Origin of the sequence: Microbulbifer celer (assembly GCF_020991125.1) — a bacterium.
In the GTDB taxonomy this organism is placed as follows: domain Bacteria; phylum Pseudomonadota; class Gammaproteobacteria; order Pseudomonadales; family Cellvibrionaceae; genus Microbulbifer; species Microbulbifer celer.
In genome coordinates this window covers 2,223,319-2,338,661 of the sequence record NZ_CP087715.1, presented here as the reverse complement: position 1 = coordinate 2,338,661, position 115,343 = coordinate 2,223,319, and the positions used below count along the sequence as shown (strand labels likewise).

Annotated in this window: 92 protein-coding genes and 1 riboswitch (1 of these 93 running past the window's edge); of the genes, 58 read left to right on the top strand and 34 right to left on the bottom strand. The window is 56.5% G+C overall.

All coding sequences use genetic code 11. From position 1 onward, the window contains the following. Nucleotides 1-780: 780 nt before the first annotated feature. The 27 genes from LPW13_RS09810 (at nt 781) to LPW13_RS09680 (ending at nt 28,335) form a co-directional block, all read left to right on the top strand. Entirely contained in the window at nt 781-1,137 is a 357-nt protein-coding gene (locus LPW13_RS09810; RefSeq protein WP_230435003.1) for a hypothetical protein, read from the top strand. 56 nt (nt 1,138-1,193) lie between these two features. Next, nucleotides 1,194-2,371, top strand: a protein-coding gene (locus tag LPW13_RS09805; protein WP_407941935.1) for an IS3 family transposase whose coding sequence is annotated in 2 segments (ribosomal slippage) — nt 1,194-1,461 and nt 1,461-2,371 — 1,179 coding nt in all. Because the reading frame shifts where the segments join, the coding sequence is not laid out codon by codon here. 2,104 nt (nt 2,372-4,475) lie between these two features. Next, nucleotides 4,476-4,745, top strand: coding sequence for a hypothetical protein (locus tag LPW13_RS09800; RefSeq protein WP_230434999.1), 270 nt, complete (start codon nt 4,476-4,478; stop codon nt 4,743-4,745). Nucleotides 4,746-5,202: 457 nt separating this feature from the next. Further along, nucleotides 5,203-5,541 (top strand): hypothetical protein, encoded by a 339-nt coding sequence (locus tag LPW13_RS09795; RefSeq protein ID WP_230434997.1) that lies wholly within the window; start codon nt 5,203-5,205, stop codon nt 5,539-5,541. Nucleotides 5,542-5,563: 22 nt separating this feature from the next. Continuing rightward, nucleotides 5,564-6,001, top strand: coding sequence for an energy transducer TonB (locus LPW13_RS09790; RefSeq protein WP_230434995.1), 438 nt, complete (start codon nt 5,564-5,566; stop codon nt 5,999-6,001). A 141-nt stretch (nt 6,002-6,142) separates the two neighbouring features. After that, the gene (locus LPW13_RS09785; protein ID WP_230434994.1) at nt 6,143-6,481 is read left to right on the top strand and encodes a hypothetical protein; all 339 of its coding nucleotides are present in this window, start codon (nt 6,143-6,145) and stop codon (nt 6,479-6,481) included. Between the two features lie 185 nt (nt 6,482-6,666). Continuing rightward, entirely contained in the window at nt 6,667-6,870 is a 204-nt protein-coding gene (locus tag LPW13_RS09780; protein ID WP_230434992.1) for a hypothetical protein, read from the top strand. Between the two features lie 142 nt (nt 6,871-7,012). Continuing rightward, on the top strand, nt 7,013-7,225 hold the full coding sequence (locus tag LPW13_RS09775; RefSeq protein ID WP_230434990.1) for a hypothetical protein: 213 nt from the start codon (nt 7,013-7,015) through the stop codon (nt 7,223-7,225). A 124-nt stretch (nt 7,226-7,349) separates the two neighbouring features. Then, nucleotides 7,350-7,670: a hypothetical protein gene (locus tag LPW13_RS09770; protein WP_230434988.1), complete on the top strand. Its 321-nt coding sequence runs from the start codon at nt 7,350-7,352 to the stop codon at nt 7,668-7,670. 161 nt (nt 7,671-7,831) lie between these two features. After that, complete coding sequence (locus LPW13_RS09765) at nt 7,832-8,074, top strand: hypothetical protein (RefSeq protein ID WP_230434986.1); 243 nt, start codon at nt 7,832-7,834, stop codon at nt 8,072-8,074. Between the two features lie 1,299 nt (nt 8,075-9,373). Beyond that, entirely contained in the window at nt 9,374-9,853 is a 480-nt protein-coding gene (locus LPW13_RS09760) for a polymorphic toxin type 30 domain-containing protein (protein ID WP_230434985.1), read from the top strand. 418 nt (nt 9,854-10,271) lie between these two features. Next, nucleotides 10,272-10,415: a hypothetical protein gene (locus tag LPW13_RS09755; protein ID WP_230434983.1), complete on the top strand. Its 144-nt coding sequence runs from the start codon at nt 10,272-10,274 to the stop codon at nt 10,413-10,415. Nucleotides 10,416-10,448: 33 nt separating this feature from the next. Next, entirely contained in the window at nt 10,449-10,757 is a 309-nt protein-coding gene (locus LPW13_RS09750; RefSeq protein ID WP_230434981.1) for a putative signal transducing protein, read from the top strand. Between the two features lie 180 nt (nt 10,758-10,937). Beyond that, nucleotides 10,938-12,425, top strand: coding sequence for a DNA-3-methyladenine glycosylase 2 (locus LPW13_RS09745; protein ID WP_230434979.1), 1,488 nt, complete (start codon nt 10,938-10,940; stop codon nt 12,423-12,425). Further along, entirely contained in the window at nt 12,422-12,904 is a 483-nt protein-coding gene (locus tag LPW13_RS09740) for a methylated-DNA--[protein]-cysteine S-methyltransferase (protein ID WP_230434978.1), read from the top strand. Before LPW13_RS09745 ends, LPW13_RS09740 begins: the two co-directional genes overlap by 4 nt. 115 nt (nt 12,905-13,019) lie before the next feature. Then, the gene (locus LPW13_RS09735) at nt 13,020-13,559 is read left to right on the top strand and encodes a gamma carbonic anhydrase family protein (RefSeq protein WP_230434976.1); all 540 of its coding nucleotides are present in this window, start codon (nt 13,020-13,022) and stop codon (nt 13,557-13,559) included. Continuing rightward, nucleotides 13,552-13,794 carry a DUF1289 domain-containing protein gene (locus LPW13_RS09730; RefSeq protein ID WP_230434974.1) on the top strand — a complete coding sequence of 81 codons (243 nt, stop codon included), beginning with the start codon at nt 13,552-13,554 and terminating at the stop codon, nt 13,792-13,794. Before LPW13_RS09735 ends, LPW13_RS09730 begins: the two co-directional genes overlap by 8 nt. Before the next feature lie 271 nt (nt 13,795-14,065). Beyond that, a complete protein-coding gene (gene dnaE / locus LPW13_RS09725; protein WP_230434972.1) occupies nt 14,066-17,584 on the top strand; it encodes a DNA polymerase III subunit alpha in 3,519 nt (1,172 codons plus the stop codon). Between the two features lie 267 nt (nt 17,585-17,851). Next, the gene (locus LPW13_RS09720) at nt 17,852-18,808 is read left to right on the top strand and encodes an acetyl-CoA carboxylase carboxyltransferase subunit alpha (RefSeq protein WP_230434970.1); all 957 of its coding nucleotides are present in this window, start codon (nt 17,852-17,854) and stop codon (nt 18,806-18,808) included. Nucleotides 18,809-19,007: 199 nt separating this feature from the next. Continuing rightward, the gene (locus LPW13_RS09715) at nt 19,008-19,769 is read left to right on the top strand and encodes a sulfite exporter TauE/SafE family protein (RefSeq protein ID WP_230434969.1); all 762 of its coding nucleotides are present in this window, start codon (nt 19,008-19,010) and stop codon (nt 19,767-19,769) included. Between the two features lie 32 nt (nt 19,770-19,801). Further along, on the top strand, nt 19,802-21,169 hold the full coding sequence (gene safD, locus LPW13_RS09710) for a sulfoacetaldehyde dehydrogenase SafD (protein ID WP_230434967.1): 1,368 nt from the start codon (nt 19,802-19,804) through the stop codon (nt 21,167-21,169). 255 nt (nt 21,170-21,424) lie between these two features. Further along, nucleotides 21,425-21,523, top strand: a riboswitch (TPP riboswitch). A 160-nt stretch (nt 21,524-21,683) separates the two neighbouring features. Continuing rightward, complete coding sequence (gene thiC, locus LPW13_RS09705; protein WP_230434965.1) at nt 21,684-23,621, top strand: phosphomethylpyrimidine synthase ThiC; 1,938 nt, start codon at nt 21,684-21,686, stop codon at nt 23,619-23,621. Between the two features lie 201 nt (nt 23,622-23,822). Continuing rightward, nucleotides 23,823-24,905 (top strand): glycine oxidase ThiO, encoded by a 1,083-nt coding sequence (gene thiO, locus LPW13_RS09700; protein WP_268932632.1) that lies wholly within the window; start codon nt 23,823-23,825, stop codon nt 24,903-24,905. Beyond that, nucleotides 24,896-25,099: a sulfur carrier protein ThiS gene (gene thiS, locus LPW13_RS09695; RefSeq protein ID WP_230434961.1), complete on the top strand. Its 204-nt coding sequence runs from the start codon at nt 24,896-24,898 to the stop codon at nt 25,097-25,099. Before thiO ends, thiS begins: the two co-directional genes overlap by 10 nt. Before the next feature lie 4 nt (nt 25,100-25,103). After that, on the top strand, nt 25,104-25,961 hold the full coding sequence (locus tag LPW13_RS09690; protein ID WP_230434960.1) for a thiazole synthase: 858 nt from the start codon (nt 25,104-25,106) through the stop codon (nt 25,959-25,961). Between the two features lie 41 nt (nt 25,962-26,002). After that, a complete protein-coding gene (gene thiE / locus LPW13_RS09685; RefSeq protein ID WP_230434958.1) occupies nt 26,003-27,535 on the top strand; it encodes a thiamine phosphate synthase in 1,533 nt (510 codons plus the stop codon). 20 nt (nt 27,536-27,555) lie between these two features. Further along, nucleotides 27,556-28,335: a HesA/MoeB/ThiF family protein gene (locus tag LPW13_RS09680; protein ID WP_230434956.1), complete on the top strand. Its 780-nt coding sequence runs from the start codon at nt 27,556-27,558 to the stop codon at nt 28,333-28,335. Nucleotides 28,336-28,640: 305 nt separating this feature from the next. On the opposite strand, the gene LPW13_RS09675 is transcribed toward LPW13_RS09680, so the two are convergent. The 8 genes from LPW13_RS09675 to purM form a co-directional block, all read right to left on the bottom strand. Continuing rightward, a complete protein-coding gene (locus LPW13_RS09675; protein WP_230434955.1) occupies nt 28,641-29,858 on the bottom strand; it encodes an alginate export family protein in 1,218 nt (405 codons plus the stop codon). A gap of 80 nt (nt 29,859-29,938) precedes the next feature. After that, the gene (locus LPW13_RS09670) at nt 29,939-30,835 is read right to left on the bottom strand and encodes an ABC transporter ATP-binding protein (RefSeq protein ID WP_230434953.1); all 897 of its coding nucleotides are present in this window, start codon (nt 30,833-30,835) and stop codon (nt 29,939-29,941) included. Nucleotides 30,836-30,892: 57 nt separating this feature from the next. Next, the gene (locus tag LPW13_RS09665) at nt 30,893-31,882 is read right to left on the bottom strand and encodes an ABC transporter permease (protein WP_230434952.1); all 990 of its coding nucleotides are present in this window, start codon (nt 31,880-31,882) and stop codon (nt 30,893-30,895) included. 101 nt (nt 31,883-31,983) lie between these two features. After that, nucleotides 31,984-33,366: a CmpA/NrtA family ABC transporter substrate-binding protein gene (locus LPW13_RS09660; RefSeq protein ID WP_230434950.1), complete on the bottom strand. Its 1,383-nt coding sequence runs from the start codon at nt 33,364-33,366 to the stop codon at nt 31,984-31,986. Nucleotides 33,367-34,099: 733 nt separating this feature from the next. Further along, the gene (locus LPW13_RS09655; RefSeq protein WP_230434948.1) at nt 34,100-35,545 is read right to left on the bottom strand and encodes an OmpP1/FadL family transporter; all 1,446 of its coding nucleotides are present in this window, start codon (nt 35,543-35,545) and stop codon (nt 34,100-34,102) included. A gap of 239 nt (nt 35,546-35,784) precedes the next feature. Then, nucleotides 35,785-36,558 (bottom strand): DUF3108 domain-containing protein, encoded by a 774-nt coding sequence (locus tag LPW13_RS09650; protein WP_230434946.1) that lies wholly within the window; start codon nt 36,556-36,558, stop codon nt 35,785-35,787. A 53-nt stretch (nt 36,559-36,611) separates the two neighbouring features. Continuing rightward, complete coding sequence (gene purN / locus LPW13_RS09645) at nt 36,612-37,271, bottom strand: phosphoribosylglycinamide formyltransferase (RefSeq protein WP_230434944.1); 660 nt, start codon at nt 37,269-37,271, stop codon at nt 36,612-36,614. A 6-nt stretch (nt 37,272-37,277) separates the two neighbouring features. Next, nucleotides 37,278-38,342 carry a phosphoribosylformylglycinamidine cyclo-ligase gene (gene purM, locus LPW13_RS09640; protein ID WP_230434943.1) on the bottom strand — a complete coding sequence of 355 codons (1,065 nt, stop codon included), beginning with the start codon at nt 38,340-38,342 and terminating at the stop codon, nt 37,278-37,280. Between the two features lie 286 nt (nt 38,343-38,628). On the opposite strand from purM, the gene LPW13_RS09635 reads away from it, so the two are divergent. The 3 genes from LPW13_RS09635 to sodC all read left to right on the top strand — a co-directional run bounded on the left by LPW13_RS09635 (nt 38,629) and on the right by sodC (nt 41,145). Beyond that, nucleotides 38,629-39,726 carry a DUF2066 domain-containing protein gene (locus LPW13_RS09635; RefSeq protein WP_230434941.1) on the top strand — a complete coding sequence of 366 codons (1,098 nt, stop codon included), beginning with the start codon at nt 38,629-38,631 and terminating at the stop codon, nt 39,724-39,726. Nucleotides 39,727-39,730: 4 nt separating this feature from the next. Further along, nucleotides 39,731-40,471 (top strand): DnaA regulatory inactivator Hda, encoded by a 741-nt coding sequence (gene hda, locus LPW13_RS09630; protein WP_230434939.1) that lies wholly within the window; start codon nt 39,731-39,733, stop codon nt 40,469-40,471. 140 nt (nt 40,472-40,611) lie between these two features. Then, the gene (sodC, locus tag LPW13_RS09625) at nt 40,612-41,145 is read left to right on the top strand and encodes a superoxide dismutase [Cu-Zn] SodC (RefSeq protein WP_241292407.1); all 534 of its coding nucleotides are present in this window, start codon (nt 40,612-40,614) and stop codon (nt 41,143-41,145) included. Between the two features lie 166 nt (nt 41,146-41,311). Here sodC and LPW13_RS09620 read toward each other — a convergent pair whose 3' ends face one another. The 4 genes from LPW13_RS09620 to LPW13_RS09605 form a co-directional block, all read right to left on the bottom strand. Then, nucleotides 41,312-42,595, bottom strand: coding sequence for a catalase family protein (locus tag LPW13_RS09620; RefSeq protein ID WP_230434937.1), 1,284 nt, complete (start codon nt 42,593-42,595; stop codon nt 41,312-41,314). Then, nucleotides 42,592-44,652 (bottom strand): c-type cytochrome, encoded by a 2,061-nt coding sequence (locus tag LPW13_RS09615; RefSeq protein ID WP_230434936.1) that lies wholly within the window; start codon nt 44,650-44,652, stop codon nt 42,592-42,594. The genes LPW13_RS09620 and LPW13_RS09615 overlap by 4 nt, the downstream gene beginning before the upstream one ends. Nucleotides 44,653-44,869: 217 nt before the next feature. Further along, nucleotides 44,870-46,759: a DUF885 domain-containing protein gene (locus LPW13_RS09610; protein WP_230434935.1), complete on the bottom strand. Its 1,890-nt coding sequence runs from the start codon at nt 46,757-46,759 to the stop codon at nt 44,870-44,872. Nucleotides 46,760-46,999: 240 nt separating this feature from the next. Beyond that, nucleotides 47,000-47,581 (bottom strand): superoxide dismutase, encoded by a 582-nt coding sequence (locus LPW13_RS09605; RefSeq protein ID WP_230434934.1) that lies wholly within the window; start codon nt 47,579-47,581, stop codon nt 47,000-47,002. A gap of 284 nt (nt 47,582-47,865) precedes the next feature. Here LPW13_RS09605 and LPW13_RS09600 point away from each other — a divergent pair, with 284 nt between their 5' ends. After that, nucleotides 47,866-48,612 carry a hypothetical protein gene (locus LPW13_RS09600; protein WP_230434933.1) on the top strand — a complete coding sequence of 249 codons (747 nt, stop codon included), beginning with the start codon at nt 47,866-47,868 and terminating at the stop codon, nt 48,610-48,612. Nucleotides 48,613-48,930: 318 nt separating this feature from the next. Next, nucleotides 48,931-50,439 (top strand): fumarate hydratase, encoded by a 1,509-nt coding sequence (locus LPW13_RS09595; protein ID WP_230434932.1) that lies wholly within the window; start codon nt 48,931-48,933, stop codon nt 50,437-50,439. A 79-nt stretch (nt 50,440-50,518) separates the two neighbouring features. Here the strand turns inward: LPW13_RS09595 and LPW13_RS09590 are convergent, their stop codons facing one another. Beyond that, on the bottom strand, nt 50,519-52,300 hold the full coding sequence (locus tag LPW13_RS09590) for a DUF885 domain-containing protein (RefSeq protein WP_230434930.1): 1,782 nt from the start codon (nt 52,298-52,300) through the stop codon (nt 50,519-50,521). Nucleotides 52,301-52,612: 312 nt separating this feature from the next. Here LPW13_RS09590 and LPW13_RS09585 point away from each other — a divergent pair, with 312 nt between their 5' ends. After that, a complete protein-coding gene (locus LPW13_RS09585; RefSeq protein ID WP_230434928.1) occupies nt 52,613-52,957 on the top strand; it encodes a 4a-hydroxytetrahydrobiopterin dehydratase in 345 nt (114 codons plus the stop codon). A 74-nt stretch (nt 52,958-53,031) separates the two neighbouring features. Then, on the top strand, nt 53,032-53,259 hold the full coding sequence (locus tag LPW13_RS09580) for a DUF1272 domain-containing protein (protein WP_230434927.1): 228 nt from the start codon (nt 53,032-53,034) through the stop codon (nt 53,257-53,259). Nucleotides 53,260-53,301: 42 nt separating this feature from the next. Here LPW13_RS09580 and LPW13_RS09575 read toward each other — a convergent pair whose 3' ends face one another. Next, nucleotides 53,302-54,069 carry a TlyA family RNA methyltransferase gene (locus LPW13_RS09575; protein WP_230434925.1) on the bottom strand — a complete coding sequence of 256 codons (768 nt, stop codon included), beginning with the start codon at nt 54,067-54,069 and terminating at the stop codon, nt 53,302-53,304. Between the two features lie 161 nt (nt 54,070-54,230). Here LPW13_RS09575 and nhaA point away from each other — a divergent pair, with 161 nt between their 5' ends. Next, nucleotides 54,231-55,646, top strand: coding sequence for a Na+/H+ antiporter NhaA (nhaA, locus tag LPW13_RS09570; protein WP_230434923.1), 1,416 nt, complete (start codon nt 54,231-54,233; stop codon nt 55,644-55,646). Between the two features lie 96 nt (nt 55,647-55,742). Further along, nucleotides 55,743-56,795: an alpha/beta hydrolase gene (locus LPW13_RS09565; protein WP_230434921.1), complete on the top strand. Its 1,053-nt coding sequence runs from the start codon at nt 55,743-55,745 to the stop codon at nt 56,793-56,795. A 27-nt stretch (nt 56,796-56,822) separates the two neighbouring features. Here LPW13_RS09565 and LPW13_RS09560 read toward each other — a convergent pair whose 3' ends face one another. The 5 genes from LPW13_RS09560 to mltF all read right to left on the bottom strand — a co-directional run bounded on the left by LPW13_RS09560 (nt 56,823) and on the right by mltF (nt 61,594). Then, on the bottom strand, nt 56,823-57,221 hold the full coding sequence (locus LPW13_RS09560) for a hypothetical protein (RefSeq protein ID WP_230434919.1): 399 nt from the start codon (nt 57,219-57,221) through the stop codon (nt 56,823-56,825). A 98-nt stretch (nt 57,222-57,319) separates the two neighbouring features. Then, nucleotides 57,320-59,035 carry a D-lactate dehydrogenase gene (dld, locus tag LPW13_RS09555; RefSeq protein ID WP_230434917.1) on the bottom strand — a complete coding sequence of 572 codons (1,716 nt, stop codon included), beginning with the start codon at nt 59,033-59,035 and terminating at the stop codon, nt 57,320-57,322. Continuing rightward, nucleotides 59,036-59,335, bottom strand: coding sequence for a PepSY domain-containing protein (locus tag LPW13_RS09550; RefSeq protein WP_230434916.1), 300 nt, complete (start codon nt 59,333-59,335; stop codon nt 59,036-59,038). A 68-nt stretch (nt 59,336-59,403) separates the two neighbouring features. Beyond that, on the bottom strand, nt 59,404-59,874 hold the full coding sequence (locus tag LPW13_RS09545) for a hypothetical protein (RefSeq protein ID WP_230434915.1): 471 nt from the start codon (nt 59,872-59,874) through the stop codon (nt 59,404-59,406). Between the two features lie 247 nt (nt 59,875-60,121). Next, the gene (gene mltF / locus LPW13_RS09540) at nt 60,122-61,594 is read right to left on the bottom strand and encodes a membrane-bound lytic murein transglycosylase MltF (RefSeq protein WP_230434914.1); all 1,473 of its coding nucleotides are present in this window, start codon (nt 61,592-61,594) and stop codon (nt 60,122-60,124) included. A gap of 573 nt (nt 61,595-62,167) precedes the next feature. On the opposite strand from mltF, the gene purL reads away from it, so the two are divergent. After that, nucleotides 62,168-66,046: a phosphoribosylformylglycinamidine synthase gene (gene purL, locus LPW13_RS09535; protein ID WP_230434913.1), complete on the top strand. Its 3,879-nt coding sequence runs from the start codon at nt 62,168-62,170 to the stop codon at nt 66,044-66,046. An 84-nt stretch (nt 66,047-66,130) separates the two neighbouring features. On the opposite strand, the gene LPW13_RS09530 is transcribed toward purL, so the two are convergent. Further along, nucleotides 66,131-67,753 carry a PQQ-dependent sugar dehydrogenase gene (locus LPW13_RS09530; RefSeq protein WP_230434912.1) on the bottom strand — a complete coding sequence of 541 codons (1,623 nt, stop codon included), beginning with the start codon at nt 67,751-67,753 and terminating at the stop codon, nt 66,131-66,133. Nucleotides 67,754-67,921: 168 nt separating this feature from the next. On the opposite strand from LPW13_RS09530, the gene LPW13_RS09525 reads away from it, so the two are divergent. Further along, complete coding sequence (locus LPW13_RS09525) at nt 67,922-69,067, top strand: sterol desaturase family protein (protein WP_230434911.1); 1,146 nt, start codon at nt 67,922-67,924, stop codon at nt 69,065-69,067. Nucleotides 69,068-69,274: 207 nt separating this feature from the next. On the opposite strand, the gene LPW13_RS09520 is transcribed toward LPW13_RS09525, so the two are convergent. Then, nucleotides 69,275-69,973: a DUF4197 domain-containing protein gene (locus LPW13_RS09520; RefSeq protein ID WP_230434910.1), complete on the bottom strand. Its 699-nt coding sequence runs from the start codon at nt 69,971-69,973 to the stop codon at nt 69,275-69,277. Nucleotides 69,974-70,218: 245 nt separating this feature from the next. Here LPW13_RS09520 and LPW13_RS09515 point away from each other — a divergent pair, with 245 nt between their 5' ends. Then, nucleotides 70,219-71,064 (top strand): carbonic anhydrase family protein, encoded by an 846-nt coding sequence (locus tag LPW13_RS09515; protein ID WP_329957889.1) that lies wholly within the window; start codon nt 70,219-70,221, stop codon nt 71,062-71,064. A 418-nt stretch (nt 71,065-71,482) separates the two neighbouring features. Continuing rightward, nucleotides 71,483-71,806, top strand: a complete 324-nt coding sequence (locus LPW13_RS09510; protein ID WP_230434906.1) for a TfoX/Sxy family protein — start codon at nt 71,483-71,485, stop codon at nt 71,804-71,806. Nucleotides 71,807-71,834: 28 nt separating this feature from the next. Here LPW13_RS09510 and LPW13_RS09505 read toward each other — a convergent pair whose 3' ends face one another. Then, complete coding sequence (locus LPW13_RS09505; protein WP_230434905.1) at nt 71,835-72,953, bottom strand: cation diffusion facilitator family transporter; 1,119 nt, start codon at nt 72,951-72,953, stop codon at nt 71,835-71,837. 301 nt (nt 72,954-73,254) lie between these two features. On the opposite strand from LPW13_RS09505, the gene LPW13_RS09500 reads away from it, so the two are divergent. Together LPW13_RS09500 and LPW13_RS09495 are read left to right on the top strand one after the other, a co-directional pair. Then, nucleotides 73,255-74,757, top strand: coding sequence for a flavin-containing monooxygenase (locus LPW13_RS09500; protein WP_230434903.1), 1,503 nt, complete (start codon nt 73,255-73,257; stop codon nt 74,755-74,757). Nucleotides 74,758-75,055: 298 nt separating this feature from the next. Further along, the gene (locus LPW13_RS09495) at nt 75,056-76,843 is read left to right on the top strand and encodes an arylsulfatase (protein ID WP_230434901.1); all 1,788 of its coding nucleotides are present in this window, start codon (nt 75,056-75,058) and stop codon (nt 76,841-76,843) included. Nucleotides 76,844-76,898: 55 nt separating this feature from the next. Here the strand turns inward: LPW13_RS09495 and LPW13_RS09490 are convergent, their stop codons facing one another. Next, nucleotides 76,899-77,885, bottom strand: a complete 987-nt coding sequence (locus LPW13_RS09490) for an HAD family hydrolase (RefSeq protein WP_230434900.1) — start codon at nt 77,883-77,885, stop codon at nt 76,899-76,901. A 324-nt stretch (nt 77,886-78,209) separates the two neighbouring features. Between LPW13_RS09490 and LPW13_RS09485 the strand changes: the two genes are divergently transcribed. Beyond that, complete coding sequence (locus LPW13_RS09485) at nt 78,210-80,453, top strand: tetratricopeptide repeat protein (RefSeq protein ID WP_230434898.1); 2,244 nt, start codon at nt 78,210-78,212, stop codon at nt 80,451-80,453. 12 nt (nt 80,454-80,465) lie between these two features. Beyond that, complete coding sequence (locus LPW13_RS09480) at nt 80,466-81,947, top strand: phospholipase D family protein (protein WP_230434896.1); 1,482 nt, start codon at nt 80,466-80,468, stop codon at nt 81,945-81,947. A 15-nt stretch (nt 81,948-81,962) separates the two neighbouring features. Here LPW13_RS09480 and LPW13_RS09475 read toward each other — a convergent pair whose 3' ends face one another. From LPW13_RS09475 to LPW13_RS09450, 6 genes are all read right to left on the bottom strand, one after another. Further along, the gene (locus LPW13_RS09475; RefSeq protein WP_230434894.1) at nt 81,963-83,246 is read right to left on the bottom strand and encodes an OmpP1/FadL family transporter; all 1,284 of its coding nucleotides are present in this window, start codon (nt 83,244-83,246) and stop codon (nt 81,963-81,965) included. Between the two features lie 42 nt (nt 83,247-83,288). Beyond that, nucleotides 83,289-84,086: a transporter gene (locus LPW13_RS09470; RefSeq protein ID WP_230434892.1), complete on the bottom strand. Its 798-nt coding sequence runs from the start codon at nt 84,084-84,086 to the stop codon at nt 83,289-83,291. 196 nt (nt 84,087-84,282) lie between these two features. Continuing rightward, a complete protein-coding gene (locus LPW13_RS09465) occupies nt 84,283-87,834 on the bottom strand; it encodes a hypothetical protein (RefSeq protein WP_230434890.1) in 3,552 nt (1,183 codons plus the stop codon). Between the two features lie 412 nt (nt 87,835-88,246). Next, nucleotides 88,247-89,137 carry a DegV family protein gene (locus tag LPW13_RS09460; RefSeq protein ID WP_230434888.1) on the bottom strand — a complete coding sequence of 297 codons (891 nt, stop codon included), beginning with the start codon at nt 89,135-89,137 and terminating at the stop codon, nt 88,247-88,249. 99 nt (nt 89,138-89,236) lie between these two features. Then, a complete protein-coding gene (locus tag LPW13_RS09455) occupies nt 89,237-90,205 on the bottom strand; it encodes a DUF4380 domain-containing protein (protein ID WP_230434886.1) in 969 nt (322 codons plus the stop codon). Between the two features lie 8 nt (nt 90,206-90,213). After that, nucleotides 90,214-92,811 carry a glycoside hydrolase family 3 protein gene (locus tag LPW13_RS09450; protein WP_230434884.1) on the bottom strand — a complete coding sequence of 866 codons (2,598 nt, stop codon included), beginning with the start codon at nt 92,809-92,811 and terminating at the stop codon, nt 90,214-90,216. Between the two features lie 568 nt (nt 92,812-93,379). Here LPW13_RS09450 and LPW13_RS09445 point away from each other — a divergent pair. After that, nucleotides 93,380-94,618: a helix-turn-helix domain-containing protein gene (locus LPW13_RS09445; RefSeq protein ID WP_230434883.1), complete on the top strand. Its 1,239-nt coding sequence runs from the start codon at nt 93,380-93,382 to the stop codon at nt 94,616-94,618. 84 nt (nt 94,619-94,702) lie between these two features. Here the strand turns inward: LPW13_RS09445 and LPW13_RS09440 are convergent, their stop codons facing one another. Together LPW13_RS09440 and LPW13_RS09435 are read right to left on the bottom strand one after the other, a co-directional pair. Beyond that, nucleotides 94,703-96,193 carry a sugar porter family MFS transporter gene (locus LPW13_RS09440; RefSeq protein ID WP_268932630.1) on the bottom strand — a complete coding sequence of 497 codons (1,491 nt, stop codon included), beginning with the start codon at nt 96,191-96,193 and terminating at the stop codon, nt 94,703-94,705. A 233-nt stretch (nt 96,194-96,426) separates the two neighbouring features. After that, nucleotides 96,427-97,980, bottom strand: a complete 1,554-nt coding sequence (locus tag LPW13_RS09435) for an endo-1,4-beta-xylanase (RefSeq protein ID WP_230434881.1) — start codon at nt 97,978-97,980, stop codon at nt 96,427-96,429. 341 nt (nt 97,981-98,321) lie between these two features. Here LPW13_RS09435 and tilS point away from each other — a divergent pair, with 341 nt between their 5' ends. The 12 genes from tilS (at nt 98,322) to rpoS (ending at nt 110,798) form a co-directional block, all read left to right on the top strand. Beyond that, nucleotides 98,322-99,620 (top strand): tRNA lysidine(34) synthetase TilS, encoded by a 1,299-nt coding sequence (gene tilS / locus LPW13_RS09430; protein WP_230434880.1) that lies wholly within the window; start codon nt 98,322-98,324, stop codon nt 99,618-99,620. 125 nt (nt 99,621-99,745) lie between these two features. Then, nucleotides 99,746-101,374, top strand: coding sequence for a CTP synthase (locus LPW13_RS09425; protein ID WP_230434879.1), 1,629 nt, complete (start codon nt 99,746-99,748; stop codon nt 101,372-101,374). Nucleotides 101,375-101,475: 101 nt separating this feature from the next. Further along, a complete protein-coding gene (gene kdsA / locus LPW13_RS09420; protein WP_230434878.1) occupies nt 101,476-102,321 on the top strand; it encodes a 3-deoxy-8-phosphooctulonate synthase in 846 nt (281 codons plus the stop codon). A 151-nt stretch (nt 102,322-102,472) separates the two neighbouring features. Further along, complete coding sequence (gene eno, locus LPW13_RS09415; protein ID WP_230434877.1) at nt 102,473-103,759, top strand: phosphopyruvate hydratase; 1,287 nt, start codon at nt 102,473-102,475, stop codon at nt 103,757-103,759. Nucleotides 103,760-103,989: 230 nt separating this feature from the next. Continuing rightward, on the top strand, nt 103,990-104,289 hold the full coding sequence (locus tag LPW13_RS09410) for a septum formation initiator family protein (protein WP_230434875.1): 300 nt from the start codon (nt 103,990-103,992) through the stop codon (nt 104,287-104,289). Beyond that, nucleotides 104,286-105,080: a 2-C-methyl-D-erythritol 4-phosphate cytidylyltransferase gene (gene ispD, locus LPW13_RS09405; protein ID WP_230434874.1), complete on the top strand. Its 795-nt coding sequence runs from the start codon at nt 104,286-104,288 to the stop codon at nt 105,078-105,080. Before LPW13_RS09410 ends, ispD begins: the two co-directional genes overlap by 4 nt. Further along, on the top strand, nt 105,077-105,574 hold the full coding sequence (gene ispF / locus LPW13_RS09400) for a 2-C-methyl-D-erythritol 2,4-cyclodiphosphate synthase (protein ID WP_230434873.1): 498 nt from the start codon (nt 105,077-105,079) through the stop codon (nt 105,572-105,574). Before ispD ends, ispF begins: the two co-directional genes overlap by 4 nt. Continuing rightward, entirely contained in the window at nt 105,567-106,586 is a 1,020-nt protein-coding gene (gene truD / locus LPW13_RS09395; RefSeq protein ID WP_230434871.1) for a tRNA pseudouridine(13) synthase TruD, read from the top strand. The genes ispF and truD overlap by 8 nt, the downstream gene beginning before the upstream one ends. 123 nt (nt 106,587-106,709) lie before the next feature. Then, nucleotides 106,710-107,381, top strand: coding sequence for a protein-L-isoaspartate(D-aspartate) O-methyltransferase (locus LPW13_RS09390; RefSeq protein ID WP_230434870.1), 672 nt, complete (start codon nt 106,710-106,712; stop codon nt 107,379-107,381). An 81-nt stretch (nt 107,382-107,462) separates the two neighbouring features. Next, nucleotides 107,463-108,422 carry a DUF368 domain-containing protein gene (locus LPW13_RS09385; protein WP_230434868.1) on the top strand — a complete coding sequence of 320 codons (960 nt, stop codon included), beginning with the start codon at nt 107,463-107,465 and terminating at the stop codon, nt 108,420-108,422. A 314-nt stretch (nt 108,423-108,736) separates the two neighbouring features. Further along, nucleotides 108,737-109,471: a peptidoglycan DD-metalloendopeptidase family protein gene (locus LPW13_RS09380; protein ID WP_230434866.1), complete on the top strand. Its 735-nt coding sequence runs from the start codon at nt 108,737-108,739 to the stop codon at nt 109,469-109,471. A gap of 238 nt (nt 109,472-109,709) precedes the next feature. Further along, entirely contained in the window at nt 109,710-110,798 is a 1,089-nt protein-coding gene (rpoS, locus tag LPW13_RS09375; protein ID WP_230434864.1) for an RNA polymerase sigma factor RpoS, read from the top strand. 92 nt (nt 110,799-110,890) lie between these two features. Here the strand turns inward: rpoS and LPW13_RS09370 are convergent, their stop codons facing one another. The 3 genes from LPW13_RS09370 to LPW13_RS09360 form a co-directional block, all read right to left on the bottom strand. Continuing rightward, complete coding sequence (locus tag LPW13_RS09370) at nt 110,891-111,229, bottom strand: YdbL family protein (protein WP_230434862.1); 339 nt, start codon at nt 111,227-111,229, stop codon at nt 110,891-110,893. A 47-nt stretch (nt 111,230-111,276) separates the two neighbouring features. Next, a complete protein-coding gene (locus LPW13_RS09365) occupies nt 111,277-111,492 on the bottom strand; it encodes a YnbE family lipoprotein (RefSeq protein WP_230434860.1) in 216 nt (71 codons plus the stop codon). Nucleotides 111,493-111,654: 162 nt separating this feature from the next. Beyond that, on the bottom strand, nt 111,655-114,873 hold the full coding sequence (locus LPW13_RS09360; protein WP_452309127.1) for an intermembrane phospholipid transport protein YdbH family protein: 3,219 nt from the start codon (nt 114,871-114,873) through the stop codon (nt 111,655-111,657). Between the two features lie 206 nt (nt 114,874-115,079). Here LPW13_RS09360 and ggt point away from each other — a divergent pair, with 206 nt between their 5' ends. After that, on the top strand, nt 115,080-115,343 hold the 5' portion of the coding sequence (gene ggt, locus LPW13_RS09355) for a gamma-glutamyltransferase (protein WP_230434856.1). 1,461 nt of this gene lie beyond the right edge of the window; 264 of the gene's 1,725 nt are visible here — the first part of the coding sequence; the start codon lies at nt 115,080-115,082; the stop codon falls past the right edge of the window.

Below are 115,343 nucleotides of genomic sequence, written 5' to 3'. Positions count from 1 at the left end.
GCCAGCTCGTAGTTTAGAGCACTGTTTTGGCAGGCAGCATTCGGCTATCTGCCGTGATAAAATCAATCAGTTTCGTTCCTAGTGCTTTCGTTTAAGTTCATAGGAATCGCGGAAACTCCACTGCAGTAACGTGGAGTGCCAATAAAAGAATAATTGGTTGGGGGAAGCTGGAAGTTCTTTCCTCGTTTTTAAGGAGCTTCTGCGCATTCAGTGCCCGTAGGTACTTTGGAGCGCGTCAGCCATAACCAGGCGCTGCAACCGACATCTTACTTTGAGCACTTTGTTGCGCAGTCGCTACGCTCCTATTTTCGCGCAACAAAGCGCCCAAAGTAAGCTGCGGCTGAGCGCGGCGTTAGCGTTTTTAAGAGTGTCGCCGCTTTTTAAATAAAATTGAGTGGTCGGCATCGAGCAGAAAGTCCTGCGTTTCAAAGTACAATCGCTGAAGCGTTGGCACAAAATGTGTTCATTTGGAATTCGGTGGTATAGATTCTAAAAGCATTTTCTGGAAGCGGCTCTGAGAGTCATTGCCAGGTTCGGTGTGGCGGTTGCGGAAAGCTTGCATTCCAAGCTGAGCCCGCTGCGTAATTCGGTGGGGTTAAGTGGTTGCGGCCAGCTCGCACACGGAGCGAAGTATGTCGTTTCATCATCGCGCTAACAAAGCGCTGCAGGGGACGCCTTACGCTGTGCACCTTTTGCGCGGTCGCTACGCTCCCATTTTCGCGCAAAATGCGCACAGCGCAAGCCGCCCCTGAGCGCGGCGTTAAGTATCAAGGAGGCATCATGAGCAGCATCTATGACAAAGAAGAGCTATCAGGTGATGATGTCCAGAGTGAAGTTTTCCGAAGAATGGAAAAGTATGAACGTAAGTCCTTCTTGGAGTGTTTCTCTATCTACCTTGGTACGGCTCAAATACTTGAGTTTGCGCTTAAGAGGCTTCTTGAAGAAAGGTTCAACGTACCGGAAGAAGATACAGAAAAACTAACACTTGGGCAGGCACGGGTGAGACTTGAAAATGTTGGCTTGAGGTCGGATTACACAGAGCTACTTAAGCAAGTGGTGAAAGACAGAAATAATGCTGCCCATGAGCTTCTGGAAAACCAAGCCTTAATAGGCAGTTTAGGTGTAGTGGCACACTGAATTTGGCCACCTGACTTTGAGTGATATTATCATGCTCAACGAGATCAGGTGAATTAATGACCAAGTCAAAAAAGAAGCGATTTGACCCCGAGTTCAGGCTCGAGGCAGCCCAGCTGGTAGTCGACCAGAACTACACCGTGAAAGAGGCTTGCGAAGCCATGGGAGTCAGTAAATCCACGATGGAGTCGTGGATACGGAAGCTCCGGGCAGAGCGAGGCGGCAAGGCGCCGGAGGGCGTGGCTATTACTCCAGATCAGATCCGCATCCAAGAGCTAGAACGGAAGCTTAAGCGAGTCGAAGAGGAGAAAGAAATCCTAAAAAAGGCTACAGCTCTCTTGATGTCGGACTCGCTGAACAGTTCAAAATAATCGAGCGATTGCAGGGGAGCTATGCCGTTCAGCGGTTGTGCGACGTATTTGATGTACACCGGAGCAGCTATCGGAGCTGGCGTGACAGGTCGTCCGAGCCAAAGCCAGAAGAGGTGCGACTACAGGCGTTAGTGAAGGCAGCTCATAAAGTTAGCAACGGTTCTGCAGGGGCAAGAACCATCTCGAAGATCGTAACACAGGGCGGTACACCGCTCAGCCGGTACCGCGCTGCAAAGCGAATGAAGCTACTCGGTTTGGAGAGCACCCAGCTTCCAAATCATCGGTACAAGAAGGCTGAGCAACCACACGTTGATGTTCCGAATCATCTGGATCGGGAGTTTAACGTTGCTGCACCAAACAAGGCTTGGGCCGGCGATATCACGTATATCTGGACAGGTGCCCGGTGGGCGTATCTGGCGGTAGTTATAGATTTCTTTGCGCGTAAGCCGGTTGGTTGGGCGCTATCGTTATCGCCTGACACCGCCCTGGTTAAAAAGGCGCTTACGATGGCCTACGAATCACGAGGGCAACCGGAAGGCATCATGTTCCACTCGGACCAGGGATGTCAGTACACAAGCCTCGCGTTCCGACAACAACTGTGGCGCTACAGAATGACGCAGAGCCTGAGCCGTCGCGGCAACTGCTGGGACAACGCACCGACAGAGCGCTTTTTCCGGAGTCTCAAAACAGAGTGGGTTCCGGAAACCGGCTACAAGTCCTTCCCTGCGGCTAAACAGGGAATCACGAGTTACATCATTGGCTACTACAGCCAAATACGCCCCCATCAGAAAAATGATGGAATGCCGCCGAATGTGGCGGAAGAGAAATATTGGAATGCTCAGAGTTCGGTGGCCAAAAAGAGTTGACCACTACAAGGTGTCGAGTTTAGCGAACGAATGCAGTTCAAAGAGCTAAAGCATTTTATATTCGGTTTGGAGCAGGCCGTGTTTTTGTTCGATTACTTTCAGCACAACGATGCGTGGGTCGTAAATGCTTAACAATGCCAGGCACGGCGACGGCTTTTCCATTGCGGCTGCGCCTCCATTACAAAGCCGCGCATGCTGGCGGCGTTATAAGGCATAGAAAATGAAGCTGTTTGTAGCTGGAGGTGTCGTAACTTTTTTGCTGCTGGCGCTCTCTTTTGTATCGTTACTTTCAGCCTGTATGTGGGGCTGTCCAAACACAGGGATTCAGCTGTTTCTGAAGTTAAGTACGGCAGTACTTACGGTGTTGTTTTTGTATTTCATTTATAAAACCATCAGGTTTTGTAGGTATAAGAGTGGTCATGGCGCAAGCAAAAAAAGCTAGACCGTGCCACAGCCTTATAACCAGGCCAGGCAGTTTGCTCCGGCGCTGCGCGCCTCCGCGGGACGGCCTACGCAATGCGCTTCGCGCAAAAAACGCTACGGCCGCCCCTGCTGGCAACGTTATGGGGCCGGGCCGTAAAATTTGTTGCTTGTGCTAGCGTGTAATTTTGAACACTGTTTTGGCCCGCAGCATGTGGCTATTTGCCATGATAAGATCAAGCAGTTTCGTTCCTAGTGCTTTCGTTTAAGTTCATAGGAATCGCGGAAAGTCCTCTGCAGTAATGTGGAGTGCCAGTAAGATAATGAGTAGATGCGGAAATTTTGCATTCTTTCCGTGTCTTTAATAAGCCGGGAGCCATCGGTGCCAGTAGGTATTACGGAGCGCGTCAGCCATAACCAGGCGCTGCAACCGACATCTTACTTTGGGCACTTTGTTGCGCAGTCGCTACACTCCTATTTTCGCGCAACAAAGCGCCCAAAGTAAGCTGCGGCTGAGCGCGGCGTTAAATTTTAGGAAGAAAAGTGACGAGATTCTGGATATACATACCGGTAATATTGTCAGCGATCGCTTTCTTTCTATTTTTATCCGGATACTTTTTGGTTAGTGAAGATGTGAGTAGCCAAACTGGGGGCTTTCTGTATATTACTGGTCTGGGTTGGTTCTATCTCGGCTGGGTTATAGCTTTCGGACAGGTTTCCTATGGGATCTACACCAGAAGAGATAATTGTCTTTGGAAACATCACATATTATCTGCTTTTGCTGTACTTTCCTTTGAGATTTCTGTTGTAGCAATGGGGCAGCAGGGTTTATATCTCACTGCCTGAAAAATTTAACCAGGGGCTGCAGCGGACAGTCTACAATATGCACCTTTTTGTGCGGGTCGCTGCGCTCCCAAAATCGCACAAAAAGGCACATATTGCAGCCTGCCGCTGAGCCCGGTGTTATAAGCTCGTTTACCCATGAGATATTTCTTAGCAGTTTTAGCAAATATATTTATTCTTGCTATTTCGGTAGTCGGGTTAATGTCTACCTGTATGTGGGGCTGCCCCAATACTGGCATACAGCTCATGTTCAAAATTTCTTCGGCGTGCTTGTTGGTAAGCCTTGGGCTGCTCATATATCTTTGGGTAACAAGCAAGAGCAGCAAAAAACACTCAGGCGGGCATTAATGCTGTACCTAAATCTTATAACAAGGCCAGGCAGCATCGCCCCTGCGGGGCTGGACCTCGTTTCACTCGGCCGCTGCTGGCAGCGTTATGGTGCCGGGCCGTAAAATTAGTTGTCTGTGCCAGCGTGTAATTTTGAGCACTATTTTGGCACGCAGTATTTGGCTTTTTGCCATGATAAAATTCAACAGATTCGTTCCTAGTGCTTTCGTTTAAGTCCAAAGGAATCTCGGCAACTCCGCTGTAGTAACGTGGAGTGCCAGTAAGAGAATAATTGGTTGGGGAAAGTTCAGAGTTCTTTCCTCGATTTTAATGGGCTGCGGCACCGTAGCTGCCAGTAGGTACCTCGGAGAGCGTCAGCCATAACCAAGCGCTGCAGCCGACATCTTACTTTGGGCACTTTGTTGCGCGGTCGCTACGCTCCTATTTTCGCGCAACAAAGCGCCCAAAGTAAGCTGCGGCTGAGCGCGGCGTTAACTCTACGAAAGAATTACCTATGAGAGTAACTGATAGGCACGGAATAGAAGTTAAAGTGGATAGCTTTGTAAGGGTGCTATCCCTTGATCCAGCAGACTTTAGTCATCTGGATGAAAAAGAATTGTCTGAAGTTATGTCCATGATCGGCGAAGTATTACAGGTATATGAAGTCGATGAATATGGCCAGGCATGGGTAACAAAGGAGTGGTGGCTGTCGGGCAGCGACGTAATGCCTCACTCTGTAGGGTTAAGTAGCAAAGAAATGGAAGTCCAAGAAAATGAGAGTTAACAAGTAGCGCCAGCGGACCTTCGGCCGCTGCGCTTGGCGTTATGAGTCCAAGCCGTGAAAGAAAAAATTGATGCTTGAAAGTACTATTTTTATATTGCTTACCTTGGCTTCATTCTTAGTTGGAATTCCTCTGGCCATGGTGTGGCTAACTAAAAACGAAGAAAAAGTCGCCAAGTTCTTTAAAACAGGAAAGTTCTTCTTTATTTCATTGTCGCTATCATTTCTGTTTTATTTAACGGGAAGATTTATTAACATATTCTTTTATCTTCCGCTTGCCATTTGTATATTTGCAAGTGTCGCATGGGTACGGATGTCACAATGGAGATAACCACACTCATAACAATTCGCTCCAGTACGCCCAGGCTGACGCCTGGGCCGGACGGCTTACGCTATGCGCTTCGCGCATAAACAGCGTAAACCGCCGCTGAGCTCAGCGTTATGAGCTGATGGAGTGGTGATGGAGCAGTTCGAAATTTATCTGGTTTATGCTGGCCATGCAGCCATCTTTACTAGCACCGTTTGGGTAATAATATCCGGACGGGTGATGATTGGTTTTTTGCTCTTAACAGGGTTCATTCTGGTGGGGCAGTACGGATATGTTGCTCCAAATATGCCGAGCGATATAGGGGATTGTTGGGCTGCGGGTCATTCATACTACGATTGCTTACCATTCTGGTATAAGTTGTCTGCACATCTTTCTCAACTGGGGATGTTTGTTGTTGCAATTGGTATTTTTAAGATTAGTAGGTCGGGCGCTCATAACAAGAAGATGCACGGCGACAAGCGCGTGATCTAGGCGTTAGAGTGCAAAATTAACCATGAGAGTAATTTTTCTGGCGGTATTTTGGTTGTTCTTGGCTTCATGTACTAACCAAGCTTATCTGGTTGAGCGCGAGCGCCATTATGATTTACCTGTGGATTTTGATCCGATAACTCACGATAAATTTCTTACTTATATGCCCGCGGGCTACTATCCAAAGAAGCTGTGTGACTCTGGTTACGAAGGGTATGTCATCGTTGAATTTAATATTAACGAACATGGTTATGTCGAAAATCCAGTGGTATCAGAGTCAGATTCGGAAGAGCAGTTTGGTAAAATAGCCATTGAAAGAATTTTGCACGCGAAGTATGAGCCTAGAACTATTGAAGGGAGGCCAATGTCGGTGCAGGGAGCTAAAATTCGTACTAAATTTTGCAGCTCAAATTGCCGTGAAGATAGCGGAAAAGACTGTGCCCATAGATCCACCGCGTGCTAGTAGCACTCTAACAATGCGCTGCAGACCGACAGCTTACTTTGCGCACTTTTTGCGCGGTCGCTGCGCTCCCATTTTCGCGCAAAAAGTGCGCAAAGCAAGCTGCGGCTGAGCGCGGCGTTAAGCATCTGAAGGAGAGTACTGATGGAAACCATTGAATGTGTGCCAATAAATGTATTCAAAAAGAGCTTTGGTCCAATCCTTACTCTGCTCAACGAGAATAATGTCAAATACAGAATTACAGAGAATCGCTCTGGCGCAGTTATGGCGTCCTCGGGAGCAATCGATGTAATCGTAAACGCGTCCATGTGGGTATCGTTGGCATCTGTCATAATTGCGTTCTTAAAGGTTAAAAATAGCCGTGAAATTATCATCCAAACAAAAGACAAAAAAGTGATTCACGCAAAAGGCTTAGATTCAAAGCAGCTGGAAAAAATTCTAAAAAGTGCTGAAAACATAACTGCTATCGACCCTGGCACCTAGTAAATGCTTAACAAACGCAAGCAGGATGCTCCGGCCCTTCGGGCCTCCGCGGGACGCCCAACGCTATGCACATTTTGTGCGGGTCGCTGCGCTCCCAATTTCGCACAAAATGTGCATAGCATTGGTCGCCCCTGTTGCGGGCGTTATATGTCAGTCAACACTCAGAGGAAGAGGAAATAGAGATCATGAAGAAGTCCAGTATCGCAGTATCAGTCGCAATTATAGGCATGCTTACCACAGTTGCCGTCCAGCTGTTATTTCAGGCTGGTAGCGAAAGTTTCGCGCTTGGATTGAGTTCAGACTATTGGGGTGGGTTTTTCGGCAGTGGAGGTATCGGCTTAATGCTTGTGCTTTTGTTTGCGCTTTTTAGGAAGCCAAAAAATGGCTAAGTGCCAGGCCATATAACAATCAGCGGCAGAGCGACAGCCAACGCTACGCACCTTTTGTGTTACTCGCTGGCGCTCAAACATTAACACAAAATGCGCTCCGCGCTGGCTGCGCCTGCGCTGGGCGTTAAGTGTCTAGTCGAATATGGAAGATAAAATCAAAGAAATTGGGATTGATGGGGAAGGAAGGTTATATCTAAAGCCTGCTGTCGAAACCTTTCCTATGATCTATCGAGAAGCAATGGAAGTTCATTGGAGCAGTGAGCACGGTTGTAAGCTTGTGGCCTCTAGTGATGTTACATGGGTAAATATTCCGGCGGAACTGCAAGCACAAATAGTAGGGGAGCAAGGTGCCTGAAACACTTAACAATTCGCTCCAGCACGCCCAGGCTGACGCCTGGGCCGGACGGCCTACGCTATGCGCTTCGCGCATAAGCAGCGTAGGCCGCCGCTGAGCTCGGCGTTATGTGTAGTAGAAAATTATGAGCAATGTACTTGTAATCGCAGCCAATATATTTCTTTATCTCGGTCTAATTATCATGTTCGTAGCCGGGATTTTTGCCGTTAAGAGGCTCCGGAATTCCGGGTCAATTTTTATACTCTTGGGCGCAATTATTACAGTCGTGGGATACACAATGATAAAGCTTGGCATCCCTAGCTTTCCTGGTGGAGTAGAGTTTGCAGAAGATAGTTTTCTTAAAATGAGAGCATTGCTATTTGGTGTCTTGCAAGCTAGCTTGGCCCTAGGTCATTTGAGTATTGCAATAGGGGTTTTTTTGCTGGTCCGTCAGAAAAACACATAACAAACGCAAGCAGTATGCTACGGCCCTTCGCGCCTCCGCGGGACGCCCAACGCTATGCACATTTTGTGCGGGTCGCTGCGCTCCCAGTTTCGCGCAAAACGTGCATAGCATTGGTAGCCCCTGTTGCGGGCGTTAAGCATCTTGAGTATTTAGGTTTTTTCATGGAAGAAATAGTTGGTGGTGTTTTTCGAGTTCTCGGTCGATTTATCTTTGAAATTATTTTCACTACAGCGGCTGAAGTAATGTTTCAGATACCCGGCCAACTACTGTGCAAACCCTTCACAAAGCAGGGGCGGGAGCTAAGCGGGTTCTGGGTAGTTTTTGTAAGTGTTATATTCTGGATTCTAGTGATAGCTTTGGGCTATTTTGCGTATCAGGTAGCTTCTAGCGTGCCCAATGCTTAACAAACAGCGGCAGAGCGACAGCCAACGCTACGCACCTTTTGTGTTACTCGCTGGCGCTCAAACATTAACACAAAATGCGCTCCGCGCTGGCTTCGCCTGCGCTGGGCGTTATGGTGCCGGGCCGTAAAATTTGTTGCTTGTGCCAGCGTGTAATTTTGAACACTGTTTTGGCCCGCGGCATGTGGCTATTTGCCATGATAAGATCAAGCAGTTTCGTTCCTAGTGCTTTCGTTTAAGTTCATAGGAATCGCGGAAAGTCCTCTGCAGTAATGTGGAGTGCCAGTAAGATAATGAGTAGATGCGGAAATTTTGCATTCTTTCCGTGTCTTTAATAAGCCGGGAGCCATCGGTGCCAGTAGGTATTACGGAGCGCGTCAGCCATAACCAGGCGCTGCAACCGACATCTTACTTTGGGCACTTTATTGCGCAGTCGCTACGCTCCTATTTTCGCGCAATAAAGCGCCCAAAGTAAGCTGCGGCTGAGCGCGGCGTTATGGTGCCGGGCCGTAAAAATAGTTGTCTGTGCCAGCGTGTAATTTAGAGCACTGTTTTGGCACGCAGTATTTGGCTTTTTGCCATGATAAAATCATACAGTTTCGTTCCTAGTGCTTCCGTTTAAGTTCATGGGAAGCGCGGCAAATCCGCTGCAGTAACGTGGAGTGCCAGTAAGAGAATAATAGGTTGGGAAAGGTTGGAATTTCTTTCCTCGTTTTTAAGGAGCTTCGGCGCATTCAGTGCCAGTAGGTACTTCGGAGCGCGTCAGCCATAACCAGGCGCTGCAACCGACATCTTACTTTGGGCACTTTGTTGCGCAGTCGCTACGCTCCTATTTTCGCGCAACAAAGCGCCCAAAGTAAGCTGCGGCTGAGCGCGGCGTTATGTGTGAGTAGATCCAGGGATGATATTTTGAATAAAGTTGTTTTTTTTATAGCCTTAATTCCATTTCTGGTGGCCGGCTACATTCGCGATCGCATACGGTAATCTTCAAGTGGAGTTACTTCATTCAACTCAGGCTGATGGTGGGTTAAGTGATTCGTTTGTAGATGAAAATGGCAAATGTTTTGCTTGGTACACAACATTGAGAAGTCAGCGAGATACGGTGCTATCCACTGATTCACAAGCGAGCTCAAGCCATCGATAGTAAATTTGGTGTATTTATGCGCAATAAGTGACTATCCAAAAATAATGTGGTTGAATTGTAGCCATTACAACTACAGGTAAGGCTGGTAAGCAGATATTAATTGAATCTGTTTTTCTACAGCCTCGTTACATTCAAAACTTAACAAGGAGGTTTGAGTTATGCCTATTGGATTATCAGACTTGTTTGGAGCTGGAGAGTGGGTTCCGGCTGGAATGGTTAAAAATACGAAAAATACAAAAGATGATTTTTACAATCTTGTGCACAACATCGCTCACCCGGGAAGAATTAATGGCGGAGGTACGTGCAACAATATTTTACAGCTAATTCCAGCTGGGACAGCTAACACTTTTGAGTTTGAGTCGCGTTCACAGCGTGGATTTAAATTTATATGGTTGGACATTGATGGGGTTAGGTGGCAGGTTCACGGTCATGAACCTGATGCTGGTGCTTTATCTGGGCATGTTGGTGCAATGGCTTGGACAGTGAGGATTCAATCTGGTAGAGACTATTTAATGTCAGAGGAGTGGGTAAGTGATTTTCCACTCGGACATAGGAACTACATTGCTCCTACGTACTGGAAGAAAGCAACAAATGATTGGACAAGAGGAAAAAGCCACATAGTTCTTATTAATCCATAATTGTAACAAGTTGGTCAACGGGAGCCACCTACGCTCCATAGGCATGTGGTTCGCTTCGCTCACTCTACCACATGCCGGTTCCACAACGGCGGTCCCGTTACCAAAGCGTTATATTGTACTGCGCGAGAATCTGATAGGTGCGAAGGTGCGAAGGTGAGAGGGCAGAGTTCTTTTACCTTGAGAAGGCGTAGTATGACGACACATTAACCTGGAAGAAATTTTCATTTTCTGAATAGTAGCACTTAGCCGTTTCTGCGGTGTATAGGAACGTACCCTTCAATACTTGCACCACCCTGCGATTCAGATCCAGAATTCACATAGAGGCACGGTTTTTCGGGTTAAATATAAGCATTATAGAGTGGCTTGAGCTTTCACTGTCTTTATTGGCGACCCCAGTTCAAAAACAAGGAGATGATTTGTGATCAAGAACGCTAAAGAATGGTGGGCTACTGTAAAGAATGAGGAGAAGCCAGGATTAATTGCCCTTGCTGGCATTGCAGCTTGTGTTTTTATTTTCGCTTCAGGTATCTGGGTGGGGCGTTCTCTAGCTTTCGTCTTTTGATAGACAAGTGATTATGGCCTAGTGGTCAAATATATGAAACTAGTCTACACCCACGAAAACATCTTACTCGTCAGCAATGCTCAGGCGCTTTTGCGGCAAGCTGGTATTGAAACCCTTCTCAAGAATGAGTTTTCCGGAGCGGGAAGGGGGGAGCTGGGTGTGTTTGATACTTGGCCGGAGATTTGGGTTCTGTCTGATGATCAGTTCCCTAAGGCGCAAGCGCTGTTAAAGTCTGTTTCTGATAAGGAGGAAGAGGATGATTGGGTTTGCGCCGCTTGTGGTGAAATGAATGGTTCGGCGTTTTTTGCATGCTGGAATTGTCAGACGGAGCGAAATATCTGATTTTTAACGCGAGCCACAATTGCTTCCAGATAGCTGAAGCCCGGCAACCGTCGGACTTTTTGCTGTCTGCTGGAGGGCTGCATTTTGACGGGGCTCAACTCTAGTGAGTTCCGAATATGACTAGTCAGTGGTAATGCTCAAGCATACACTGGCTGGGTCTGCTCTACTGAGGATCGACCGTTGGCCCTGAACCCTGAAACCTGTACTCGTGCCCGTCTTGCCCGCGACAAGCGTTTTGATGGCTGCTTTTATACCGCGGTCAAAACCACGGGTATTTTCTGTCGGCCGATCTGCCCCGCGCGGGCGCCGCTGGAGCGCAATGTAGAGTATTTTGCGACGGCCGCGGAGGCTTCGGCAGCGGGATACCGCCCTTGCCTGCGTTGCCGGCCGGATGCAGCACCGGGCAGTCCGGCGTGGGGGTTGGTTTCTACCACGGTGCAGCGGGCTTTGAGCCTGATGCGGCGAGATCGCGAGGCGCAGTCGATAGAGCAGCTGGCGGAACGGCTTGGCATCAGCAGCCGCTATCTCCGCAAGTTGTTTACCGAGCATGTCGGATTGAGCCCGCTACAAGTCTGGCAGACCGAACGCGCACTGTTTGCCTTCAGTCTGCTGCGCGATACCAGCCTTCCTGTTTCGGAAATAGCCTTCGCGTCTGGTTTCAATAGCTTGCGGCGCTTTAACGGCGTATTTCGGGACGTTTACCGCCGTACGCCCTCTGAGGTGCGGCGGGAAGAGCGCGAAGGGCGGGCATCGCGTGTCGGTTCTCCCGAGTCGGTACGTCTGTATTTAAGCTACCGTCCACCGTTTGACTGGCCTCAGCTGCTGTCATTTTTCTCTGCCCGCGCATTGCTTGGTGTCGAACAGGTGATACACGGGGATACTCCGGCGGCGGGAATCTATCAGCGCAGTTTTGAGCTTGAAGGGCAACGCGGGTTGTTGCGGGTTCGGAATCAGCCAGAGAAAGGCCGGCTGGAGGTGGAGGTGATTGCCGGCCGCAGTGGAGCGGTACTCTACCAGGTGCGTGAGAAGCTTCGGCGACTGTTTGACCTGGATGCAGATACTGAAGAAATTCACCGTCACCTAGCTGCTGATCCACTGTTAGCACGGGTGCTGGAGCAGAGTCCGGATGTGCGATTGCCCGGTGCCTGGGATCCGTTTGAATATGCTCTACGTGCGATTCTGGGCCAGCAGATTTCCGTCGCTGCGGCGACCACCATTGCGGGGCGCCTGGTCAGTGCTTACGGCGAGGCATTTGTCGGCCCGGATGGGCAGGAATACCGGCTTTTCCCCGGCCCGGAGCAGTTGGCAGAGGCGGATTTCTCCAGCATTGGCGTCACCCGTACCCGCGCGCAGACATTGCGCAATTTTGTGGCTGCCACCCGTAACGGGGAGATCGATTTTTCCGAACCCGAGCTCGAAACCTGGTGCCAGCAGATGACGGCGCTGCCGGGGATCGGTGATTGGACGGCGCACTACACCGCCATGCGCGGGCTGTCGATGCCCGATGCTTTTCCGGCATCGGATCTGGGAGTTTTGATCGCTCTGGGCACCGGGGACAAAAAGGCGACGCCGAAGCAGGCCCTGGCGCGCGCCGAGGACTGGCGTCCCTGGCGCGCCTACGCCGCACTGTTGTTGTGGCAATCACTCAAGTTGAGGCAAACCGCATGATTCACTACGCACTGTATTCCACCAGCTTTGGCGAGCTGGGTATTGCTGCCAGCGACAGCGGGTTGGTGGCGATCGATCTGCAGTCCGGGGCCCGGCCTCTGGCTCCCCGTGAGGGCTGGCACCGGGGCGCCTCGGATGTGACCGATCGTGCGGCAGATCAGCTGCGCGCATATTTCGCGGGTGAGCGCAGGCAGTTTGACCTGCCCCTGGCGGCCGCTGGCACGCCGTTCCAGCAGTCTGTGTGGCAGGCGCTGTGCGCCATTCCCTATGGTGAAACCTGCAGTTACCGGGCGTTGGCCGACGCGATTGGTAATCCGAAAGCCGTGCGCGCTGTGGCCCGGGCCAATGGCGCCAATCCGCTGTCTATTGTGGTCCCTTGCCACCGGGTGATTGGTGCCGATGGCACTCTGACCGGATACGCAGGCGGGCTCGATATGAAGGCGAGATTGCTGACCTTAGAGGGCGCGCCGTTTACCTGACCTGTCCGTTCAGTCATCGTGCGTCGGGGTGGCAATCGGGGGCCTTGGGCGGGATAATGCCGGGCTGATTTCCACTGACTTCAAACCCAAACTTGCAACCCACGACGAGGGCCACATGCTGTACAGATTGGGCGATAAACAGCCAAAGCTGGAGGGCGAGGGGCACTATGTTGCTCCCGGCGCGCGGGTGATTGGCCATGTGCTGATGAAGCCGCACAGTTCCGTCTGGTTCAACACGGTCATCCGTGGCGACAACGACCTGATCACCATCGGCGAGCGGGCGAATATCCAGGACGGCTCGGTGTTGCATACGGACCCGGGTATGGCGCTGATGGTGGGCACCGGCGTAACGGTCGGCCACAAGGTGACGTTACACGGTTGCCAGATTGGTGAGTATTCGCTGATCGGGATGAATGCGGTGGTGTTGAACGGGGCCAAGATCGGCAAGTGCTGCATCATCGGGGCCAATGCGCTGGTGACGGAGAATGCGGATATCCCGGATTATTCTCTGGTGCTGGGCAGCCCGGGCAAGGTGGTGAAGACGTTGGATGAATCGACGTTTGAGCTGTTGAAGGCGAGCAGTGATATTTATGTGGCCAATGGCCAGCGCTTTGCGGAAGAGCTGGTGGCGATCGGCGGCGGTGACGATGACTGAGAGTGATTGGAGCCGGCTGAAGGATAAACAGCCTGAGCCCGCATTTGAGTTTCCGGTGAAATCCCCCTGTGTCTCTGTGTGCGCGTTGAATCGTGAGGATATCTGCGAGGGGTGCTTTCGTTCCGGGAACGAGATCAGTCAGTGGGGGCGGATGACCAACGCCGAGAAAAAACAGGTTTTGCAGAATTGCCATGAGCGGGCGGTACAGATGCGTCGTGTCTGGTGGTCTGACTAGCTCTCGTTTTCTGGCGGCAGAGCACCGGGTGGAGGTTTTCAGGACCGCTGTGAACCCATCCCTGGGCGCTGCGGCGCAAACATCCTGTTTGCGACGCTCCTGAAAACCTCCACCCGGTGCTCCGCCTTCGCATCGGCCTTTTCACTACGTCAGCAAACTCGAATGCTAAGCCAGCACAACCGCTAGGGCTTAAAATGTGATCAACTACCAGAGTTGCACTCGCGCGGAGGGGCAAAGCAAGAGCCCCTGAACCAGATCAAATAGAAAAAATATGACCCAACCCTTCGTACATTTGAGAATCCATTCCGAATACTCCCTGATCGATGGCCTGGTGCGGATCAAGCCGTTGATCAACCGGGTTGCCGAGCTGGAAATGCCGGCGGTGGCGGTAACCGATCAGACCAATTTTTACGCCCAGGTGAAATTTTATAAGGCCTGTATGGGCGCAGGGATCAAGCCGATTACTGCGGCAGATTTCTGGCTGAAAGAGGGGGGGGAGGACCAGCCGACCCTACTTACGCTCTACGCCATGAACGGCGATGGCTATCGCAATATTACCGAGCTGATCTCCCGCGCGTGGATGGAGGGGCAGTACCACGGGCACGCCTACATCGAGCGGGAATGGCTGAAAGAATATGCCAGCGGTGTACTGATGCTGTCTGGTGCCAAATATGGCGACGTGGGCCGGGCTTTAATTGCCGGGCGCACCGCACAGGCGGAAGCGTTGGCGCAGGAGTGGGAGAGCGTTTTCCCCGGCCGTTACTACCTGGAATTACAGCGTACCAGCCGTCCTGGCGATGAGGAGTACCTGCACGCGGCGGTGGATCTTGCGGGCAGGCTGAATCTGCCGGTAGTGGCTACCAACGATGTGCGTTTTCTGGAAGACAGTGAGTTTGAAGCCCACGAGGTACGGGTTTGTATCCGTGAGGGCCGCGCCCTGGACGATCCCCGCCGTGAACGGCGCTATTCCCCGGAGCAGTATCTGCGAACTCCGGAGGAAATGCAGGCGCTGTTCAAAGACATTCCGGAAGCACTGGAAAATACGGTGGAAATTGCCCGCCGCTGTTCCTCGCCGATCCAACTGGGCAAATACTTCCTGCCCCAGTTCCCGATCCCTGAGGGAATGACGGAGAACGAGTTCTTCGAGAAAATCTCTTTCGACGGCCTTTACGAGCGGCTCGAAACCATCCTCGACAAGTCCGCGCCGGATTACGAAGCGCGCAAGAAGGAATACGAAGACCGCTTGCGCTTTGAGCTGGATATCGTGATCCAGATGGGATTCCCTGGCTACTTCCTGATCGTGATGGACTTTATCCAGTGGGCCAAGGATCACGATATACCGGTAGGGCCGGGACGGGGTTCCGGTGCCGGCTCGTTGATTGCCTATTCGCAGAAAATTACCGATCTGGACCCGCTGCAGTACGATCTGCTGTTCGAGCGCTTCCTGAACCCGGAGCGGGTATCCATGCCCGACTTCGACGTCGACTTCTGCATGGAAAAGCGCGACCAGGTGATCAACTACGTGGCCGATCACTACGGCCGTAATGCCGTGAGCCAGATCATCACCTTCGGCACCATGGCCGCCAAGGCGGTGGTGCGGGACGTGGCACGGGTGCAGGGCAAGTCTTACGGCCTTGCAGACAAACTCTCGAAGATGATTCCGCCGGACCCGGGCATGACCCTGGAGAAGGCTTTCGAGCAGGAGGAGGTGCTGCGGGAGTTCCTGGAGAACGATGAGGAGGGCCAGGAAATCTGGGAGATGGCGCTGCAGCTGGAAGGTGTGGCCCGGAACGTCGGCAAGCACGCCGGTGGTGTGGTCATCGCACCCACCAAGCTAACGGATTTTGCCCCGCTGTACTGTGACGAGACCGGTGCCGGCCTGGTTACCCAGTTTGACAAAAACGACGTGGAAGATGCGGGTCTGGTGAAGTTCGACTTCCTCGGCCTGCGCACCCTGACCATCATCGACTGGGCCAAGGCGATGGTGGACGAGCAGCGCGCGCGGGAAGGCAAAGAGCCGCTGGTGATCGAGGCGCTGCCGCTGGATGATCCCGATACCTACGCGATGATCAAGCGCGCCGAAACCACCGCGGTGTTCCAGCTCGAATCCCGCGGTATGAAGGACCTGATCAAACGCCTGCGGCCGGATAACCTTGAGGACATGATCGCCCTGGTGGCCCTGTTCCGCCCGGGGCCCTTGCAATCGGGCATGGTAGACGACTTTATCAACCGGAAGCACGGCCGCGCGCAGGTGGCCTACCCGGATGCCAAGTACCAGCACGAAAAGCTTAAACCGATTCTCGAGCCCACCTACGGGGTTATTGTCTACCAGGAACAGGTGATGCAGATCGCCCAGGAGCTCGCGGGTTATACCCTGGGTGGTGCGGACATGCTGCGCCGGGCCATGGGTAAGAAAAAGCCCGAGGAAATGGCCAAACAGCGGGCGACCTTTGAACAGGGCGCGAAGGAACAGGGCGTAGATCCGGACCTGGCGATCAAAATCTTCGATCTGGTGGAGAAATTCGCCGGCTACGGCTTCAACAAATCCCACTCCGCGGCCTACGCCCTGGTGTCATACCAGACTGCATGGCTGAAGGCCCATTACCCGGCGCAGTTTATGGCTGCCACCATGTCTTCGGACATGGACAAGACCGACAAGGTGGTGACCTTTATCGAAGAGTGCCGGGCCATGGGGTTGGACCTGGTGCCGCCGGATGTGAATCTGGGCAGCTACCAGTTTTCGGTGGATGTGGACAACCGTATTATTTATGGTCTGGGTGCGATCAAGGGGCTTGGGGAAGGTCCGATCGACAATATTATCGCCGAGCGCGAGCAGGGCGGGCCGTTTACCGATCTGTTCGATTTCTGCTCCCGTATCGATCCACGCAAGGTCAACAAACGCGCGCTGGAGGCACTGGTACGCTCTGGCGCCCTTGACAGTATCGGGCCAGATACCACTGGCGAAGACGGTCTGGACTATTCTCGCGCGGTGCTGTTCAACGCCCTGGACGAGGCGGTAAAGTCCGCCGAGCAGCAGAGCAAAAACGATAGTGCCGGCATGATGGACCTGTTTGGTGAGGTCGTGCGTTCCGCCTCTGACGGTGATGTGTATGAGGACTTCCGCGGTGCGCGCCCCTGGGGCATCCGCGAGCGGTTGGAGGGGGAGAAAAATACCCTCGGTCTGTACCTCACCGGCCACCCCATCGATGAGTATGAAGATGAGCTCAAGCATCTGGTGAAGGCGCGTATTGCCGACCTGAAGCCGGGCCGGGAGAGCCAGAAGGTGGCTGGTCTCTGTGTGGGGATGCGGGTGATGAAGACCAAGCGCGGTGACTCCATGGCGATTGTCACGCTGGATGACCGCAGTGCACGTATCGAGGCGGCGGTGTTCAGCGAGGCATTTGGTGAGCACCGGGAAAAGCTGGTGAAGGACTCACTGCTGGTGTTGGAGGGGGCGATCTCCCACGACGATTACAGCGGCGGCCTGAAGATGAGCGTCAACAGTGTGTCGACACTGGATGACCTGCGCAGTGGCAGTGTGATTGGCGTGACGCTGAGCATCGACAGCGCCCAGGCGTTGCCGAATACCGGGCAGCGCCTGAGCGCGTGTCTGCGCCCCTATATTGGCGGGGGCTGTCCGGTGCGGGTGGAAGTGGAGCGCAGCGACGCGCGCGGTACCTTCCTGCTGGCGGATGACTGGAAAGTGGATCCCAACGACCAGCTGATCCAGTCTTTACGCGAAGTGATCGGCCGGGAGCGGGTGAAGCTCAACTACACTCAACGGCAATAATCTGGCGCATCGACAGAGCGGGACGGAAGTCCCTTTTGAGGATTTTGGCGTCACTTGCCCTTTAGCCAGTTCGCCACTGAACCATGGTAATCTGGTCACCGGAGATCAGAGTTAGTGCGGTGTGCACTCGACTGGATAGTCCTATGCCGGTAAGCTAGCCGCCATTTTCAGTACACGGGGCCCATTTGCGACCAATCGGGGTGTTTTGGTCGCATTTCGCTGCCAATTGCGGTAGCGGGCCCGCAGAATTATCAAGGCGCGAATTACATGAACTTCAGTTTTCTCGAGTTTGAACAGCCGATTGCGGAACTGGAAAGCAAGATCAAGGAACTGCAGCATGTGGGCGATGACAATGAGCTCAACATTGCTGAAGAGATCTCCCGCCTGCGGGAAAAGAGCGAGAAGCTCACCGAGTCTCTCTATTCCGATCTCTCTCCCTGGCAGATCGTACAGGTAGCGCGCCATCCACAGCGCCCTTACGCCAAGGATTATATCGAGCGTATGTTTACCGATTGGGACGAGCTGCACGGCGACCGTCACTTCGGTGATGACAAGGCGATCATCGCGGGTATCGGCCGCCTCGACGGCCGCCCGGTGGCGGTGATCGGTGAGGAGAAGGGGCGCAGCGTCAACGAAAAGGTGAAGCGCAATTTCGGTATGCCGAAGCCTGAAGGTTACCGCAAGGCGCAGCGTGTCATGGAGATGGCGGAGCGCTTCAAAATGCCGGTACTGACCCTGATCGACACGCCGGGAGCCTATCCCGGTATCGACAGTGAGGAGCGCGGCATCAGCGAGGCGATCGCGAAGAATCTGGCGGTGATGTCACACCTGCGGACTCCGGTGATCTGTACCGTGATCGGTGAGGGCTCTTCCGGTGGTGCGCTGGCGATTGGTGTCGGCGACCAGTTGAACATGCTGCAGTACTCCACTTATTTTGTGATCTCCCCGGAAGGTTGCGCCAATATTATCTGGAAGACCGTAGAGAAGGCGCCGCTGGCTGCAGAGGCAATGGGGGTGACATCCAGTGTGCTCGAGGAGTTGGGCATTGTGGACGAGACTATCGAGGAACCGCTGGGCGGAGCACACCGCGATCCGGACCTGATGGCTTCCCGTCTCCAGGACCGTCTTTCCGAACAGCTGGATCGCCTGACAGCGGTGCCGATTGATGAGCTGCTGGAGAAGCGTTATCAGCGGCTGATGAGTTACGGAAATACGGTCGGCTGAAATCAGAAGCTTTAAAAGCTGTGACAAAAAAACCGGCGCTCAGCCGGTTTTTTTGTGTCCTGTGGCTTCTTGTGTCCCCAAATAACCAGCTTCAGGCCCGCGACTACTGGGTTTGCGACTGTCCTCGCGGATAGACTGACCATCTCTGAAAATCCGAAACGCTCACCCTGAAAATCACCCAACACTGTAGAGGTCTGTCTTGGCGGAATTGGGAGAACTGTCTGGTTTGACGCCGAGCCTGACGCTGGGGCTGTTGTTGCTGGTCTGTGTGATCAGTGCATTTATCTCTGCGGTGACGGGTAGTGCCGGCGGTATTCTGATGTTTGCGGCGCTGAATGTGGCGGTACCACTGCGTATGCTGGTGCCGATACACGGTGCGGTGCAGCTGCTGAACAATTTCGCCCGCATCGTGTACGTGCGTGAGCATATCCGTTGGGATCAGTGCATCCCGTTTTTTATCGGTTGCACGATCGGCTCCGCGGCCATGACCCTGGGGTTGGCGAATATGAATTGGCAGCAACTGCCGCTGATTCTCCTTGCGGTTTTGATTTTCTATACGGTGTTCAAGCCGAAGAAGTTGCCAGAAATCCGTTTGCAGCCGCGCAGCTTTTTCTGGGTGGGTATTGCAACGGGAACCCTCGGGATTATCGCCGGAGCGGTAGATCCATTGCTGGCGGCGTTCTTTGTACGCAAGGACATGACGCCGAAAGAAATTGTGGCGAATAAATCCGTAATGCAGGCCTGGTGTCACGCATTGAAGGTGCCTGCGTTTATTTACCTGGGGTTCGCCTTTTCTGATCACCTGGGTTTGATCCTGCTGCTGACCGTCGCTGCTGTGATCGGTACCCGTGTCGGGATTGCCCTGCTGAATCGAATCGACAGCGCGCTGTTTTTCAACCTGATGCGTGCGGCACTGTTAGTGGCCGGGGCGCGAATCGTTTACCAGTTGTTGACTTCGTAAGAGGCGGCACAAACATTTTTTAGGGACTCAACATGGCCGACTATCAGATTATCAATCCGTACAACGGCGAACAGATCGAAGCCTACGATTTCCATACCCGGGAACAGGTTGCACAAGCCGTTGATACATTGGTGGCGGGCCGCAAGAACCAGCAGTCCACGCCAGCATTCGAGCGCTCCAATATTCTGCTGAAGCTCGCGCAACTGCTGCAAGATCGCAAAGACGATCTCGCGCGCCTGATTACCGAAGAAACCGGAAAAACCATCAGCGACAGCCGCGTAGAAATCGACCGCGCCTACAACACCGCACTCGCCAGCGCCATGGAAGCCCGTGCCATCAATGGCGAAGCCCTGGACTCCGATGCCTATCCGCCAATGCGGGAAAAAGTCGGCGTGGTACTGTGGAAACCCCTGGGCACCGTGCTTTGCATCACCCCGTTCAACTTCCCGATCAATATCGCCGTGCACAAAATCGGCCCCGCATTCGCCGCCGGCAACACCATCCTGTTCAAACCTGGCCCGCAGAACAAGCGTTCCGCTGGACTGCTGGTAGAGCTCTGCTATGAAGCCGGCATGGACAAATCCGTATTGCAGATGCTGATCCCGGATATCGAAGCCACCAGCTTCGCCGTCTCTCATCCCCAGATCCAGGCCATTAACTTCACCGGCGGCACCGCCGCCGCCAACGCCATCGCCGCCAATGCCGGCTACAAGAAAATGCTGTTTGAACTCGGCGGCAACGACCCACTGATCGTCATGCCCGACGCCGACCTCGACGCCGCAGTAAAGGCCACCATCAACCAACGCTTCGCCACCGCCGGCCAGCGCTGCACCGCCGCAAAACGCCTGTTCGTACACAGCGAAGTCTTCGACGCGTTCGCCGAAAAACTCGTCATCGCCACCGCCAAACTCAAAGTCGGTGATCCCGCCGAAGACGACACCTTCGTCGGCCCCCTCATCCACACCGCCGCCGCGGACGAAGTAGAAAACCGCATCGAATCCGCCGTAAAAGCCGGCGCCCGCGTTCTGTTCGGCCATCAACGCCAGGGCAACATCCTGTGGCCCACCATCCTCGACAATGTCGCTGACGACGCCGAAATTGTTGCAGAGGAAACCTTCGGCCCCGTAGTACCGCTGCGCAAGTTCGACGATGAAAACGAGCTGATCGCTCTGATCAACAACTCACCGTTTGGTCTACAGGCTGGCGTCTTCACCCAGAACCTGGCCCTGGCCAAACGTCTGTACAACCAACTCGACGTCGGCCTGCTGGCCGTCAACGACGGCCCCGGCTTCCGCGCCGAACACTTCCCGTTCGGGGGCGTGAAAGAGAGTGGCATCGGCAAAGAGGGCGTGCGGTACGCCATTCGTGAGATGAGTTACCAGAAAACGTTGGTGATCTAACTGCTGTCGAAGCAATATGGCATGAAGCGAAGGTGCCGACACCGGGGATGGGTTCGCAAGACCTTCTGCGAGAGGGACCTCGCAGAAGAGCCCCCATGGATGGGTTTACGGCGTGTCTTGCGAACCCATCCCCGGTGGCGGTGCCGCCACAAAAATAGCTTAAAACCTAACTGCCACAAGACCAGCAACCCGCCCCGATTCACAATTCGTCGTGCCTGTTCCTATTCAAACGGCAAATCATCCCCTATACTCGGCTCCAACTTGTCGGAGTGCCTTCGGGCTGAGATCGCAGTAGCGAGATCCGTTGAACCTGATCGGGGTAACCCCCGCGTAGGAAACAAGATCTGAATTCGCTTTCAATTTTGAGCTGTTGAACCGTTCACACACTGAACACCTGCACGCCCAAAACCTGCCCTCCCAGCGCGCACTTAATGAGTGCTCTCTGAATTCTGAATAGAGAACCGCACCCCGCAAGTTATCCCAACTCATAAGGATCACAACGCAAGGGGTCAGCATGTCTCAGGTTACCGAGCCGAAACAAACCGCCGCTAAAAGCACTAAAAAAAGCAGCCGCAGCGAACAACGCGAAAGCGCCAAAGAATTCCTGGACAACCTCACCGCCCAGCAATTCCCCAACTCCCGCAAAGTGTATATCGAAGGCGAAGACCCGAGCGTAAAAGTCGGTGTCCGTGAAATCTGCCTCGGCCAGAGCCTCGTTGGTGGCGATGAACAAAACCCTATCCTCGAACCCAACGAACCCCTGCGTGTCTACGATACCGCCGGCCCCTATTCAGACCCCGACTACACACCCAACGTACACAACGGCCTGCCCAAATTGCGCCAGGCATGGATTGAAGCTCGCGGCGATACTGAAGTCCTCGACACCCGCCAGGCCGCCTACAGCCAGAAACGGATGGCCGATCAGGGCCTCGACCATATCCGCTTTGAAAACCTGCCGTATCCGCGCAAAGCCAAACGGGGAAAAAACGTCACCCAGATGCACTACGCGCGTCAGGGCATCATCACCCCGGAAATGGAATTTATCGCCATCCGCGAGAATATGGGCCGCGCGCAACTGGCCGAACAGCTGAGCGATGCGGATTATCAAAAAGCCCGCGACGGTATTTATATCCCGGAGCAAATCACCCCCGAATTTGTACGCCGGGAAGTCGCCGAAGGCCGCGCCATCATCCCGGCGAATATCAACCATACAGAACTGGAGCCGATGATCATCGGCCGCAACTTCCTGTGTAAAGTGAACTCCAATATCGGCAATTCCGCAGTAACCTCTTCCATCGAAGAGGAAGTGGAAAAGCTGGTGTGGTCCATCAAATGGGGCGGTGACACCGTCATGGACCTCTCCACCGGCCAGAATATCCACGAAACCCGCGAGTGGATCCTGCGCAACTCTCCGGTCCCCATCGGCACCGTCCCCATTTACCAGGCCCTGGAAAAGGTCGGTGGCGTAGCTGAAGACCTCAACTGGGAAGTGTTCCGCGATACCCTCATCGAACAGGCAGAGCAGGGCGTCGACTACTTCACCATCCACGCCGGCGTACTGCTGCGCTATGTACCCATGACCGCCAAACGCGTTACCGGCATCGTCTCCCGCGGCGGCTCCATCATGGCCAAATGGTGCCTCTCGCACCACAAAGAAAGTTTCCTTTACACCCACTTTGAGGAAATCTGTGAAATCTTAAAGGCCTACGACGTCAGCTTCTCCCTCGGCGACGGCCTGCGCCCCGGCTGTATCGCAGACGCCAACGACGAGGCCCAGTTTAGCGAACTGCACACCCTCGGTGAACTCACCAAAATCGCTTGGGAACACGACGTACAGACCATGATCGAAGGCCCCGGCCACGTGCCAATGCACAAGATCAAGGAAAACATGGACGAGCAGCTGGACCACTGCCACGGCGCCCCGTTCTATACCCTCGGCCCACTGACCACCGACATCGCCCCCGGCTACGACCACATCACCTCCGGCATCGGCGCCGCCATGATCGGCAGCATGGGCTGCGCCATGCTCTGTTACGTAACCCCGAAAGAGCACCTCGGGCTGCCCAACAAAGAAGACGTAAAAGAAGGCCTCATGGCCTACAAAATCGCCGCCCACGCCGCCGACCTCGCCAAGGGACACCCACGCGCCTACAAACGCGATGACGCCCTCTCCAAAGCCCGCTTCGAATTCCGCTGGGAAGATCAGTTCAACCTCGGCCTCGACCCGGAACGCGCGCGCGTCTACCACGACGAAACCCTGCCCAAAGAATCCGGCAAAGTCGCCCACTTCTGCTCCATGTGCGGCCCGAAATTCTGCTCCATGAAAATTACCCAGGACGTTCGGGACTATTCCAAAAAACTGGAAGCAGAAAAACAGGCAGCGGAGCAGGGCATGGAAGAGATGGCGATCAAGTTCAAGGATATGGGGGCCGAGCTGTATCACAAAGGCTAACCCCGTACTCGAAAGAACATGCCTTGTCTGATGATAAGGCAGTGATGCGGGTAAGCCTTCGCCAGACCTTCTAAAACAGGGACGTTTTAGAAGAGCCCCCGTGGATGGGTTGAGGGGGGGCGCCTAGCTCGTGTCTGGCGAAGGCTTACCCGTAGCACTGCCGCCCATTAACTTGCCAAGCACGGACCACGGGAATCACAAGTGGCACCAGACCAAATTAACATCGCAATAGCAGGAGCCGGTCTGATGGGCCGGCTATTAGCCTGGTGTCTCTCGAATAAGGGGCACCAGATCACATTGTTTGATTCCGGAACCCTGGAAAAACCAACCGGTGCCTGCCACACCGCCGCCGGCATGATCTCCCCACTGTCGGAACTGTTCCACTGCCCCCCGCCCATCTACCAGCTGGGCCTGCAAAGCCTGCAACACTGGCCCCAATGGGCAACACAATTGGAACAGCAAACCGGAATACCGGTCGATTACCGGCAAAAAGGCAGCATCCTCGTCGCCCACCCACAGGATCGCAACGAACTCCTGCAATTCCAGCAGGAACTCAACGCAAAACTTCCTCCAGAAAACCAGAACCAACTGCAGTGGCTGGAACATCAGACCCTGCAAAACCTCGAGCCAGACCTCGACCGCTTTGACCAGGGCCTCTACCTCGGCCCCGAAGCCGACATCGACAACCGCAAACTACTACCCGCACTGCGCGAAGCCATTGCGCAGAATCAGGTAACCCTGCGCGAAAACACTCAGGTAGACTGCGAAGAAAACACCATCGTCACAGCAACCTCCCGGGAAAGTTTCGACCTCGTCATCGACACCCGCGGCCTCGGTGCCCGTGAACAAATTCAGGGGCTGCGCGGCGTCAGGGGAGAGGTCATGGTGGTGGAAACCCCGGAAGTGCACCTGCACCGTCCGGTGCGACTGCTACATCCCCGTTACCAGCTCTATGCCGTACCGCGGGCAAACAATCAAACCGTTATCGGTGCCACCGAAATCGAAAGCGACGATCTCTCGCCGATTTCCCTGCGCTCCACCATGGAACTGTCCTCTGCGCTCTATTCCATCCACCCCGCGTTTGCCGAAGCGCGCGTGATCGAAACCCGGGTCAATTGCCGCCCAGCCACCATGGACAATCTTCCAGTGGTGCAATCCAGCCCTGGCCTGATCCGCGTCAACGGACTTTTCCGCCACGGCTACCTGCTGGCACCGACACTGGTGCAACAGGTCGAGACACAAATTGAAATGATTACAGACAAACAGGTGACCCCATGCAACTGATGGTCAATGGAGAAAATATCACTGTGGAACCGATCGGCGTGACGCTTGCCGATCTGCTGCAGCAACTGGGTTATACCGGGGAAACTTTCTCCGTTGCCCTGAATGGCGATTTTGTTGCCCGTGCCACCTATCGGCAAGTGATTCTGAAAGATGGCGACAGCCTCGATGTTGTCGCGCCGGTTGTGGGAGGTTGATGTAATGACGGAAACGACACCATACAAAAAGCCAGACACCCTGAAACTCTACGGCAAAGCATTTAACAGCCGCCTGCTGGTGGGGACCGCGCTCTATCCGTCACCGGCGATCATGCGCGAATCCGTCGCCACCTCCGGTGCGGAAATCATTACCCTGTCACTGCGTCGCCAGAGCCCGGAACAGCAGCAGGGGAAAATGATCTGGAACTATATCCGCGAATCCGGCTGTCAGTTACTGCCGAATACTGCTGGCTGTAAAACGCCGAAAGAAGTGATCGCGCTGGCGGAAATGTCCCGGGAAATCTTCGGTACTGACTGGCTCAAACTGGAAGTCATCGGTGACGATTACAATCTGCAGCCGGACCCCTACGGGCTGATCGAAGCCGCACGGGAACTGGTGCGACGCGGTTTCAAGGTGCTGCCTTACTGTACCGACGATCTGGTGGTGTGCACCCGGCTGCGGGACGCAGGCTGTGAGGTGCTGATGCCCTGGGGCTCGCCCATCGGTACCGGCCGCGGGCTGATGAACAAGTACAACCTGCAGACCCTGCGCGAACGCCTGCCGGATATTCCAATGATCATCGACGCCGGTATCGGTGCACCGTCCCAGGCGGCAGAGGCTATGGAGATGGGCTTTGATGCGGTGCTGCTGAATACCGCCATTGCCAGGGCGCAGAACCCGGTGCTGATGGCTGAGGCATTCCGGCTCGCCGTCGAGTCCGGCCGCGCGGCGCATAACGCCGGTTTGATGTTACAGCGACAGACTGCGAGCCCCAGTACCCCAATGCTGGATATGCCGTTCTGGCAGCAGACCGTCAGCGCCGGACAAAAAGTCGGTGAGAAAGACGGAGAACAAGCATGAATGCCGCCGGACAGAATCACCCAACTGCCTCAAGGCCGATCGTGTGGACGATCGCTGGCAGTGATTCCGGTGGCGGTGCCGGTATTCAGGCGGATCTGCTCACCATGCACGATTTCGGCGTGTATGGCTGTAGCGCCATTACCGCCAATACCGCGCAAAATACTCTCGGTGTACCTGCGATCAATGCGGTTGCCGATGCCGTGTTGCAATCGCAACTGGATGCCCTGATGGCCGACCTGAGGCCCGCGGCGATCAAGATTGGCCTGTTGGCAAATACCGGGCAAGTCAGGTTGGTTGCCGGGTTTCTGCGGGCCCTGAGCGCGCGGGGCGAGAGGATACCGGTGGTATACGACCCCGTGGCCGTGGCTACCAGCGGCAGCCGGCTTACTGAAGACACTACCGCCGCGGCAGTGTTGGATGAATTGCTGCCCCTGTGTACCCTGATTACCCCCAACAGCCAGGAGCTGGGGTGGTTGGCGGAGGTTGAGGCGGACACTGCGGAAACCATTCTCGCCGCTGCCCACAAGGTCCGTGGAAAACACGCATCTGCACTACTGGTCACTGGTGGCCATTTTGAAATTGAACCCGGTACCACCGCAGACCTGTTGTGTCGGGGCTCTGGTAATGTCGACGACGCCGTCGCCGAAGACTGGTTGATCGGTACCAAAATCGATACCCCGCATACCCACGGTACCGGCTGCACCCTGTCGTCCGCGATTGCGGCACTGCTCGCCCTGGGTTATCCGCTGAAAGATGCCTGTGTGGTGGCCAATGCCTATGTGCGCCGCGGGCTGCGCCTCGGCAACAACGCGCATATAGGCGGCGGTGCCGGCCCGGTGGGTCATTGTGGCTGGCCGGATCAGTTGGAGGATTTCCCCAGGGTACTGATCCAGGGCAGTGAACAGGCGAAAAAATACGGGTGTTACCGCGCACAGCAGGCAAGCCGTTACGCGGCGGAATTTGCGCAGCCGGATAGTCATCGCCTCGGCCTGTATCCGGTAGTGGACTCGGTGGAATGGATCGAGAAGCTCGCCCGGGCCGGGGTGCGGACATTGCAGCTGCGGATCAAGCGCCCTGGCGATGATCTTCGTCGACAGATCGAGCAGGCCGTCAGTATCGGCCGTGACTACGATCTGCGGCTGTTTATCAATGACCACTGGCAGCTCGCCATCGAGTGTGGGGCCTACGGTGTGCATCTGGGGCAGGAAGATCTGCAGGACGCGGATCTCAAGGCCATTCAGGCCGCCGGACTCAAACTCGGTATCAGTACCCACGGCTTTTTCGAGTTGCTCTACGCCTACCAGTATCGGCCCAGCTACCTGGCCATCGGTGCCATTTACGCCACCAATACCAAGGATATGAGTGGCCAGCTGCAGGGGCCGGAAAAGCTCGCGCGTATGGCCGCGCTGCTGCCGGGCTATCCCCTGGTGGCCATTGGTGGCATCGACCTGGCGCGCGCGCCGGTGATTGCCGCTACCGGAGTTGGTAGTATTGCAGTGGTGACCGCTGTCACAAAAGCGCCGGATTACCGGCAGGCGGTCAAACAGCTGAGTACTGTGCTGGAAAATAATTGAAGGATAACGGGTAGAGCCAGATGTTGAGCCGTAAACAGTTGCAGCGCTATAGCCGTCAGATCATGCTGCCGCAGGTGGGTGAAGCAGGGCAGGAAACGCTCGGCCAGGCGAAAATTCTGATCGTGGGGCTGGGCGGCCTTGGCAGCCCGGCGTCACTGTATCTCGCTGCCGCTGGCATCGGTGAGCTGCATCTGGTGGACGGTGATACGGTGGATATTTCCAACCTGCAGCGTCAGGTGCTGTACAAGACCAATCACCGGGAAAAGTCCAAGGCCCAGGTGGCTGCACAACAGTTGACCGCTGCCAATCCGGAAATCCGCGTGCAGGCGCATGCGCGTATGGCGGACGAGGCGTGGCTGACGGCGCTGCTGGATCAGCAGTCTTTTGATCTGGTGCTGGACTGTACCGACAATCTCAATATCCGCCACATTATCAACCGCTGTTGTTTAAATGCGCGTGTGCCGGTAATCATGGCCTCGGTGCGGGGCTTTTCCGGGCAGCTGGTAAGCTTTGATTTTCGCAAGTCTGCCAGTCCCTGTTACGCCTGCCTGTTTCCCCCCGCTAAATCGCCGGCCACACAGGGAGAGGAGGTGCCGGAAGCGGAGAATTGCTCAACCGTCGGTGTGATCGGCCCTGCGCTGGGTATGATGGGCAGCGCTCAGGCATTGGAAGCATTGAAGATGCTGCTGGGCTTGTCGGTTTCCAGCTTGAACCGGTTGCAGTTGTTTGAGGCAGAGACGCTGGAGTGGCGCGCACTGCGGTTACCCGTCAATCAGCCCTGTGCAGTATGTGGAGACTGAAGAGACGGTGAATAAAAAAGCCCGGCCGGGCGGCTAATACTGTTCACTTAAGCTGTTAAGTGGCGGTGCCGCTACCGGGTGTGGTCTTGCGAGACACGCCGTGAACCCATCCCTGGGGGCTCGGCTGCGGCCGTCCTGGCCGCAGACGGTCTCGCAAGACCACACCCGGCATCGCCACCTTCGCGCAGAATTTCGTTAAGTAAACAGCATTACGGCCGGGGGGCCGGGCAAACGCTCAACGAGCAGTTTGGGTTGGGCACTCGTCAATTCCTTGAACTTGTATTCCTTGAACTTGGCTGTGCGCTTTAAAAGTTGGCAGCGGCGGTGAGCCATAATTTATCGGTATCTGTACTGTAGTCATCGGCAGTGAAACTGCTGTACTTCAGGCTCAGGTTGACGCCAGCCAGGGAAGTGGCGGCGAGAAAACCGTGTTCGCTACCGAGCCTGTCCATGCCGGAAACGCTGCTGTCGTCAGAGTTGAGCTGGTGATAGTTGACCGCCAGTTTGACGTTGCCGAGCTTGGTGCCCAGCGACATGTACACATCTTCAATACCGCCGGGGATATTGCCGGTGCCGCCGCCGAGAAATTTGTCCGCCCAGCCCTGGAATTTGTGCAGGGTGGCCAGTGGGGTAATGAACTGCCCTTTGTCTCCATCTGCCCCCAGCAACTCATAACCACCGGAAAGGGTGAACTGCCCCAATTTCAGTTTGCCTTCGGCCAGCAGATAGTCCGCATCGTAATCGGCGGGATTGTTGGCAGCAGATGACTGGGTGGCGTACTCGACGGTATAACCGAATTCGCCGGCATTGCCCGCAAAGCGTGCACCGTAGGTATCGGTGGAAAAGGCGGCGGCGTCCTTGTTATCGAGCAGGTAGGCATAGCCGGTCAGCACACCCAGCGGCAGGCCGGCATACTTGGCGTTCAGCAGATAGGTGTCATTGGTGTGATCCCCCAGGGGGCTGTCTTCACCGAAAATACGATTGACGTTGCGAACGCGCGCAGCAAATAGCGAGGTGTCTTCAAGGCTGGTATTGGCAACACTGAAGCCATCGTAAGTCTGCTCGTTCTGACGAAAGCCCACGCCGCCGACGAAACGCTGATTGTCCAGCAGAATACGCTGACGGCCGTACTTGAGGCTGGTATCGGCGAACTTGTAGATCAGCAGCGCCTGGTTGACCTCGGTACCTTCGGGGTCGCCGACACCGCCTTCAAACTCGGTGACATGGGTGACGTCGTCCATTTCCAGCAGCAGGCTCAGTCCCTGATAACTCGCAGAACTGAACGTCAGACGGGTTTTGATACTGGTGAGATCGACATCGCTGCCGCCTTCGCTGTCGACGAACTCGCTGCGGCCGCGAAAGCCGAGGGTCACATCCCCCTCGCTCAGGGCATCACTGAAGCTGCTGACACTGGGAGCCGCCTGTTCAACTTCTTCCTGTGCCATTGCGGGCACAGCCGCCGCAGCAATCATGGCCGCCAGTGACGAAACGGCGAAACGGGCCTTGTATTGGGTTGGTTTCATAACGTGATCCTTGTGTAGTTATAGTCTCTTAGCTGTTTGAGTTTTTTAATCTGGATGCAGACCCGGTTAAAGCCGATCGATCAGGCCGCATGTTCGACGGAATCCTGTTCCGCCTTGTTGGTTTCTGAGGCCGCAGAAGCCGTACCATTTTGTAATTTTTCTTCCGGCGCTTTCGCTGAGGGAACCGGTACATCCGGCTTACCGTGCCGCTCGTGCAGGAATTTCAGTACCCGGGAGCGGTAGTGGTTGTAGGTCGGGTCATCTGCCAGGGCGAGACGTTCCCTCGGGCGAGCCAGGTCTACGTTAAGTATTTCGCCGATAGTGGCCGCAGGGCCGTTGGTCATCATCACAATACGGTCGGAGAGCAGCACCGCTTCGTCCACGTCGTGGGTAATCATGATGACGGTGTTGTTCAGTTCCGCCTGGATTTCCATCAGGGAATCCTGCATATGCGCGCGGGTCAGGGCGTCCAGAGCACCGAAGGGTTCGTCCATCAACAGGACCTGCGGCTGCATCGATAGGGCGCGCGCAATGCCGACGCGTTGTTTCATGCCGCCAGAAATTTCACCGGGACGTTTGTGCATGGCGTGGCCCATATGCACCAGGTTGAGGTTGTGTTCAATCCACTCGCGCATTTGCGCTTTTGAGCGGGACTTTCCGAAAACCTGCTTGACCGCCAGCTCAACATTTTCAAACGCAGTCAGCCAGGGCAGCAGGGAGTGGTTCTGGAATACCACAGCGCGCTCCGGACCGGGCTCCGTAACTTCCCTGCCGTTGAGAATGACTCCGCCGCGGGTGGCTTGATACAGGCCGGCGACCACATTCAGCACCGTGGATTTACCGCACCCCGAGTGACCGATCAGGGATACGAACTCACCCTTTTCGATCTTTAGGTCCACGTCCTGCAGCGCGGTGAACGGGCCTTTCGGGGTAGGGAATTCCATGTCGATATGACTGATGTCCAGTAGTGCACTCATGACTTTCTCCAGGTAATTTTCAGTCGGTATAAACGGGTACGTTGGGCAGTAGTGTTTTCAGTTCGCAGCGTTGTCCCAGGAGACCAGCCTCTGCAGGGCCTGCATGCCGCGATCCAGCAGGAATCCGATAAAGCCGATGACGATGACCGCGGCCATGATGCGCGCCAGTGAATCGGAGCTGCCGTTCTGGAATTCATCCCACACAAACTTTCCCAGTCCCGGGTTTTGCGCCAGCATTTCCGCGGCGATCAACACCATCCAGGCCACACCGAGGGACAGGCGCATACCGGCAAAGATCATTGGCACGGAAGCGGGCAGGACGACTTTCTGTACATGACGCAGCGCCGGCAGCCGCAGTACTTTGCTGACGTTCACCAAGTCGTCATCGATACTCGCAACTCCCATCGCGGTATTGATCACCATGGGCCACAGACAGCACAGGGTGACGGTGATCATGGAATTGAGAAAAGACTTGGCGATTGCCGGGTCCGGGGTGGTGTAAAGCGCTGATACCACCATGGTCACCAGGGGAAGCCATGCCAGCGGTGATACCGGTTTGAATATCTGAACGATGGGGTTGATGGCACTGTTCAACGTACGGCTCAAGCCCACGGTAATACCCAGTGGAATGGCAATGGCCGCCGCGAGTAAAAATCCACTCATGACGGTGATCAGGCTGGTAAAGATCTGGTCGACAAAGGTTTCCTTACCGGTGTAATCGCGGATCTTTGGCTCATAGCTCGGATCTTCCGCAACACGCTTGGCATTACGGACCTCCTGGCGCTCATAGAAGGCGACTTCTTTTTCCCGCGAGCGTTGGTGTTCCTCATGCAGCGCTTCGAACTGCTCGAACACTGCACCTGGCCCGGGGAACTTGCCCAGTGAAGTATCAATGCTTTGCGCGGCAACCGACCACAACAAAAGGAAAGCCAGTATGCCGATCAATGGCAACGTGACTGCCCGTGTAGCGCCACCGATCATGTTGCTGTTCAGCTGTGGTAATCGGAGCCCCTGCCATTTCCGTGTATTCACTGTTGTGGATAGCATGGTTCTTTTACCTCTTGGTGGTTAAAACCCGTTGATGAGCGGAGTTATTCTTGTCGCCCGCCCTTTGATGGGCGGGCCGTCTACTTGCAGTTTGAGTTGTGTCAGAGTTTCTGGCCGGACTTCAGGCCGATGGGAAACTTTTCAATGTATTCGTTCGGCTTGTGGCCGTTGTAAACGATGCCATCGATAAAGTGTGTCTGCGGATCGCGGAAACCGTCTTCGGATTCAAAGTCAGGGAATTGCGCTGCAGTTGCCAGCTTCTCAGCGATCAGGGATTTTGCGGCAGCTTCATAAATGTCCGGGCGGTAAACCCTGGCTGCGAGTTCCTTGTACCAGGCGTCCGGCTTGTCTTCAGGAATCTGCCCCCAGCGACGCATCTGGGTCAGATACCAGATGGCATCGGAGTAGTAGGGATAGGTCGCGTTGTAACGGAAAAAGACATTGAAGTCCGGTACCTCACGCTTGTCGCCTTTCTCGTACTCGAAGGTGCCGGTCATGCTGTTGGCAATCACCTCGTAGTCCGCGCCGACGTAGTTTGACTGGGAGAGAATCTCAACGGCTTGCGAGCGGTTGGCATTATTGTTCTCATCCAGCCACATGGCGGCGCGAATCAGTGCGCGTGTGAGACGGATGGTGGTGTTCGGATATTTCTCGGCGAATTCCCTGGTGATGCCGAAGACTTTTTCCGGGTTGTCTTTCCAGATTTCGTAGTCGGTTACCACGGGGACACCAATACCCTTGAATACCGCCTGCTGATTCCAGGGTTCGCCCACGCAGTAGCCGTAAATGGTGCCGGCCTCAAGGGTTGCCGGCATTTGCGGTGGTGGGGTTACCGAGAGCAGTGCATCCGCATCGATGTGACCGGAGATATCGCCTTTGTGTGGTGCGTAATAGCCCGGGTGAATGCCACCGGCCGCGAGCCAGTAGCGCAGTTCATAGTTGTGGGTGGAAACCGGGAATACCATACCCATATTGAAGGGCTTGCCGTCTTCCTTGTATTTCTCCACTACCGGCTTCAGTGCATCCGCTTTGATCGGGTGTACCGGTTTACCGTCATCCCTTTTGGGGATATTGGGCTTCATTTCTTCCCAGATGGCGTTGGAAACGGTAATGCCGTTGCCGTTCAGGTCCATGGAAAAGGGGGTGATGATTTCGGCTTCGGTGCCAAATCCCATGGTAGCGGCGATTGGCTGTCCGGCCAGCATGTGGGCGCCGTCCAGTCGTCCATCGATAACGCCATCCAGTAATACTTTCCAGTTGGCCTGGGCTTCGATGGTGACGTAAAGACCTTCGTCCTCAAAGAACCCTTTTTCATAGGCGATGGCGATGGGTGCCATATCGGTCAGTTTGATGAATCCGAAGGTGAGCTCTTCCTTCTCCGGGTAACCGAGCTCTTCCGACACTGTGGGGGCAGCGGCCACCCCAAAGGTCAATGTCAGCGCGAGACTGCTGGCGAGTTTTCGAAAGGGCTTCTTCCATTGCATGTCATCTATCCCCTGGTGATTGCGATTAGTTTGTAATTGCTGGTTTTAAAATTTCGGGCAAAAAAAAAGCGCTCACGGAAGCCTGTCGGGTGACAGCCTTCTGTGAGCGCCTCTGCTCGTGGGCAATCGCCGGTGCGATATCTCGCAATGTCTGTATTGCGAATGGCGTTGCCGGGTTGTTTGCAACCTGAGTTATTGTGGTCAGGTGGCTTGAATGCGTTCGGCCTTCGATTGGCCTTTACACCGTTCGCATTGCGAAGAGCGTGCCAATTTTTTCTGCGCGGTGGATTTACGTTTGAATGTTTAACTCGGTTGTGTCTTTTGCACTGATGCGGTTCCGAGCGGCATTGGCTAGGTAAATCGTTGTTATCGTTACATTTTTAACTGGGCGGTTGGATTTGCATGGGTGGCAAAAAGGCAAAGCCAGGTCTGTCCGCAATGCCTGATGGCCACCGGGGAGCGTTTATTTATGTTGATACCGGCGTCACCGTTGAAGCGGTTTCGGTGCGAGTCGCCGGCGGTTTGGCCAGTTTGTGGTGCGTAGACACGCGTTCGACGGTGAGATATCAGTGCGCGGCGGGTTCTTTTCTGGTGCGCATGGGGAAAACCGGGGAAGTTGAGGGGCGATGAACTTGTCGGAAGGGCGCAAAATGGGGGAATAAAAAAGGCCGGGTACGTGACCCGGCCCGCTGGAACAATCTATCTGATTGTACCTTAACTCGAGAGCGTCGAATTAGAAGCTGTAGTTCAGACCAACACCGGCAATCCAGGCTTCGAGATTGGTAGTGCCGCCGTCAAAGTAAGTATTGAGGGCAGTGGCCGTACCAGCCGGGGTGGGGAAGCTCACCGGTAGGCTGGAGAACTCCTGGATCTTGGAGTCGTCGCCCCACAGGTAGGCTACGCCGCCATCGATGCTCAGCTGGTTGCTGAACTCGTAGCTGCCGCCAAAGGTTACCCAGTGACGGTCATTGTCTGGAATAGACAGGGTGCGCCAGGTGACATCGCGGCCAACCCGGTCGGTTTCTTCGGTGTACAGTCCATCGCGCGCAGCGCCTTCATCGTAGGCATAGCCCACACGCCAGGTCACTTCGTCACAAGGGTAGTACTCCAGGCCCAGGCTGTAGCGCCAGCCACTTTTGAAGTTTTCTTCCTTGATGTGCAGCGGGTTGTAACCCGGGAACGGTTGCCCATTGATGTCCTGATTGGGGAAGAAGGCTTCCAGGCGCTCAAAGTCGTCCCAGTCGGTCCAGGTGGCACCCAGTGCCAGGCCCCACTCGTTGTTGAAACGGTGGTAGAGCCCGATCTCCGCGGTATCTGGCAGGTCCAGCGTCAGGTCGGCCCGCTCATTGTCAAATGGCAGCTCGGTAGTGACGGAGGTCAATAGATCGGAATTCACGTCCGCTTTAATTTTCGGGTCAAACTCGGACTGATAGGAAATACCGATGCGGGTGCGGTCGCTGATGTTCCACAGTGCGCCGATGGACCAGCCGTAGTCCCAGTCATCGCCACTGGCGTCCAGGATCTTGGCGTCTGACAGCGGCTGCTGCAGTGCCGGGTCCAGCGCAAAGTCGCGCGGCACCTTGGACTTCAGTGTTGCGTCCGCATACAGGAAGTTGGCGGAAACGCCGATGCTGAACACGTCCTGATAGTTGTATGCGATAGATGGAGCAATATTGACGGTCAACAGCTCGGTTTTGTCGGCGATGTGAGTGACCGCCCAGGTGGGTTTGAAGTCGGTTTCCAGGCCGTAATCGGCGTTCGCGGACAGGCCGAAAGACCAGCAGTCATCAATGGGCACCGCCACAAAACCGAAGGGAACGAAGGCGCCGCTGGCGTAGTCGTTGGCTTCCTGGTAGATCGGGTCCGTCAGGGCGATATCGCCGATTGGTGTCTCGGCAAAATACTGTGTATAGCCGGCGGCATCAATTTCCGGGTTTACATAGTTGAAGCCACCGGACACGGTGATGGTGTCAAACAGCGCGGAGCCCGCGGGGTTGCGCGCCAGAATACCAACAGTGTCGCCAACAGTATTTTCTGCAGCGTAGGCACGACCGAGACCGGCAGCGCTGGATTCCTGAAGTGCAAAGCCGGCAGCCATGGCCCCGCTGGAAAAGGTGCCGCCGGACACCGCACAGATCGCTGCGGTCAGTGCGGCTTTACTCAGAGTTTTATTAGTCATGAGGTCCCACTCTATTGCTGAAATTGTCGCCAGTCAGCGGGTGAGAAAAATCAGCCCGCTTTTGGCAGAGAAGCTTTTCCAGAAAGTTTTCGCTTTAAGCAAACAAAATCCTAGTAGAAAACATTCTAGCAGCGCGAATTTTACGCACAGGGAAAATGCGACGACTTTATAGTGATTGAGAGCGGAAAAATCTACTTATTGGCGCGATTTTTTTACGATATTTGAAAATTTTTTTCTTGTTATTTTTTTATGTTTACAGGTGCGCCATCAATGGTAAGTTTCGTCAGGGTAATCTGGTAGCTTTTGCCATCCTCTTCCTGCTGGGAAAGTTTTACCAAGGCGTAATTCCACTCCGGGGCGAACCAGATGTCAGTTTCGCGCTCGGCGTCCTCTTCCCGTACCCGTTGTACCCTGACGGTTTCTACCATTCCCATTGGCGTTTTGATTGATTCGTTGCCAAGAATGCGGAACTTGTAATGGCGGATTTTCTTTCCGTTGGCAACGCGGTATTCCAGGTTTTTCTTTCCCGCGGCCACATCCTGTGCCAGTTGAAGCTGGTAGCTGATTTTGTCTTGAATGTCCTTCGGCGCGTCGTTGATGCTGCGCTCTTTGTCGTAAATATTGGTGATGCGGTGCTTGGCGTGGTCAAAATTGAACGCAGTGTGGCGATCTCGGCCGAGGCCGGTTTTTTTGTAGTTGTAGTGTTGTGGCAACAGCTGCGTGCCTTGCCGACTGAAGCGTGAGTACTCTTCAATCTTGGCAAACAGGGAATTGGCGGAAAAATCCAGTCGCCAGCTATCGGGCCCACCGCTAAGCGTGCGCACGGCGGTCACACCAAAGCCGCCGAACTTGGCTTCATAGGTGGCGGTAAATGGCTGCAGGATGCTCGAGGTTGAATCGGGCGCTAAATCGCTGGATGGTTCTGCACCAACGGAAAAGGGCAGGAGAATCAGGAATGCGAGGGCAGTGCGGACAGTGGCCGCAATGTGATTAGTGGCTGTAATGCGGGACAAGGTATCACCTCCGGCCTATATTCCATTCAGTCAGGCCGGAAGTGTAGCCGGCCCTACAACCGTTTTCCGGTTGGCGGCAGTAGCTCGCCATCCAGTTCGGCACGATCTTCGACCATCCTCAGCCGCCCCTCGGCAAACCAGGTCGCGGCCAGCGGATAGATTTTATGTTCCTGCACTTGCACACGTTGTGCAAGGCTGTCGGCGGTGTCTCCAGATTCTACCGGGACCACTGCCTGAACAATCGGTGGGCCGCCATCCAGTTCTTCAGTGACGAAATGCACCGTAGCGCCGTGTTCGCTGTCTCCAGCGTCAATTGCCCGCTGGTGCGTATGCAGGCCCTGGTACTTGGGCAGCAGGGACGGGTGAATGTTCAATAGCCGGCCACTATAGTGGCGCACGAAGCCCGGTGTGAGAATGCGCATAAAGCCAGCGAGGATGATCAGATCTGGCTGGTAGGCATCGACAACCTCGATCATGGCGTGGTCAAAACTTTCGCGATCGGCAAACTCCCGGTGACTGAGCACCTGGGTGGCGACGCCGGCGTTTTGTGCGCGGGTCAGGCCGTAGGCCTCAGCTTTGTTGCTGATCACCGCTTCCACGCGGTAGGCGCAGTCGGGCTCGGCGGCGGCATCGAGGAAGGCCTGCAGATTGGTGCCACTGCCGGAGATCAACACCACCACGCGGCACTGGGCGACGGAAGATGAGTCTGTCATACCGCTTTACAGTCCCGCCAGCTCGACCGCTTCGCCATCATCGCCTTGCTCGATGGAGCCAATAACGAAGGCCTCTTCACCCAGGTCCTTGAGGGTCTGCAGAGCTTTGTCTGCCTGGTCCGCGGGAACGCAGATCACCATACCGACACCGCAGTTGAAGGTGCGGTACATCTCGCGGCCTTCGATATTGCCGGCCTCCTGCAGCCAGCGGAATACCGGTGGCAGGTCCCAGCTTTTGGTATCGATTACCGCACGGGCATTTTCCGGCAGTACCCGCGGCAGGTTCTCCAGCAGGCCGCCGCCAGTGATGTGGCTCAGGGCGTTGACCTGGACTTCCTTCATCAGCGCCAGCAGGTTCTTGACGTAAATGCGGGTGGGGGCCATCAGGGATTCAGCGAGGGTTTTCCCTTCCAGGTCCTTCTGCAGGTCTGCATCGCTGATTTCCAGCACCTTGCGGATCAGGGAGTAACCGTTGGAGTGTGGGCCGGAGGCGCCGAGTCCGATCAGTTTGTCGCCGGTGCGGACCTTGCTACCGTCGATGATCTCGGACTTTTCCACTACACCCACGCAGAAGCCGGCCAGGTCGTAGTCGTCACCTTCGTACATGCCGGGCATTTCCGCGGTTTCGCCGCCTACCAGCGCCGCGCCCGCCAGTTCGCAGCCTTTGCCGATGCCGGAGACGACATCCGCGGCGATGTCGACATTCAGCTTGCCGGTGGCGTAGTAGTCGAGGAAGAACAGGGGCTCGGCGCCTGCGACCACCAGGTCATTGACACACATGGCCACCAGATCGATACCGATACTGTCGTGGATGCCCAGATCCATCGCCAGGCGCAGTTTGGTGCCCACGCCATCGGTGCCGCTTACCAGTACCGGCTCTTTATAGCCGCTGGGCAGTTCGCACAGGGCGCCGAAGCCGCCCAGTCCGCCCATCACTTCCGGGCGCTGGGTGCGCTTGGCTACATGCTTGATACGCTCGACCAGCGCATTTCCTGCGTCGATGTCGACACCGGCATCTTTGTAGCTGAGGGAGGGGCTGGCGGAAGGAGTGTTCGGCTTGGAGTCGCTCATGGTTCAACCTGTCGGGGGCCTGATTTGAAGGGCGCGTATTTTAGGGGCTGTCAGCACTAATTGCGATAGTTCCATTGGCACTGATCGCCGTCAAACCGGGCAAAAACCGGGTAAATCGGCAATGGAAGCCGGGAAAATACGCGATTTCTGCGAACTGGAGGCTGGGAGAAACAGCCGACACTGATACAATAGCCATAATTTTGACCATCGCGGGCTTTATTGCGGCGCCCGCGGTAGCGAGTCCTGCCGCAAGGCAACCCAGAATAAGAGGTAAAGGGGAACTCCGATGCCATTGCCGTTCCAGCCCCGTATTGCACTGTTCAGTGTATTAATCCTGCTGGCGCTTGCCGCCTGGCAACCGGTACAGGCGCGGGTGATTCCCGATCTGTATGAAGTCATAGAGGAGGTGCCCAGCCGCGGCACCACCGATCGTGCCAGTGCCAGCCGCCGTGGCCTGGAGCGTGTATTCGTACGTGTTACCGGTGACCAGGATATCGGCAGCAGCCCGCAGTTGGCCCCGGTACTGGAAAAGGCCCAGAATTATCTGCAGGTCTACCGCTACAAGACTGAGGATAACCAGCTTTACCTGCACCTTGCCTATGATCCGAGGGCGGTCAACGACCTGGTACATCAGTTGAAATTGCCCCTGTGGCCGGCCAATCGCCCCGGGACACTGGTCTGGATCGCGGTGGATACCCTGCAGAATGGTCGTGATTCCCTGCGACAGGAAGATTACCCCGAGCTGTTCGGGCTGTTGGACGGGATCGCGGCGGAGCGCGGTCTGCCGCTGGATTTCCCGGTCATGGACCTCAACGATCAGCGCAACATGCCGCTGGGTAGCCTGTGGGCACAGGACGAGGCCGCGGCCCAGCGTGCCGGTGTGCGCTACAGTTCCGACGCGACACTGATGGGGCGGCTGCTGCAGACTTCCGGGCAGCGCTGGCAGGCCAACTGGCTGTTGATTCACGGTGGCCGCAGTTATGCGTTTGATGCCCGTGGTGACTCAATGGAAGAGGTGGCCTTGCGCGGGGTCAACGAAGCGGCCAATGTGCTCGCCGAGCGCTATGCGGTGAGTACCGGAGAGTCCGATGGTGTGGCCAGCGCCGTGCTGGTGGAGATTGCCGGCATTGACAGCTTTTCCGATTACACCCGGGCCACCCAATATCTGCAGGAGCTGGCTCAGGTGAGCAGTGCTGAAGTATTGGCGGTCAGTGGGGATTGCCTCACGGTATCGCTGACCACGGCGACCCCTATGGCCAGCCTGCGCGATGCGCTGGCGTTGAACCGCAACCTGAAACACGCGGACGAGGGCCCGATGGATCTCACCGGTTACCGCGCCCCCCTTGGCAGTGCGCAGAACCCTCTGCGCTACACCTGGCGGTAATCCCGTGACTGCGCGCGATAATAAGGGCCAGAGCGGCGTGCCCCAACAATTGCCGCTGGGCGTATCCCTGCGGGACGATGCCACGTTCGCTAATTTCTTTCAGTCTCCCGACGATGGCAATCGACAGGTGGTGGGGTTGCTGCAGGAGTTCGCTAGTGGAGAAAACCCGGAGCCGGTTATCTACCTGTGGGGAGAGCCCGGTAGCGGCGTCACTCACCTGCTGCAGTCTGTGTGTCAGGTAGCGGAGAGGGCAGGCCGCAGTTTCCAGTATCTGCCGCTGGGGGACATGGAAGATTCCGACCCGGAGATGATTCTGGAAGGGCTCGATCACCTGGATCTGGTGTGTATCGACGATCTGGAGCGGGCAGAGAATGATGCCCGCTGGCAGACGGCGCTGTTTCACCTCTATAACCGATTGAAGGACAGCGGGCGACAATTGCTGGTGGGTGCCAGGAAGTCTCCCAATGGACTGGACCTGCAGTTGGCAGACCTGCGTTCGCGTCTTCAGTGGGCACTGGTGTTCCAGCTGCACCCGCTGAGCGATGCGGACAAGCTGGCAGCGCTGCGCCAGCGCAGCCGCCTGCGGGGCTTTGATCTGCCGGAGGACGTGGCCCAGTACATTCTGCACCGGGCACCCAGAGATACCCGGGCGTTGTTCGCCTGTCTGGAGCAGCTGGATCAGGCGTCCCTGCAGGCCCAGCGCAAGATCACCATTCCCTTCGTCAAGCAGGTGTTGCACATCTGATTGCCGCCCGTTGCGGGCAAGTTGGCATTTCCTTCTACACTTACGGCAATAGGCGCGGAGAAATCTGCGCCAGCTGCCCGTATCGGGTGTCATTGGCACCTGAAATGGGCGGGTCATTTTGCAGGTTGAAGGAGGTCAGTATGTCAGCCGTTTCCCGTTTTACATTTCTGGTCGCTGGGCTCGCTCTGTCGAGCCTGGCGTTATCTGCCGCTGCGCAGACGGTCGTCAGTGTTTCCAAGGTCACCGAGAAGGGGGTGAATGGGATGCTGGGGACGGTGACGATTACCGAGACGCCGTACGGGTTGGTGTTTACGCCGAAGCTGAAGGGGTTGCCGCGAGGCCTGCATGGGTTTCATTTGCATGCGAATGGTAGCTGTGAGCCGGCGACCAAAGACGGCAAGGTGGTGCCTGGCGGTGCAGCGGGTGGGCATTACGATCCGAAGAACAGTGGCAAACATGGATATCCTTGGGGGGATGGCCATCTGGGGGATTTGCCGGTACTGATTGTGGATAGTGATGGGAATGCGACGGAGCCGGTGCTGGCGCCGCGCCTCAAGGTGTCAGACCTGAAGGGGCGTGCGCTGATGATTCACGCCGGTGGTGACAATCACTCCGACAAGCCCAAACCGCTTGGGGGTGGTGGGGCGCGGATTGCCTGTGGGGTGATTCAATAAATTCTATGTTTGGCAAAGTGGTATTGGCGAGAGGCGGCACCGCTACCGGTGGCAGCCTTACAAGACACGCCGTGAACCCATCCCTGGGGGCTCTGCAAAAACATCCCTGTTTTTGAAGGTCTTGTAAGGCTGCCACCGGTAGCGGTACCTGCGCCCGTACTTCAGTTCATCTGGCCGAGTACTCGGTGAAATATCCTTCTCGATCGCAACGGCTATCGCGTACTTCCCCTGTTATCGGTTTAAACGCCGGATCAAAGCAGCGCGGCAGCGGCCAGGTCGGCTTGCGGATATTCAACCCCTGCTGCGGGGAGCATGGTGTGTCACTGTCGGGAATACACCAGTCTGTTGGCGTGACTTGTGGTGCGTCGTTTTGTCGGTGGCGAAACTCCGACACTGCGTGATACACGACCCGCCGCGCTCGATTCAGGCTGCCGAGGGGCTGCCATTCTCCCACCCCGTGCCAGGGGTTCATCGAGAGATTCTCACAAAACGCCTGTTGCGCGTCGCTGGTAAAGGTCTGCGGCGGGATGTGGATTCGTGCGATTGGGATAAACGGGGATTCCGCTTCGTCCCAGATCACGGTGGCGTCGTCCAGGGGCATATCTCCCTCTGCGACCCTCGGCTGCACCATGAAATCGAAGCAGGCACTGTCGGATGCCAGGGTTTCTGCCATCTGGGCGGTGAGGAAATCTGGCTTGCTCTGGTCGACGGTGACGGTGTAGCGGGCGCCGGGGCAGGGGCGGGCGGAGAATTTCAGTTCGGTGTCCCCGAGCCGGTAGGGCAGCATGGAGAAGTATCGTTCGCCCAACGGTGTGTCGATTGTGGACGAAATGGTCTGCCTTGCGCGGAGCATTTCTGTCAGGTTGAGCCGCGGCGGCCACAGGCCGATAAACCAACCTGTACGATCCTGTTTCGCCAGGTGGGTGATGTTTTCCGCATAGTCGTGGATGTTGCGGTTAAAGAAGGCCGGGGTGTTGGTCATGATGAAGTCCTGGGTGGCGGTGGCCCCCAGTTCCGGTGCAATGGAAGTGCCCGTTGCGCCCACCAGTTTTATCGCCATGCCGCGGGCATCGCCTTTCCCGTCCGGTTGTACCAGCATGTCGCCATTGGAGTAACGGATCCAGGATTGATAGCTGCGCCCGGGCTCGGCAAATACGCTGTGTTGAAACTCCGCGGGTATGTCGCCGTTGATTTCAAATTCGGCGCGCAAGCAACCGGTTGCCTTGGCGTGGGCGTCGCGACGGTATGGCCCATCATTGTGCTGCTGCGCCACCCGGGAGATTTCTCGGGCAGATTTGATAGACGAAAGGATGGCTGTGCGCTCTGCATCACTCATCTCCATGCCCATTTCCGTCACCAGGCTATCCAGTGCGTCTGATGTCAGCTCCTGTTGCGCATTGGTATGGGCAGAAAGCAGAAGGGTGCAGAATAGTAAGATGCAGGGTCTCATTGACTGGTCTCCTGGGCAGCCATTTGCATGTCATCACTGCGCAAGCTTTCGCAGGCCTGCTCGCCGAGGGGGCCTTCCGGCGGTGTGCTGTAATTCGCCCAGTTCTGCGGGTCCCCGCCAAGGGCCTGATCGAAATCCGGGTTGCCCATCACTTTCAGGTATTCGAGCAACGCCATACGCTCCCGCTCGGTAAGTCGTCGGCCGATGCGGCCGCTGACATCGGCATCGGTAAACAGGTGGCCGGTGTTGTGGTTACCCTTGATGGTGGTGTCAAACACAAAGTTCCCTTCGCGCATATCGGTGATATAGCCGAGCCTTATCGGGTTGTATTCGCGGTGACCGATACCGAAGCGCACGGGGCGCGCTGCCAGCGGTGACAGCAGGTCGTAGATGGTGGGAACCGAGCCATTGTGCAGATAGGGCGGTGTTGCCCACACGCCGTGGAGTGGGCGTGCCTTGTACGCCTTTTTATTGACGATGCGGAACGGCACATTGAGGCCGTCGTAATCGGCAATGGCATTGTTGTCGCTGGAGATGCCCCGCTGCTGGTACAGGCTGGGAATCAACTGATTGATCAACAGCTGCAGGCCGTGGCCGGCATTGACCTTGTCTGCGCCTTCCGGCAGGAGCGGTCCAGCGCTGTATTCGTTTTTTACATAGTTTTCCGCCGCTGTGGCATCGGTGCCGATGGTTGCCACATCTATCCAGGGAACCGCCCAGATTGACCTGCGCCAGTCCTCTCGCTGGGGGCGGTTTTCGGCGTTGTAGCTGATCTGCCCGGACATATCCCATTGCCAGTTGACGTCGATCTGCCCCGGGAGCCTGGTTGCAGGGCTGTCGGCCACGGGCCATTGGTACGGCTTGGAGATATGCGGGCCATGACAGCTTGCACATTGCTCGGCGAACAGTGCCTTACCTTGGGTGGCGCGGGCGATATCAATTTTTCCCAGCACATCTTGTGGCCACTTTGGCGGGCGCAGTTTGCGCAGTGTGGTCTCTATACACTGCATGCCTTCGAGATTGATGGTGGAGCGGCCAAACTCGCCTTCCGGCAACAGGTTGCCGTTCTCATCCACCAGTGCCACCGGCGCCATCACGCCGAGGCTCTCGCCGACGTTGCGCGCCATCGCCTGATTGGTAAACCCGGTGTATTGCACCCAGTCGAAGCGCCAGATATCCCACAGAAACGGATAGCTCACCGGCGCGTTGGCCGTATGGTAGTTTTCTTTGATACCCAGGTTGTAACCAAAAACGACATTGCCAATACGGCCCACCGCGTCGGTACGGCCGCGCCCTTCGGTGGTAGTGATCAGATCCGGATTTCCGGGCCCCTGTGCAAAATCCACTACGCGCAGCAGGTATTGCCAGAGTTCGCTCTGCAGCTGATCCCTTTTATCTTCATCTTCTCCGGCGATGGCGTCAGCGAAGCGATTCCACTTTGCCGGGTTGGCAAGAGTCTCTGCCGCGGCCACATTCAGCGAGGTGATGAATTCACCCGCTGCGCTGGTGGACATGCCATGGATCGCCTGGCCCCCATCCACTCGCAATGCCGTGCCTTTATAGTGCAATTCACCGGTGTGGCAGAGCGCACAGCCGAGATCCAGGCGGAATGCTCCTGCATCGGGGTTCCAGTGGCGCCCCATACCGACGGGCAGGTTGCCCGGATTACTGTCAGAAGGTTGCTGTTCCGGGTCGACGATAAAGCCCCAGCCGCGCATGATATTTTCACTGGCGAGTCGGGTCTTGGAGTTGGGCAGTTCCAGTTTGGTCAGCCAGTCGTAGTGCAGTCCCTGCAACTCGGTGCCCTGGGGAGTGAAGTAAAACCGTTGCCGGTCTTCCTCGGTCCATCCCTGATCGAGATAGCGTACTTCAGTGATCTCTTCGGTGACCAGATTGGGGGATTGAAAATATTTTGACAGGGAGAAACCGCCCAATGTGGCGGCGCCGGCGAGCACACCGGCGATCAGGCGGTTGCGAAGTTTGCGCCTGGAGCGGGATACGGGCGGGGTGTTTGCGCGGCGACTGAGCGCGCGCGCCAGTGTGCGTAGTAAGTCCATTTTGCTACTGGGTCTTGTTGTTATCGGATTGTTTGCGGACGCTCCACCTTTGGGCACTTGTCCGCCCTGGAACAGCGCGACATCATGCACGTTTTGTGACACGCGTTCAGGTTTGGGATTGTATAGCAGTAATCTCAGATAAGAAAAAAGCCGAGCCGGGAATACCCGGCTCGGCTTTTGGCTTGCGTGCGTTGATCAAGTAATGATCGGCGGGTGATCAGCCCGCTTTGGTCTCCGCAATCCACTGGTCCACGAGTTCTTCCAGAACATCCAGCGGCACGGCACCATTGGCCAGTACCACGTCGTGGAATTTGCGAATATCGAACTGGTCTCCCAGTTCAGTTTTCGCTTTCTCGCGCAGTTCCACGATCTTCATCATGCCGATCTTGTAGGCCGTTGCCTGGCCGGGCATGACGATGTAGCGCTCAATGGCCTTGACCACATCTCCGTGGGGGTTGGGGCTGTTTTCTGCCAGCCAGTCGATGGTTTCTTCCCGGGTCCATTTCTTGCTGTGCATACCGGTGTCGACTACCAGGCGGCAGGCGCGCCACAGTTCCATGGCCAGGCGGCCGAAGTCGGAGTAGGGGTCTTTGTAGAAGCCGATCTCTTTCGGTACCAGCTCGGAGTAGAGGCCCCAACCCTCGGTATAGGCAGTGTAACCGCCGAACTTGCGGAACTTGGGAATGTTATCCAGCTCCTGCATGATGGATAGCTGCATATGGTGCCCGGGGATGCCCTCGTGGTAAGCGAGCGCTTCCATCTGGTAGGTGGGCATGCTGCTCATCTTGTACAGGTTGGCGTAATAGATACCTGGGCGGGAGCCGTCTGGGGCCGGGCGCTGGTAGAATGCCTTGCCCGCAGACTTCTCGCGGAAGGGTTCCACCGCTTTCACCACCAGGTCCGCTTTCGGCTTGGTAATGAACAGCTCGTCCAGGCGACCTTTCATGGTGTCGATGATTTCGGTGGCCTTCTTCAGGTAGGCCTGCTTGCCTTCTTCCCCTTCCGGGTAATAGAACTGCTCATCGGTACGCATGAACTCGAAGAATTCCTGCAGGCTACCCTCAAATTCCACTTTTTGCATGATTTCACGCATTTCGTTGTGGATGCGCTCAACTTCCTCCAGGCCTTTCTGGTGGATCTCGTCGGCGGTCATGTCTGTGGTGGTGTAGACATTCAGGCGGTGCTGGTAGAACTTGTCGCCGTCTGGCAGCTTCCAGGCGCCGTCGTCGGTGGTGGCCTGTTTTTCCAGCTCACTGAGATAGCTGATCAGCTTTTCATAGGCAGGCTGGGTGTGCTCCAGCAGCGCGGTTTTGGCTTTTTCCACCAGCGCGGTTTTCTCTTCGTCACTGATGTTGAGCTCTGCCACCTTGCCTTTAAAATCGGCAAACAGGGTGCTGTCTTTGCCGTCGTCGAAGGGGGCACCGGTGATCAGGTTTTCGCCATCACCGATGATGTAAGGAAACACAAATTTGGGAACGATCACGCCGGCATCGGCGCGTTCCTTCAGGTTGGCGATCAACTGGTCGAAGTGGGCCGGCAGGGCGCTGAGGCGGGAAATGTAGGCATTGGCGTCGGACACGTCACTGATGCGATGCTGGTTGATCAGCAGTGAGGCGGCGCTGGTGTGTACCCCGTACATCTGATTGACCGGGTAGGTGTGCAGGCGCCACTTGTAGCCGTCGATTTCCTGTTCCAGATTGCGGATCGCCAACTCGAGTGAAAGGCGGGTAGCGTCGTCGAGTTGCGCAGGATCGATTTTTTTCAGCTCGGCCAGTTGGCGTTTGTGGATCTCGTAGGTCTCTTTTTCGAATTCCGGCGAGATATCATCCCATTTGCCATAGTCTTCCTTGATACCGAGGAAGGTCTTGAACTCGGGGCTGCGATCCAGGTGGGTCTGAAACTGGGTTTCAAACAGCGCGTTGGTCTTTTCAATCACTTCGGCGTTTTCGCTGGTAGCGCCTTCGCTGATCGCCTCAGGGGTTTCGGCTGCCGCGGCACTGTTTTCGACGCCGTTGGCCTGATCTTGGGTGGACGGTTGTTCGCGTTCGCAACCTGTGATGGCCAGCGTACTTATGGCAGCGGCCAACAGGGTCAGTTTCAGATTCATGGTGGTTCCCCGATCAATAATGTCCGGAAAGGGTAGCTCCGGAACGTAAAGTGCGTAATTGGATAATTATTGAGGTTGCAAGTTGTAGCCAGTTTCGCCGCCTGATGCAAATCCTCACTACTGCCTGCGCCTGACATGTGAAGCGCGCTCACCTGCTGGCCCTGTGCGCGGGCCTTAGAATCCTGGACACAAAAAAAGCGGGCCGGAGCCCGCTTTCTACGAATCACTGCACGGGGCAGATCATGCGAAGTTCTGGTTGACGAACTCCCAGTTCACCAGTGCCCAGAAGGCTTCCATGTACTTCGGACGCGCGTTGCGGTAGTCGATATAGTAGGCGTGTTCCCATACATCGCAGGTCAGCAGCGGGGTAACGCTGTCGTCGGTCAGCGGGGTTTCCGCATTGGACGTGTTGACGATGGCTACGGAACCGTCGGCTTTCTTCACCAGCCAGGTCCAGCCGGAACCGAAGTTGTTCACCGCGCTGTTGGTGAACTCTTCTTTGAATTTGTCGAAGGAACCGAAGGCTGCATTGATGGCTTCCGCCACTGCGCCGCTCGCTGCGCCGCCGCCGTTCGGGCTCAGGCAGTTCCAGTAGAAGGTGTGGTTCCAGATCTGAGCAGCGTTGTTGAAAACGCCACCGGAGGAGGACTTGATCACTTCTTCCAGAGACTTGTCAGCATCCGGGGTGCCGTCGAGCAGACCGTTCAGTTTGTCGACGTAAGTCTTGTGGTGCTTGCCGTAGTGGTACTCCAGGGTTTCCTGGGAGATGTGCGGCTGCAGGGCATCCATAGCGTAGGGGAGTTCGGGGAGAACATGTGCCATGATTCATTCCTTCCTTTTTCCGAGACCCGGCCCGACTGCATGCGGACCGCAGGTCAGTTATTGGTGGGACGCATTCTACACGCGGTTGATGTCATTATTAAGCGGGTGGACTGGCCAAAATGATGATAAAAACTCAATTGCTGCTGTCTCAGCAGCTAGCCTGATAATAGACGCCGGTTACTTTTTCGTCAGTTTTTGATATAACTGCCGCAGGAATCTACCCAATTTCAGACCCGGCCTGGACCACCAGACGCCGCGGCAGGCAATAGAAGCAGGATAGACACATGCAACGCAGAGAACCGACCCTGGATGGCAGCAGCGCCTCGCTGGATCCCGAGATTGGCAATGGCCCCATTGGCGGGCAGCGCCATCGCGGCAACCCCGCGCCGGCGCCCGATCCGGTAGAGTCATCCGGTGGGGGCTCCTCCTTTCTGACGATTGTCGCGCTGATGTTGGGACTGGCTGGTCTCGGTGCAGCGGGCTTTCTGTATAACGAAGGCCAGAAGACCAACGCCGAGCTGGCGGCGGCAGAGCAGCGCATTGTGCAGCTGGAGAAGCGTTTCGAGATGTCCGGTGAAGAGTCCGCGGCATCCGTCGAGGTGTTGGGCGCGAAAGTGAAAGAAAACCTCTCCGAGATCAAAAAGCTGTGGGGGGTCTCCTACGATACCAACCGCAAGAGCATCGCTGCCAACAAGGCTGCTGCTGCATCCGCCAAGCAGGAAGTGGCTGCATTGTCCAAAAAGGTCAGTGGCGTGGAGAGCGGCCTGAAAAAGGTTGCCGCACTGGAAAGCGAGCTGGCCGCGCTGAAGAAGTCTACGGTTAGTGCGTCTCGGGAAACGCAGGACAAGGTGGGGAGCCTGGAGCGTCAGTTGAACTCCGTGCGAGCGGACCTGACCGCGCGCGTTGGCGCCAACGAAGAGGCGGTGCAGTCCATCGATACCTATCGTCGTACCGTGAACAAGGATCTGGTTCAGCTGCGGGATGCGATTCGTAGCCTGCAGTCCAGTTCCAGTACGGCTTCTGCGCCCTAGTATCACCTGACCCCCGTTTATTGGCGGTGCCGCTGACGGGTACGTGCTTCTGAGACACGCCGTGAACCCATCCATGGGGGCTCGGCTGCGGCCGTCCTGGCCGCAGACGGTCTCAGAAGCACGTACCCGTCATCGCCCCCTTCGCCCTAAGTTCTGTGCCGTATTCAGATATGGGTATTTTTTGAGAAATGGCTTCCATATCGCCTGTTAATAGTTCTCAATTCCATCTTTCTTTCGTGCAATTCGCACAATCCAACACCCGCCATTATTTCGTGTAAAATCGCCGCCTTCGAGACGTGACGACAACCGGAGCCGGCAATGACAACTATCCGTCAGGACGATCTGATCGACAGCGTGGCCGACGCGCTGCAGTTCATCTCTTACTACCATCCCCAGGATTTTATCCAGGCCCTCAACCAGGCTTATGAGAAAGAAGCCAACCCGGCGGCGAAAGACGCCATGGCGCAGATCCTGATCAACTCCCGAATGTGTGCCCAGGGCCACCGCCCCATCTGCCAGGACACCGGCATTGTGACCGTGAAACTGAAAGTGGGCATGAACGTACAGTGGGACGCGGAGATGAGCGTGACCGACATGGTCAACGAAGGCGTGCGCCGTGCATACAACCATCCGGATAACGTCCTGCGCGCTTCCATCCTGGAAGACCCGGACGGTGCCCGCAAGAACACCGGTGACAACACCCCGGCCGTGATTCACTACGAAATTGTGCCGGGCGACACTGTCGAAGTGTACGTGGCAGCCAAGGGCGGCGGCAGTGAGGCCAAGAGCAAGTTCGCCATGCTGAACCCGTCCGACTCCGTGGTGGACTGGGTGCTGGACGTGGTGCCGAAGATGGGCGCTGGCTGGTGTCCGCCCGGCATGTTGGGTATCGGAGTGGGCGGTACCGCGGAGAAGGCGATGCTGCTGGCAAAAGAGTCTCTGCTGGACCCGATCGATATCCAGGATCTGCAGGAGCGCGGTGCCTCCAACCGTGCCGAAGAGCTGCGCCTGGAGCTGTTCGACAAGGTCAACAAGCTGGGTATCGGCGCCCAGGGCCTGGGTGGTCTTACCACCGTGCTGGATGTGAAAGTCAAAGACTTCCCCACCCACGCTGCCAACAAGGCCGTGGCCATCATCCCCAATTGTGCTGCCACCCGCCATACCCACTTCACCCTGGATGGCTCCGGCGCTGCGCGCCAGACGCCACCGAAACTGGAAGACTGGCCGGAAATTACCCGCGAGGCGGGCGGTAATACCCGTCGCGTAAACCTGAATGAAGTGACCGCAGAAGACGTACTCAGCTGGCAGCCCGGTGACACCCTGCTGCTGAACGGCAAAATGCTTACCGGCCGCGACGCTGCGCACAAGAAAATGGTGGATATCCTCGCCAAAGGCGAAAAGTTGCCAGTAGACCTGACCGGTCGCTTTATCTACTACGTGGGCCCGGTAGACCCGGTGCGCGAAGAAGTCGTTGGCCCCGCCGGCCCCACTACCGCCACCCGCATGGACAAGTTCACCCGCACCATGCTGGAAGAGACCGGCCTGCTGGGCATGATCGGCAAGGCAGAGCGCGGTCCCATTGCCATTGATGCGATCCGCGATAACAAAGCGGTGTACTTGATGGCCGTTGGCGGCGCTGCGTATCTCGTCGCCCAGGCGATCAAAAACTCCAAGGTCATCGCATTCCCGGAACTGGGAATGGAGGCCATCTACGAGTTTGACGTGGAAGATATGCCGGTGACAGTGGCCGTGGACAGCAACGGTGAATCGGTGCACAACACCGGCCCGGTGATCTGGAAAGCGAAGATCGAAGAGGGTGCGGTTTAATCGCCACTCACCAGTAAAGAAAATCGGCCGCATGAAGCGGCCGTTTTTTATTGAAAAAAACGGTGGATGGGCTGTGCTTTTATTTCGGTTCGACCTCCGCCATCATCAATTCCCGGATTACCGGCACCGGTGCATTGCCGTAGCTCAGGAATTTCTCGTGAAAAGTTTTTAAATCAAACTTGTCACCCAGCTTCTCTTTGTAATCTGCCCGCAGCGTCATGATATCCATGTAGCCGGCGAAATAGCTGGTGAGCTGGACCTGGCTCAGGGTGGCCCGGCGCCATTTTCCCATCGCTTCCGCTCTCTGCTGAAAGCCCTGATTGATCATCAGGTCCAGCGCTTCCTGTTCCTGCATGCCTTTGACCTGGATCGAATAGTCGAGAATGGTATTGATCACCGTGCGCAGGTGCCATTTGTAATACATCATCCACAGTTCCGGCTGGAAATCGCCGTAGCCGGCTTCCAGCATCATACGCTCGGCGTATACCGCCCAGCCTTCGATCATGGCGCCATTACCGAGGATACTTTTGATCAGGCTGGGGGACTCGTTGGCATAAACCAGCTGGGTGTAGTGGCCGGGGATGGCTTCGTGAATGTTGAGCACCTGCATCAGGTAGGTGTTGTATTCCCGCAGCAGGCTCTCAGCGGTGTCATCTTCCATTTCCGCAATGGGCATTACGTTGTAATAGGTGTTTGCCTTCTTGTCATAGGGACCGGGGGCATTGATGGAGGCCACTGAGAAGCCACGCATGTACGGTGGTGTGGTGCGAACGCGCAGTGGCTTTTCTTTGTCCAGAGACAGGAGGTCGTGTTCGCTGACAAACGCTGCCAGCTCGGGGATCTGTTCTTCTACTTTCTGTTTGAAGTTTTCCTTGGTGGCGTGATTGAGGGACAGTTTTTCCAGAATCTGGCGGATTTTCTCCAACCGATCTTCCGGTGCTTCCTCTCCTTCAAAGGTTTTTGGCCACAGCTTGTCGGCGAGCTCTTCCATTTTATCGTGTAACCGCCCCTTCTCCTTCAGCGCCAGCTCGTAGAGCTGTTGTGGGTTCAGCGTACTCTGAATGTCATAGCCATATTTCTGTGCATAAAGTTTTTTACCGATCCGATAATCCCGAAAACCGTCTTCTTTCTCCAGCTTGGCATGTAACATCTGTAGAAAGGTGATGTATTCCTCGATTGCCTCGCGGGCGGCATCGATACTCTGATTGAATTGGTCCTTTTCTGCATTGGACAGGCCGCTGGCTGCGACCTTTTCCCTCAGCTCGTCGTCAAATGTCGACATGGCGCCTTCATTCTGTTGAATGGCCAGAATTAGTTGCGGGGCGGCCGGTGTCTTTATGTTTTGCTGTGCGGCCGCATAGTAAGCGGGCACTTTCTGAAGCCGTTTGCTGAAAGTCCGCAGGCGCTCATCCAGAGGGGCATATTCGGTGTTCAGAATGGTTTCGAAGCCGTGGGAGACGTTGTAGATTGACGGGTCCCACTCATAGTTCTTGAAAGTCTTCTGCTTCCAGATGAGCTTGTTGAGGAAGCTGATGATGAGCGAGAGATCAGTGCGCGCGTCGTCGTCCATCTGTGCCGGATTCAGTTTGGTCAACTCATGCAGGTAGCTGTTGGCAAATGCGCGCACCTTGCGGCGGTGATCCGTATCGGGAACCGCCAGCTGATCGGCGACGTCATAGTACCCGGTATGGATGGCCCAGGTGGGGAACAGCTGCCACATGCGCTCGATCATCTGTTCGCTGATCCTGTCCAGGGCTTTTTGGGAGAGGGTATTCGGTGGATGGGCTGTATTCGCTTCCAGCTTCCGTTCCTGATTGGCAGGGGCGCTATCGTCTGTGGTGGATGTCAGATCATCCGACATGTGCGATTCGACGCCCCGTGGTTCAGGCTCTGGCGCAGATTTCTGTTCGCAGCTCCAGATGATCACTAACAGAGCAGTAATGCCTGCCAGCCTGGCGGCAGTTGTCTTGCCGTGAATAGACATAGGGTGGCTTCCTTGAACTGACCAGTATTCAGCATAGTTGTCTCACCAGTCGCGTCCTGGCAGAGCAAAGTTTTGTGTGACTCGGGTCGCCTTGTACGCCTCCGGGGGGGCGATTACAGTTGAGAATCTGCGAATTTGTGGCCGAGTACCACGAATCGCATCACCAGTTTTTATATACAGGAGACTGCAATGACCGAATTGGCACAACAGGAATGTGAGGCCTGCCGCGCAGATGCACCGCTGGTAAGCGATGACGAGCTGGCAGAGCTGATTCGCGAGATTCCGGATTGGACACCAAAAACTCGGGACGGCGTAATGCAGCTGGAACGGGTGTTCAAGTTCCGCAACTTCAAGCAGGCGTTGGCGTTCACCAACCGGGTGGGCGAGATCGCGGAGGAAGTGGGCCACCACCCGGCGCTGCTGACCGAGTGGGGTAAGGTAACTGTGACCTGGTGGAGCCACGAAGCGGGCGGTCTGCACAAGAATGATTTCATTATGGCCGCGAGGACCGATCAGCAGGTTGACGCGTCCTGAGGTTGTACGGTGTCCGGGCGGGCCAGGGATGTCCCGCCCGGACACCGGTAACTATCACTACGGGAAGGACCTACATGTTGAAAATGAAGCCGGCCTGCGAGCGCTGCAATACGCGTCTCGGCCTGATTGACGATGCCTTTATCTGTTCTTTCGAGTGCACCTTCTGCCCGACCTGCAGCGAAGCACTCAATGCCAATTGCCCCAACTGCAATGGCAATCTCGTATTGCGCCCCACGCGGCGTTCCTCTCCCACGGAAGTGGCGAAATCCGGCTTCAAGGCCAAGCTGGAAAAAATTCTCTGATCTTGACCGGTGCATGTTCTCGAACAGGCCGGTCCGCGTCTGCTAATTGCCCGCTGTCTTGTTTTGTGCCCACAGGAGAAATTCGCGATTGCCATCGCCGCCTTTGATTGGGCTGTCGATGTAGGCATGTACCTGTAAACCCAGGCTGTGACACAGTGCGCTGATGGATTGCTCGACCTGGATATACAAACTGGTATCGCGCACCAACCCCCCTTTGCCGATTCCCTCCGGCCCCACCTCAAACTGGGGTTTGACCAGGCTCAACAGGTGGCCCCCGGGTTTCATCAATACCGGTAACTGCGGCAGGATCAGCGTCTGAGAAATAAACGACACATCCATCACAATGGCGTCAAAACCATCATCTCCATAAGGGGCAATCTGACTGGCATTCAGGTGACGCGCGTTTAAAGACTCAAACAGGTGCATACGCGGGTCATTGCGGAGTTTCTCGGCCAGCTGGTCACGACCTACGTCAACCCCGACCACCAGCGCGGCGCCGCGCTGCAGCAGGCAATCACTGAAGCCGCCGGTAGAACAACCCACATCCAGTGCATGCCAGTCGGTGGGATTGAGGCCGGTATGGTCGAGTATCCCCGCGAGCTTCAGGCCGGCGCGGGAGACGTAGCGATCCTCTGGTAATGCTTCGACGCGGATAAGCGTTTCTTCACTCACGGGCTGGCTGGCTTTGCCAGCCGGACGCCACTGCTGGCCATCGGAGAGAAATACACGGCCGGCATCAATCAGTTTCTTTGCATGGGTGCGGGAATTGGCCAGCTGTTGCTGCACAAGCAGGATATCCAGGCGGGTCATGGGGTCTCTTGGCTTTGCTCTCGGTTGGTTTTGGTCGTGCTTTGGTTCCCGACAGGGGGAATCTAAAATGGGCAGGATTGTACGGGTTGAATGGCGTAACCAAGGCCATGCTACCCTGTGCTCTGCATTCTGAGAAGCCGAAGAAAAAGGATAGTCATCTAATGGCGAAAAACGTTCTGAGCAAATTCAGGATCCGTAAGGGCAAGGTCTTTGAAGCACCACTGGAAAATGCCTTTGGTCGCCTGGTAACCCCGTTTGAGGAGTTCATTCATCGCCAGAGCAGCAGTGGTCTACTGTTGATGGCCTGTGCCATAGCGGCATTGATTATTGCCAACACAGGATTAAAAGAAGAATACAAGCATATCCTGCACATGCCCGCTGGCTACTCTTTCGGGGACTGGTCGCTCAGCATGAGCTTCCACCACTGGATCAATGATGGGCTGATGGCCATCTTCTTTCTGCTGGTGGGACTGGAGCTCAAGCGGGAGTTTCTTGTCGGCGAGCTGGCAGAGATGAAACACGCAGTGCTGCCAGTCCTGGCGGCCATTGGCGGTATGGTGGTACCGGCATTGATCTACATCGCGTTCAATGGGGGTACCGAGGCAGCCCGCGGCTGGGGGATTCCCATGGCCACGGATATTGCCTTTGCGGTCGGCTGTATCGCGTTACTGGGCAACCGGGTGCCCCGCGCGGTGGTCACCTTCCTGGTGGCGCTGGCAATTGTGGATGACCTGGGCGCGATCCTGGTGATCGCAATCTGGTACACGGAAGATGTGAATACCACCGCGCTGATGGCGGCCATTGGCATTGTGGTGGGCATGTGGCTGCTGAAAGTGGCGGGTGTGCGCAAGGCTCCAGCCTATCTGTTTATGGGGGTATTGCTCTGGTATGCGCTGTACGTGACCGGCGTCCACGCGACCCTGGCCGGGGTGATCACTGCAATGGCGATTCCCGCGCGGCCGAAATACGACCCGGTCGCGTTCAGCACCTTTGTCAAAGATATCATCCGCAGTTTTGATCGCTGTTTCCGTCCCGGCGATAAAATCATCGCCAACGATGCGCTCCGGGCGCGCGTGGGGGCGCTGGACAATGGCGTGCAGATGGTGCAGTCCCCACTGCAACGGATGGAAACCCGGCTACATACCCCGGTGGCTTTTCTGATCGTGCCTATATTTGCGTTGGCGAATGCCGGGATTCCCGTCGATAGCTTTACCAGTTATACCGCGGTCTTTAATCCGTTGACGCTGGGGGTAATTTGCGGGCTGGTATTTGGCAAGCTGATCGGCATCGTTGGCGCCACCTGGATCGGCTGGAAGCTGGGACTGGGCGAGCTGCCGAAGTCTGCCAGTTTCCACCATATTATCGGTGTGGCCCTGTTGGGCGGGATCGGTTTTACCATGTCCATATTTATCTCTGAGCTGGCCTTTGCGGGCAATGAAGAAATGCTGATCCAGGCTAAGGCTGGTGTTTTGCTGGCTTCCCTGATTGCGGGAGTAGCCGGTTTCCTGATCCTGCATCGCGCACCGGTGGAACAGACGGCAGATACAAGTGGCGAGGTGGAAACCGCGAAACAGTAGCAGAGTCGAGCACTAGGAGGCACAATATTGGTCAGTCCGGTTTCCTGCTTTGGGTAACCAGGTGTAATCTCATCAACAGAATAAGGAGAGCACTCGATGACAGGGGAACGTAGTGGCCGGCTATTGGATATACCCATACACGGTGCGACACCGTCGTTTTACTGGAAAACCGCCCTGTGCTGGAGTGCTTTGCCGCTGCTCTCACTGGTGGTATTCCTTGTCTGTGCCCCCGGTATCGCGCTGGCAAAGGCCGATTTTCCGGTAGATGACTCCTTCAATATCCATGCCGCGTACGAAAAAGAGCGCAAGTACCGTCCGTATATCTCCATCGCCCGTCAGCAGCCCGCAGAGGATGTGTTGGTGGAGCGTAACCGCGTTTATAGGCAGGTTAATGAGCGGGCTTTGCGCCTGGACCTGTTCCGCCCCGGGTCAGGTACGTCGAGCCCTGCTGTCTTACTGGTACACGGTGGCGGCTGGCGCTCTGGCAACAAAACCCTGCAAGAGCCGATGGCCGTCTACCTCGCCAATCAGGGCTTTGTAACCGCGACAGTGGAATACCGGCTCTCCATGGAAGCCAAATATCCGGCAGGGGTACAAGACATCAAATCGGCGCTGTGCTGGATGCACCGCAACGCGGAGGAGCTGGGGATTGATCGCCAGCGAATCGCCATACTCGGTGCTTCTGCCGGTGCGCAGCTGGCGACTCTGGTGGGGGTGACACCGGGGCTGCCGGTCTACAGTGATGGCAGCGACCGGGAATGCGAAACCGTCGCTGCCATCGTCAATATCGATGGTGTGGTCAGTTTCACCACACCCATGGCGCTCAAGCACGAAAATGCCCCGCATAAGAATCCGTCCGCCGCCGGCTACTGGTTCGGCGGTACCTACGAGGAGGTGCCGGATCTGTGGCGGGAGGCGTCGCCGCTGGAGTATGCCGGTGCCGATTCACCGCCGACCCTGTTCGTCAACAGCAGCAATCCACGGTTTCACGCCGGGAGGGCACTGTACCGGGAGCAGTTGCGTGCGGCGGGTATTGTTACCGAGGTCAAGACCTTTCCTGATACCCCGCACCCTTTCTGGCTTTTTGATCCCTGGTTTGAGCCCGCGGCGGAAAAAGTCAGCGACTTTCTAAGCAAGCAGCTTCAGTAGCGGGGGCGAGCTGGACGGGCGGATGAATCAGAATTCATCCGCAAGTTGATAGTGATTACACCGATTATTGCAGTAGGGCCGGTCCGAACGCAGGGCGCCGGATTCCGGGTGCACCGTCAGTTGGCGTTTCTTGTTGCCGTACATGGCCACCACATTCCAGTACCCGCCACTGAAGTGGATCTGGCTGAAAGAGTGGAATCCCAGTTGCCGCAAACGCACCTGCACTGCGCCCGCGCTGAGGGCGATCTCCGACGGCGTGCTGCCATCGAGGTCGGGGCCGTACAGCTGCTGTGGAATCTGGCTTTGTGCCGGGCCGTAGGGCTCCAGATCCCCGGCTGTGAATGGGCCGGGCTGCTGGGCGCTGACGCCACTGGCAAGTCCCGCCAATAGGATGGTGAGCAGTGAGGCAGATGCGGCAAACTGCATGGTGTTCCCCAAGTTGCCATTATCAGTGTATTGATAAGGTGGGGAGGGTGAGATGCCAAGAAATTAGTCGCCGTCGTGAATGCTGGGGGATTCCGCGGTTATCCGCAGTTGCAACAGCGCCGGTTTTTGTCGGTTTTCCCGATACCCGGATTGAAGGTGTTGGTGGGGTCAAGCTGTTGGTAAAACTGGCGCTGGGCCTCGGATGCTTGATACAGGTGGCCGACGTTGTGCTCGGCAGGGTAGCGGGCGCCGCGCTGGTCCAGCAGTGCCAGCATTGCGCGCTTTACCGCGTCTGTGTCAGCGCCTTTTTTCAGGATGTAATCCTGATGGAAAACATTACACAGGAAATGTCCGTAGTAGAGCCGGCGTTCCAGCAGGTTGGCAATTTCTGGGGGTAACTGCTCTTCCCACTCCATGTCATTGCGGCGCAGGGCGATGTCCAGTGCCAGCAGATCCCCCACTGCTTTGTGATGTACGTTCTGGTAGCGGATGGCTGCGCCGGCGGAAACAAAGCGGTGCAGCAGGGCTTTTGCGGCTTCCTGCGCCGTACATTCAAAATAGTTACCGCTGTTCTCCGCACAATCGAAAAAAGTGCTGAGCCATTGCTTTGCTGGCTCGATACCGTCATCGGCCATTTTCAGAATCAGGTGATGTGTGTAAGCTCCGCGGTACCTGAGTACTCTGCGTGGGAGGTGCTGCGGCAGCAGTTTGCTGGCCCACTGTAAAATACGTTCACTGAGAAAGGCCGGAAGAAACCGGCGCTTTTCCAACCACGCATCAATCCTACCTTTAGCGCTGAAAAACTGCGGCATATTTCGCGTGCCGAGTTTTTCAATGATGTAGAAACTGTCTTTACCGTAGCGGGCGGCGAGATCGAACATGTCCCGGTGCAGGTATTCCCCGAGTACCGGCAGTTCCGGTAGCTCGGATAGTAATCCGCGTCGCAGGCGGGCAAATACGGCGGGATCATTGCTGCCGATGTAGAACGTCTGGGTCTTCTGATGTACCGGAAAGGTATCCAGCCGTACCGCGAATACAGCGATTTTCCCGGCACATCCGCTGGATTCATACAGTCTGCGGGGGTCGCCATTGAAACGGGAGGGGGAGTCTGCATCCACGTCGCGAATCCGCGCTACATATTCCCGGTCGGAAGCCATCGGCGGTTTGCCCGTTTTGCCGGCAGCCGGAGTATCTCCAGGGAGAAACTTGCCCTGGTCCAGATTGCGCAGCATCTCTTCCGGTGTTTCCCCCAGATCGAGCCCCAGGTGATTGATCAATTCCAGTTTTCCCACCTCATTGACTCGCGCGTACATCGACAGCTCGGTATAAGCGGGGCCGCGCTGACACAGGGCGCCGCCTGAATTGTTGGCGATACCGCCGATGATGGAGGCGCCGAGACAGGATGAGCCGATTTCGGAGTGGGGGGCACGCCTGAGGGGTGCGAGGATTTTTTCCAGTGCGTGCAGTGTGGCACCGGGCAGGCTGACTATCTGTTTTCCGTCCTGCAACAGGTGAATGCTGTCCATGTGCAGGGTATTGATAATGATGACGGGGCGATCGTACTCGCCACTGGGGGTTGAGCCTTCGGTCAGTCCGGTGTTCGCGGCCTGCATGATAATGATGGCATTGGCATCGACGCAGGCTTGCAGTGCCTGCCACATGGCGGTCAGTGTGCGTGGAAACAGGACCGCGAGTGCGGGACCGCCGCCGGAGCGGAACCCTGTGCGGTAGTGCTCGGTGCGCTGTGGATCTGTGACCACGTTGTCGCGACCGAGCAATACCTGTAGTTGTTGAAGTAAATCGGGCGGGGACATTCAATCCTTATCGCGTTTCATGGATTTCACTTCGCCACTGTTAGGGTCCACTTTCAGATCGAACTTTTCGCCATTTTTGTAGGCGTCGACCTCCCACAGTCCGCGCTCCAGCGAGACGTCGGTGATCGGTGTATAGCCCTGCTGTTCCAGCTTGGTCAATACCATCGAAAGTGCCATGGCACCGGCGGGCGGCTTTCCATCGGCATTGGCGTTGGTGGCGAGCAGCCCGAGGCTGCCGACAGCGATGAATACACTGGCGGCCAACGGGGCTAAGGGTGACAAGGTTCCTATCATTTTCATACGGATTCTCTTGGTTCAGGAGTGTATGAATCTGCAGATTGTGCAGTTTTACGCTCGAGCAGACAGGTTCACTCGGTTTTCTGCAACCGCTGTTGGACCATCATGCACCATTCATCACTGCCACCGTCCGGGCCATGAGCGCCGTCGCCGCCGGTCAGTTTGTCCACGGCCATAAACCACTCATCGCTGCCAACGTCCGGCAGCCCTGTGGGGTACTGTTCTGCAATCATTTCGCTACTGGTCGCCAGTACCTGGTTGTTTACCCACTCAAACCATTCTTTGGTACAGATCAGTACCTCGTCACTGTCTCCGGTGGCAGCAGCTGCTCCGGTGTTACTGTCGTCACTTCCCGTGGTGTCGTCGGAGGTGTCGTTTTCATCGATGACGACGGTGTCGTCCATCGATTGATCACTGGTTGGTGTGTCGGTTGGTTGCGTATCGGGATCGTGGGTTTCCGATTTCCTGTCACAGGCTGCCAGGGCGAGGATGGATGCCAATGTAATGATCAGTAAGTGACGGGTAGGGGCTTCTTTACACATATTCGCTTTGCTCACCGTTGTGGATGTTCAGGATTGTGTTTGCTCCGGGCATTTTTGCGCAAGAGCATTTGCTTGAGGTCAAGACCGGCCTGCCTGTAAGCATAGGATGATTTTTGCGACTTGCACGGAATGTGGATCCACTTCCGAAAAAAAATTGGCATTGTGGCTGCCAGCGCGGTGAGTGACGAAAAGAGGAGGGGCGACGTGGCAGCGCTACAGGCGGGGCTTCCCGCCTGTAGCGGGAAGGTCAGAGGGCGGAAGCTGAGGCGCCGGTTTCCGCCTGATTAGCATCGGCGATAGCTTCGCCGGCATCATTGGCGGCGGCGAGACGCTGCTGTTCAATGCGGTTGTTCCAGGTCAGCAGCGCCTGGTAGTGACGGATGTTCTGTACATAGGTCACCGGCTCCCAGCCGCGGGCGTAGCCGTGTTTGAGGTGCTTGTAGTACTGGCGCTTGGCCAGCAGCGGCAGGTGATTGCGCACGTCGGACCAGCGGTCGGGGTTGCCGCCCAGTTGTTGGGTGAGTACGCGGGCGTCTTCCAGGTGGCCGTAACCGACGTTATAGGCTGCAAGGGCCATCCAGGTGCGGTCCGGCTCACGAATACGCGCGGGGATCTTGTCGCGTACACGGATGAAATATCGCGCGCCACCTTCAATGCTTTCGATCGGATCCAGGCGGTTAACGCCCATTTCGCGGGCGGTAGCGCGGGTGAGCATCATCAGGCCGCGGACTCCAGTAGGGGACTTGGCCCGGGGGTTCCAGTGGGATTCCTGATAACTCAGCGCCGCCAGCAGCTCCCAGTCGAGGTCGTAACTGGTGGCGACCCGCTCCATCTCTTCCCGCCAGCGGGGCAGGCGTTCGCGGGTCATCTGGGCAAACGTTTGGGCACCGCCCACATTCATCTTGCTGACGTGGCCAAAGTAGAGCTCTCGCAGCTCTGCCACCAGGCCGCTGGTGTTGGCTCGCAGCATGAAGTTGCGCGCGGCGCGGTAGAGCGTGTCGTCATCACTTTTCGGGAAGGCCCAGGAGACCGGCTGGAACTGGGTCAGGTTGAAAGCGATATGGGTGTTCGGATACAGGCCGCGGTGCACCGCATAGGCGTTTGAATCCACCATCGCGTAGTGGTACTCGCCTTCGTTGACCATCTCTACCAGCTCCATGGCATCGACGTCGGAGATTTCCTTCCACTGCAGGTCCGGGTAGCGTACCGCCAGTTTGCGCAGTTTTTCCGCGTGTGCAGAGCCGGCAATGACGGCAATGGTTTTACCGGCCAGATCCGCTACGCTGCGCGGGCGGGCTTCGCCCAGGCGGTAGATGACCTGTTGGCGCACTTCAAAATAAGACGGGGCAAAGCGTACCTGGTCACGGCGCTCGGAGGTGACGGTAAGGCCCGCAGCCGCCAGGTGGGCGCCAGAGTCCGGGTTCTGTAGCTCCAGAAACAGGTGGGAGAGGTCGTGTACGTCGCGAATTTCCAGCGTCACGCCCAGCTCATCGGCAAATGCCTGCAGCATGCCGTACTCAAACCCGGTGTAGTGGCCGTTGGCATCTTCGTAGTAGGTGGTGGGGCCGTTCTGGGACAGGACCACGAGCCTGCCGGCAGCCTTTACCTGCTCCAGCGTGCTGGGCGCCTTACTGGCCACCAACAGGGAGGCGCAACAGGCGAGCGCGACGCCCTTTACCAGGCGGCGGCTGTAGCGCAACAGTCGGCTTTTCATGATCATAGGCGGTCCCCTCGAATCCATTCGTTAGCGTTATTTATACGCAGAGTGCTGGCGCCGGATTCCTGGCCAGGATGGTTACTCTGCTGCGGGTGCGATCCGTTGCACCTCGCTCGAATGCTTTGCCTTGGTACCTGACTTGGTGCCTGATAAGCCGGGAGGCTAAATTTTGATCAGGTCGTGACGAAAGCGCCGCAATTTTACCCCATATCCCGTGCGTCTGACCAATCTGAGTGGATTGGCGTGCGTTACTTCGTGGCTCTTTTGTGATGCGTCGGCTTGTTTTGCTGCACCTTTCAGTGTAGTTGATGCAGGAGCGCTAGGCGCTGTATTAGCGCGATTTCAAGGGGTTTACCCTGTCTCGGCGTACCTTGTTTTCCCATCTGAGTGTGTTCGGGGGCGCTACGTTTCAATGCATAAACCCCTACACTTACCTCCTGTACATAGCCGGACCTTTAATGGCAGTGTTGGAGTGGCGGCGCTTCGGGTACAATGCGCGCGCTCCGAATCCCGGTGTTCCTGCGTACGCTTCCGGTACGCAGGCGCTCTAATCATGACAAGAGGCCAACTCCCGCGATGCAAGTTCTGCGTGGTGCTCCCGCACTGTCGAAATTCCGCCATCAAAAACTGCTCTCCCAGCTCCGCGCCCTGAACCCAGCGGTTCAGGAGGTGTATGCCGAGTATGTGCACTTTGCCGACAGCCCCAAGCTGGATAATCAGGACCAGGTGCTGCTGGAGCGATTGCTTCAGTACGGCCCCACTGAAGAGAAGCACACGCCGGAAGGCGAACTGCTGCTCGTGGTTCCGCGTCCGGGCACTATTTCCCCCTGGTCCTCCAAGGCGACAGACATCGCGCACAATGCCGGTCTCACCCAGGTGCGCCGCCTGGAGCGGGGATTGGCCTTCTATATTGCCGGCGTCAAATTAACTGAAGCTGAACGGGCTGATCTGGCGGCGCTATTGCACGATCGCATGGTAGAGAGCGTGTTCTCGCAGATGGAACAAGCGGAAGCGCTGTTTGAGGTGGAAGCCCCCCGTGAAATGGGCACCGTCGACGTGCTGGATGGCGGCCGCGAAGCCCTCGAACGGGCCAATGTGGGCCTGGGCCTGGCGCTGGCGGATGACGAGATTGATTATCTGCTGACCAGCTTTGAAGAGTTGGAGCGCAACCCCACGGATGTGGAGCTGATGATGTTCGCCCAGGCGAACTCTGAGCACTGCCGTCACAAGATCTTCAATGCCAGCTGGACCATCGATGGCGAGGAGATGCCGCACTCCCTGTTCGGTATGATCAAGAATACTTACCAGAAGGGCGGTGAAGGCGTCCTGTCTGCCTACGCGGATAACGCCGCGGTGGTGGTCGGCCACAAAGCGGGCCGCTTCTACCCGGACCCTGTCACCAAAGAGTACGGCTTCAGCCAGGAAGCCATCCACCTGCTGATGAAGGTGGAAACCCATAACCACCCCACCGCGATTGCGCCGTTTGCCGGCGCCGGCACTGGCGCCGGTGGCGAGATCCGCGACGAGGGCGCCGTGGGCCGCGGTTCCAAGCCCAAGGTGGGCCTGACCGGCTTTACCGTATCCAACCTGCAGATCCCCGGTGCCCTGCAGCCCTGGGAAGTGAACTACGGCAAGCCCGAGCGCATCGTTACTGCGCTGGACATCATGATCGAGGGCCCCATCGGCGGTGCCGCGTTTAACAACGAATTCGGTCGTCCCAACATCTGTGGCTATTTCCGTACCTTTGAAGAAGACTTCAACGGCGAGCGCCGGGGCTACCACAAGCCGATCATGCTCGCCGGCGGCTACGGCAATATCCGTGAAGAGCACGTGGACAAGCCGGAATTCAAGCCCGGCGCCAAGCTGATCGTACTGGGCGGCCCAGCGATGCTGATCGGCCTCGGTGGCGGCGCCGCCTCCAGTATGGCCAGCGGCTCCAGCTCCGAAGACCTGGATTTCGCCTCGGTACAGCGCCAGAACCCGGAAATCGAGCGCCGCTGTCAGGAAGTGATTGATCAGTGCTGGCAGCAGGGCGACAAGAACCCCATCGCCTTTATCCACGATGTGGGCGCCGGTGGTCTTTCCAATGCCTTCCCGGAGCTGGTCAAAGACGGCGGCACCGGCGGCAATTTCGAACTGCGTAATGTGCCCTCCGACGAGCCGGGCATGAGCCCGCTGGAGATCTGGTGTAACGAATCTCAGGAGCGCTATGTGCTGGCAGTGATGCCGGAGGACCTGGAGCGCTTCGAGAAGATCTGCGAGCGCGAGCGCGCGCCGTTCGCAGTGGTCGGCGAAGCCACCGACGAGAAGCACCTGACCCTGAACGACAAGCAGCTCGACGCCAAGCCGGTAGACCTGCCCATGTCTGTGCTGTTCGGTAAGCCGCCGAAGATGCACCGTGTGGCGGAGAAAGTAGAAGCCAGGACCACGGCGTTCGATACCAGCAAGATCGACCTGAACGAAGCGGCAGAACGCGTATTGCGCCTGCCTACCGTGGCCAGCAAAAGCTTTCTGATTACCATCGGCGACCGCACCGTAACCGGTCAGGTCTCCCGGGATCAGATGGTCGGCCCCTGGCAGGTGCCGGTGGCAGACTGCGCGGTAACTACCGTGGCCTACGACAGCACCAAGGGTGAGGCCATGTCCATGGGTGAGCGTACCCCGGTAGCGCTGCTGGATGCGCCCGCGTCCGGCCGTCTGGCGGTAGGTGAAGCGATTACCAACATCGCCGCGGCACCGATCAGCAAGCTGTCCGATATCAAGCTTTCCGCCAACTGGATGTGCGCCGCCAGCCATCCGGGGGAAGAAGAAAAGCTCTATCGCACCGTGGAAGCGGTGGGTATGGAGCTGTGCCCGGATCTCGGTATCACCATTCCGGTGGGCAAGGACTCCATGTCCATGCGTACCGCCTGGAATGATGGCGGTGAGGACAAGGCGGTAACCGCGCCGCTGTCTCTGGTGATCTCCGCATTCAGTCCAGTCTCTGACGTGCGCAAAGTGGCGACCCCGCAGCTGCGCAAAATGCGTAAAGGCGAGAGCGAACTGATGCTTGTCGACCTGGGTGCGGGTAAAAACCGCCTGGGCGGCTCCTGTCTGGCCCAGGTCTACAGTGAGCTGGGTGATACCCCGGCGGACCTGGACGATGCCAAGCGCCTCAGGGGCTTCTTCGAAATCATGCAGGAGTTGCTGGAAGAAGAGAAAGTCATCGCGTACCACGACCGTTCTGACGGCGGCCTCTTCGCCACCCTGGCGGAGATGAGTTTTGCCGGTCGTGTGGGTATTGATGTAGAGATCTTCGATCTGGGTGAAGACCCGATCGCCGCGCTGTTCAATGAAGAGTTGGGTGCTGTGTTGCAGGTGCCTACCGCCGACGCGGATATGCTGGCGATGCGTTTTGCCTCTGTCGGTGTGCCCGCACACCGGATCGGTGAGTTGAACGATAACGAACACCTGCGTATCACTCGTGAAGACAGAGAGATCTTCAATCGCAGCCGTGCCGAGCTGCAACAGATCTGGAGTGAAACCAGCTACCGTATTCAATCCCTGCGCGACAATGCCGATTGCGCGAAGCAGGAATTTGATGCCATCGCCAAAAGCGTCAAGGAAGATCCGGGCCTGTCTGTCAGTCTTTCTTACGACATCAATGAAGATATCGCCGCGCCTTATATAAAGAAGGGTGTGCGTCCGAAGATCGCGATCCTGCGCGAGCAGGGCGTCAACAGCCAGGTGGAAATGGCGCACGCCTTCCACCGCGCCGGTTTCAATGCTATTGACGTCCACATGAGCGATATTCTCGCCGGTCGTGTTGAACTCGATCAGTTCAAGGGATTGGTTGGCTGTGGTGGCTTCTCCTACGGCGATGTACTCGGCGCCGGTGAAGGCTGGGCCAAGACCATCCTGTTCAACGATCGTGCCCGCGACCAGTTTGCCGGCTTCTTTAACCGCAAGGACACCTTCGGTCTCGGCGTGTGCAACGGTTGTCAGATGTTCTCCGTGATCAAGGAATTGATCCCGGGTGCCGATCACTGGCCGCGCTTTGTGCGCAATCTGTCTGAACAGTACGAGGCGCGTTTCGCGCTGGTGGGCGTGGAAGATTCTCCATCGGTACTGTTCAAGGGCATGGCCGGTTCCTACATGCCGGTTGCGGTGGCGCACGGTGAAGGCCGGGTGGAGTTCGCCAGCCAGGAGCAACTGGAAGCCTGTGAAGACTCCGGCACCATCGCCATGCGCTACCTGAACAACAAGCAGGAAATTACCGAGACCTACCCGGCCAACCCCAATGGCTCGGTCAACGGTATCACTTCGCTGTGTTCTGAAGACGGTCGCGTCACCATCATGATGCCGCACCCGGAACGCGTTGCCCGCGCTGTCAGCAACAGCTGGCACCCGGACGACTGGGAAGAGGATTCCGGCTGGATGCGTCTGTTCCGCAATGCTCGGGTGTTTGTCGATTAATCATCGCTGGCTCGAAAAAAACCGCTCAATCGAGCGGTTTTTTTATGTCTGGGCAATATGTTGATAATCAATGGACGTGCAACGTCAGTCGCGCTCAGCCACTGATGCCAGAATAGTGGCGATTTCGGTACTTTCCAGTTGGCCCGTTGGTGGCATAAATCCAGATTCGCTGGTCAGCTTCTGCTCCAGGAGGGTGGTACCACCTTTCAGTTGCAGCCAACCGTCCTTCCGGTTCAACAGTTCTCCCGGGTTGCTTTGCAGCTCCAGGTGGCAACCAGTGCAGTTATTTAGCAATAGCTCGCGCGCCGCACCGTCGAAGTGGATCCCGTCGATCTGTGAGAGCTGCTGATCTCCCTGGGTATCTGCGTAAGCCTGTCCTCGGGACAGACGCAAAAGAGCAGGGTTTTTGTCATCGACAATCAACAGAGATCCGTCCTGCAGTTGCAACAAACCGACGGGCGCACCTTCCGGTCTCAGTCCGTCCACCTTGTTCCACTTACTGATCACTTCCCGGTGTTGTGCATCGGCACTCGAACCGCCGCGCGGCGCCATCGTGTGTGTGGTGAACGTTCGGGCGGGAGCGATGGGGTCGCGGTTGAAGCGGACGTGTTTGACCAGTTGTGGCAGTCCGTCCGCTGAAGTGGCGTAACTGACCAGCCTGTTGCCAACCACGCGATAGCCATGCCAGCTGACCAGTAATTGATTTTTCAGTGCCGGCAGTAAATCGCCGTCGTAATAGAGCATATCCAGTGGCGCAACATGGGGCGGCATCAGGCTATAAGGCTCGATGTAGTCCGCGCGATCACAGCCGCTGGTGTCTTGGTCGATCCCCTGGCCAACACTTAGGCGCCGGTTGAAGCAGTAGGGCCAGCCGTAGAAACCACCGGGCTGGATTACATTGATTTCCTCGTAGGGCTCCTCGGCGTCTTTGAAGTCTGTGCTGTTCTCTCCCTGTAGTACGGTGCCGCTAGGGTGTACGACAAGGGCTACGGAGTTGCGCAGACCGCTGGCGTAGAGGGTAAAGTCGCTGTCCCACGCATTGCTGTCAGGCTGATAGCGATAGTGGCGGAGGCCGGTGGTGTCCAGCTCATCACAGGTTTGCGAAACGGAGCTCAGGCCGCAGTCGTCGGTTTTTGAGCCGGCGTTTACCAGCAGATCACCACCGGGCAGAAAGACAAAACTGGTGAGGGGATGCAGGTGGCTGCCTGGGGTGTAGGGCAGGTTGTCGACCACGGTTTCCCGGTCAACCATCTGATTACCCCGCAGCCGGAAGCGCGTTATCCGGTTGGCTTCACCCACATAGATTCGCCCATCCGGGCCCAGCTTGATGTCGTGGGGCAGGTTCATTCCTGTGGCGAGTTTGTGGATGCCTTGCACGCGATTATAGCTACCGTCACTGAATTCAAGTAGCCAGAGAATCCCTTTGCCCCCACTCCAGCCGCCCATGTCGGTAACCAGAATCTGGTTGCTCCGGGGTAACTCCAGCGCTTTGCGCGGTTTGATAAAGTCTGCGCCGGAGCGGGCGCTTGCCAGCAGACCGAGACAGGTGCCGGGCATGGTGCCGACGGGGAGTTTGGGGAGTCCATCACAAGTCTCGTTGAGCGGTTGGTAGCTGGCGGCCGCGGAAGCAGTGGCACAGAAGGCAATAACCAAGCCGCTTACCAGACTGCCTGCCAAACCACGTGCCCATGTTAAAAGTGTATTCATACAGCGGGTTACTCAATCGTTCTTATCGGTGCGTCAGGGCCTGTCGGCCTGGGCGGGAAACTTAAACCATCCCCGCACCGGTGTTAAGTAACAAACTGGTATCGAGTCACAGGTCGGTAGTACTATTTCGCGCAATCGACAGTGTTATTGCTTCAACAGGGAAGTCAGATGGAAACAGAATATCAATACCAAAAGCGGCGGGTACCGCTGGATCGAAACAGCGAGTTCCGGTTTGGGGAGGGGAAAATCAGTGGGTACCTGTCGATTACACTCGGTACCCTGAGTTTACTGGCGGTACTTGCTTACCGTTATCCTGCATACCTGACGACCATTGAGCTGCGTCAGGTCTATGATGCGGAATTTCTCCAGCAGCTTCTCAAGTACGGGATGTACTTTTCCCTGTTTTTCGGTTTGTTGACGTTTTTCCTGAATCGCCGCAAACGGATGGGCATTACGGGTATTGGGTTGACTGTGTTGGGGTTTTTACTCGGTGGCTACGACATTCCGGTGGGGCCTGTGGAGCCAGTGCGCCTGTCACTGGGCGTCGACTGGTTGATTCTTGCCTTTCTCGGTTCCGTGGGTGTATTTATGACACTGGAAAAGCTGTTTCCCAAATATCGCAATCAGGTGATTTTGCGGGATGAGTGGGGATTGGATCTATTCTATTTCTGTTTCAATCATTTGATGATCTCAGCCATCCTGATCTATGGCAACTACCACGCAAGCCACTTTCACTGGGCGGTGAGTGAGAGTGTGCAGCAGGCGGTGCAGTCAGTACCGCTGTTAATTCAGGTATGTCTGATCGTTATCTGTGCTGATTTTGTGCTGTATTGGGAACACCGCCTGTATCACGAAGTGCGAGTACTCTGGCCGGTGCACGCGGTGCACCATTCGGTGGAGAGCATGGATTGGCTGGCCGGATCGCGCGGGCATTTTATTCAGGTGTTTTCAGAGCGCGCGATGGTAATGGTGCCCCTGTACCTACTGGGTGCGGATCAGGCCGCGCTGGATATCTATGTTGCTTTTGCGGCGCTGCAGGCGATTCTGATTCACTGCAACCTGCGCTTCTCGTTCGGCCCCCTGAGGTACATTTTCGTGACGCCGCAATTCCACCACTGGCACCACAGCTCGGAAAAGCCCGCTATCGATACCAATTACTCCGCACATACGGTACTTTTTGATCGTGTCTTCAATACCTACCATATGCCGGAGGAACACTGGCCGGCGGAGTACGGTACAACCGTACGTTTGCCGCGCAGTTACCTGGGCCAATTACTGTATCCGGTACAGAGTCTGCTGGGGCGGAAGCGCTAAAGGTCCGCTTCTCTCTGATGGGGCCTGCTTGCGGGCGAACCCAAAGGTCCGGTTCACAGGGAGTGCTGTTTACTGAAGCCACACAGTGGCAGTGTCGCTACCGGACGCGCAGAGTTTTGCTAAGTAACAACATTCCGAGCAGGCGTTTGTGGAAGGAAATGGACAAGGGCTGCGAGCTGGGGCAGCAGCCCGCTGGTGCCAGTCAGATTACTCTCTGAATACCTGCCCGATCAAAACACTCCCCCGGGCTACCGGGTCCTTCCTGATCAGTGCTTCCTCCTGGCCGATACGGCTGAAAAGTGTGGTCATGCTGTTGTCGATCACATAGCTCTCCAGGTTCATATTAGGCTTGTTAGCAATGGGCAGCTTTTCATAGATTGCCAGTACTTCCTCGTATTGATCATAGAAGCCGGTTTTGCGCAGGCTGGCTTCCACAATCGGCTGGTAGCGCTGGCGCAGGGTGGTTTCGGTGTGGCCGCGGAAGTAATCTGTGGCGGCGGTATCGCCGCCGCGCACAATGCCGAGGGCATCGGTGACGGTCATGCTGGTGACGGCCTGTTTGAATACCGGCGCAGCTTCCACAACGGCCTGTTCTGCACCGCGGTTCATGGCGTTTTCCAACTGGTCCACGTAGGCGCCGAACCCCATCTGGCGCATTGTGTCCGCCGCCGGGCGTGCTGAGGCGGGTAGGCGCAGGCGGAAGGCACCGGTTTGCGAGAGGCTGGCGCTGGCGCGGTCGGTGCTGGTGTGCAGGACTTCTTTGATACCGCCGGCGAGGCGGGAGTCGGTATCGTAGCCGGCGTTTTTGGCCACCTGGTTGCCCACCTCGAGCCAGGGGGACACCGCTTCCATATTCTGGCAGCCAGTCAGCGCAAGCATTCCCGCCAGTAGCCAATAGTGTTTCATTGGAAAATCTCCTCGGTTACAGATGCGGCGATTTTACCTTATCTGCACGCGGGGGAGAGTGACGGGGTTCTTCCCCTTGGCGGGCTAAACGGGCCCGGCAGTACCACCGCCACTTGGTGGCTTAAGTGAACAACATTACGGATCTCCGGGGCTGCTCCGTTCTTGCATGTCGCGAAATTCGTCTAGACTGAGATTGACGCCTCACACAGTACCTACTTTTCTGAGGATAACTCGACACCACCATTATGCTGGTCGCTTTCACTGTGCCATCAGCAACTTCAGCGGACTTGACTATGTGTAATGAACCGAATCGCTCGACCCCTCATTCATCTGCCCGCAGTAAGTCCAGTGCTCACCCCGGGTACGAGAAAGGAGCAAGTCGCCGCCAGGTAATCAGGGGGGTGCTGGGTGCCGGTATTGCGGGATTGGCAGCCGGTACGGGTCTGATGGGTTATTCCGGTGTCAGCCTTGCCGCAGCACTCACCAAAGAGCAGCGGGATGCCATGACCCCCGATGACATCATCAAAATGATGAAAGAGGGAAATGCGCGCTTCCGCGCGGGAAAGTTGCAACAGCAGGACTTTCTGGCACAAAAGCGTGCCAGTGCAACCGGGCAGTTTCCGGCTGCCGCCATTCTCAGCTGCATTGATTCCCGCACGCCCGCAGAGATTCTTTTGGACATGGGGCTGGGCGAGTCATTCAACACCCGGATTGCGGGCAATATCTGTAATGACGATATTGTCGGTAGCCTGGAGTTTGCTTGTGCCGCAGCGGGGGCCAAAGTGATACTGGTGATGGGGCACAGTGCCTGCGGTGCAGTCAAAGGCGCTATCGATAACGTTAAGTTGGGCAAACTTACGGGATTGCTGGAAGAAATCAGGCCCGCAGTCGAAGCCACGCAATACGATGGCGATCGTACGGGTAAAAATGCGGAGTTTGTGGATCTTGTTGCCGCCACCAATGTGCGACGCGCAATGGGGCAGATTCGCGACGAAAGCGATGTGCTCAGTAAGCTGGAAAAGGAAGGAAAGCTGAAAATTGTCGGTGCTATGTATTACCTGGATGGTGGCCGGCTGGAAATGCTGGAGTGATTGCTGGCGATTGGTTACTGCCAGGGTAAATATCTCCAATACACTGTACTGGCTGTTGATTTCCGCAAGTAGGTTGTTCGGTTCAGTGGATGTCAAACGTGGCCTCGGTTTGCACTTGAGTAGGAACCACGGGCAATCGGGTCCGGAATGTTATTTATTATCTGCTACACTTAAGGCAATAATGGCAATAAATTTTCACACATGGTGAATCGCCTGCAATTCTTGCTGAATCTGTTCCGTACCGCATTTCTCGGCGAGGACCGCGAGCAAGGGGTTATCACCGGTTTATTGTCACCCAGCTCCCCGGTGCGCCACCTCCCTCCAATGACAAAGCCGCCCACTGTATACCTGTGCCCGGGTTTTTGGATGCTGCAAGACACGAATTCTCTTCACAGCAATAAACAGCAAGGAGATTGCTATGGGATACAACGAGACGCTGGCGCAACAGGTCCGCAAGCTGCTGGGGCAGAATGATGGCCTGAGCGAAAAGCAGATGTTTGGTGGCCTGGCCTTCATGCTAAACGGCAATATGGCCTGTGGTGTGGTCGGCGAAGAGCTGATGGTGCGGGTCGGCCCGGAGAACTATGACGACGCATTGAGCGAGCGTTATACCCGGCCCATGGATTACACCGGCAGACCCCTGAAGGGTATGGTCTATGTGGAAGAGGATGCAATTGCGGAAGACCTGAATGGCTGGGTAAGCCGGGGCGTTGAGTTTGCCGGTTCACTGCCGCCCAAATAGTGCCTGTCGGCTGTGCTGAACCCCTCTGTCACACGCTCGATTCCAGCTGCCCCGGGTCGTCCAGTTTGGATGGCTCGGCGATGCCTTCAATTTCAAGTGTCAGGTGGGAAACCTGCGGGCATCGCATCTTGAGTTCCGCTTCCAGTGAATCGATAACGCCCTCTGTTGCCTCCAGCGTCGCCTGAATGGTTGCGCGGGTTTCTGCATATTCCACCACGGCCTCAGTGCGCCGGTGTTCTGGTACCCGTTCCAACAGTGACTTCTCGTGCGCCTCAATACGTTCGCGCATATTGCGCATCAACACTTCCTCCCTTAACTCGATTTCCGCCACGATCACCGTATGGGTCTCGTCAACGATAACCGAGCGCAGATCGTGGTATTGCTCGATCTCCGGACGTTTCTGTATCAGATCCTGAAACGCCCGCTCTGCATCCCGATCCCGGATACTGGTGAGGTAGCGGATATTCACTCGACCGAGAAATATGGCGGTAAATCCGAGCATGAGGGCAATCAGTACCGAAAAGCCGATATCCCATCGGGGGTTGCCGGTTATCTGGGTCATGCCGATACCGGTAGCGGCGAGAATCACGCCGGTAACTGCAATACTGTCCTCCAGTAAGACAGCAATCAGGGTGGGATCGTCTGCATCCGCCAGATAACGGAAAGGGTTGCGCTTGCCCTCTGCGCGCATGCGGGATAAAAATTCCCGCCCCGCCACCAGCAGCACATAGCCCTCCAGTACAAATGCAATTATCAGCACCGCCCCGGAAATCCAGATTGGTGCTATCTCAAACCCCAATACCGTCACCGTGTCTGGCAGCGGGGTGTGTCCAAGATTACGCCAGGCGTGCCAGGCATGGGCGAGGCCGAGACCGCAGCCAATGGAAAACAGGCCAATGGCACTCCAGAGATTCCAGAGATATTTTTTCTGGCCGTGGCCAAAGGCATACTGATGATCAGCCGGCAGGCCGCCGCGTTTCAGCCCGATGAGCAGGAAGACCTGGTTTAGCGTATCCATCAGGCTGTGGACAGCCTCGTTCATCATTGCGGCAGAATGTGTTACGAGTGCGGCAAAGCCTTTCAATACGGTAATAATGGCGTTGACGCAGATGGCGTAAATGACAGCCTTTTTAGATCCCTGGGCCATGGTTTTCCCGTGTTCTAGTTGGTTCAAAGTAACGCTAGCAGATCCAAGCCTGAATGGCGTTGGACTCAGCTATATGCCAGTCCTGTCGCCGCACCGCTTTTCCCTCGGGCGTTCCCAGAGTAGAACGCACCTCACCGGGGTGAACTACATTAACTGCCACAACCCGCATACGCTGGCGGCGCGATCCGAGGTAACCCGCTTTGGCGTGGTATGCTGGCCGGCACAATAACAAATGTTCCCTGAACTCATGCCTGATACTTTGCAAGGGTAATGGGCACTGAAATTGCCAGTGAGACGAATTATGCAGTCACAGCACTTCGAGACCCTCATTATTGGTGCCGGCCTCTCCGGCATCGGCACCGCCTGCCACCTGAAACAGCACTGCCCAGATCGGCAGTTCGCTATTCTCGAGCGTCGTGCGTGTATCGGCGGCACTTGGGATCTGTTCCGTTATCCCGGTATCCGTTCGGATTCCGACATGTTCACTTTCGGTTTCAGTTTCCGTCCCTGGGGTGGGGATCAGGTATTGGCGGACGGCCCATCGATTCGCAAATACTTGCGGGATACTGCGGAAGAATACCGTGTGACCGACCATATTCATTTCGGTGTGGATCTCAACTCTGCCGACTGGCGGAGTGGCGAGCAACAATGGGTACTGCGCGGCGTGCGGGAAGGAAAAGAGGTGACTTACACCTGTTCCGTGCTGATTTCCTGTACTGGTTACTATGACTATTCGCAGGGACATGAGCCCGACCTTCCCGACGTTGAACAATTCTCTGGTCAGATAGTGCATCCCCAGCACTGGCCGGAAAACCTGGATTACCAAGATAAGAACATCCTGGTGATCGGGAGCGGTGCCACCGCGGTGACCTTGGTGCCGGCACTGGCGGAGCAGGCGGCACAGGTCACCATGTTGCAGCGCTCTCCGACCTATATTCTTTCCATGCCCAGGCGGGACCGTTTTTTGGGGTTGCTGAACAGAGTACTGCCCGCGCATTGGGTATACCGCTTTGCCAGGCGCCGCAATCTGATGCTACATCGGGGTCTGTTCAGACTCTCTAAACGCTGGCCAGGGCTGATGCGCCGTCTGATGCTGCGCGGGGTTAAAAAAGCGCTGGCGGGCAGTGCGGATATGCGTCACTTTACCCCCAGTTATAATCCCTGGGACCAGCGCCTGTGTGCGGTGCCCGATGGCGACCTGTTCGAGGCGGTCAGGTCAGGCCGAGCCTCTGTAGTCACCGACGAAGTCGAAACTTTTACCGCGAAGGGCGTTCGACTCAAATCCGGCACCGAGCTGTCTGCGGATATCGTGGTGACCGCCACGGGGTTAAAGTTGCAGCTCCTTGGCGGTATGACACTGACCGTGGACGGACAGCGGGTGGATATGCGTAATCGCCTTACCTATAAAGGGGTATTGATGGAGGGCGTGCCGAATATGGCCTGGGTGTTCGGATACACCAACGCCGCCTGGACGCTGAAGTCAGACCTGTCGGCCGGTTATATCTGTCGTTTGCTGAATCACCTGACGGAGAGTGGGCAGGGCGTGTTTCTGCCCATCGATCGTGAAGGCTGCGTAGCCGATGAATCGGTGATGGCGGCCCTGCAATCAGGGTACGTACAGCGCGCCGATGGAATTCTCCCCCGCCAGGGAACCCGCTATCCATGGCGGCTGCTGAACGACTACGAGCGCGATAAAAAGCTGATGCTGGAAGCGCCGGTGGTAGATGGCGTGCTGAACTTCTATCCCGGTCTCAGCCGCGTGCAACCGGCACGACCTGTAACCGAGGATACTTCAGCCTGCTAATGGCCCATGCGAAGTTTGATAACCTGGTAACAAAGGAGCACAGCCAAAACTCCCAAGGCAAGGATGTGCAGAAATAGTGGTTCTATTTCAAGCTTTCTCAACGCCGAGCTGGGCCCATGGCGACAAGATGCGGTTCAATGAAGAGAGGGACAAGAAAGTACTTATTGTGTATCGCGAACGAGTATCTTCCAGCCCCCCCTGGCACAGCCCGTAAATTTAGGCGCTGAGTTTACCTCGACGTCGTGATTCCTTTCCTATCGTTGAACCTGTTGCTCTCTATTTTTACTGTGAGGTACATATGCGTTTCCAGTTCGGCGGGTTGGTCCTGCTGTTTGCTCTCTCGGGATGCGGCGATGAGGATCTGCATAATTCTACTCAGGCCAAGTTGCCGGGCGTCAAGCAGGCTGAAGCCGCTGCCCAGCAAGAGGATATGAATGTCCCTCCGGCCACGACGCAACCGCAAGGAGCTCCTCAGAATCCCCGTCCGCAGGAGCCGGCGGCCACGGCTACCAACCCCGCGGGCACCAAGCCTAATATCCTGCTGATCGTGTCCGACGACACCGGTTTCGGTGACCTCGGTCCCTATGGTGGAGGCGCCGGGCGCGGTATGCCGACACCGAATATTGATCGCCTGGCCGACGAAGGTATGACCTTCTTTTCATTCTATGCTCAGCCCAGCTGTACCCCCGGGCGCGCAGCGATACAGACCGGGCGTATTCCCAACCGTAGCGGTATGACCACGGTCGCGTTCCAGGGGCAGGGCGGCGGCCTGCCGAAAGAGGAGTGGACCCTCGGATCGGTTCTGAAAAAAGCGGGTTATAAAACCTACTTCACTGGCAAATGGCACTTAGGCGAGTCGGATTACGCACTCCCCAATGCCCAGGGTTATGACGTCATGGAGCACGCATTCCTGTATCACGCCAATGCCTATACCTACGGCGACCCCGAGTGGTTCCCGGAGATGGACCCGGAACTACGCAAAATGTTTGACAGCGTTACCAAGGGTTCCATGTCCGGCAATGCCGGTGAAAAACCCCGTGAAGATTGGAAAGTGAACGGCCAGTATGTCAACACGCCACAGGACGGGGTCGTCGGCTTGCCGTATCTCGACAATTATATCGAGCGCTCTGGAATAAAATTCCTTGAGGAGGCGGCCAAACACCCCGATCAGCCATTTTTTATCAATGTCAACTTCATGAAAGTCCATCAACCGAACCTGCCTGCACCGGAATTTCAGCACAAGTCCCTGTCGAAAACCAGGTACGCCGATTCCATGGTCGAGTTGGATACTCATATCGGCAATCTGATGAACAAATTGCGCGAACTGGGTCTGGATAAAAATACCTTGGTGTTTTATACCACCGACAACGGTGCCTGGCAGGATGTTTATCCCGATGCCGGTTATACGCCGTTACGCGGCACCAAGGGTACTGTGCGAGAGGGCGGCAATCGGGTTCCGGCGATAGCGATGTGGCCGGGCAAAATTGCGCCGGGCGTGCGCAACCACGACATTGTCGGCGGTCTGGACCTGATGGCGACATTTGCGGCACTTGCAGGAATCGAATTGCCGAAAGATGACCGGGGCGGTGCGCCGATTATCTTCGATAGTATTGATATGTCACCAATTCTGTTCGGTACCGGCAAAGGCCAGCGCAATTCCTGGTTCTACTTTACTGAAGATGAGTTGACCCCCGGTGCAGCGCGGGTGGGCCAGTACAAAGCAGTATTCAACCTGCGAGGCGATGACGGAGCGCAAACCGGCGGGCTGTCGGTAGATACCAACCTCGGTTGGAAAGGTCCACAGAAATATGTGGCCACGGTGCCGCAGATTTTTGATCTGTGGCAGGACCCGCAGGAACGCTATGACGTGTTCATGAACAATTTTACGGAACACACATGGACACTGGTGGTCTTCAACAAGTCGATCAGTGACCTGATGAAAACCTATGTGGAATATCCGCCGAGAAAGCTACAGAGTGAGGGCTACAGTGGGCCGATTACCCTGACACAGTACGAGCGGTTCAAATACATTCGCGAGGCGCTCAAGGAAGAAGGTGTGTCCATTCCGCTTCCTACCGGTAATTGACGGACGTAACAATAATCCCGCCACCCTTGTGGCGGGATCTTTTTAAACCTTGCGGTTACTGTTGCGGATGGATCACCTTCCAATCATTTTTCATATCCACTATCAACCACCCGTTCTTTTTCGCATTGTCGAGTGCCTTGTCGAGTCTGCCAAAGGTTGAGTCCCGGTCGTAGGCCCACTCCCGCTTTTCATCGGTGTGATGCACAAGCAGAGCGAAGCGCTTGCCATCACCACTGGTGGTCCACTCCAGCATCTGATAATCGCCATCGGAATTGCCGGCAGCAAATACCGGGTGGCGGCCGATGTATTGATAAATGCCCACCGGCTTTCCGTCCTTGTCGTCGATCAGGTTGATATCGGGCAGTTTGACGATAGCCGGTTTACCGTCGCGCATTTCGTACTTCGCCTTGAGGCTGCTACCGATGGTCTGCTCCGGCGGTACGCCGTAGGTCTGCTCGGCGAATACACGCATGAAATCCACTCCACCACCGGACACGATGAACGTCTTGAAACCGTTGGCGCGCAGATAGTTCAGCAGCTCCAGCATCGGTTGGTACACCATTTGATTGAACGGCTTACCGGTTTTGGGATGCCTGGCGGTAGCCAGCCACTGCCGCACATTGTCGGCGAACTGTTCGCTGGTCATGCCCGAGTGCGTCGCGGCGAGCATTTCCAGCAAGCCCTTCTCACCGGATGCCGCGACACCTTTCATATCGCCCTTTAACACAGAGGCAAAGGGTTCACGGGTTTTCCACTCGGGGTGCTCAGGCGCCATTCTCTTTACCTGATCGATCAGGTAGAACACCTGGAAATAGGCCGGCTGTTCCGACCAGAGGGTACCGTCGTTGTCGAAGGTGGCGATGCGCTCCTTCGGTGGAATATAGTCGGGGGAGCCCTCTTTGGTAACGCTGCCGACGAAATCCACAATGGCACGCTTGGATGCGCTGTCATTCCAGGATGGCAGCGGATCGCTCTGTGCGGCGGCGCCAGTCGCGAGCAATAGGAGAAGGTGAATGGCGAAAATGGGTAGCAGGCGTTTCATCGGCTGGAATTCTCCCGGTAACGACACTGAATAGCGGAGAGTGGCGCGCAAAATTAGGGGCACTGAATTCACCCTAGCCCAGATTTCTGCCGCGCGTCGGAATATGCGACGAAGGCTCCCCCCTGAAGAGATGCGGGTAGGGGCGGTAGTCCATTGCGGAATGGCGGGTCATGTACTTTACTTGAGGCGCCGGGGTATGGACGTTTGGGTACCCACTGCCTGTTCCAGTGCGTGGTACCGGGAAAGGCGGAATGGCAAGGAAACGATAATAAACTGCCAGTTTGAGACCCCTGCAGCGGCTGGCACTTGCTCTGCGGAGAGTTCATGCGCTTAGTTCTCAGAACCCTGGTGCTCGCGCTAGTACTGGCGGGATGTGACAGAAATACGACGGTACCGGAACACGCGAGCGCAGCCGCAAATGCTGCCGAAGAAGTCACACCCGGCGAATCCTCGGGGGTGCAGCAAACAGATCGTTATCTGGGGGCAGAGGCCTGCGCTGGATGCCACGCGGCAGAGTATCGCGCCTGGAAAAATTCCCATCACGACCTGGCGATGAAAGAGCCCGCGGCAGATACTGTGCGGGGCGATTTCGACAATACCGGTTTTACCTACTTTGGTACCCAATCCACCTTTTTTCGCCGCGACGGACAGTATTTCGTGCGCACCGACGGCGCCGACGGAGAGTTGCAGGATTTTCCCGTCGCCTATACCTTCGGTACCTATCCGCTGCAGCAGTACCTGATCGAACTTCCCGGCGGACGCCTGCAGGCTCTGAGTATTTCGTGGGATGCGCGTCCTGAGGGGGAGGGCGGTCAGCGCTGGTTTCACCTATACCCAGACGAAGAAGTCAAAGCCGGTGACCCGCTGCACTGGACCGGGCTGAATCAGAATTGGAACTTCATGTGTGCCGACTGCCACTCCACCAATTTCCAGAAAAATTATTCGCCGGACACTAAGACCTTTGCCAGCACCTGGTCGGAAATCAATGTGGGGTGTGAGGCCTGCCATGGGCCGGGGGCCAAGCATGTGGATTGGGCCGGGCTTGTGGAAGAGCAAAGAGCAGTCAAGGAAGACAAGGGTTTTGCCATTTCGTTTGCGGATCGCACGGAAGCAGTCTGGGCGATGGACACCGAATCCGGCATTGCGCATATACAGGGTGGCGTGCAAACCCAGGCTGAGATTGCCGTGTGCGCCCAGTGTCATTCACGCCGCAGCACCAGTTTTCCCGGTGCGCGGCCACATCACCCGTTTCTCGATCATTTCAACCCGTCGCTGTTGCAGGCCGGCCTGTACCATGCAGATGGGCAGATCGACGATGAAGTGTATGTCTACGGCTCCTTCCTGCAGAGCAAGATGCACGCAGCCGGGGTGACCTGCAGTAACTGCCACAATCCGCATACGCTTGAGGTCCGCGCGGAGGGCAATAACCTTTGCGCCCAGTGTCATCTGCCGGACAAGTTCAATACCGCTGAGCACCACCTGCATCCCGATGGTAGCGAAGGCACACAATGTGTGAACTGTCATATGACGGACAAAGTCTATATGCAGGTGGACGCACGCCGCGATCACAGTTTCCGCGTGCCGCGGCCCGATCTGTCGATCAGTATCGGCTCCCCCAACGCCTGCACCGGCTGCCACACCGAGCAGCCGGATACCTGGGCGGCACAGGTACTGGAAGAAAAGTTTGGTAAACCCGATTCTCACTACGGCGAGGCGCTGTTTGCCGGTCGCACCGGCGCGCCTGATGCCGAGACGCAGTTGATGAGCCTGGCAATGGACGAAAGTCAGCCGGACATTGCGCGGGCGACCGCAGTTGCGATGCTGCCACGTTATCTGTCCCAGGCCAGTGCACAGGCTCTGCAGGTTATTGCCCAGGGGAACGAGGCGCTGTTGCATCTGGGCATTGCGCAATCGCTGGAACAGTTGCCGGAGCGCATTCGCCCGGCACTGGCGATTCCGTTGCTGTACGAAGATGAGAAGGTCACGGCGTCGCTGGCGGCAAGTTCCATCGCCGGCGCGCCGATGGGGCAGTTTCCAGAGAAAGTTCAGATGCGCCAGAAGCGCGCCCTGCAAAACCACGTCGCGTCTGAGAGCTTTAATGCCGACCGCCCGGAGTCGCTGGTCAACCTCGCTGGACTGTATTTGCAGCAGGGTGATCTGGCGCGCTCTGAGCGGGCATTCCAGGATGCGATACATCTTGATCCCGGCTTTACGCCCGCCTATATCAATCTGGCCGATCTTTACCGGGCTAGCGGTCGCGAGCGTGAGGTCGCAGCGGTATTGCGGCAGGGGATGGCTGAGTGTGAGGACAAGACCTCACTGCAGCACGCTCTTGGTCTCAGCCTGGTGCGTCAGCAGCGTCTGCCTGAGGCTCTGCACTACCTGCGCGAGTCGGCACGGAGTGAAACAACTTCACCGCGCTATGTATATGTTTACGGCGTAGCACTGAATTCGTCGGGCGAGAAAGACGCCGCGATTCGTGCACTGGAGCAGGGGTTGCTGCGTTTTCCCGGGGAACCGCAATTGTTGCAACTGCTCGCCTCCCTCAATCGCGAATTCGCGCATTAACAGTGAGCAAGTATGAAGGCATCCAGCAAAGATGCGCGGTCACTAAAACCCGCTGAGCGCAGCCGGCTCGCCCGGGGTGTGAACAAGGAGACTGAAGGGCGCGGCGAAGATCAGTCGGGCTTTTATCTGGTCCACGATGGACTTTCAGCGTTTGTCGCCCGCGCGGTGATGATCGAAGAAGCCACGGTTTCCCTTGATCTCAAATACTACATCTACAGTGATGATGCCTCCGGCCGCATTCTCACTGGAATGTTGTTACAGGCCGCCGATCGCGGCGTTCGGGTACGGCTGCTGGTGGATGATCTGGGCACCCGCGTGACCAACCCCTGGGTGCTGGCGATTGATCGCCACCCGAATATGGAGATACGGGTGTTCAACCCGGTCGAAGGGCGCAGTGGTATTCGACGGGGCATCGAGCAGGTGTTGGATTTCGGCCGCATCAACCACCGGATGCACAACAAGCTGCTGGTCTGTGACGGTAATGTATTGATTACTGGCGGGCGCAACGTAGCCGACGGCTATTTCTCCAAAGCAGAAACCGAATTCCTCGATGTCGACATGATCGCGGTGGGAGCCGTGGTACCGGATGCGTCGTCGATATTCGACGATTATTGGAATAGCGAAGTGGCGGTGCCGGTTACAAAATTGGCACTGGTTGATGACGATACCTGTACCCTCGATGAGTTGCGCGAACGCGTCGCTGTATACCTGCAAGGCGAGCGGGAGTCCGAGTTCAGTCGGGCGCTGGAAAAGTCCGACCTGGCGGAAAAGCTCATCGCCGGAGATGTCCCCTTCCAATGGGGAAAGGGCGTGTTATTCGCGGACCCACCGCGTAAAGCCATAGACCGCGATAGTGTTCCTGTCAGTGACTACCCGGGCTACAAGCTGGAGAAAACGCTCAAGCAGTGTAAGCAACGCCTGCGCATCACTAATGCATACCTGATTCCCGGCGTGCCCGGTCTCGATCTGTTCTCCACCCTGCAACAAAATGACGTTCAGGTGGATATCCTGACCAATGCGCTGGCGACTAACGATGTGGCTGCGGTGCACGGCGCTTATTCCCGTTACCGGAAGCCGTTATTACAGGCGGGTGTCCATTTGTGGGAATTGCGCCCGGTGGCACAGCAGAAACAGCGGCTGCACTGGTTCAAAGGAAAATCGCGCGCGAGCCTGCATGCGAAAACATTTGTGCTGGATGAGGATCGCGGATTTGTCGGGTCGATCAATCTGGATAGCCGCTCGATCATTCAGAATACAGAGGTGGGCGTATTGATCGAAAATGCGGAGATCAACCGGCAATTAAACCGGCTGTTTGACGAATGGACCGCACCGGATACAGCCTGGCAATTAGCGCTGGATGGAGACCGGATCCGCTGGCACTGGGAGAGTGAGGACGGTCAAAAGCGAGTGACAGAGTGTGAACCTGAAACCCGCTGGTGGCAACGCGTCCTTGCGAAAATCCTGTCATGGTTACCTATTGAAGAGCAGATCTGAGTAACCAGTGGCCCGTCAGAACCCAAACTGTATGGAGCCACCGAAAAAGTGCAGCGCGGTGTCCTTGTAGGTGCCTTCCAGGCGGGGGCTGAACGGGGGGCGCCCGGTCTGATCGATATCGACATCGCCCAGCCAACCGAGGTTGTATGCAAAATCAAGTTGTAGCCCCGGGCAGAGCTCAGTACCGGCGCCGAGACCAAATTGCCAGGCCTTGTTGGTGACGGTGTCGGCGGTCATGGTGACTTCATCGCTCATACCACTGTCGTAGGCGATACCGGTAGAAAGGTACCAGTCCTGCAGGAATCCGCGCTTGAACTCCTGGCGTAGACCGAGGGCGAAATGTCCGGTATCCCGGTAGCCGCGATTGACAAATACCGAGGTCTGGTTGGGATTGTCCAGGGCCAGGCTAACGCCGGCAAATTCAGACCAGTCCTGCCAGGCGAGATTGGCATAGAGCGTCGTGCCCGGCTGCAGTTCCTGCTGTAGGCTGGCGGTAACTGTTTGCGGCACTGTCATGTCGATCGTGGTGCGGGTCTGATCCAGCTGACCGACAACGCGATCAAACAGTGGCCCGAAATCTCGCAACTTCAATCGGTCTTTAAATTCCAGATCCACTTCAGAGGTGTAGCTGAGACCGATGGTGGTACCGGAAACCGGGCGATAGATAATGCCGAAGTTGCCGCCAAACCCGGTATCCAGATCTTTATAGCGTAAATACGCATCCTCATCGATCAATCCAGCGCGCGGGGCTGACTGAAAACTGAAGTAGGTGCTCATGGCATTCAGGCCGATGCCCACAGACAGGCAATCATTGACCTGCCAGCTGAGCGATGGCAGCAGGCTCATCCCGATCAGATCGACATTCTGTACGAATCGGCGGCCTTTCCAGTCATCGTGGTAGTCGAGCCCGAGCCCGAAGTTGCCCGCCATCGCCATGCCCCAACCGATGTTCTCGGTAATTTTCCCCGCGGCAAAGGCGCCGGCAGTGGGAAACCATCGGATAGGATTGCCGCCGTCATTACCGGAGACATTCGACTGGCCATCGTCAGTGAACCCGACGTCGCCATAGAGTGCCTGTGCGGCGACGCGCACCTGTGTCTGGTTGCGCCAGACGGTACCCGCGGGATTGGTGAACGCGGTAGCGGCATCCTCCGGCGTTGCCGCCCACCCGGCGCCGGCGGTACCGAGCGTCGGGGTGCCGATCTCCCACAGCATCAGGCCGCCAGCGTGGGAAACCGGGGCGACCAATACGGCGACGGTGAGCGGGAGCAATCTCAGGGAACTGCGCGCAACATTCATGACGATGCCTTTTAAAGTATTTCTGAAATGCCGAAGACAGGTTTACTTCGGGAACAACATGACCCAATTCAAGCGAAACCCCCAATCCTGTGCCCCGGTGTCCGGGCTCTCAGCGTAATAGCGAGGTCCAGCCTGTACCTGATAGGTTTGCTTGCCCACTTTAAATACCTTGGCGACCAGAAAATGGACGGGAACATTCCACTGTTCTTTTTCCCAGTCGTAGGTGGATTCGGTTTGTAGGGTAAATGTCCAGGAATTCGGGGTGTTATACGCCAGGAAAGGCTGTACAAACGTGCTGTTGACGTCAGCGCGGCTGTCTTTGCCCGCGAAAGACCAGATATGGTTTACCAGGCTGCCGACGGTCCAGGGACCTGTCTGTTTGAGCACTACGCCCGTTGGTCCTGCACCCCACTTTTCGGTACCCAGTAAAGGCTCTGTCCCGGTCGGGAGGAGGAAAACAGGACCTACACCCCAGGTGACACCGCCAGCGGTAGCCTCCTTGGGTGAGAAAAAAACACTCTGAACGGTGTCTCCCAGCCCGGTCTGATCACCGCTGCCCGGGAAAATATTTTCCTGATTCATTACCGGAAGGATGGTCCGGCTGATCAGGTTCCAGTCCTCATTGATGCCTACCGGAATAACAGGCTGAACATTCATCGTGAACCGGCGACCGCCCTTGGTGGGCCCGACGCGATTGTCCCAGTTTCCCTGGAAGGGTACGCTGATCAGATCTGAAATGGGGTTGCTGAGTTTTTTGGCAAGGTCTGCATCGGCGTGGGAAAGTGCGCTCAACAAAAAGCTTGAAACCGCGATCAGTAAAGTGGTGCTCAACCGGTACATACTACCCACCATTAGATTCAGAAGTTTGTCGCTTGTTTGAGTCTAGATACAAGTTTGCTGAATCTGACGTCGGTGTCGCAGTAATAAACCAGCAAGAAAAATTTTCTTTATTGGGTCGCTTTAGGTAGATCTTTTCATGCGTCTTGTAGGCAGTGGAAGAATGATTTGGCAAATGGAATGGCTCAAACCGGCGCGATCAGTAATAGCCGACAAAGTTCAGGTACCAGCCCTTGTGGTCATAATCGTAATCGGTAAGGTCATCACTGAAATCGGAAAAGTTATAACCTACGCCAACACGGAAATGGTCACTGACATCCCTGTCTACACCCAACAGGTAGCCGTGACGATTGCCGCCGTCATCGACATCCAGCCAACGGTATTCTGACGTGAGGTGACACAGGCCGACGTCATAGCGCGCCTGAATGGCACTGAAGGTGGTGGCGGAATCAAACCAGGCACCGCTGCCGCGACCCATGCGGTATTCGCCCTCGCGTCGGGCGAGTTTGCCGGCAAACTCCCACTGCTGACTGAGGTTGTATACACCTTCGAAGGAAAAAATGGTGGTTTTCTGGTCGTATTCGCTCCCCCCCCACTGTGCGAGTGTGGCCAGGTCTCGCAAATAGGTAATGCGGCCAAACAGGCCCCAGGTCGGGCTGGCCCAGGGACGCCAGGCAAAACCGAAATTACTCTCCACAAATTGGGCACCGGCTTCCGGGTAGATCTCGTCATCTGTTTCGGAAAAGTTCAAACGGCCTGCGATCCGCCAGCTCTCATTGATTTTGTGACTCACGCGATTGGTCGTAAGCCACTGCTTACGCCGTTCAAAACCCGTATCCTCCCGCCACTCGATCTTGCTTTGCCAGTCACTGGTGGGGGTGCGCCGGCCACCCTGCAGGCTGACCGCCCGGCGGTCGACTTCGCCATCGTAGATATCCACCAGTTCGCCACTTTGTAACGAGAGCCCCAGATTCCAACCGCCGGAAGGGTAGAAATCCAGGCCCACGGTATGAGCGAGCCCTGTCTGGTTGGGTTCTTTAAGATAGGTACTTTCGTTGAACAGGTTTACCTGGTTGGACAGCCGCCAGCGATGGCCAAAGGTCCAGCCGCTATTGCGTCGGGGATCAAAGGTCATCGGTAATTCTGTGGTGTCGGTTGAATAGGCGTAGCCCGCGTAAATCGTATAATTGGCGTTTACGCGATAGTCTGCATCGACCGTGGCACCGGTGCCGCGATCGCCATTGGTGACTTCCGCCCCGATAGAGGACGAATTACCGAGCAGGTATCGCCCGCCAATGCCGACCAGGTTGTTTTCAGCGTAATCCTCGCTTTCGTCGAATGAAACCTGGCCGAGACCATAGACCTCCAGCGTGCTGCCGATACGCCGTGTATATTGAAGTGCGGCGAGATTACTTTCACCGTCGCTCAAGAGACTCTCTTCATTGACGTGGCGGAGCTCAGCACTGACTGCATTGAAGTCATCGATACCCCAGCGCAGTGTGCCCTGGCCCTGTTCAAAACTGTCCACGCCTTGCTTAATCTCGCTGTAGCGCAGAAAGAGGTTCAAGTTGGGGAATATATCGCCCAGTATTTCCGCGCCCTGTTCCGTGGTATTCATCAGCGGACTGTAGCGATTGACTGAAAAGCCCGCCTCCATTTCCCGCCACCAGCCGCCTACGGCCCACGGTAGTGTCGTTGCGCCAAGCTCCTGGAGATTGGCGCGCGCTTCTATTAGCTGTCCGTCCCCTTCGTGGTTACCAGTAGCGGCCTGGAGAGTATTCAATGGCGCGAAGTTAAAGCCACCGTTATCCGAATAGTAAGTGGGGGCGCTGAATGACTCTGTGGAGGAATATTCCATCCGCACATACGTGCCCCGTCCCGCTTGCAGGGTGATATCCCCCGCCTTCAGGTTGTAGTCTTCCCCGGCACGGTTCTCATCCACGTAGGTGCCGCCGACCGCGAAATAGTTGTTGAGCCACTGTTTGACGCGACCGCCGCTGGTGATTTCGTCGTCGTCAAACTCGGAAGGTACCCACTCGTAGTCCACGATCAGACGTTGCTCAAAACCGTCCAGTGGTGCATCGCGTGTCAGGGTGGGAACATTCTGGCGGGTGATCTGAGCCAGTGCGCGGGTGAGGATAATACGCCCCTGGATTTCATCGACTTCGTAATCTACCCCGCGGGTCAGGTTGACCCGGTTTTCTACTCGCCCGGTGGTGACGTCGCGAATTTCCAGTACTACTTTATCGGACCCCGGCAGGATGTCCTGGTTTTTCAGGTAATAGAGACTGCCGCCAGTGCCGAGAAATTCATTGTGTCCTGGCGCGGTTTCAGCCTCGGAGCCGAATCCTCGCAGTTCGGTAAGCGGGTCGCCCCAGTAGTTGATATTGCGCGAACGCCAGGTGAACGCCGCTCCATACAGTGAGCGCACATACTGCGCGTAATCGGTGCCGGTCATGCCCGTGGCAAAGTTGCCCCACAGGGCCTGGTTCTGGTCCCAGTCTGCGCGCAGATAGAAACGCCCCTGAGTGTCGACGTCACGGTAGGTGGTGGAGTCATCACCGTAGGTGGGATAGTAGTAATCCGGGTCCAGGCGCCGGAAAATATCTCTGGGGTAGGCCTGCCCGAAGTCGCTGAACAGGTCGTCCAGCTGACGCTCGGTGGTATCCATTTGTGCGGTAATCAGGTACTTCCCCCGGGTTTTTCCTTTCAGGTAGAAAGCCAACCGCCCCTGTTTGAGGATGTCGTCATCGGCGTAGCCGTCATAGCGTTCATCCGCCATGAATAGTGCGTCGTTACCATTGATGTCATTTTCCGAGAGCGTGATATCGGCAATGGCGACGCCAAAGAAGTATTCACCGGTCACATCGACGGTGATTTGCCGCCGGCGAGTGCCTTCTTCTCCCTGTAGATCAATATCGAATGTATGTTGTCCGATGGGCATCAGGAACTCTGCCGCAAATTTGTTTTCCAGATCTACCGGATAGCTGTAGCCGTTGATGTACAGGGTTCCGGCGGGCAGATTTCGTCCCTGAATGCGTACCCGGGCGCCATAGACCGGAATGTTCTGCAGGCGTAGTTCGGTTTCCGAGAACACTTCGCTGAGCATGCTCTGCGTCATCGCCTGGTCTGTGTTGAGTAGATTTTTCAGGTTGCCATCGGCGCTGTCGAGAATCTGCTGGCTGTGACGATGGGCTTCGTCCCTGCGTACCAGCTGCAGCATGCGCGGGAAGGTTTCATCGTAAATATCGTTCTGTCCGTAAGCGCGCAGCACATAGATCAATTGATCGCCATGTTGCAGCGGCACGTCAGGTGGCAGGGCACCGTCCCAGTACCCCTCGCTGACCGCCGCCACCGGTACGGGAACAATGGCGATGGGATCAACCAGGTCGTTGTCACCGGGGCGATAGATACTGACTTCCAGTTTATGGATGAAGGCGGTGTAGTTGCTGCGCACCATGAATCGCACCGGCTCGGTGATGCGTCCGCCATCGAAAGCGACAACCGAGGGGCTGCTGATGGCAAGCTCCGGAACGCCCAGCTGCGGATCTTCCGTTGCCCATATGGTGCCCTCCGATTGGGGACGGATTACCGCGACATTGTCATTGGAAGATGGAGAATTGTGTACTGCCGGAGCGGCACTCGGTGACGGGGGCGTTACCGGCTCTGCTTTGGCTTGAATCGCCATTGGTGGCGCTATGCCTGAGATCAGACCAAGCAGTGTGTAGTCCAGAAACTTCCTTTTCATCATTCCTATCGCACTTCCATTGCGAAACTCTTCTGCGTATTTCCGGGGGAAACTATTGATCGTGCCATTCCCTTCGTGGGGAAAACGCGCTGTGCAAGTCCACCGAATTTATTGAAATTCCTTTCGGCAGCTGCAACAGACGACGTTTCAATCAGAACTCGCGCAGAGATAGTTCTTTATATTGCAAATGTCTGGAAAATATAGGCATGGACGGTGGATACGTGAGGCTGGGGGAGAGAATTGGCAGGTGATTACCTTTTCTCAACGAAAATTACATGGCATGAGAAGAACAGTGTGTCAGGGGGCGGAATCAGAAAAGAAACAGATGACGGCACGGGAGTAGGTGGCGCACATACCACCCTGGCTATCTGGAAACCAGAGTGGCTATTGGTTTGAATTTGTTGATGACTTGGTATTACTTGGTGGCGAACGCTAGAGATACCGTGCCGGGGCCCAGATTGATCCCCCCGGACAGGCTCATTACCGACCGAAAAACTTTAACCTGATTCTGTTTTGCGACTTCGATAAATGTCTCGAAACCGGATACTTTTTCCAGCTGATCCACATGGCCTGCAATACTCACCACCACCGCGGGCATCTGGAGCTTGCCTTCTAGAATGGCGGTCGTGGCCAGCTCAAAAAGTCGCTGGGAACAATTCCCATATTCGCGTACGGTATCTACAACCGATGAGCCCTGATAGTCCATGGAAAGGATAGGATGCAGGTCGAGTGAGCGCGCCATCGCGGCCTTCAGCCAGCTCACGCTTTTTTCATTTTTCTGCCGTCCGCGCTCGCGGAGATAGAACACATCTTTTATCGCGGCGTAGCCCACGACTTTGCGGCCAAACTCTTCCGCGCGAGATTGGATCTGCTCGCCGGTGAGTCCTCGCTGAATCAGTGACAGTGTGTATAGCGCCAGCAGTCCCTGCCCGGCGAAAAGGGTATGGGAATCTACCGCGTGAACTTTTGCCGAATCACTGCCGAGCAGTTGTGCTACGAGACGCGCATTGGCGTGGGTAGGGCTGTTGTTGCCATTAATGGTCTGGATGACGATGTCATCTGCGCCCTGATCGAGCAATTTTTGTACGACATCCTGGATCGCTTCTACGGACGCAGGGCCTGAGCTGATCTGGTGGCTGCGGTCTGCCAGTGAAAGGGAATAGAAGTGCGCCATCTGCGCAGGGTTGCGCTGATCGCCGAAAGTGTCATTACCCAGGCTCACACTGAGGGGTAGGACCGGTATGGCGTATTTGCGCAGAATTTCATCGGGAAGGTCACAACCGGAGTCGACAACGAGCTGAACCATGGGCACCCCTTATTCTGTATGGTTTTGCTGATGACGTGCAAAGCTCCCGCTAATTTACCATCCCCGACAAAATTGTGACAGATGTCCCGTTTTCTATGTTTACAGCGCTGAAACCTGTTCTCGGGCGAAGTCCAGTAGCGACCGGGATCCACTGTGAACCTCAACATCGCCTGGAATGGGCAACAGTAGCCACTCAACCGACCAGTCCAGCACCTCACCCTGTGTCAGCGCCTGTGCGGCACTCTGTACTTCCAGTTCCAGGTAGGGTTTGACGCCACTCAGGTACAACTCGATATCACCTTCGCCCGTGGCCATTTCCTCTGCGTCTATCTTCGGGTACACCTTGAGGTACAACAGGCCGTCCACGGCGTAGGCGAGCCAGCCTTCGCTGCCATTGGCAATAATCTTCCCCTCTTTATGTTGTGCCCTGTTGTCCATGGGTAGCCATAGTACGCCCGCGGCGTCCTGCAGGTACTGCATACTGCCACGCACGGTCTGGACTGTGTCCATTGCGACCGGGGCAAAAGCGAGACCGCGGCTGGGTACACGCGTGATTTCCCAGGCAGCGATCTCGTCAAAGTCCTGTTCCGCCTCGATACGGTATTTCACCCGTGCGCGGTTGCCGGTCAGCATTGAGATGGATTTACCCACTCGCGCGCCAGCTCCGGTCGGGCCTTGCATACTGAGGGTATGCGCATCCTGCGCGGTGATGCGGTAAGGGGCAGAATCGTGTGCGGCTACTGGTGGCCAGTTCCAGAGGCTCTGCGGACTTAACCAGAACGTCGAACCGAAGTTGTTGCCATCTGTTGCATTTTGCGTCAGTAGATTCCTGCCGTTCAGGCTCAACCCGGTAATTCTTCCCCCGTATTGTGGTGATACCGCAATGGACAGGGGGCCTTTTACCAGCTGAACGGGTTCCACTTCGTGCGAAGCTTCTGTTTCAGGGGCGGCGGAACGTGATTCCGCCGCCCCCGCGTGCTGGACATTGCCGGAGAGCAGGCCCGCCATCAGCAGACCGGCTAGCACGCTCTCCAATACGCCCTGTTTTCTGGTCAGTACTTCCTTCACAGACTGTATTACCCCTCGCAGCGGATGGCGGCACTTTCTGCAGCACCGGGTACGAACTTGATATTGGCTACCGCCAGCGAGAGCGCGCCTTCACTGCGCAGGGCTAGGCCATTGGAGACTTGGCTGAAGTCTGCGTCGGCGAAGCACTGCAGGTCGATGGATATTTCGGACCACTCGCCCGTTGGCAGTTCGGTCAACGGTTGCTGCAGCGGCAGGTTGCCGGCGCAATCGGCCGCATTTGCATCGCAGGCAATCTGCAGGGATACCGGGGCGTCGGGCTCGTTGTCGACACGGATATCCAGGGTCAGGGCGGAGTGCTCGTCGAGGTAGCGGGTGAGGTCCTGGGGCTTTTTACTCTGCAGCAGAACACTGCCCGCGCGCAGGCCTTTCCAGGTGATCTGGCGCGCATCTTCCTGGGACAGCATATCGATGGAAGCCACGGTGATGTTTTCATCGTCGCTTTTCGCCAGGTTGCCACTGACCCACAGCGGATCGCGATCACTGTCGGCGATAAACAGCTTCCACGGCGCGCGCGGACGGGAAACCATCAGCCAGGCGTCTTCCAGCTTGCCATCCACATAGGACTCGCCGTTCTCGTTGAGGTTGTTGGCGATCTGGGTGTTGTCGTTGTAGGTGAGGCCATAACCGTAGCCAAACAGGGGCGCGTAGCCTTCGTCGTGGCGATTGATCACGGTCTGGTGTACCTGTTCCGGCCAGCTGAAGGAGAGTCGACCGGTGAAGTCGTACTGCTTGTTGCCCTCGGCATCGGTCAGGATCACGTCCGCCACCCCGGCACCTTCGGAGCCCGGAAGCCAGGCGGCGACAAAGGCGTCGGACAGGTTCATTTCCTTGTTCACCCACAGCGGCCGGCCGGAGATAAACACGCTGACTACGGGGATGCCCTGGTCCTTGAGCTTTTTCAGCAGGTCCTGGTCTTCCTTGCTGCCCAGCTGATACTCAATACTGGCCAGGTCGCCATGCCATTCTGCATAGGGGTTTTCACCGTAGACCACAATCGCCACATCCGGGGCTTCTCCATTGGTGAAGGTGTCTGCGGTGTAGTCGCCGTTCTCGCTCAGCACCACATTGCCACCGGCCTGTTCCACGGCAGTTTTTAACCCGGTGTAGATGGAGGTAGCGCCGGGAAAGTCTTCCGCGGTATTGCCTGTGCCCTGCCAGGAGATCGTCCAGCCGCCGCTCTGTTTGGCGATATTGTCTGCAGCATCGCCGGCTACAAGAATGTTCTGGCGCGGGTCTATCGGCAGCAGGCCACCATTGTTTTTCAGCAGTACCAGAGATTTGCGCACCGCTTCTCGGGCGATGGCGCGGTGCTCCGGGCTACCCAGAATACCGGTCTTACCCGCCAGCGGCCGGTCGCGTTCGAACAGGCCCGCGCGGATTTTGACCCGCAGAATACGGCTTACTGCATCGTCGATCCGACTCATGGGGATCTCGCCGCTTCTTACCTGGGCAATGGTGTTCTTGAGCAGGGGTTTCCATTCGGACGTGATCATAAACATGTCCAGGCCAGCGTTCACCGAAGCCGCACAGCTCTCCACGGTGCAGCCTTCCACAAAGCGGTGGCCGTTCCAGTCTCCGACCACAAAGCCGTCGAAGCCGAGGCGCTCTTTCAGCACATCGGTCAGCAGATACTTGTGACCGTGCAGGCGTTTACCGTTCCAGCTGTTGAACGATGCCATCACCGTCTGTACACCGGATTCCAAGGCGGTAAAGTAGCCGGCGGCATGGATCTCGGCCAGTTCTTTCTCACTGATCCGGGTGTCGCCGCGGTCGATACCGCGTGTGGTACCGCCGTCGCCTACAAAGTGTTTGGCGGCGGATACCAGATGACGGCCGTCGAGGAACTGATCACTGTTTTTTTCGCCCTGGATCCCCTTGATCATCTCGCGGGCGTAGGCGGCGACGATTTCCGGGTCTTCCGAGTAGCTCTCAAAGGTGCGGCCCCAGCGGTCGTCGCGCACGACGGCGATGGTTGGGGCGAAAGTCCAGTCGATACCGGTTACAGCGACTTCGCGCGCGGTAGCTTCGCCGATACGACGGATCAACTCCGGGTCGCGTGTGGCGCCGAGACCGATATTGTGGGGGAACAGGGTTGCGCCGATCACGTTGTTGTGTCCGTGGACCGCGTCGCTGCCCCAGATAATGGGAATGGCCACTTTGCCGTCGCTGGTGTCCATGGAGGCGGCAAAGAAATCGTCTGCCATCTGGCGCCAGTCGTCCGGGGTGGCGAATTTGTCGTTGTTGGGGAAAGTACCGCCGCCATTCAGGATGGAGCCGATGTGATACTGCTTCACCTCCTCCGGGGTGATGTACTTGATTTCTGCCTGAATCATCTGGCCGACCTTCTCTTCCAGTGTCATTTGCGACAGCAGGCCGGCAATACGCGCTTCGAGCTCTTCATCCCTGGGCAGGGCGGGTGCCAGTTGCGGCCAGGCATTGATGCCGCCGGAATCGGTGACAGCGCCCTGACCGGCATCCGCAGACCGTTCGCTGACCGGTTGGTTTTGCTCAGAGTTGTTGGGATCGCCGCAGGCGCTGAGCCCGACAGCCAGCAGACCGGCTGCCAATGACTTAATGAGAGACATGATTACTCCTTGTTTCCCCGGCGCCTGTGTTTTGGCGTTCGTACCCGGGGATGGCGTTCTATTGTTGTTTGTGGTTCTGCTGCTGGGCCAGCTTCCGGGGAACTGACCGCCAGCAAATTCAAAAGGAAGCACCCGAGAAAGGGATAAACGGATGCTCCTGGAATCCGGCTTATGTAAGAGGGAAGAAGCCTGTCCCTCTACCCACCACTGAGACGGATACCCTGGGCGAAAGCACTCCCTGTGTCCCGAAAAAACCAGACGCCCCGGTTGCCCGCTGGCGGGTTTGGGGCAGATGGGTATTTCAGGCAGGTTACCGCTCCGGCCGTTTGGCAGTGTCTCTGTTTCGGCGAGTCTCGTCGTCCAGCTTTACGACCAAACCTAAAGTTGTACGTAGATTCGCCGTATGTCGCGAATTTTTATTCGCTGGCGGCAGGGCCCATTTTGGGGGTGGCACAGAACTGGGACCTTTCCCCCCTGACGTTCGCCTGGATTGATCCGTCTATAGAGCAGGAGACGCGGTAGAATAACCGGCTGAAGCAAAGGCGGAAAAAATCGGGTAGTTCGACGGATGGATATCCTGTTGTTCAATATTCACGACGTGGTGCTGTTTATGACCAGCTATCAGTGTTTGTTATTTGCACTGTTGCTGCTGGTGTTACGGCGGGAAAGACGTACCAGTAACCTGTTACTTGCGGCGTTCCTGCTTACCCAGGCCATGATCCCCATGGATACCCTGATCAGCTACGGTGCCGGCTTTCGCCAATGGGCAGTGCAGACGGTGCCCAACCTGTTTTATGTATTCGGATCCGCATACTGGCTGGAGGGGCCGGTCTTGCTCTGGTACACACGCTCTTTGATCTATCGGGATTACCGCCTGCGCCGGGGGGATCTGCTGTTTATGGTCCCCGTGTTGCTTTACGCGGTCTATGCCTACTCGGTCTATTTCCGTTTCGGCGAGACCACCCGCGTCGGAATGCTGCAGGATTACAGCCTGCTGGGGGAATCCCTGATAACCCACAGTTTGGGCTTTACGCGCGAGATTCTGCGTTTCGCTTTCGGCGTCTGGTGTCTGCTGGAAGTCCGCAACGCCCGTCGCCAGCTCCGCGACAGCTACTCCAATATCGAGAAAATCGACTTTACCTGGCTACAGGTGTTGATCGTGGGGTTCCTGGTGATTCGCGGGTGGGCGGTATTCCTGAATCTGGCGATCATGGCCTCCGTCCACCTGGGGATGGATGTGGACTACCGCATCATGGGGCTCACCAGTAATTATGTGGTGTTTTTACTGATCAGCGCGATGATCTTTTTCAGTCTCAGCTACTCCTCCATGTTCGAAGGGGTTGAGCGCCGGGCGCCGCAGGGGACAGGGCACCCCGGTGCAGAGCATGAATCGGGGGATAAGCGGGAAGAGCAGATCAGGGTTGCCGTTGATTCTGCAATTGCAGCAAAAATTGCTTCTTATATGCTGAAAGAGAAACCATTCCTGGAGCCCTCCCTGACTCTGGAGCAACTTTCATCCCGCCTGGATTTACCGCGACGCACCGTATCCAACACCATCAACCGTCACTTCAAGCGCAACTTCTTCGAATTCGTGAATTATTATCGGATCGAGGAGGCCAAGGGCAAGCTGACAGCCCCCGCCAGTGCACATCAGACCATTATGGAGATCATGCTTGCCTGTGGCTTTAACACCAAAGCAACGTTCAACAGCTTTTTCAAGAAGCTGGTAGGAATGACACCGTCGGAATATCGTCGACGAGCGGTGACGGGAAAGGTGGAGGAAGCAGCAGTATCCGTGCAGAACTAAGCTTCCGTGTCGGTGCGGAGTGACAAGTGCCAGGAAAGACCGGGGCTGGCGCCCCGGGCAAGGTGATAAAAATATTGCGGCGGATCAACCGCGCATCTGCTCCAGTTCCAGTCCGCGGGTTTCGTGCACCAGGTAAATGACAAAGGCGATGGAAAGTACCGCGAACAGTGTGTAAATACCGTAGGCCCCCGCGAGGCCGATGCCGGTCAGCAGGATCGGGAATGTCATGGTTATGGCGAAGTTGGCCACCCACTGTGCGAGGCCGGAAATCGCCAGGCCGGAACCGCGGATCTGGTTGGGGAACATCTCCCCCAACATGGTCCACATCGCCGGGCCCCAGGAACCGTTGAAGAAAAACACATAGGCATTGGCAGCCACCAGCGCCAACAGTCCCATTCCCTGAGACAGCTGTAGGCTGCCATCGGCGCCGATGGTCGCTCTGGTAAAGGCGAAAGCCACCAGCCCCAGGGTGATTGCCATGCCGATAGAGCCAATCAGCAGCAGCGGTTTGCGGCCGATGCGGTCAATCAGGGTCAGGGTGATCAGGCAGGCGCCAATGCTGACGGCGCCGGAAATGATATTGATCAGCAGCGCATCTGCCTCGGAAAAGCCCACGGCCTGCCAGAGTACCGCGCCGTAGTAGAAGACCACATTGATCCCCACCAGTTGCTGGAAGGTGGCGAGCCCAATCCCGACCCACACGATCTTGCGGATCTTACCGGCGCGACGGCCGCTGCGCTCCAGCAGGTCCGCCATGCGCGGGTTGCGGTCGCCGGCCACGGATTCGCGGATGGCGTTCAGCTTGCGCTGGACCTCTGCTTCACCGTAAAGGCGCCGCAGCACGTCCGTGGCCTTGGACGTCTGCTGGGAGATCATCAAGTAGCGGGGACTTTCCGGAATGAGCAGCAGGGCGAGGAAGAACAGCGTGGCCGGCGCAATTTCTACCCAGAACATCCAGCGCCAGGCGCTGAATCCCATCCACCATTCATTGACGGCAGAGCCCGCGGTTTTTGCCAGCCAGTAATTGCTGACAAAGGCCATAAACAGGCCGGAGATCAGGGCGATCTGATTGATGGTGATCAGGCGTCCGCGAATGGCTGCCGGCGCCACCTCACTGATATACGCTGGTGACATCACGCTGGCCACACCCACCGCGAGACCGCCCAGAATACGGTAGAACACGAATTCCGGTGAGTTGGATGCAACGCCGGAGCCCCAGGCACTGACGATAAACAGCAATGCGGAGATGATCAGCAGGGTTCTACGGCCCCACAGGTCTGCCAGGCGCCCGGCAAAGAAGGCACCCACAGCACAACCCAGCAGCATCGATGCCACATTGAAGCCAGTGCCGGCAGTATCGGAATTGAACGCCTGTTGCAGACCGCCGACCGTGCCGTTGATCACGCCACTGTCGAAGCCGAACAAAAAACCGCCAATGGTGGCAACGCTACAGATCAGCACCACAAAGGCCAGTGGCGGGGAATCTGGTCTGCCCTGCTCCAGAGCATCCAGTGAACTCTCAATCGCTTGCATCGAACTACTTCCTGTTTTTATTTTTTGCACTATTTTGCGCATCCGGGAGTGTGACGAGCGAGGCGGGGAAAAGCGTCCTACTTTGCGAAATCACACAAAGTTGGACGCCAAAACCGTCTCACTTTCCGCACATGGGCGGAATAGGTGGGAAAGGTGGGGGGAATTCGTTGGGAATGGATGTATGGCGGTGGCGGTCAAGAATGCGGAGGCGGGTGGTAGAGGGGAGGCGAGCAACAGGCGGGCGGCACATTGGGCCGCCCGCCCGGAGAGAGGGCTTATTGCCCCAGTAAGGCTTCAGCTACTCCGTCAAACGCAGCCTTCTCTTCATAGGGCCCGTTCGCCGGTCCGCCAAATAGCAGTGGCCAGTCGTCTGCGCCCTGGCGCTCATCGAACTCCAGCAGCCAGCTGTCGCCATCCCACAATCCCCATACGGTGATGCCGCCGCGCAGGTGTGCCGGCACCACATCCAGATAGGCTTCCACGATGGATTTGTAACGGGCTTTCTGGAGCGCCGCCACTTCCGGCGTGTAGCTGGTGTATTGCGGGAAGGGGGCAGAGGCGTATGGGTTGTTCACCGGCACATCCAGTTCAGTGATCTTCACCTTGAGCCCGCGGTCCACAATGGCCTGGAAGGCGCTGCGGATCTGGGAGGTTGAAGGCCAGTCGATCTGTACGTGCATCTGGAAGCCGACGCCGTCGATGGGCGCATTGGCGGCCTGCAGGTCATCCACAATTTGCAGCAGGCAGTTGAGCTTGTTGCTGTTGCCACCCTCGGTATCGTAATCGTTGTAGTAGAGGTCTGCGTTGGGATCAGCGGCATCGGCGGCGCTGAAGGCATTCGCCAGATAGTCGCTGCCCAGGCGTTGATAGAACAGGGAGTTGCGGAAGCAGCTGGACTGGTTTTCATCGATGGCTTCATTCACCACGTCCCAGCTTTCCACCCGGCCCGCGTAGTGTTGGGCAATGGTGGTGACGTGCTCGTCCAGCATGGCCTGGAAATCACCACTGTAATTCTGCATCCACCCGGGGACCTGATAGTCCGAATGCCAGATAAAGGTGTGGCCGTGAACGCCGAGTCCGTTGGCCTCTGCCCAGTCCACCATCTGGTCTGCATTGGCGAAGTCATAGGTATTTTCCGCTGGATGCAGATAACTCATCTTCATGATGTTGGCAGCGGTCATCTGGTTAAAGTGCTGGGCGATGCTAGTCTGCTTCTCGGGAAAGTTCAGGAAGCTGCGACTTTCATTGCCCGCAGACACCGCGACACCCACCGGGAAGGCCGCCAGGCTGTAGAGGTGATCCACCGAGCCGCCCGAACTGGAGCCCCCTGAACTGGAAGAAGAGCTGCTTGACGAGGTACCGCCAGATGAAGAACTGGACGAACTGGAAGAGCTGCTGGAACTGGATGATCCGCCGGAGGAGGAGCTGCCCGAATCACACAGCGTTCCCGTAACCTGCGGGGTTTCTGTGACGCCGCCGGAGGTACCCTGAAAGCCGAATTCCACGGACTGCCCCGGTTGCAGGGTGCCATTCCACGGCGCGTTGCTCGCCGTATATGGATTGCTGCCGGAAACCTCTGAACTCCAGGCATTAGTGACACGGTTGTCGCCGCTGAACTGCCACTGGACCTGCCAACCGTCTACCGTCGACGCGGTATCATTCGTAACTTGCACATTGGCGGTAAAGCCTGAATTCCAGGCATTGGTCACAGTGTACTCGCACGCGCCCAGAGCGCCCTGTGCGGTAAAGCCCAGCAGGCCGATGACCAGAGCCCCGGGGAGCTTGAATAGCCGACGGGATCCGGGTTCAGTGAGTGTGGGTTTTGCCATTTTCTTCTCTCTTGTCGCTGATTGTTATTGCGCTTATTTGTCGTTACTTCTTGTCGTTACCTCGCTGTTAATAGTCATGATGACTATCAATTGGATGTTAGCCAGGAATTGAAGTGGGGCGAAGGGGATAAAGCGTCACACTGAAAAAGTGTGACCTTTGCGTCATTTTTCCGGCGGGGGAGGGCGGGCGCGACAGAGGCTGGGAATAGAGTTTGGGACATACCGGACGGCGCAGGGGGTTCCAGAGCGGTATACTGCCTCTTCCGATAGATCCCGACATATCTGAGTTGGCATACTTGGCATCTTGAAAGTCGGTCGATAGCGTTGATAGGAGCCCCGCCTTGCCCGGGAAGTGCAAACTGACAGCCCTGGTGCGATCTTCGCTGGCGCGGTTTCCCGCGCGCGGACATTTGTGGCTGGGTTATTCCGGTGGGCTGGATTCCACGGTGCTGCTGCACTTGCTCGCCACGCTGGGGGTGCCCTTCACAGCGGTGCATATCCATCACGGCCTGAGCCCGCGTGCAGATGGTTGGCGCCGACATTGCCAGGATTGTGCGGCCGGGTTGTCTGTTCCTTTTATTACCCGATCTGTTTCCGTGCAGCCGGCGGACGGTGGCCTGGAGCAGGGGGCGCGCAACGCGCGCTACCGGGCGTTTGCCGAATGTATGGCGGCGGGGGATCAGATCCTGCTGGCCCACCACGGCAACGATCAGGTGGAGACCTTCTTTTTAAGGTTGTTGCGAGGTGCCGGTGTACTCGGCTTGGCCGCAATGGCCGAACAGCGAACGATGGGCGACGGTAAGTCGGTATTGCGCCCTTTGCTGGGCGCAACGCGTTGGGAGCTGGAACAGTACGCCCATCGCCACGGCCTGTGCTGGATTGAAGACGACAGTAATCAGGATCAGTCCATTGAGCGCAATTACTTGCGCCGTCAGGTTACACCACGGCTCGCCGAGCGCTGGCCGGTCGTATCCCAGGTGGCGCGTGCGAGCGAACATCTGCGCGAGGCCGCTGAGCTGATGGCGGAAGTGGCCGCAGAGGATCTCGGCCGCTGCGAGTATCGGCGGGAGCGCTTTGGGGAAAGTGTTCAGTTGCCTGCGTTCCGGTTGCTTTCGGCGAGCCGTCAACGGAACTTGCTGCGGTACTGGGTGCAGCAGGAAGGCGGGCGGATACCGGAATCTGCGCAGGTTGCTGAAGTGCTGGCACAGTTGGATGCGGTAGCAGATGCCACTCCTGCCGTGGCCCTCGGTGGCCTGGTGGTGCGACGTTTTCGCAATCGGCTGTACCTCACACCACAATTGGAGACCGCTGAAAGTACCGAAGACGGTGAGGTAACCCCGTGGCAGTGGGATGGTGTGAGAAACCTGGTATTGCCCGGCGGCTGGGAGCTGGCCCCCGGTCCCTGTTGGCCCGCGGGGGATTATTCGGTGCGCTTTCGACGGGGCGGCGAGCGGGCGCAGCCCGCGCAGCGTCGGCATTCCCAGACCCTGAAGAAACTCCTGCAGGAGTTTGCCCTCGAGCCCTGGCTGCGAGGCAGCGTGCCGCTGATTTATCAGGGGGAGGTGTTGCTGGGCGTGGGGGACCTGTTCGTCACCGCGGAAGGACCGCCGAAGCCGCCAATCTGGCGTTTTTCAGATTGAGCAGAAAGCACCTTTCTGGTAGTCTGGCGTCCCATCTCAAAGGCACCGGGTTGCGCGAGGTCGCGCCCCCAGAGCCAGTCCCGCACGCCCGAACTCGTCGGGCATTCAACTGACCAAGGTTTTGCATGACGCGCTATATTTTTGTCACTGGCGGCGTGGTTTCCTCATTGGGGAAAGGTATCGCTTCCGCTTCTCTGGCTGCAATTCTTGAAGCCCGTGGCCTCAAGGTCACCATCCTGAAGCTTGACCCTTATATTAACGTTGACCCGGGCACCATGAGCCCTTTCCAGCACGGCGAGGTCTATGTGACCGAAGATGGCGCCGAGACCGATCTGGATTTGGGCCATTACGAGCGCTTCATTCGCACGCGCATGTCCAAGCGCAACAATTTCACCACCGGCCGCGTGTACGAGACCGTGCTGCGCAAAGAGCGCCGCGGTGACTACCTGGGCGGCACCGTGCAGGTGATCCCCCACATTACCGATGAAATCAAGCGCCGTGTGATCGAAGGCGGTCGCGACGTGGATGTGGCCATTGTGGAGATCGGCGGTACCGTGGGCGACATCGAATCCCAGCCGTTCCTGGAGTCCGTGCGTCAGCTGCGCGTGGAGATGGGCACCAACCGCGCTTTGCTGATGCACCTGAGCTATGTGCCGTACATTGCCACCGCGGGTGAGACCAAAACCAAGCCCACCCAGCACTCGGTGAAAGAGCTGCGCTCCATCGGTCTGCAGCCGGACATTCTGCTGTGTCGCTCCGAACGTGCCATCGACGACGATTCCCGTCGCAAGATCGCCCTGTTCACCAACGTGGAAGAGCGCGCGGTGGTACCGCTGCCGGATGCCAAGACCATTTATGGTGTGCCGCGCATGCTGCACGAGTACGGTCTGGATGAGATCGTGGTTGAGAAGCTGCAGCTGGAATGCGAGGCGCCGGACCTGTCCGAGTGGGACGAAGTGGTCGACGGTAAACTGAACCCGCAGCAGGAAATCAAGATTGCCATGGTCGGCAAGTACATGGAACTGCTGGATGCTTACAAATCCCTGATTGAATCCCTGGTGCACGCGGGGATCAAAAACCGCACCAAGATCACCATCGACTACATCAACGCCGAAGATGTGGAAGCCGAAAATGGCCTCGATCTGATCAAGGACGCCGACGCGATCCTGGTGCCCGGTGGCTTCGGTGAGCGCGGTCTGGAAGGTAAACTGGAATCCGTGCGTTACGCGCGCGAGAACAATATCCCGTTCCTCGGTATCTGTCTCGGTCTGCAGTCTGTGGTGATCGAATACGCGCGCAACGTGCTGGGCCTGGAAAAAGCCAACAGCACCGAGTTCGACACCAAAACCCCGCACCCGGTGATTGGCCTGATTACCGAATGGATCGACGCCGAAGGCAAGGTCGAGAAACGCGATGAGAAATCCGATCTCGGCGGTACCATGCGTCTCGGAGGCCAGGAATGTCGTCTGGCCAAAGACTCCAAGGCGCGGGAAATCTACGGTCGCGACGTAATCGTCGAGCGTCACCGTCATCGTTATGAAGTCAACAACAACTATGTTGATCGCCTGCAGCAGGCCGGCCTCAAAATTGGTGGCTGGTCCGCGGACGACACCCTGGTGGAAATGGTAGAGCTGCCGGAGCACAACTGGTTTGTGGCCTGTCAGTTCCACCCGGAGTTTACCTCCACGCCTCGCGACGGCCATCCGCTGTTTGAGAGCTTTGTGGCTGCTGCGGTGAAGCACAAACAGGCGTAATTGATTGGGAGCCGGTGGTGGATGCGCTTCGTTTAATCCACCACCGGGCCTTGAAAAGAATTGAGCGATGACCAGAACCAATCTGGCTCAGGAAGAGAAAAATGAAAACCATCGAAGTGGGTAACCTGAAAGTTGCCAACGACAATCCGTTCACCCTGTTTGGCGGGATGAACGTGCTCGAGTCCCGTGATATGGCCATGCAAGTGGCCGAACACTACGTCAAGGTGACCGATAAACTGGGTATTCCTTACGTTTTCAAAGCTTCCTTTGACAAGGCCAACCGCTCGTCCATTCATTCCTATCGCGGCCCCGGCATGGAAGAGGGCCTGAAAATTTTTCAGGAGATCAAAAAGACCTTCGGTGTGCCGGTGATCACCGACGTGCATGAGCCCCATCAGGCAGCCCCGGTTGCTGAAGTGGCGGATGTGATCCAACTGCCCGCCTTTCTGGCTCGCCAGACCGATCTGGTTTCGGCAATGGCTGCGACCGGTGCGGTGATCAACGTCAAAAAACCCCAGTTCATGAGCCCACCGCAAGTGAAAAACGTGGTGGATAAATTTGCTGAAGGCGGCAACGAAAAGATCATCCTGTGCGAGCGGGGCGCCTGCTTCGGATACGACAACCTTGTCGTCGACATGCTCGGCTTCCGCACCGTGATAGACGCCTCTGGCGGCGCACCGCTGATTTTTGACGTCACCCACTCGCTGCAGATGCGTGATCCGGGTGGCGCTGCTTCTGGTGGTCGCCGCGCCCAGGTCACCGAGCTCGGTCGCGCCGGCCTTGCCATCGGCATTGCCGGCCTGTTCCTGGAAGCGCACCCGAACCCGGATAAAGCCCTGTGCGACGGGCCCAGTGCGCTGCCGCTGGATAAGCTGGAGCCATTCCTGGCGCAGATGAAGGCCGTGGATGACCTGGTAAAAAGCTTTGAGCCTTTAGATACCAAATAAATCTTTAGCCGGTAGGGTGGATAAGCGTAAGCGCATCCACCAGCAGAACGTGGAAAACTGAATAACTAAAACGAGTGGCCCCGAAAAGGCGGCCACCAACTCCAAACCTCACAGACTCACAATTCCGATAAACAAGGAGCCCGTTGTAAAAATGAGCAAGATTGTTGCTGTAAAAGCTTTTGAAGTACTGGATTCGCGCGGTAACCCCACCGTTAACGCCGATGTTATTCTCGAGTGCGGCGCGGTAGGTTCTGCCTGCGCGCCGTCTGGCGCTTCCACCGGCTCGCGCGAAGCCCTTGAGCTGCGCGACGGCGACAAAAGCCGTTACCTGGGTAAAGGCGTACTGAAAGCGGTTGAAAACATCAACGGCGAAATCGCCAAGTTGCTGGTAGGCAAAGACGCAACCGATCAACGCGCCCTCGACCAGGCCATGATCGACGCCGACGGCACCGAGAACAAATCCAAACTCGGCGCCAACGCCATTCTCGCCGTCTCCCTGGCCGCCGCCAAAGCCGCTGCCATCTCCAAGGGCGTTCCCCTGTACCAGCACATTGCTGAAATCAACGGCACCGCCGGCGAATACACCCTGCCGGTACCGATGATGAACATCATCAACGGTGGTGAGCACGCCGATAACAACGTCGACATCCAGGAATTCATGATCCAGCCGGTGAAAGCGAAAACCTTCGCCGAAGCCCTGCGCCAGGGTGCCGAGATCTTCCACTCGCTGAAAAAAGTCCTGTCTGCCCAGGGCCTCAACACCGCAGTCGGCGACGAAGGTGGCTTCGCGCCCAACCTGCCGTCCAACGAAGGTGCTCTGAAGGTCATCGCCGAAGCCGTCGAAGCCGCCGGCTACAAACTGGGCGACGACATCACCCTGGCGCTCGACTGCGCCTCCTCCGAGTTCTACAAAGACGGCAAGTACAACCTGTCTGGCGAAGGCAAAGAGTTCGACAGCGAAGGCTTTGCCTCCTACCTGCAGGCACTGTCCGAAAACTACCCGATCATTTCCATCGAAGACGGCATGGACGAAAGTGACTGGGACGGCTGGAAAATCCTCACCGACAAAATCGGCGAGAAAGTCCAGCTGGTGGGCGACGACCTGTTCGTCACCAACACCAAGATTCTCAAAGAAGGTATTGAGAAAGGCATTGGCAACTCCATCTTGATCAAGTTCAACCAAATCGGCTCCCTGAGCGAGACCCTGGACGCGATCAAAATGGCCAAAGACGCTGGCTTCACCGCGGTCATCTCTCACCGCTCCGGTGAAACCGAAGACACCACCATCGCCGACCTGGCCGTCGCCACCGCCGCTGGCCAGATCAAAACTGGCTCCCTGTGCCGCTCCGACCGCGTAGCCAAGTACAACCGCCTGCTGCGCATCGAAGCCGAGCTGGAAGGCAAGGCGCCTTACCGCGGCATTGCTGAGTTCAAGTAATTCGGCAAGCCCGGTAAACTGGCTTTAGTCTCGTTTCTTGGTTCACCTGCTTGAACCCGAAGCGAAGGCTTCGATACCGGGTATTGTTTGCGAGACCTTCGAAAACAGGGATGTTTTCGCAGAGCCCCCATGGATGGGTTAACGGCGTGTCTCGCAAACAATACCCGGTAGCGGAGCCGCCACGGAGCTGATTCCGTGCTGTACCACTGAAGCCAGAGAGAACAGATGAAATGAAGTGGCTGCTGTCAATTCTTACCGTGATGCTGTTGATCACCCAATATCGACTTTGGGTGGGCGATGGCAGCTTTGCGGAAGTCACACGACTGGAACGACAGCTTAATGACCAGCAGCAGAAAAATGCTGCCCTCGAGCGGGAAAACCGCCAACTCCTGCGGGAAGTCCGGAGCCTCAAACATGGCACCGACGGCGTAGAAGCCAAAGCCCGCTACGACCTCGGCCTCATCAAAGAAGGCGAAACCCTGTTTATTTTTCTCGACCCCGAAGAACAGAATGCACGAGAAAAAGAATGACCGCCTCCGACGCCCAACCTCCTGAGGTAAATGCCCCCAAACCCGCCACCGCGCCATACTGGGTCATCGTACCCGCCGCCGGTGCCGGCAAACGCATGGGCACAGCTCAACCCAAACAATACCTGCCGCTCGCAGACAAACCCCTCATCGCCCATACCCTGCAGAACATCCTCGGCTGGCCGAACGTTACCGGCATCATCGTCGCCATCGCCGCCGACGACCGACAATTCCAATCTCTGGCAGAAGCCGCAGATCCGCGCGTGCACACCGTTACCGGCGGCAGCGAGCGCGCCGACTCCGTACTGGCCGCCCTCGACTTTCTGAGCGCGCAACAGCCCCCAGAAACCACTGTCCTTGTCCACGACGCCGCCCGGCCTCTGGTGGAACACGGAGATATAGTGCGTCTGCTCGAGGCTGCATCCATGGCACTGCTCGCCCAGCCTGCCAGCGATACCGTCAAACAGGCAGAGCCTGTAGCAGGTGGCCAAAGCCTCGTCCGGCAGACATTGCCCCGGTCCGAGATCTGGCTGGCGCAGACCCCGCAGAAAGCCCCGCTCGGGCGACTGCGGGATTGCCTGGCCCGAGGACTGAAAGAAAACCCCGCGGCCATTACCGACGAAGCCAGTGCCCTCGAGCTGGCCGGCCACCACCCGCAACTGGTACCCGCCTGTCGCAGCAACTTTAAAGTGACCCATCCCGCCGATCTGATATTGGCGGAAGCCCTGCTTCGTCATCGAAATTCTCCGGCGCAGCAGGGGCCATCCCAATCCCAACCAGGAACAGATGAATGAGCTTCAGAATCGGCCAGGGCATAGATGTGCACGCCTTCGGCCCCGGGGATCACGTGGTCCTCGGTGGCGTCACCATTCCTTATGATCAGGGCCTCGTCGCCCATTCAGATGGCGACGTTCTGCTACATGCGTTGACAGACGCCTTGCTGGGCGCGCTGGCGCTCGGGGATATCGGCAAACATTTCCCGGACACCGACGCCGCCTATTCCGGGGCGGATAGCCGGCTGTTGTTGTGTCATGTGGTGAACCTGATCCACGCGCGCGGCTATCGACTGGCCAACGCCGACGCCACCCTGATCGCCCAGGCGCCCAAGATGGCACCGCATATCGATGCCATGCGCACCAATATTGCCGCGGATTGCCAGGTGGAAGTTGACGCTATCAGCATCAAGGCCACCACCAGCGAAAAACTCGGTTTTACCGGCCGTAAAGAAGGTATCGCGGCCCAGGCAGTGGTGCTGCTGGAACCTCTGGGAAGTGGCGCCCGTGACTGATAAAGACAATACAAGTAAAGACAATGCCGGTTGGAACCTGAACTGGCCCCGAGCCTACGGCGGCCCCGCTATCCGTGCGGATTTTCGTACCGAACCGGAAGATTTCATCGTAGAAGAACTGGCCGCTCCCCAGGAAGGGGAGGGTGAGCATGTGTACCTGCAGATCCGCAAACGCGGAGCCAATACCGGTTGGGTTGCACAACAGCTGGCAGAACTGGCGGGCGTGCGCAATCAGGACGTGGGCTTTTTCGGCCTGAAGGACCGCCATGCCGTGACCACTCAGTGGTTCAGTGTGTGGCTGGCGCAAAAGCCGGAGCCCGACTGGACTGCGGTAAACAACGATGAGACCACCGTGGTGCAACATTACCGTGGTGCGCGCAAGTTGCGCCGGGGGGAGCACAGCGGCAATCGCTTCCGCATCCGGCTGCGCAATATTCAGGGGGACCGTGACGCCGCGGACCAGATCTTGGCCCGGATGTCGGCCGGTGTACCCAATTACTTTGGCGAACAGCGCTTTGGCCGCGATGGCGGCAATCTGGACCTTGCAGCGGGAATCGTCGCCGCAGAGCACGCGGGAGAGCGCCGTCGGCTGCCCAGAAAGCAGAAGACCTTTGCCATGTCTGCGGCCCGCAGTTGGCTGTTCAATCAGGTGCTGAGTGCAAGGGTCTCAACGGGCAATTGGCAGGAAGTGTTGCCTGGCGAGCCGGAAGCCTTTCCTTCCGGCCCTTTGTGGGGACGGGGGCGCAATGCGGCCAGCGATGAGCAGCTCACGCTGGAGAATGATGCCATGAGCCTGTGGGCAGGATGGCAGGATTGGCTGGAACACTGCGGACTGAGCCAGGAGCGGCGGCCATTGGTATTGGCGCCGGCGGCGTTTCAATATGTGTGGCAGGACGAGGGGCAAGCACCAGACCTGTGGCTGGATTTTGCGCTACCACCGGGCGCCTTTGCCACGGCGGTGTTGGGGGAGTTAGCCGAACTGGTCAACCAGTCCATTGGCACCATAAAATAAACGACAATAAAGTGTGACCGGTGCCGCAGGCATTGTCCGGTCCAGTAGTCGGCGCAGACGAGTATACATTCACTTCACGGCGCTGCGTTGGCGATCTTGCTTGCAGGGAGACTGACTGTCCATATGGATCGATTGAGACACGAAGGCCTGGGGATGACGTCCCAGCGCACTCGCAACCGCCTGATACAGCGGTTGCGGGATGAGGGTATCCGCAACGAGGAAGTGTTGGACGTCATGGCGTCCACGCCTCGGCATTTATTTCTGGATGAGGCCCTGGCCATCCGGGCCTATGAAGATACTGCACTGCCTATCGGTTACGGGCAGACCATTTCCCAACCCTATATCGTCGCCCGCATGACAGAAATGCTCCTGAGCCGGGCCAAGTCCCGCGCGCGCGTGCTGGAAGTCGGTACCGGTTCAGGGTATCAGACCGCCATCCTGGCGCGCCTGGTTGACGATCTCTATTCCGTTGAGCGTGTTTCTCCGCTGTTAGAAAAGGCGCGTCAGCGGATGCGTGAGCTGGGAATCTTTAACGTCGAGATGCGTCTCAGCAATGGGGGCTTCGGTTGGCCCGAAAAGGGGCCATACGATGCAATTCTGTGTGCCGCCGCGCCGGCCAGTGTGCCCGATGAGTTGCGCGAGCAATTGGCGCCCGGTGGTGTGTTGGTGATACCGGTGGGTAACGAGCAGCAATTTCTGACCATTGTCAGCCGCAGTGAAGACGGTGAGCGCTTCAGCGTGGAAAAAGCGGAAGCAGTGCGGTTTGTGCCTTTGCTGGCTGGCGTTGTGCGCTAGCCGTTGGCGGCCAGCCCCTTTCCCAAATAGACTTCAGATGCGCCGGGCGCAGTATAAATTGATCAGTAAATAGGCGTAGAAATGGCAACGGACGTGTTGAAGAGCCGGTACTGGGGGATTGCTGCCCGCGGTCTGGCGATGGGGGCTGCAGATGTTGTTCCCGGTGTATCCGGCGGCACTATCGCATTCATCACCGGTATTTATCAGGAGTTGCTCGACTCTCTGAGCCGTATCGGACCTCAATCGGTTAAAACCCTGTTCGGGGAGGGCGTCGTTGCAGCGTGGCGACAGGTGAATGGTAATTTCCTGCTGGCGCTGTTTGGCGGCATTCTGGTCAGTGTTTTCAGTCTTGCCAAGCTGATCGGCTATCTGCTGCAGCACTACCCCATCGTGGTCTGGGGGTTCTTCTTTGGACTTATTCTTGCGTCGGTATTCCCTATTGTCCGACGGGTACCCCGGTGGTCCTGGCGATGTTGGCTGGCGTTGCTTACGGGTGTGCTGATGGCGATCCTGGTCAGTGAGATGCGACCGACGGAGATAGCCGCAACACCCTATACCCTGTTCTTCTCTGGCGCGCTGGCAATCTGCGCAATGATTCTCCCGGGGATCTCCGGCTCGTTTATTTTGCTGATGATTGGCATCTATCCTCAGGTGATCAAGGCGGTGCACGAGATTCAGGTGGCCGCGCTGGGCTGGTTTGCGGGCGGCGCAATTTGTGGACTGCTGCTTTTCAGTCGTTTGCTCTCCTGGCTGATGCACCGGTTTCCCTCGGTGACGTTGTCTTTCCTGGTGGGGATACTGCTGGGGAGCCTGAAAATCGTCTGGCCGTGGAAACTGAGTGTGGACACATTGCCGGGTGCGGATCACGACAAGCTCGCCCCTGCGTTGTCGAACGTGATGCCCGATGAGTTCGCCCATGTATCTGGCGAGCCGTCTTTTGTATTGGGCGCTGCGGGGGCTGCCCTGCTCGCGTTCCTTTTAGTGCTGTTGATTGAGTGGGTGCACGGACGCAATGTAAGCAATATCTCACATCGTTCATGAGCAAATTCCTACCCGGAAAAGGGCGTGTTCATCGTGATAAATTGCTCTTATCTGACTGGGGTGACGGGTAAAAAAATGACCGTTCTGTGACCGGCCGGAATTTTGGAGATTTTTGCTGCCCTGGAACCTTGAAACAGTGATTTTCTTTAGACACTTTTTCCATAAATGTACCCCTTTGATGTAAAAAGAGAATAATGAAACGGCGCTTTTTTCCTCAGAATTTCAAGTTTTGCCGGCCCCACCTAACGAGGTTTTGGCGCCAATTGACGACTCAATTACTGGGCCGGAAAAGTGGGGCAGGTCGAGCAGTTTTTGTGGCTTTGACGGTTTTACTGGTCACTTCCTGCGCCAGTAACCGAGCCCCCACCAGCGCCTTACAGCAACCGCCGAGTCAGAAAATCAAGCATCACGTGGTTAGCAAGGGGGAAACGCTGTACTCCATTTCCTGGAGATATGGACGAGATTTCAAAGACTTAGCGGCAATCAACGGGATCCCATCGCCTTACCGGATTTTTCCCGGGCAACGTTTGAAACTTGCGGGTACGCCGCAGCGTCAACCCTCAAAGAAAACATCTCCGCCCAGGAAGATCATCAAACGGAAACCGGTACCTGTGCGGAAGCCGACGCCAGCTTCCCGTAAGGCTGTCGTTAAAAAATCGTCAATTTCGGACAAGCGAAATTCTGCTATTGACTGGCACTGGCCAGTGAGGGGCAGGATTCTGTCACGCTTCCAGGCAAACAGCCCCCTGCGAAAGGGTGTTGATATCGGAGGTAAAAAGGGGGAATCTGTTCAGGCAGCAGCGGATGGCACAGTGATTTACGCCGGTAGCGCGTTAAGAGGTTACGGGAAACTTTTGATCATTAAGCACAGCGAGGAGTTCCTCAGTGCATACGCCCATAACCACCGTCTACTCGTCGGTGAGGGCACGAAAGTGAAGGCGGGGCAACGGATAGCGGAACTGGGTTCGAGTGGTACCGACCGCGATATGCTCCACTTCGAGATTCGGAAAAATGGTCAACCGGTAGACCCTCTGACTTACTTGCCTTGAACGGTGCAATGAACTGACAAGCCTTTACGCTGCTGTGAAATAAAAATGGATTTTTATTTAAAACCACTTGAGGTAGTCACCAGGAACGGCATTTGCTGCCTAGCAGTGACTTGACCCACTAACGAAGGTGGGGGCCGGGAACGGAGACTGTCGCATGCGGCAGCAACCGGATCAGTGGCAAGCTTGATCTTTCGCTGTCAAAGCGGCTGAAACAGGCAAAGTACAAGGAGTTGGGGAAATGGAAGCACAACGTCAAGAGCACCTGTTGGCAGGTTCCAGAGCAGATCTTTCGCCCGAACCAATCGAGCAGGACGCACCTATAACCAAAGAAACAACAAAACAAAGTAAAGCGAAAAACACTACTACTACCCGCAGCCGGAGCAAGGCGGCCAAAAAAAGCTCCGAAACCATATCCGATAAGTCATCTACACAGAAAAAACCCTCCCAGAAAGCTGCGCCACGCAAACTTGATGACGCCCACGGGCAAAAAAATCTCGACGCTACGCAGCTGTATCTCAACGAAATTGGATTTTCCCCTCTGCTCACAGCAGAAGAAGAAGTGTATTACGCACGTAAAGCGCTGCGTGGTGATGCGGCTGCTCGCAAGCGTATGATCGAGAGTAACCTCCGTCTGGTCGTCAAGATTGCGCGTCGTTACGTGAGCCGCGGTCTGGCACTACTGGACTTGATTGAAGAGGGCAATCTCGGCCTGATTCGCGCGGTAGAAAAGTTTGATCCTGAGCGCGGGTTCCGTTTTTCTACCTACGCGACCTGGTGGATTCGACAGACGATTGAACGGGCGATTATGAATCAGACCCGCACCATCCGCCTGCCGATTCATGTGGTCAAGGAGCTGAATGTTTACCTGCGCGCTTCTCGCGAGTTAGCACAAAAGCTGGATCACGAACCGACGGCTGATGAAATCGCCACTCTGTTGGAAAAGCCGGTAGAAGATGTCGAGCGTATGCTTGGGTTGAACGAGCGCGTGACGTCGGTGGATACTCCGATCGGACCCTCCTCAGAAAAGACACTGGTAGATACCATCCCGGATCAGCACGAGTCGGATCCCGCTGAATTGCTTCAGGACACGGATTTGTTCGACAGCATCAATCGCTGGCTCGGGGAATTGCCTGACAAGCAGTGTGAAGTGGTGAGCCGCCGCTTTGGCCTGCGGGGCTACGAGGCTAGCACCCTGGAAGAGGTGGGGCGTGAAATCGGGCTGACGCGCGAGCGCGTGCGCCAGATTCAGGTGGATGCACTCAAGCGCCTGCGGGAGGTAATGGAAGCTCAGGGGCTGGATGGCATGTCGCTGTTCGCCAATCTCTGAATCTACCGGTTTAATCTCCTATCCGTTAAACCCGCAGTCAGTCTCTGGCTGCGGGTTTTTTAGTGGCTAATTTTACCGTTTAACCGTCAGCGCTATTTCTGTTTCCAGCGGCCGAGGTTGTCCTGGTAGTACTCTCCTCTGGACAGGCGGGATTCCAGTTTTTCTGCGGCCCTGGCCGCGACCTGAGAGATATCGATATTGTTGCGTTTGGCAATAGCGGCGTATTCCCTCTTGCGTTTGGCGTTGACCTCAGCAACCAGCTGCTCAAGTTCTGGAGAGCTATCCTGAACGACGGCGATATAGCCGCTATTTGCCTCGCCAACGAGACCTTGCCCTCGAGCTTCATTGAGGGTGACAGCGCTGGCCGGTAGCGCAATCAGGGCCAGGGAAAAAAGGGCGGCGGTAATTATCTGATGCATCATCTTGTTCATGCTAATTCCTTGTATTCGTCGCGATGAGTGTCGATAGCGCTTTCCATTCAGAAGATACCTTCTTTGTCTTCGAACAGGTTGTCCAGTTCCTTATCGACCTTGACCCGAATCTCGTGCTCGATTTTGACGTTCAGATTCACGGTAATAGGCTCACTGGGCGCCTGAACGGCCACTGTGGGTGTGCAGGCGGAGAGCGCGATTGCCCCAAGAAACAGTATTGTGGCCACTTGCGTCAGCTTAAGTGGTCCTGAATGGTTTTTCACATCGTACTCCTTGAATGGCACCGGAAGTGACCTCCCGACGAACGTTAGATTGACTATAGAGCGCTTCAGATTAACAAAGCCTGAACGCTAACCAGATTCTGCGTAAATTTCCACTGAACTTTGTACTTGCCGTCTGCTTGCCCACTAGTGTGATACACCACATTAGGGAACCTGGTTTTCCAGTACATCCTGCAGGTTGCGGCTGGCCTGGAGAGAACGCAACATTTGTGGAATATTATTCTCAAGGTTCAGGTTGATGACCAGATCACGGTTGGCGTCAACCGCATCGCTGCGCCCTGTCAGTTTCAGGTTGAGTGTGAGGTCGCCACTCAGGGGATAGGTGAATGTGCCTTTCAGCTCTCGATATTCATAATCTTCCAGCGCACCTGCGATCATTTTGAGCTGGGGGTTGGCGGTCAGCATCTGCGGGGAAAAGGCGCCGTAGTAGCGTAGTCGACCTCCGCCCGGGCGGGACTGTACGGTGCCGTCTTCAACCGTGATTCCCTGTCTGTCCACTTCCAGCGGAATCTTTGCGTCCACCAGCCCGCTGGCGGAAAAGTTCTCAGCCTCCATTTCTTCTGCCAGCTTCCTGAGAGACAGACCGGTAAAGTTCACTTGGGACATACGAGGGGCTCCGTCCAGGTTCCAGCGTAAAGTACTGGCGGTAAGCACGCCGTCCAGCAGCTCGGCGGCGAAGCCATCCAGCACAATGTCCCGTTGCGGGGAAAGCGCAAGGGTAAAGTGCAGATTGTTCACCGCGACACCGGTATCAACGCGCTGTACCCGAATCGGTGCGGGTTCCGACGTCTGCCAGCCATTGTTATTGCGGTTTAGCCTGATATTGCCATCTATTCCCACTGCGACAATATCGCCATAGGTCGCGGCTGCCTCCTGAAGTGAGAATTCAACGCGATCGCGTGACTGAGCCGGCCAGTGTATTTTCCCCGAGGCTGCCATCCGGCCTTCAACGATATCGGCCGGAATGCCCGCTATCACCGTGCTGAGGGACTGCTGGGGGCTGAACCCGGTACTTGGCAGGGTAAACGCCAGTTGCCCACTACCGCTCTCCGAATTGTGTTGCCACTGGCTCACAAGCTGGATGTTGCCAGCCTTCACAGTGCTTTTCCCCTCCAGTACTCCCTGCTTCAGTGTGGCTTCGCCAGTGGGGTCCAGGCGCACGGTATAGGTATCCATTGCTGTCATGACGAGGTTGTGCGCGCGGTATCTGGTCGTGATTTCTGGAAGCGAGCCCGGCTCAGCGTCCGGTACGGTGGTTAGAGAAAACTGATCCAGGAAAAGAACACCCTCGATCCGGCTGTCCATCATACTGAGCGGTGATACCGCAATCGCCAACTGGTCTGATGTACAGGACGTTCTGTCGGTGCTGCGTTTGCACTCCAGGGCTGGGGCAAAAAATTCAGCATCCTGGATTCCGATAGCGCCACTCAGCACTTTTTTGGCGGTAAGGTTCAGGTTACTGATCTGCCAGTGCCGCTCTTTTGGGGGAGCTGTCGTACGCATTGGCGAAGTCCGTAAGTTCAGGCTGATGCCAACAGATTCGGCACGAGTCTTACTGTCGGTGAGCTGAAGTTCTCCCGTCTCGCTCTCAAGCGCTGCGGTGCAGTGATTACTGAAAAAATCCTCACAATGGATGTCAGTGATTGCACTACGAATGGGGGGGAACGTCGCCTTAGCGTCTTTTCCTGAGCCAGTAACCGTCAGCTGCACTGAATCTGCGGTCAGAGTCGTGGGGGTTGACCATTGCTCCATTGAGAACACAGCATTGTTTTCAATCGTTGCCGCTACGTGAGCCTGAGACCAGCCGATGACCTGCAGTGGATTATTTTGGTCCGGTAGATCAACCTTCGCGGTGATCTTGCCGCCGGGCTTTATTTCAAACCGAAGATTGCGCCCGATAGGGTTGAATGCATCGGGACTCTGCCAGTTCGCCAATAGTGGCAAATCAATATTGCCTTCGAACCGGATTTGCCCTTCGAGATCCCGGATATTGTATGGAGCTAATGCCGTCTGCCAGCGTTCGACAGCGAGCAACGGATAGGCCCGGGCCAGTTGGAGTGTTCCGGAAAGATCAGCTCTGGGTTGTCCTGACTCTCTGGATAGCTCCAGTGTGGCATCCAGTAGTGGCGCTTTAGATCCTTCTGCGCTTTTTCTCTCTCCCGCTGGTTCTGCTGTTCCTGAAGCAGCTGGTAGCGTATCCAGTTCCAGGGCAAGCGTGCCAGAGACAGTGTTTGCTTGTAATGGTTGCAGGGTAGCGAGTGACCAGCGAAGCGCAGAAGTACTGCGCACCCTGGCAACCATGGGGGCGCCGGCGATGGCGGGGGGAAGCATGAACTGGAGCGCATCAGTGTGCAATTCGGTATCGAATGCCTTGTATCGCTGCATCTGCATAATCTCATCGGGGACTTCTGCACTGGACTGCAGGCGGATACTGCCTTTGGCTTGGTACGCTTCGAGCTCTGGAACCGGGGGCTGGACACCCAGCTGACGGAGCAACGCCTGGATGGCAATCAGGTTGACATTCAGGTCGCTTTGGATGCGCCAGCGCGGTTCAGCGAGGTGGGCATCCGGGCGATTGATTGGTGTCTGACTGGAGGTTGAACGGTGCGGGCGTGACGTCAACTGAAGTGTCGCCGCTTCTGCGTCCTGACTCCGCAGCGTTGCAGAAAGAGCAGATTGTCGATCGCTTTCAAGTCCGGTTGTCAGTTGTAATTCCAAGCCACAGTCACGGCAGCGGTTGCTGTGCAGTTGGCTTTCCAGTTTTCCGTCTCCGCTCTGAATAGTCAGTTGCATCGGTGTGGACGAAAGCTCGGGTATCGTCAGTTGACGGATGCGCAGGTCGGCCCTGGGCAGTTTCTTAAGGCGCTGCAACAGCTCACTTAGACGTAGAGGTGCGCTCTGAACGCCGCCTGTCGATGGCTTTGTGATAGGCGTGGGCGCCGATTCGGGCGCGGAATGATGCCACTGCTGGTCAGGTGGGCTCTCTTTCGCGTTGCTGTCGGCGCTGGACAGATTCCGTAACCGCACCTGACCGATGTTGACTATCAGTGGCGTCTGTGCAGAGTTGCCGCCAAGTAGCGACGTCAAACCTCGCAACTGCGCCGCATTAATTTCGACCTGGACGCCACTATCCAGTCGCAGGCGCATACTTTGCACGTCAATGTTGCCCTTCTGGGCAGGAGAAAAATTGACGCCGGAGAGCTGTTCTATCTTTGCTCCGTTCAACCCGAGGTTACCCAGCGGGGGGATCCAGTGATGGCGGGTTTGCCACGTTAACGTACAAATTGCGATCAAAAGCAGGGTCAGAACGGTCCATCTGGAGCGCAAGATTGCATGTAGTGTCTGTAGGACCGCTGTAGTCACTTTGTCTTTCTCGCTGTGGGCACTTTGTTCGTTACGCTGTAGGGACTGTTCTTCGCGCTGGAAATTCCCATACGACTGGCTATTTGATCGACATTCTCTCAGCAGGGCGCAATCCTGTCGCGGGACGGCTTGTGGAGCTGGTATTAAATGTAGAGACTATAAACGCTCTGGCAACCGCATTCAGAATAACGAGGGGACCTTAGATTGTGAAAGCCAACCTGAAAACACTGCGAAGCCGCCTGAGCGCGGCGCTGGCTGTATTGATGTCGCTGACCGTTGTCACTGCGGTCGAGGCTTATGACCGCGTCAATGGCGAAGGGTTTGCCAGCCGCTCACCGGTACTGGCGACGCAGGGCATGGCGGCTACCAGTCAGCCTCTCGCGACACAGGTGGCGCTGGATATCCTGAAGGAGGGCGGTTCCGCCATTGATGCGGCCATTGCTGCCAATGCGGTGCAGGGGTTGATGGAG

Excerpts from the sequence above, each read along its gene's own strand:
- LPW13_RS09750 (WP_230434981.1), top strand. The coding sequence starts at position 10,449 with ATGAAACTAGTCTACACCCACGAAAACATCTTACTCGTCAGCAATGCT.
- purL (WP_230434913.1), top strand. The coding sequence starts at position 62,168 with ATGCAAGTTCTGCGTGGTGCTCCCGCACTGTCGAAATTCCGCCATCAA.
- LPW13_RS09545 (WP_230434915.1), bottom strand. The coding sequence starts at position 59,874 with ATGTGTAAAGAAGCCCCTACCCGTCACTTACTGATCATTACATTGGCA.
- LPW13_RS09665 (WP_230434952.1), bottom strand. The coding sequence starts at position 31,882 with ATGCTATCCACAACAGTGAATACACGGAAATGGCAGGGGCTCCGATTA.
- LPW13_RS09490 (WP_230434900.1), bottom strand. The coding sequence starts at position 77,885 with ATGAAACGCCTGCTACCCATTTTCGCCATTCACCTTCTCCTATTGCTC.
- LPW13_RS09795 (WP_230434997.1), top strand. The coding sequence starts at position 5,203 with ATGGAGCAGTTCGAAATTTATCTGGTTTATGCTGGCCATGCAGCCATC.
- dld (WP_230434917.1), bottom strand. The coding sequence starts at position 59,035 with ATGTCCCCGCCCGATTTACTTCAACAACTACAGGTATTGCTCGGTCGC.
- LPW13_RS09510 (WP_230434906.1), top strand. The coding sequence starts at position 71,483 with ATGGGATACAACGAGACGCTGGCGCAACAGGTCCGCAAGCTGCTGGGG.
- LPW13_RS09550 (WP_230434916.1), bottom strand. The coding sequence starts at position 59,335 with ATGAAAATGATAGGAACCTTGTCACCCTTAGCCCCGTTGGCCGCCAGT.
- LPW13_RS09565 (WP_230434921.1), top strand. The coding sequence starts at position 55,743 with ATGACAGGGGAACGTAGTGGCCGGCTATTGGATATACCCATACACGGT.
- LPW13_RS09485 (WP_230434898.1), top strand. The coding sequence starts at position 78,210 with ATGCGCTTAGTTCTCAGAACCCTGGTGCTCGCGCTAGTACTGGCGGGA.
- LPW13_RS09440 (WP_268932630.1), bottom strand. The coding sequence starts at position 96,193 with ATGCGCAAAATAGTGCAAAAAATAAAAACAGGAAGTAGTTCGATGCAA.
- LPW13_RS09770 (WP_230434988.1), top strand. The coding sequence starts at position 7,350 with ATGAGCAATGTACTTGTAATCGCAGCCAATATATTTCTTTATCTCGGT.
- LPW13_RS09525 (WP_230434911.1), top strand. The coding sequence starts at position 67,922 with ATGGAAACAGAATATCAATACCAAAAGCGGCGGGTACCGCTGGATCGA.
- rpoS (WP_230434864.1), top strand. The coding sequence starts at position 109,710 with ATGGAAGCACAACGTCAAGAGCACCTGTTGGCAGGTTCCAGAGCAGAT.
- LPW13_RS09560 (WP_230434919.1), bottom strand. The coding sequence starts at position 57,221 with ATGCAGTTTGCCGCATCTGCCTCACTGCTCACCATCCTATTGGCGGGA.
- LPW13_RS09465 (WP_230434890.1), bottom strand. The coding sequence starts at position 87,834 with ATGATGAAAAGGAAGTTTCTGGACTACACACTGCTTGGTCTGATCTCA.
- LPW13_RS09690 (WP_230434960.1), top strand. The coding sequence starts at position 25,104 with ATGACGGAAACGACACCATACAAAAAGCCAGACACCCTGAAACTCTAC.
- LPW13_RS09470 (WP_230434892.1), bottom strand. The coding sequence starts at position 84,086 with ATGTACCGGTTGAGCACCACTTTACTGATCGCGGTTTCAAGCTTTTTG.
- LPW13_RS09720 (WP_230434970.1), top strand. The coding sequence starts at position 17,852 with ATGAACTTCAGTTTTCTCGAGTTTGAACAGCCGATTGCGGAACTGGAA.
- LPW13_RS09760 (WP_230434985.1), top strand. The coding sequence starts at position 9,374 with ATGCCTATTGGATTATCAGACTTGTTTGGAGCTGGAGAGTGGGTTCCG.
- LPW13_RS09460 (WP_230434888.1), bottom strand. The coding sequence starts at position 89,137 with ATGGTTCAGCTCGTTGTCGACTCCGGTTGTGACCTTCCCGATGAAATT.
- LPW13_RS09595 (WP_230434932.1), top strand. The coding sequence starts at position 48,931 with ATGACAACTATCCGTCAGGACGATCTGATCGACAGCGTGGCCGACGCG.
- nhaA (WP_230434923.1), top strand. The coding sequence starts at position 54,231 with ATGGCGAAAAACGTTCTGAGCAAATTCAGGATCCGTAAGGGCAAGGTC.
- LPW13_RS09530 (WP_230434912.1), bottom strand. The coding sequence starts at position 67,753 with ATGAATACACTTTTAACATGGGCACGTGGTTTGGCAGGCAGTCTGGTA.
- LPW13_RS09610 (WP_230434935.1), bottom strand. The coding sequence starts at position 46,759 with ATGAATCTGAAACTGACCCTGTTGGCCGCTGCCATAAGTACGCTGGCC.
- LPW13_RS09790 (WP_230434995.1), top strand. The coding sequence starts at position 5,564 with ATGAGAGTAATTTTTCTGGCGGTATTTTGGTTGTTCTTGGCTTCATGT.
- LPW13_RS09445 (WP_230434883.1), top strand. The coding sequence starts at position 93,380 with ATGGATATCCTGTTGTTCAATATTCACGACGTGGTGCTGTTTATGACC.
- LPW13_RS09475 (WP_230434894.1), bottom strand. The coding sequence starts at position 83,246 with ATGAATGTTGCGCGCAGTTCCCTGAGATTGCTCCCGCTCACCGTCGCC.
- LPW13_RS09500 (WP_230434903.1), top strand. The coding sequence starts at position 73,255 with ATGCAGTCACAGCACTTCGAGACCCTCATTATTGGTGCCGGCCTCTCC.
- LPW13_RS09410 (WP_230434875.1), top strand. The coding sequence starts at position 103,990 with ATGAAGTGGCTGCTGTCAATTCTTACCGTGATGCTGTTGATCACCCAA.
- thiC (WP_230434965.1), top strand. The coding sequence starts at position 21,684 with ATGTCTCAGGTTACCGAGCCGAAACAAACCGCCGCTAAAAGCACTAAA.
- purN (WP_230434944.1), bottom strand. The coding sequence starts at position 37,271 with ATGACAGACTCATCTTCCGTCGCCCAGTGCCGCGTGGTGGTGTTGATC.
- LPW13_RS09800 (WP_230434999.1), top strand. The coding sequence starts at position 4,476 with ATGAGAGTAACTGATAGGCACGGAATAGAAGTTAAAGTGGATAGCTTT.
- ispF (WP_230434873.1), top strand. The coding sequence starts at position 105,077 with ATGAGCTTCAGAATCGGCCAGGGCATAGATGTGCACGCCTTCGGCCCC.
- LPW13_RS09600 (WP_230434933.1), top strand. The coding sequence starts at position 47,866 with ATGCAACGCAGAGAACCGACCCTGGATGGCAGCAGCGCCTCGCTGGAT.
- LPW13_RS09515 (WP_329957889.1), top strand. The coding sequence starts at position 70,219 with ATGCTGGTCGCTTTCACTGTGCCATCAGCAACTTCAGCGGACTTGACT.
- thiS (WP_230434961.1), top strand. The coding sequence starts at position 24,896 with ATGCAACTGATGGTCAATGGAGAAAATATCACTGTGGAACCGATCGGC.
- eno (WP_230434877.1), top strand. The coding sequence starts at position 102,473 with ATGAGCAAGATTGTTGCTGTAAAAGCTTTTGAAGTACTGGATTCGCGC.
- purM (WP_230434943.1), bottom strand. The coding sequence starts at position 38,342 with ATGAGCGACTCCAAGCCGAACACTCCTTCCGCCAGCCCCTCCCTCAGC.
- LPW13_RS09620 (WP_230434937.1), bottom strand. The coding sequence starts at position 42,595 with ATGAGACCCTGCATCTTACTATTCTGCACCCTTCTGCTTTCTGCCCAT.
- LPW13_RS09575 (WP_230434925.1), bottom strand. The coding sequence starts at position 54,069 with ATGACCCGCCTGGATATCCTGCTTGTGCAGCAACAGCTGGCCAATTCC.
- LPW13_RS09780 (WP_230434992.1), top strand. The coding sequence starts at position 6,667 with ATGAAGAAGTCCAGTATCGCAGTATCAGTCGCAATTATAGGCATGCTT.
- LPW13_RS09580 (WP_230434927.1), top strand. The coding sequence starts at position 53,032 with ATGTTGAAAATGAAGCCGGCCTGCGAGCGCTGCAATACGCGTCTCGGC.
- mltF (WP_230434914.1), bottom strand. The coding sequence starts at position 61,594 with ATGATCATGAAAAGCCGACTGTTGCGCTACAGCCGCCGCCTGGTAAAG.
- LPW13_RS09740 (WP_230434978.1), top strand. The coding sequence starts at position 12,422 with ATGATTCACTACGCACTGTATTCCACCAGCTTTGGCGAGCTGGGTATT.
- LPW13_RS09735 (WP_230434976.1), top strand. The coding sequence starts at position 13,020 with ATGCTGTACAGATTGGGCGATAAACAGCCAAAGCTGGAGGGCGAGGGG.
- LPW13_RS09585 (WP_230434928.1), top strand. The coding sequence starts at position 52,613 with ATGACCGAATTGGCACAACAGGAATGTGAGGCCTGCCGCGCAGATGCA.
- sodC (WP_241292407.1), top strand. The coding sequence starts at position 40,612 with ATGTCAGCCGTTTCCCGTTTTACATTTCTGGTCGCTGGGCTCGCTCTG.
- ispD (WP_230434874.1), top strand. The coding sequence starts at position 104,286 with ATGACCGCCTCCGACGCCCAACCTCCTGAGGTAAATGCCCCCAAACCC.
- LPW13_RS09505 (WP_230434905.1), bottom strand. The coding sequence starts at position 72,953 with ATGGCCCAGGGATCTAAAAAGGCTGTCATTTACGCCATCTGCGTCAAC.
- LPW13_RS09660 (WP_230434950.1), bottom strand. The coding sequence starts at position 33,366 with ATGCAATGGAAGAAGCCCTTTCGAAAACTCGCCAGCAGTCTCGCGCTG.
- LPW13_RS09730 (WP_230434974.1), top strand. The coding sequence starts at position 13,552 with ATGACTGAGAGTGATTGGAGCCGGCTGAAGGATAAACAGCCTGAGCCC.
- LPW13_RS09670 (WP_230434953.1), bottom strand. The coding sequence starts at position 30,835 with ATGAGTGCACTACTGGACATCAGTCATATCGACATGGAATTCCCTACC.
- LPW13_RS09390 (WP_230434870.1), top strand. The coding sequence starts at position 106,710 with ATGGATCGATTGAGACACGAAGGCCTGGGGATGACGTCCCAGCGCACT.
- LPW13_RS09385 (WP_230434868.1), top strand. The coding sequence starts at position 107,463 with ATGGCAACGGACGTGTTGAAGAGCCGGTACTGGGGGATTGCTGCCCGC.
- LPW13_RS09605 (WP_230434934.1), bottom strand. The coding sequence starts at position 47,581 with ATGGCACATGTTCTCCCCGAACTCCCCTACGCTATGGATGCCCTGCAG.
- LPW13_RS09810 (WP_230435003.1), top strand. The coding sequence starts at position 781 with ATGAGCAGCATCTATGACAAAGAAGAGCTATCAGGTGATGATGTCCAG.
- LPW13_RS09435 (WP_230434881.1), bottom strand. The coding sequence starts at position 97,980 with ATGGCAAAACCCACACTCACTGAACCCGGATCCCGTCGGCTATTCAAG.
- LPW13_RS09675 (WP_230434955.1), bottom strand. The coding sequence starts at position 29,858 with ATGAAACCAACCCAATACAAGGCCCGTTTCGCCGTTTCGTCACTGGCG.
- LPW13_RS09450 (WP_230434884.1), bottom strand. The coding sequence starts at position 92,811 with ATGTCTCTCATTAAGTCATTGGCAGCCGGTCTGCTGGCTGTCGGGCTC.
- LPW13_RS09765 (WP_230434986.1), top strand. The coding sequence starts at position 7,832 with ATGGAAGAAATAGTTGGTGGTGTTTTTCGAGTTCTCGGTCGATTTATC.
- LPW13_RS09635 (WP_230434941.1), top strand. The coding sequence starts at position 38,629 with ATGCCATTGCCGTTCCAGCCCCGTATTGCACTGTTCAGTGTATTAATC.
- LPW13_RS09480 (WP_230434896.1), top strand. The coding sequence starts at position 80,466 with ATGAAGGCATCCAGCAAAGATGCGCGGTCACTAAAACCCGCTGAGCGC.
- LPW13_RS09370 (WP_230434862.1), bottom strand. The coding sequence starts at position 111,229 with ATGAACAAGATGATGCATCAGATAATTACCGCCGCCCTTTTTTCCCTG.
- safD (WP_230434967.1), top strand. The coding sequence starts at position 19,802 with ATGGCCGACTATCAGATTATCAATCCGTACAACGGCGAACAGATCGAA.
- kdsA (WP_230434878.1), top strand. The coding sequence starts at position 101,476 with ATGAAAACCATCGAAGTGGGTAACCTGAAAGTTGCCAACGACAATCCG.
- LPW13_RS09680 (WP_230434956.1), top strand. The coding sequence starts at position 27,556 with ATGTTGAGCCGTAAACAGTTGCAGCGCTATAGCCGTCAGATCATGCTG.
- LPW13_RS09615 (WP_230434936.1), bottom strand. The coding sequence starts at position 44,652 with ATGGACTTACTACGCACACTGGCGCGCGCGCTCAGTCGCCGCGCAAAC.
- LPW13_RS09655 (WP_230434948.1), bottom strand. The coding sequence starts at position 35,545 with ATGACTAATAAAACTCTGAGTAAAGCCGCACTGACCGCAGCGATCTGT.
- LPW13_RS09495 (WP_230434901.1), top strand. The coding sequence starts at position 75,056 with ATGCGTTTCCAGTTCGGCGGGTTGGTCCTGCTGTTTGCTCTCTCGGGA.
- LPW13_RS09775 (WP_230434990.1), top strand. The coding sequence starts at position 7,013 with ATGGAAGATAAAATCAAAGAAATTGGGATTGATGGGGAAGGAAGGTTA.
- LPW13_RS09520 (WP_230434910.1), bottom strand. The coding sequence starts at position 69,973 with ATGAAACACTATTGGCTACTGGCGGGAATGCTTGCGCTGACTGGCTGC.
- LPW13_RS09785 (WP_230434994.1), top strand. The coding sequence starts at position 6,143 with ATGGAAACCATTGAATGTGTGCCAATAAATGTATTCAAAAAGAGCTTT.
- LPW13_RS09425 (WP_230434879.1), top strand. The coding sequence starts at position 99,746 with ATGACGCGCTATATTTTTGTCACTGGCGGCGTGGTTTCCTCATTGGGG.
- LPW13_RS09590 (WP_230434930.1), bottom strand. The coding sequence starts at position 52,300 with ATGTCGGATGATCTGACATCCACCACAGACGATAGCGCCCCTGCCAAT.
- dnaE (WP_230434972.1), top strand. The coding sequence starts at position 14,066 with ATGACCCAACCCTTCGTACATTTGAGAATCCATTCCGAATACTCCCTG.